109 protein-coding genes (2 of these 109 only partly in view) are annotated in these 112166 nt (G+C 71.9%); 47 read left to right on the top strand and 62 right to left on the bottom strand.

Features of this window, described 5'->3' with window-relative positions; genetic code table 11:
* The 5 genes from HDA32_RS05525 to HDA32_RS05505 all read left to right on the top strand — a co-directional run.
* A protein-coding gene (locus HDA32_RS05525) for a hypothetical protein (protein ID WP_179642168.1) crosses the window boundary here: on the top strand, nucleotides 1–142 show its final stretch. It extends 1253 nt beyond the left edge of the window; 142 of the gene's 1395 nt are visible here — the last part of the coding sequence; its start codon lies off the left edge, out of view; it ends in the stop codon at nucleotides 140–142.
* A 175-nt stretch (nucleotides 143–317) separates the two neighbouring features.
* Complete coding sequence (locus HDA32_RS05520; protein ID WP_312863048.1) at nucleotides 318–992, top strand: Crp/Fnr family transcriptional regulator; 675 nt, start codon at nucleotides 318–320, stop codon at nucleotides 990–992.
* A gap of 122 nt (nucleotides 993–1114) precedes the next feature.
* Nucleotides 1115–1972, top strand: a complete 858-nt coding sequence (locus tag HDA32_RS05515; RefSeq protein WP_179642166.1) for a hypothetical protein — start codon at nucleotides 1115–1117, stop codon at nucleotides 1970–1972.
* Nucleotides 1969–4089, top strand: coding sequence for a hypothetical protein (locus tag HDA32_RS05510; RefSeq protein WP_179642165.1), 2121 nt, complete (start codon nucleotides 1969–1971; stop codon nucleotides 4087–4089). The genes HDA32_RS05515 and HDA32_RS05510 overlap by 4 nt, the downstream gene beginning before the upstream one ends.
* On the top strand, nucleotides 4089–4856 hold the full coding sequence (locus tag HDA32_RS05505; RefSeq protein ID WP_179642164.1) for a hypothetical protein: 768 nt from the start codon (nucleotides 4089–4091) through the stop codon (nucleotides 4854–4856). Before HDA32_RS05510 ends, HDA32_RS05505 begins: the two co-directional genes overlap by 1 nt.
* Before the next feature lie 179 nt (nucleotides 4857–5035).
* On the opposite strand, the gene HDA32_RS05500 is transcribed toward HDA32_RS05505, so the two are convergent.
* The gene (locus HDA32_RS05500; RefSeq protein ID WP_179642163.1) at nucleotides 5036–6577 is read right to left on the bottom strand and encodes a PucR family transcriptional regulator; all 1542 of its coding nucleotides are present in this window, start codon (nucleotides 6575–6577) and stop codon (nucleotides 5036–5038) included.
* A 141-nt stretch (nucleotides 6578–6718) separates the two neighbouring features.
* On the opposite strand from HDA32_RS05500, the gene HDA32_RS05495 reads away from it, so the two are divergent.
* Together HDA32_RS05495 and HDA32_RS05490 are read left to right on the top strand one after the other, a co-directional pair.
* Entirely contained in the window at nucleotides 6719–8761 is a 2043-nt protein-coding gene (locus tag HDA32_RS05495; protein ID WP_179642162.1) for a hydantoinase/oxoprolinase family protein, read from the top strand.
* A complete protein-coding gene (locus HDA32_RS05490) occupies nucleotides 8761–10743 on the top strand; it encodes a hydantoinase B/oxoprolinase family protein (protein ID WP_179642161.1) in 1983 nt (660 codons plus the stop codon). The genes HDA32_RS05495 and HDA32_RS05490 overlap by 1 nt, the downstream gene beginning before the upstream one ends.
* 67 nt (nucleotides 10744–10810) lie before the next feature.
* Here the strand turns inward: HDA32_RS05490 and HDA32_RS05485 are convergent, their stop codons facing one another.
* From HDA32_RS05485 to HDA32_RS05465, 5 genes are all read right to left on the bottom strand, one after another.
* The gene (locus tag HDA32_RS05485; protein ID WP_179642160.1) at nucleotides 10811–11335 is read right to left on the bottom strand and encodes an FBP domain-containing protein; all 525 of its coding nucleotides are present in this window, start codon (nucleotides 11333–11335) and stop codon (nucleotides 10811–10813) included.
* A 79-nt stretch (nucleotides 11336–11414) separates the two neighbouring features.
* Nucleotides 11415–11984 (bottom strand): hypothetical protein, encoded by a 570-nt coding sequence (locus HDA32_RS05480; RefSeq protein WP_179642159.1) that lies wholly within the window; start codon nucleotides 11982–11984, stop codon nucleotides 11415–11417.
* A gap of 101 nt (nucleotides 11985–12085) precedes the next feature.
* Nucleotides 12086–13147 carry an LLM class flavin-dependent oxidoreductase gene (locus tag HDA32_RS05475; protein WP_179642158.1) on the bottom strand — a complete coding sequence of 354 codons (1062 nt, stop codon included), beginning with the start codon at nucleotides 13145–13147 and terminating at the stop codon, nucleotides 12086–12088.
* 60 nt (nucleotides 13148–13207) lie between these two features.
* Nucleotides 13208–14194 carry a glutathione S-transferase family protein gene (locus HDA32_RS05470; RefSeq protein WP_179642157.1) on the bottom strand — a complete coding sequence of 329 codons (987 nt, stop codon included), beginning with the start codon at nucleotides 14192–14194 and terminating at the stop codon, nucleotides 13208–13210.
* 115 nt (nucleotides 14195–14309) lie between these two features.
* Nucleotides 14310–14483: a TrmH family RNA methyltransferase gene (locus tag HDA32_RS05465; RefSeq protein ID WP_246334246.1), complete on the bottom strand. Its 174-nt coding sequence runs from the start codon at nucleotides 14481–14483 to the stop codon at nucleotides 14310–14312.
* A 45-nt stretch (nucleotides 14484–14528) separates the two neighbouring features.
* On the opposite strand from HDA32_RS05465, the gene HDA32_RS05460 reads away from it, so the two are divergent.
* Nucleotides 14529–14762 carry a hypothetical protein gene (locus HDA32_RS05460; RefSeq protein WP_179642156.1) on the top strand — a complete coding sequence of 78 codons (234 nt, stop codon included), beginning with the start codon at nucleotides 14529–14531 and terminating at the stop codon, nucleotides 14760–14762.
* 105 nt (nucleotides 14763–14867) lie between these two features.
* On the opposite strand, the gene HDA32_RS05455 is transcribed toward HDA32_RS05460, so the two are convergent.
* Nucleotides 14868–16364, bottom strand: a complete 1497-nt coding sequence (locus HDA32_RS05455) for an MFS transporter (RefSeq protein WP_179646485.1) — start codon at nucleotides 16362–16364, stop codon at nucleotides 14868–14870.
* A gap of 75 nt (nucleotides 16365–16439) precedes the next feature.
* On the opposite strand from HDA32_RS05455, the gene HDA32_RS05450 reads away from it, so the two are divergent.
* Both HDA32_RS05450 and HDA32_RS05445 read left to right on the top strand, forming a co-directional pair.
* Nucleotides 16440–16817: a MarR family winged helix-turn-helix transcriptional regulator gene (locus HDA32_RS05450; protein ID WP_179642155.1), complete on the top strand. Its 378-nt coding sequence runs from the start codon at nucleotides 16440–16442 to the stop codon at nucleotides 16815–16817.
* A gap of 307 nt (nucleotides 16818–17124) precedes the next feature.
* A complete protein-coding gene (locus tag HDA32_RS05445) occupies nucleotides 17125–17874 on the top strand; it encodes a hypothetical protein (protein WP_179646484.1) in 750 nt (249 codons plus the stop codon).
* A gap of 163 nt (nucleotides 17875–18037) precedes the next feature.
* Here the strand turns inward: HDA32_RS05445 and HDA32_RS05440 are convergent, their stop codons facing one another.
* Both HDA32_RS05440 and HDA32_RS05435 read right to left on the bottom strand, forming a co-directional pair.
* Nucleotides 18038–18355 (bottom strand): nucleotide pyrophosphohydrolase, encoded by a 318-nt coding sequence (locus HDA32_RS05440; RefSeq protein ID WP_179642154.1) that lies wholly within the window; start codon nucleotides 18353–18355, stop codon nucleotides 18038–18040.
* Nucleotides 18356–18435: 80 nt separating this feature from the next.
* Nucleotides 18436–19779: a cellulase family glycosylhydrolase gene (locus HDA32_RS05435; protein ID WP_179642153.1), complete on the bottom strand. Its 1344-nt coding sequence runs from the start codon at nucleotides 19777–19779 to the stop codon at nucleotides 18436–18438.
* Between the two features lie 548 nt (nucleotides 19780–20327).
* On the opposite strand from HDA32_RS05435, the gene pfkB reads away from it, so the two are divergent.
* The 4 genes from pfkB (at nucleotide 20328) to zwf (ending at nucleotide 24458) form a co-directional block, all read left to right on the top strand.
* Entirely contained in the window at nucleotides 20328–21290 is a 963-nt protein-coding gene (gene pfkB / locus HDA32_RS05430) for a 1-phosphofructokinase (protein WP_179642152.1), read from the top strand.
* Nucleotides 21291–21616: 326 nt separating this feature from the next.
* The gene (locus HDA32_RS05425) at nucleotides 21617–22306 is read left to right on the top strand and encodes a hypothetical protein (RefSeq protein ID WP_179642151.1); all 690 of its coding nucleotides are present in this window, start codon (nucleotides 21617–21619) and stop codon (nucleotides 22304–22306) included.
* Between the two features lie 154 nt (nucleotides 22307–22460).
* The gene (locus HDA32_RS05420; RefSeq protein WP_179642150.1) at nucleotides 22461–22928 is read left to right on the top strand and encodes a hypothetical protein; all 468 of its coding nucleotides are present in this window, start codon (nucleotides 22461–22463) and stop codon (nucleotides 22926–22928) included.
* A gap of 93 nt (nucleotides 22929–23021) precedes the next feature.
* Nucleotides 23022–24458: a glucose-6-phosphate dehydrogenase gene (gene zwf / locus HDA32_RS05415; protein ID WP_179642149.1), complete on the top strand. Its 1437-nt coding sequence runs from the start codon at nucleotides 23022–23024 to the stop codon at nucleotides 24456–24458.
* Between the two features lie 15 nt (nucleotides 24459–24473).
* On the opposite strand, the gene HDA32_RS05410 is transcribed toward zwf, so the two are convergent.
* The 8 genes from HDA32_RS05410 to HDA32_RS05375 form a co-directional block, all read right to left on the bottom strand.
* Nucleotides 24474–25934, bottom strand: a complete 1461-nt coding sequence (locus HDA32_RS05410) for a dihydroorotase (RefSeq protein ID WP_179642148.1) — start codon at nucleotides 25932–25934, stop codon at nucleotides 24474–24476.
* A gap of 91 nt (nucleotides 25935–26025) precedes the next feature.
* Entirely contained in the window at nucleotides 26026–26721 is a 696-nt protein-coding gene (locus tag HDA32_RS05405) for an aspartate/glutamate racemase family protein (RefSeq protein ID WP_218882342.1), read from the bottom strand.
* Between the two features lie 13 nt (nucleotides 26722–26734).
* Nucleotides 26735–28102 (bottom strand): MmgE/PrpD family protein, encoded by a 1368-nt coding sequence (locus tag HDA32_RS05400; RefSeq protein WP_179642147.1) that lies wholly within the window; start codon nucleotides 28100–28102, stop codon nucleotides 26735–26737.
* 5 nt (nucleotides 28103–28107) lie between these two features.
* The gene (locus HDA32_RS05395) at nucleotides 28108–28809 is read right to left on the bottom strand and encodes an ABC transporter ATP-binding protein (RefSeq protein WP_179642146.1); all 702 of its coding nucleotides are present in this window, start codon (nucleotides 28807–28809) and stop codon (nucleotides 28108–28110) included.
* Entirely contained in the window at nucleotides 28796–29527 is a 732-nt protein-coding gene (locus tag HDA32_RS05390) for an ABC transporter ATP-binding protein (protein WP_179642145.1), read from the bottom strand. The genes HDA32_RS05395 and HDA32_RS05390 overlap by 14 nt, the downstream gene beginning before the upstream one ends.
* The gene (locus HDA32_RS05385; protein WP_179642144.1) at nucleotides 29524–30564 is read right to left on the bottom strand and encodes a branched-chain amino acid ABC transporter permease; all 1041 of its coding nucleotides are present in this window, start codon (nucleotides 30562–30564) and stop codon (nucleotides 29524–29526) included. Before HDA32_RS05385 ends, HDA32_RS05390 begins: the two co-directional genes overlap by 4 nt.
* Nucleotides 30561–31595 carry a branched-chain amino acid ABC transporter permease gene (locus tag HDA32_RS05380; RefSeq protein WP_179642143.1) on the bottom strand — a complete coding sequence of 345 codons (1035 nt, stop codon included), beginning with the start codon at nucleotides 31593–31595 and terminating at the stop codon, nucleotides 30561–30563. Before HDA32_RS05380 ends, HDA32_RS05385 begins: the two co-directional genes overlap by 4 nt.
* Complete coding sequence (locus tag HDA32_RS05375) at nucleotides 31592–32842, bottom strand: ABC transporter substrate-binding protein (RefSeq protein WP_179642142.1); 1251 nt, start codon at nucleotides 32840–32842, stop codon at nucleotides 31592–31594. The genes HDA32_RS05380 and HDA32_RS05375 overlap by 4 nt, the downstream gene beginning before the upstream one ends.
* A 197-nt stretch (nucleotides 32843–33039) precedes the next feature.
* On the opposite strand from HDA32_RS05375, the gene HDA32_RS31705 reads away from it, so the two are divergent.
* From HDA32_RS31705 to HDA32_RS05335, 8 genes are all read left to right on the top strand, one after another.
* Nucleotides 33040–33828, top strand: a complete 789-nt coding sequence (locus HDA32_RS31705; protein ID WP_179642141.1) for an IclR family transcriptional regulator — start codon at nucleotides 33040–33042, stop codon at nucleotides 33826–33828.
* Nucleotides 33829–33903: 75 nt separating this feature from the next.
* On the top strand, nucleotides 33904–35169 hold the full coding sequence (locus HDA32_RS05365; RefSeq protein WP_179642140.1) for a CaiB/BaiF CoA transferase family protein: 1266 nt from the start codon (nucleotides 33904–33906) through the stop codon (nucleotides 35167–35169).
* On the top strand, nucleotides 35166–36041 hold the full coding sequence (locus tag HDA32_RS05360) for an HpcH/HpaI aldolase/citrate lyase family protein (protein WP_179642139.1): 876 nt from the start codon (nucleotides 35166–35168) through the stop codon (nucleotides 36039–36041). The genes HDA32_RS05365 and HDA32_RS05360 overlap by 4 nt, the downstream gene beginning before the upstream one ends.
* On the top strand, nucleotides 36038–36850 hold the full coding sequence (locus HDA32_RS05355) for a cyclase family protein (protein WP_179642138.1): 813 nt from the start codon (nucleotides 36038–36040) through the stop codon (nucleotides 36848–36850). The genes HDA32_RS05360 and HDA32_RS05355 overlap by 4 nt, the downstream gene beginning before the upstream one ends.
* Entirely contained in the window at nucleotides 36847–38247 is a 1401-nt protein-coding gene (locus tag HDA32_RS05350) for an MmgE/PrpD family protein (RefSeq protein WP_179642137.1), read from the top strand. The genes HDA32_RS05355 and HDA32_RS05350 overlap by 4 nt, the downstream gene beginning before the upstream one ends.
* Nucleotides 38248–38423: 176 nt before the next feature.
* Nucleotides 38424–39002, top strand: a complete 579-nt coding sequence (locus HDA32_RS05345; RefSeq protein WP_179642136.1) for an LURP-one-related family protein — start codon at nucleotides 38424–38426, stop codon at nucleotides 39000–39002.
* 30 nt (nucleotides 39003–39032) lie between these two features.
* Nucleotides 39033–39923 carry a DUF72 domain-containing protein gene (locus HDA32_RS05340; RefSeq protein WP_179642135.1) on the top strand — a complete coding sequence of 297 codons (891 nt, stop codon included), beginning with the start codon at nucleotides 39033–39035 and terminating at the stop codon, nucleotides 39921–39923.
* Between the two features lie 166 nt (nucleotides 39924–40089).
* Nucleotides 40090–40620 (top strand): phospholipase, encoded by a 531-nt coding sequence (locus tag HDA32_RS05335; protein WP_179642134.1) that lies wholly within the window; start codon nucleotides 40090–40092, stop codon nucleotides 40618–40620.
* Nucleotides 40621–40684: 64 nt separating this feature from the next.
* Here the strand turns inward: HDA32_RS05335 and HDA32_RS05330 are convergent, their stop codons facing one another.
* Nucleotides 40685–41347, bottom strand: coding sequence for a YceI family protein (locus HDA32_RS05330; protein ID WP_179642133.1), 663 nt, complete (start codon nucleotides 41345–41347; stop codon nucleotides 40685–40687).
* A gap of 182 nt (nucleotides 41348–41529) precedes the next feature.
* Nucleotides 41530–42411, bottom strand: a complete 882-nt coding sequence (locus HDA32_RS05325; protein WP_179642132.1) for an Fpg/Nei family DNA glycosylase — start codon at nucleotides 42409–42411, stop codon at nucleotides 41530–41532.
* Between the two features lie 385 nt (nucleotides 42412–42796).
* On the opposite strand from HDA32_RS05325, the gene HDA32_RS05320 reads away from it, so the two are divergent.
* From HDA32_RS05320 to HDA32_RS05310, 3 genes are all read left to right on the top strand, one after another.
* A complete protein-coding gene (locus HDA32_RS05320) occupies nucleotides 42797–43261 on the top strand; it encodes a PTS sugar transporter subunit IIA (protein WP_179642131.1) in 465 nt (154 codons plus the stop codon).
* Entirely contained in the window at nucleotides 43258–44763 is a 1506-nt protein-coding gene (locus tag HDA32_RS05315) for a PTS fructose transporter subunit IIC (protein WP_179642130.1), read from the top strand. Before HDA32_RS05320 ends, HDA32_RS05315 begins: the two co-directional genes overlap by 4 nt.
* A gap of 235 nt (nucleotides 44764–44998) precedes the next feature.
* A complete protein-coding gene (locus HDA32_RS05310; protein WP_179642129.1) occupies nucleotides 44999–45592 on the top strand; it encodes a TIGR00645 family protein in 594 nt (197 codons plus the stop codon).
* A gap of 76 nt (nucleotides 45593–45668) precedes the next feature.
* On the opposite strand, the gene HDA32_RS05305 is transcribed toward HDA32_RS05310, so the two are convergent.
* A complete protein-coding gene (locus tag HDA32_RS05305; protein WP_179642128.1) occupies nucleotides 45669–46724 on the bottom strand; it encodes a hypothetical protein in 1056 nt (351 codons plus the stop codon).
* 256 nt (nucleotides 46725–46980) lie between these two features.
* Nucleotides 46981–48441 (bottom strand): PucR family transcriptional regulator, encoded by a 1461-nt coding sequence (locus tag HDA32_RS05300; protein WP_179642127.1) that lies wholly within the window; start codon nucleotides 48439–48441, stop codon nucleotides 46981–46983.
* Nucleotides 48442–48656: 215 nt separating this feature from the next.
* Between HDA32_RS05300 and gabT the strand changes: the two genes are divergently transcribed.
* The 3 genes from gabT (at nucleotide 48657) to HDA32_RS05285 (ending at nucleotide 51393) form a co-directional block, all read left to right on the top strand.
* A complete protein-coding gene (gene gabT / locus HDA32_RS05295; RefSeq protein WP_179642126.1) occupies nucleotides 48657–50015 on the top strand; it encodes a 4-aminobutyrate--2-oxoglutarate transaminase in 1359 nt (452 codons plus the stop codon).
* A 111-nt stretch (nucleotides 50016–50126) separates the two neighbouring features.
* Nucleotides 50127–50927 (top strand): carbon-nitrogen hydrolase family protein, encoded by an 801-nt coding sequence (locus HDA32_RS05290; RefSeq protein WP_179642125.1) that lies wholly within the window; start codon nucleotides 50127–50129, stop codon nucleotides 50925–50927.
* A 217-nt stretch (nucleotides 50928–51144) separates the two neighbouring features.
* Nucleotides 51145–51393 (top strand): hypothetical protein, encoded by a 249-nt coding sequence (locus HDA32_RS05285; RefSeq protein WP_376767015.1) that lies wholly within the window; start codon nucleotides 51145–51147, stop codon nucleotides 51391–51393.
* Between the two features lie 278 nt (nucleotides 51394–51671).
* On the opposite strand, the gene HDA32_RS05280 is transcribed toward HDA32_RS05285, so the two are convergent.
* Both HDA32_RS05280 and HDA32_RS05275 read right to left on the bottom strand, forming a co-directional pair.
* A complete protein-coding gene (locus HDA32_RS05280; protein WP_179642124.1) occupies nucleotides 51672–53171 on the bottom strand; it encodes a CoA-acylating methylmalonate-semialdehyde dehydrogenase in 1500 nt (499 codons plus the stop codon).
* Nucleotides 53172–53243: 72 nt separating this feature from the next.
* Complete coding sequence (locus HDA32_RS05275) at nucleotides 53244–54545, bottom strand: aspartate aminotransferase family protein (protein WP_179642123.1); 1302 nt, start codon at nucleotides 54543–54545, stop codon at nucleotides 53244–53246.
* A gap of 240 nt (nucleotides 54546–54785) precedes the next feature.
* On the opposite strand from HDA32_RS05275, the gene HDA32_RS05270 reads away from it, so the two are divergent.
* Together HDA32_RS05270 and HDA32_RS05265 are read left to right on the top strand one after the other, a co-directional pair.
* Nucleotides 54786–56396 (top strand): PucR family transcriptional regulator, encoded by a 1611-nt coding sequence (locus HDA32_RS05270; protein WP_179642122.1) that lies wholly within the window; start codon nucleotides 54786–54788, stop codon nucleotides 56394–56396.
* 92 nt (nucleotides 56397–56488) lie between these two features.
* On the top strand, nucleotides 56489–56983 hold the full coding sequence (locus HDA32_RS05265; RefSeq protein ID WP_312863047.1) for an Lrp/AsnC family transcriptional regulator: 495 nt from the start codon (nucleotides 56489–56491) through the stop codon (nucleotides 56981–56983).
* Nucleotides 56984–57443: 460 nt separating this feature from the next.
* On the opposite strand, the gene HDA32_RS05260 is transcribed toward HDA32_RS05265, so the two are convergent.
* On the bottom strand, nucleotides 57444–57920 hold the full coding sequence (locus HDA32_RS05260) for a VTT domain-containing protein (RefSeq protein ID WP_179642120.1): 477 nt from the start codon (nucleotides 57918–57920) through the stop codon (nucleotides 57444–57446).
* A 36-nt stretch (nucleotides 57921–57956) separates the two neighbouring features.
* Nucleotides 57957–59054: a dual-specificity RNA methyltransferase RlmN gene (gene rlmN / locus HDA32_RS05255; protein WP_179642119.1), complete on the bottom strand. Its 1098-nt coding sequence runs from the start codon at nucleotides 59052–59054 to the stop codon at nucleotides 57957–57959.
* A 202-nt stretch (nucleotides 59055–59256) separates the two neighbouring features.
* Here rlmN and HDA32_RS05250 point away from each other — a divergent pair, with 202 nt between their 5' ends.
* Together HDA32_RS05250 and HDA32_RS05245 are read left to right on the top strand one after the other, a co-directional pair.
* On the top strand, nucleotides 59257–60342 hold the full coding sequence (locus HDA32_RS05250; RefSeq protein WP_179642118.1) for a suppressor of fused domain protein: 1086 nt from the start codon (nucleotides 59257–59259) through the stop codon (nucleotides 60340–60342).
* Nucleotides 60343–61011: 669 nt separating this feature from the next.
* Nucleotides 61012–62232, top strand: a complete 1221-nt coding sequence (locus HDA32_RS05245) for an MFS transporter (protein WP_179642117.1) — start codon at nucleotides 61012–61014, stop codon at nucleotides 62230–62232.
* An 18-nt stretch (nucleotides 62233–62250) separates the two neighbouring features.
* Here the strand turns inward: HDA32_RS05245 and HDA32_RS05240 are convergent, their stop codons facing one another.
* The 5 genes from HDA32_RS05240 to rpsB all read right to left on the bottom strand — a co-directional run bounded on the left by HDA32_RS05240 (nucleotide 62251) and on the right by rpsB (nucleotide 66605).
* A complete protein-coding gene (locus HDA32_RS05240; RefSeq protein ID WP_179642116.1) occupies nucleotides 62251–63120 on the bottom strand; it encodes a phosphatidate cytidylyltransferase in 870 nt (289 codons plus the stop codon).
* Between the two features lie 137 nt (nucleotides 63121–63257).
* On the bottom strand, nucleotides 63258–63815 hold the full coding sequence (gene frr, locus HDA32_RS05235) for a ribosome recycling factor (protein WP_179642115.1): 558 nt from the start codon (nucleotides 63813–63815) through the stop codon (nucleotides 63258–63260).
* Between the two features lie 52 nt (nucleotides 63816–63867).
* Nucleotides 63868–64593 (bottom strand): UMP kinase, encoded by a 726-nt coding sequence (gene pyrH / locus HDA32_RS05230; RefSeq protein WP_179646481.1) that lies wholly within the window; start codon nucleotides 64591–64593, stop codon nucleotides 63868–63870.
* Between the two features lie 189 nt (nucleotides 64594–64782).
* The gene (tsf, locus tag HDA32_RS05225) at nucleotides 64783–65619 is read right to left on the bottom strand and encodes a translation elongation factor Ts (RefSeq protein WP_179642114.1); all 837 of its coding nucleotides are present in this window, start codon (nucleotides 65617–65619) and stop codon (nucleotides 64783–64785) included.
* Between the two features lie 50 nt (nucleotides 65620–65669).
* A complete protein-coding gene (gene rpsB / locus HDA32_RS05220; protein ID WP_179642113.1) occupies nucleotides 65670–66605 on the bottom strand; it encodes a 30S ribosomal protein S2 in 936 nt (311 codons plus the stop codon).
* A gap of 350 nt (nucleotides 66606–66955) precedes the next feature.
* Between rpsB and HDA32_RS05215 the strand changes: the two genes are divergently transcribed.
* The 6 genes from HDA32_RS05215 to HDA32_RS05190 all read left to right on the top strand — a co-directional run bounded on the left by HDA32_RS05215 (nucleotide 66956) and on the right by HDA32_RS05190 (nucleotide 71814).
* Nucleotides 66956–67576: a M23 family metallopeptidase gene (locus tag HDA32_RS05215; RefSeq protein WP_179642112.1), complete on the top strand. Its 621-nt coding sequence runs from the start codon at nucleotides 66956–66958 to the stop codon at nucleotides 67574–67576.
* 337 nt (nucleotides 67577–67913) lie between these two features.
* The gene (locus HDA32_RS05210; RefSeq protein WP_179642111.1) at nucleotides 67914–69143 is read left to right on the top strand and encodes a sensor histidine kinase; all 1230 of its coding nucleotides are present in this window, start codon (nucleotides 67914–67916) and stop codon (nucleotides 69141–69143) included.
* On the top strand, nucleotides 69143–69586 hold the full coding sequence (locus HDA32_RS05205) for a roadblock/LC7 domain-containing protein (RefSeq protein ID WP_179642110.1): 444 nt from the start codon (nucleotides 69143–69145) through the stop codon (nucleotides 69584–69586). Before HDA32_RS05210 ends, HDA32_RS05205 begins: the two co-directional genes overlap by 1 nt.
* 31 nt (nucleotides 69587–69617) lie before the next feature.
* The gene (locus HDA32_RS05200; RefSeq protein ID WP_179642109.1) at nucleotides 69618–69962 is read left to right on the top strand and encodes a DUF742 domain-containing protein; all 345 of its coding nucleotides are present in this window, start codon (nucleotides 69618–69620) and stop codon (nucleotides 69960–69962) included.
* Complete coding sequence (locus tag HDA32_RS05195) at nucleotides 69940–70551, top strand: GTP-binding protein (RefSeq protein ID WP_179642108.1); 612 nt, start codon at nucleotides 69940–69942, stop codon at nucleotides 70549–70551. Before HDA32_RS05200 ends, HDA32_RS05195 begins: the two co-directional genes overlap by 23 nt.
* An 18-nt stretch (nucleotides 70552–70569) precedes the next feature.
* Nucleotides 70570–71814, top strand: a complete 1245-nt coding sequence (locus tag HDA32_RS05190; protein WP_179642107.1) for a styrene monooxygenase/indole monooxygenase family protein — start codon at nucleotides 70570–70572, stop codon at nucleotides 71812–71814.
* A 25-nt stretch (nucleotides 71815–71839) separates the two neighbouring features.
* Here HDA32_RS05190 and HDA32_RS05185 read toward each other — a convergent pair whose 3' ends face one another.
* From HDA32_RS05185 to HDA32_RS05115, 15 genes are all read right to left on the bottom strand, one after another.
* On the bottom strand, nucleotides 71840–72766 hold the full coding sequence (locus HDA32_RS05185) for a tyrosine recombinase XerC (protein WP_179642106.1): 927 nt from the start codon (nucleotides 72764–72766) through the stop codon (nucleotides 71840–71842).
* A 417-nt stretch (nucleotides 72767–73183) separates the two neighbouring features.
* Nucleotides 73184–73549 carry a RidA family protein gene (locus HDA32_RS05180; protein WP_179642105.1) on the bottom strand — a complete coding sequence of 122 codons (366 nt, stop codon included), beginning with the start codon at nucleotides 73547–73549 and terminating at the stop codon, nucleotides 73184–73186.
* Nucleotides 73546–74760, bottom strand: a complete 1215-nt coding sequence (gene dprA, locus HDA32_RS05175) for a DNA-processing protein DprA (protein ID WP_312863046.1) — start codon at nucleotides 74758–74760, stop codon at nucleotides 73546–73548. The genes HDA32_RS05180 and dprA overlap by 4 nt, the downstream gene beginning before the upstream one ends.
* On the bottom strand, nucleotides 74757–76292 hold the full coding sequence (locus tag HDA32_RS05170) for a YifB family Mg chelatase-like AAA ATPase (protein WP_179642104.1): 1536 nt from the start codon (nucleotides 76290–76292) through the stop codon (nucleotides 74757–74759). Before HDA32_RS05170 ends, dprA begins: the two co-directional genes overlap by 4 nt.
* Nucleotides 76293–76673: a YraN family protein gene (locus HDA32_RS05165; protein ID WP_179642103.1), complete on the bottom strand. Its 381-nt coding sequence runs from the start codon at nucleotides 76671–76673 to the stop codon at nucleotides 76293–76295.
* Nucleotides 76674–76797: 124 nt separating this feature from the next.
* Complete coding sequence (locus tag HDA32_RS05160) at nucleotides 76798–77187, bottom strand: hypothetical protein (RefSeq protein WP_179642102.1); 390 nt, start codon at nucleotides 77185–77187, stop codon at nucleotides 76798–76800.
* A 101-nt stretch (nucleotides 77188–77288) separates the two neighbouring features.
* Nucleotides 77289–77621 (bottom strand): DUF2469 domain-containing protein, encoded by a 333-nt coding sequence (locus HDA32_RS05155; protein WP_179642101.1) that lies wholly within the window; start codon nucleotides 77619–77621, stop codon nucleotides 77289–77291.
* A gap of 140 nt (nucleotides 77622–77761) precedes the next feature.
* The gene (gene lepB / locus HDA32_RS05150) at nucleotides 77762–78847 is read right to left on the bottom strand and encodes a signal peptidase I (RefSeq protein ID WP_179642100.1); all 1086 of its coding nucleotides are present in this window, start codon (nucleotides 78845–78847) and stop codon (nucleotides 77762–77764) included.
* Nucleotides 78848–78913: 66 nt separating this feature from the next.
* Nucleotides 78914–79273 carry a 50S ribosomal protein L19 gene (gene rplS, locus HDA32_RS05145; RefSeq protein WP_179642099.1) on the bottom strand — a complete coding sequence of 120 codons (360 nt, stop codon included), beginning with the start codon at nucleotides 79271–79273 and terminating at the stop codon, nucleotides 78914–78916.
* A gap of 150 nt (nucleotides 79274–79423) precedes the next feature.
* Complete coding sequence (trmD, locus tag HDA32_RS05140; protein ID WP_179642098.1) at nucleotides 79424–80209, bottom strand: tRNA (guanosine(37)-N1)-methyltransferase TrmD; 786 nt, start codon at nucleotides 80207–80209, stop codon at nucleotides 79424–79426.
* 17 nt (nucleotides 80210–80226) lie between these two features.
* A complete protein-coding gene (gene rimM / locus HDA32_RS05135) occupies nucleotides 80227–80739 on the bottom strand; it encodes a ribosome maturation factor RimM (protein WP_179642097.1) in 513 nt (170 codons plus the stop codon).
* A gap of 301 nt (nucleotides 80740–81040) precedes the next feature.
* Nucleotides 81041–81283, bottom strand: a complete 243-nt coding sequence (locus tag HDA32_RS05130; protein WP_179642096.1) for an RNA-binding protein — start codon at nucleotides 81281–81283, stop codon at nucleotides 81041–81043.
* Between the two features lies 1 nt (nucleotide 81284).
* Nucleotides 81285–81776, bottom strand: a complete 492-nt coding sequence (gene rpsP / locus HDA32_RS05125; RefSeq protein ID WP_179642095.1) for a 30S ribosomal protein S16 — start codon at nucleotides 81774–81776, stop codon at nucleotides 81285–81287.
* 176 nt (nucleotides 81777–81952) lie between these two features.
* On the bottom strand, nucleotides 81953–83554 hold the full coding sequence (gene ffh / locus HDA32_RS05120) for a signal recognition particle protein (RefSeq protein WP_179642094.1): 1602 nt from the start codon (nucleotides 83552–83554) through the stop codon (nucleotides 81953–81955).
* Between the two features lie 277 nt (nucleotides 83555–83831).
* A complete protein-coding gene (locus tag HDA32_RS05115) occupies nucleotides 83832–85040 on the bottom strand; it encodes a LolA-like protein (RefSeq protein WP_179642093.1) in 1209 nt (402 codons plus the stop codon).
* 284 nt (nucleotides 85041–85324) lie between these two features.
* Between HDA32_RS05115 and HDA32_RS05110 the strand changes: the two genes are divergently transcribed.
* Nucleotides 85325–85978 (top strand): hypothetical protein, encoded by a 654-nt coding sequence (locus HDA32_RS05110; protein WP_179642092.1) that lies wholly within the window; start codon nucleotides 85325–85327, stop codon nucleotides 85976–85978.
* Nucleotides 85979–86076: 98 nt separating this feature from the next.
* Here the strand turns inward: HDA32_RS05110 and HDA32_RS05105 are convergent, their stop codons facing one another.
* The gene (locus HDA32_RS05105; RefSeq protein ID WP_179642091.1) at nucleotides 86077–87375 is read right to left on the bottom strand and encodes an ammonium transporter; all 1299 of its coding nucleotides are present in this window, start codon (nucleotides 87373–87375) and stop codon (nucleotides 86077–86079) included.
* A gap of 349 nt (nucleotides 87376–87724) precedes the next feature.
* Between HDA32_RS05105 and HDA32_RS05100 the strand changes: the two genes are divergently transcribed.
* The 3 genes from HDA32_RS05100 to HDA32_RS05090 are packed head-to-tail and all read left to right on the top strand — an operon-like array spanning nucleotide 87725 to nucleotide 89950.
* Nucleotides 87725–88231, top strand: coding sequence for a GbsR/MarR family transcriptional regulator (locus HDA32_RS05100; protein WP_179642090.1), 507 nt, complete (start codon nucleotides 87725–87727; stop codon nucleotides 88229–88231).
* Entirely contained in the window at nucleotides 88228–89163 is a 936-nt protein-coding gene (locus HDA32_RS05095) for an ABC transporter ATP-binding protein (protein ID WP_179642089.1), read from the top strand. Before HDA32_RS05100 ends, HDA32_RS05095 begins: the two co-directional genes overlap by 4 nt.
* Nucleotides 89150–89950 carry a DUF2705 family protein gene (locus HDA32_RS05090; RefSeq protein ID WP_246334245.1) on the top strand — a complete coding sequence of 267 codons (801 nt, stop codon included), beginning with the start codon at nucleotides 89150–89152 and terminating at the stop codon, nucleotides 89948–89950. Before HDA32_RS05095 ends, HDA32_RS05090 begins: the two co-directional genes overlap by 14 nt.
* Nucleotides 89951–90165: 215 nt before the next feature.
* Here HDA32_RS05090 and ftsY read toward each other — a convergent pair whose 3' ends face one another.
* The 13 genes from ftsY to recG all read right to left on the bottom strand — a co-directional run bounded on the left by ftsY (nucleotide 90166) and on the right by recG (nucleotide 105267).
* Entirely contained in the window at nucleotides 90166–91344 is a 1179-nt protein-coding gene (ftsY, locus tag HDA32_RS05085; protein ID WP_179642088.1) for a signal recognition particle-docking protein FtsY, read from the bottom strand.
* Nucleotides 91345–91404: 60 nt separating this feature from the next.
* Nucleotides 91405–92436 carry a FecCD family ABC transporter permease gene (locus tag HDA32_RS05080; RefSeq protein WP_246334244.1) on the bottom strand — a complete coding sequence of 344 codons (1032 nt, stop codon included), beginning with the start codon at nucleotides 92434–92436 and terminating at the stop codon, nucleotides 91405–91407.
* Nucleotides 92437–92440: 4 nt separating this feature from the next.
* On the bottom strand, nucleotides 92441–93385 hold the full coding sequence (locus HDA32_RS05075; RefSeq protein ID WP_179642086.1) for an ABC transporter substrate-binding protein: 945 nt from the start codon (nucleotides 93383–93385) through the stop codon (nucleotides 92441–92443).
* A gap of 247 nt (nucleotides 93386–93632) precedes the next feature.
* A complete protein-coding gene (gene smc / locus HDA32_RS05070; protein ID WP_179642085.1) occupies nucleotides 93633–97178 on the bottom strand; it encodes a chromosome segregation protein SMC in 3546 nt (1181 codons plus the stop codon).
* 398 nt (nucleotides 97179–97576) lie between these two features.
* Nucleotides 97577–97768, bottom strand: coding sequence for a hypothetical protein (locus HDA32_RS05065; RefSeq protein WP_179642084.1), 192 nt, complete (start codon nucleotides 97766–97768; stop codon nucleotides 97577–97579).
* Between the two features lie 337 nt (nucleotides 97769–98105).
* On the bottom strand, nucleotides 98106–98381 hold the full coding sequence (locus HDA32_RS05060) for an acylphosphatase (protein ID WP_179642083.1): 276 nt from the start codon (nucleotides 98379–98381) through the stop codon (nucleotides 98106–98108).
* A 133-nt stretch (nucleotides 98382–98514) separates the two neighbouring features.
* Nucleotides 98515–99396, bottom strand: a complete 882-nt coding sequence (mutM, locus tag HDA32_RS05055; RefSeq protein ID WP_179642082.1) for a bifunctional DNA-formamidopyrimidine glycosylase/DNA-(apurinic or apyrimidinic site) lyase — start codon at nucleotides 99394–99396, stop codon at nucleotides 98515–98517.
* Between the two features lie 8 nt (nucleotides 99397–99404).
* Nucleotides 99405–100133 (bottom strand): ribonuclease III, encoded by a 729-nt coding sequence (gene rnc / locus HDA32_RS05050; RefSeq protein WP_179642081.1) that lies wholly within the window; start codon nucleotides 100131–100133, stop codon nucleotides 99405–99407.
* A gap of 267 nt (nucleotides 100134–100400) precedes the next feature.
* On the bottom strand, nucleotides 100401–100577 hold the full coding sequence (gene rpmF, locus HDA32_RS05045) for a 50S ribosomal protein L32 (protein ID WP_179642080.1): 177 nt from the start codon (nucleotides 100575–100577) through the stop codon (nucleotides 100401–100403).
* A gap of 247 nt (nucleotides 100578–100824) precedes the next feature.
* The gene (locus HDA32_RS05040; protein ID WP_312863402.1) at nucleotides 100825–101415 is read right to left on the bottom strand and encodes a YceD family protein; all 591 of its coding nucleotides are present in this window, start codon (nucleotides 101413–101415) and stop codon (nucleotides 100825–100827) included.
* A 173-nt stretch (nucleotides 101416–101588) separates the two neighbouring features.
* On the bottom strand, nucleotides 101589–102071 hold the full coding sequence (gene coaD, locus HDA32_RS05035; RefSeq protein ID WP_179642078.1) for a pantetheine-phosphate adenylyltransferase: 483 nt from the start codon (nucleotides 102069–102071) through the stop codon (nucleotides 101589–101591).
* A 68-nt stretch (nucleotides 102072–102139) separates the two neighbouring features.
* On the bottom strand, nucleotides 102140–102721 hold the full coding sequence (gene rsmD, locus HDA32_RS05030) for a 16S rRNA (guanine(966)-N(2))-methyltransferase RsmD (RefSeq protein WP_179642077.1): 582 nt from the start codon (nucleotides 102719–102721) through the stop codon (nucleotides 102140–102142).
* 338 nt (nucleotides 102722–103059) lie between these two features.
* Nucleotides 103060–105267, bottom strand: coding sequence for an ATP-dependent DNA helicase RecG (recG, locus tag HDA32_RS05025; RefSeq protein WP_179642076.1), 2208 nt, complete (start codon nucleotides 105265–105267; stop codon nucleotides 103060–103062).
* A 330-nt stretch (nucleotides 105268–105597) separates the two neighbouring features.
* On the opposite strand from recG, the gene rpmB reads away from it, so the two are divergent.
* Nucleotides 105598–105783, top strand: coding sequence for a 50S ribosomal protein L28 (gene rpmB, locus HDA32_RS05020; protein WP_179642075.1), 186 nt, complete (start codon nucleotides 105598–105600; stop codon nucleotides 105781–105783).
* A gap of 263 nt (nucleotides 105784–106046) precedes the next feature.
* On the opposite strand, the gene HDA32_RS05015 is transcribed toward rpmB, so the two are convergent.
* Both HDA32_RS05015 and HDA32_RS05010 read right to left on the bottom strand, forming a co-directional pair.
* The gene (locus HDA32_RS05015) at nucleotides 106047–106781 is read right to left on the bottom strand and encodes a cellulose binding domain-containing protein (RefSeq protein WP_179642074.1); all 735 of its coding nucleotides are present in this window, start codon (nucleotides 106779–106781) and stop codon (nucleotides 106047–106049) included.
* Nucleotides 106782–107069: 288 nt separating this feature from the next.
* Nucleotides 107070–108029: a thiamine-phosphate kinase gene (locus HDA32_RS05010; protein WP_179642073.1), complete on the bottom strand. Its 960-nt coding sequence runs from the start codon at nucleotides 108027–108029 to the stop codon at nucleotides 107070–107072.
* 140 nt (nucleotides 108030–108169) lie between these two features.
* Here HDA32_RS05010 and HDA32_RS05005 point away from each other — a divergent pair, with 140 nt between their 5' ends.
* A complete protein-coding gene (locus HDA32_RS05005; RefSeq protein WP_179642072.1) occupies nucleotides 108170–108403 on the top strand; it encodes an Lrp/AsnC family transcriptional regulator in 234 nt (77 codons plus the stop codon).
* 24 nt (nucleotides 108404–108427) lie between these two features.
* Entirely contained in the window at nucleotides 108428–108886 is a 459-nt protein-coding gene (locus HDA32_RS05000) for a DUF3515 domain-containing protein (RefSeq protein ID WP_179642071.1), read from the top strand.
* Nucleotides 108887–108910: 24 nt separating this feature from the next.
* Here the strand turns inward: HDA32_RS05000 and HDA32_RS04995 are convergent, their stop codons facing one another.
* Complete coding sequence (locus HDA32_RS04995) at nucleotides 108911–109576, bottom strand: thioredoxin-like domain-containing protein (RefSeq protein WP_179642070.1); 666 nt, start codon at nucleotides 109574–109576, stop codon at nucleotides 108911–108913.
* Nucleotides 109577–109678: 102 nt separating this feature from the next.
* Between HDA32_RS04995 and HDA32_RS04990 the strand changes: the two genes are divergently transcribed.
* Complete coding sequence (locus HDA32_RS04990; RefSeq protein ID WP_376767014.1) at nucleotides 109679–110350, top strand: DUF305 domain-containing protein; 672 nt, start codon at nucleotides 109679–109681, stop codon at nucleotides 110348–110350.
* 515 nt (nucleotides 110351–110865) lie between these two features.
* Nucleotides 110866–112166 carry the 5' portion of a cytochrome ubiquinol oxidase subunit I gene (locus HDA32_RS04985; protein WP_179642068.1) on the top strand. The gene runs 151 nt beyond the window's last position, so 1301 of the gene's 1452 nt are visible here — the first part of the coding sequence; its start codon is at nucleotides 110866–110868; its stop codon lies beyond the right edge, outside the window.

Below are 112166 nucleotides of genomic sequence, written 5' to 3'. Positions count from 1 at the left end.
CTATGATGATGCGGTCCACGGGCTCGGCGCGCCGAGCCTTGCGCACCTGCCGGCCGACGAATTCAAGACCGATGAACAGATATCGCTCTTCAATGAGGAACTGACAAGAGCCGTCAGACTCCCGCTGTCATGGCCCATGTGACCAGGGCTCGATGAGCGGCCGACCGTCATGAGCCGTCCGCCCACGGCTCCGCTTTCACGACCGGAAGCGGCCAGTTCCCGAGAAGCGCTTCCACGGCCTGGATCCAGGTATTGCCATTGGAGCAAAACGCGATGGGAGTGAGGGCCAGTTGGCGCGTCAGGGGTTCGGGAGTCTGGTGACGGATGAGCAGTGGCGGCGGATGGCGGGCAGCGGGAGTCTGCGGCGGTATGTCCGGGGTGAGCCGATCATGCGCCAGGGCGAGCCCGGTACGACCGTGCATCTGGTGATGAGCGGCGTGGCCAGGGTCTCCATGCTCCGGCCGGAGGGGACCGAGGTCCCGCTGGCGTTCCGCGGAGTCGGCGAACTGCTCGGTGAGCCTTCGCTGTGGTCGGGTCAGGCGCGCGGGGCGACGGTCGTCGCCACGGCCCCTTGTGAGACACGGGTGTTCCTCAGCGACAGGTTCCGCCGGTCCGTTCAGAAAGCCGGGCTGGAGTCCGCCGTCTGGCAGAGCATCCTCACCCGCCAGCGTGAAAGCGACGAGCTGCGCGCCGAGCAGTCGATGCTTTCGGCCGGACGACGGCTCGCCACCGCACTCCTGCGGCTCGCCGACACGCTGGGAGAGCCCATCGAACCCGGGATCGGTGACGCCGGCTCCTCTCGGGGACGCGGAACACTGCTCGACATCGCCCTGCCGCAGCAGGAGATCGCCGACTACATCGGGCTCTCCCGGACCTCGGTGGCGCTGGAGTACGCCCGCCTGAAAGAGCTCGGCGTGATCCGCACGGGACGGAACCACGTGGCCATCCACGACCACGCGCTGCTGACCTCACTCGCGCGCGGCGACGCGTGATCTGAGCCACTGGGTCCGGCTGTGTCCGGTTCTGAACACAGAGGCGGGTCTTCACCCCGGAGGCTGGGGAATCGACGGGCCGGAGCGTCCGGGCCCGACCTCATGCGATTCTCGGAGCCTCCATGGAACTCGAAAAGCGAAACGGCACCGGCAGCGTTCCCCTGCCCCCGTACCGCGCGGTACTCGCGGTGGACGCGGAGAAGTTCAGCCGCAACACCGACCGGAGCCAGCAGATCATCGGGCAGGCGATCCCCGAAGTCCTGGCCAGGGCGTTCCACCGCAGTGGAATGGAGCAGGTCTGGAGCGAGGCACGCTTCTCCCGGCACAGCGGCGACGGCTACGTCATCGGGATGGAACCCGAGTACCTGCCCTACCTGATCCACCCGTTCCTCGACCGGCTGGAGGATGAACTCCGCCTGCTGCAGCCGCGGCTCGCGTTCCACGACCGGGAACTGCGGCTGCGGCTGCGCGCCGGCATCGATGTGGGACCGCTGCCCGACACCCGGGGGCAGAGCCCGGTCGACGCCATGGGCGAGGCGATGATCCAGGTGCACCGGCTGCTGGATGCCGAGCCGGTCAAGGCGGAGCTCGCCGGGACCGACCCGAACACCACGCTGCTCGCCGTGATCGTCTCCCGCCGCGTCTACGAGGACGCCGTGCTCGGCGGCTTCGGCGGAGTGCAGTCGAGCAGGTTCCGGCCGGTACACGTCAGCCTGCCCACTAAGGCCTACACCTCCGAGGGATACCTCTACGTTCCGACTCCCTCGATGGCGGCGGAGGCCTCCCGGAGCGTCGAAGCCGCGGAACGGAAAGCCGCCGAACCGGACTCCGCCGTCCCCACCGCTCAACCGCCGACGGCGGAACGCCCGGCGCCCGCGCCGACGGTGAACAAATTCAGCAACACGGGCAGCGCGGAGAACATCGTCCAGACGGAGACGTTCCACGGCGGCATCAACTCCTCCGGGAGGGGAAACCGGTGAGCGAGCCCCAGTACCCATGGGACGAGCACCGAGGTCCGGGCGCCGAGCCGCCGGCGGACGGCCCCGGGTACGGCGGCGGTGAGCCGGAAGGCCGCGTCCCGGAGGCGCCGGTTCGAAACAGCTACACCAACCAGGGCGACGCCGAGAACATCATCCAGGCGGGAACGGTGTACGGCGGTGTGCACAGCCATCACCGATACGAGGACAACCGGCAGACCATCGGGCAGCAGCACAACTACTTCGCGGTCGACCTGTTCGAGGCCGGACACTTCAAGTCCGACTACGTGGAGTTCGTCAGGGAGACGTTCGTTTCCGCGGTCCCGGAGCGCCATCGGCGGTTCGTCTCCGACCTGAAGGCCACCGGTTCCGGTGCCGTGGTCGGGGAGCCGGGGACCGGACGCCGCTGGGCCGCGATCGCCGCGCTCGCGGAGCTGGGGCTTCCGATCCGCCCGGTCCAGGTGGAGGAGGACGAGGCGTGGAGTGCGGCCAAACTGGTCTGCGACTCCGGTCAGGGGTATCTGATCGACCTGTCCGGGACGGGCCCGCTCACCGAGACGCGGGCCCAGTCCCTGCACAGCTACGCGGCCAAGGCCAGGGAGCGCGGGTCGGCCGTTGTCATCGTCATGCGCGACGGCCAGAGTCCGGACGGCGGTATCGGAGGAGCCCGCAGGCTGCCGGTCACCGCACCTCGGGGCAGGGACGTCTTCCTCCGGCATCTCCACCACCTCCTTCCCGCCGCCGACGCGGACGCGTGGTTGAAAGACGAGCGGGTCACCGCGGCCCTCGACGAGGCCAGACCCGCTTCGGCCGCGCGGATGGCGCGTCTGGCCCATGAGGCTTTCCTGGCCGACCCGCAGGTGGGGCAGGACGACTGGATCACGTTGGCGCTCTCCGCCTACGGAAACTGGGAAGAAGAGCTGAAGAAGTGGTTCGAGCGGCGTCAGAGCGAGGCCGGGATCTACGACCGGGTGCTCTTGGCCACCGTGGCGATGCTGGAGCACGAACCGGCCGACCAGGTGCTGATCGCGGCCGCGCGGCTCGCCGGCGAACTCGAGGTGGCCCCTTCGGACGCCACCGGCATATCAGGGGCCGGCCTGGAGGCGACCGTGCGTCGGGTGGGCGCCGAAGTGGGCCCCGACCGCACGGTCCGGTTCACCGATCTGGCCTACTCCCCCGCTGTACTCGACTACCTGTGGTGGCAGCATCCCCGGGTCCGAAAACCGCTACTGGACTGGAGTACGCGGATTCCCGACGGCGGTCACCCGCCGACGTGGCCGGCCCGTATAGCCGAACGCTGGCTGGGGCTCGCCGAACGCCACGATGACTTCGCCTGGGTGACCGGGCTGTTCATCGCGTGGGCCCGGTCGGCCAGGACCGTCGACGTCGCGGTCGCCATGGCGGGTAACGTCGCGGCACGGCCCCGCGAAGGGCGTGCCATGCGCCGTACGCTCTACGAGATCGCCAAGAACCCCTCCGACCGCGCGCTCGCGATCGCGGCGGTCCGGGTCTGCTCCACGTACGGAACGCTCGATCCGGGGACGGCCTTGACCCGGCTCAAGTGGCTGGCCGATCTTCCCGACGACAAGGTTCGCCACGAGGTCCATCGGACGCTGAGCCATTTCGCGGCCTCTCCGGAGATCAGGCCGCAGGTCCTACGGGAGCTGACCGAATGGGCCAATGATCCGCGGCGACGCGGGCGCCATCAGGTCGCGAGGGAGGCGATCGCCGCCCTTCTCGCAACGGTGGATGACACCGGTCTGCCCGTCCTGCTCGCCGATGCCATGGCCGCGGAACAGCGGCCGCTGAACAGAGCCATCGCTCGGGCATGGCATCCGCTCCTGGAGACCGAGTACCAACCGTTGGCGGGCCCACCGATCACGGCCTGGCTGAATTCACTGGTCAAGGAACGGGGGGACTTCGCGGTGATCGCCGACATCCTGTCCGGCGCCGCCGAGGACAGCATTCCGCGCGTCGCAGCGGCGAGCAAACTCATCGACCACTGGCACGCCGAGCAGGACTCCGGCGGTACTCCGATGATCCTGGAGTTGAAAAACCGCGTCCATGATGCCGTCAGCCTCGCCCCGAAGACCGGAGAAGCACGGAGAGAAGGTCTCTGATGCTCGGTTACAGGCGCTCCCTCGGCTCGTTCCTCCTCGCCCGTTCGGGCGAGGAGCCCGCGCTCGTCGAAAGCGACTTCGCCGGCAGGTTGCCCAGTAAGTTCGATGAGCTGTATTTCAACGCCCGGTTCACCGCGGCGATCCGTCCCGGCACGTCCGAGCCGTCGGAGCGTGCCGCCCGGTCGCTGGCTGCTCAGAGTGCGGTACGCGCCTGCGCGGCCGAGGTCGCGAGGAAGTGCTCACCGGCCGACCCGGAAGGCACGGAACTGGACGTCAACCGGGCGCTGCTCGCCGATCCGGAGCTTTCGTCCCAGGGCATCGCCTGGTCCCGCTGCGAACTGGAGGTCCCGGCCGAGGACGTCCAAAGGGCGCGTGACAGAGAGCTCGCGCAACACGACTCCGAGGTCCTGGCGCTGCGGCACCGGACGACGATGGAGCAGGCCAGCCTGCTGCGCACCGAGGTCTTCCAGGACGGGGGGCTGGCCAGACTCTGGTGGCTGGCTCGCTTCCCCGACCAGGTCGAGCGAATCCCGCAGATCGGCGTCGCTCTGGACGAGGTGGTCGACTCCACAACGGCCTCTACCCAAGAGGCTGATGACGGAGTCGGGCAGGTGATCGGGCTCTGCATGGAACTCCTGCAGGGGCTGAACGCCGACGAACGGGCCCATCTGGGGCACCGCGTGGTCGAAGAACTGCACCGGATCTTCCAGGCGTGCGAGCGCCCCGGGCTGAGCGAGAAGCTGGAGGGCATCGCCGGTACCTCCTGAGGGCCGCCGGATCGGCCGCGTCGCGGTCGGCGGCCCGTTCCCTTCTCGGCGGTCCTGTACCTGTGGTCATGTCCGGGCCCGGACATGACCGTGGGAGCGGGATCGGCGTGGAGAGCGGGACGCCCTTGTGAGGTGTCCGGCCGCGCCCTCCCGTCTCGCGGGCGACGGGTACCGCCGCCTCACCTGATCGAGGGGTGCAGGGCCAGGTGGAGATCGGTGATGGTGGCGGGGTCGGCCAGGTCGCGGCCGAGGATCCGTTCGACCCGGCGCAGGCGGTAGCGGACCGAGTTGGGGTGCAACCGGAGCCGCCGGGCGGTGCGCTGGACGTCCAGCGAGCACGCGAAGTAAGCGGTCAGCGCGTCGATAAGGAGGGGGTTGTCGGCGACGGGGGCCAGGAGCCGGTGGGCCTTCGCGCGCATCTCGTCGCCCGGCCGGCCCGCCATCAGCCACTCGCCGAGGTCGACGTCCTCGAAGCGCCGGACGGCGGTGCCGGTGTGCTCGGCGGAGGTCGCGGCGAGGTCGGCCTCCCGGATCCGGTTGGGCGCGTCGTCGGGCCGGTGGAAAACCTCGCTGAGCCCGAACCGGTAGGCCGGGCGGGCCTGGGCGAACCACTCGTCCAGCAGGTTCTCCCGTGCGGCCGCCACCGCAGCGATCCGCTGCCCGTGCCCGGCGAACAGCACCGGGAGCCCGAGGTCGGCCGCGGCCCGCTCCAGGTCGGCCACCCGCTCCAGCCGCTGGGCCTCGCTGAACCGGCCCCGCTGCCCGACCGGCCACTCGGTGCTGGCCAGCGCGACCATGCGCAGCGGTTCGCGGCGCTCGAAGCGGTAGCGCTCCAGCCGGTCCCACGCGTAGGCGTCGTCGAGCGGCCCGCGCGACAGCATCACGCGCAGCAGTTCCGCTCTGCGCAGCCGGTCCTCGGTCGTGAGGCTCTCCTGGGAGCGGATCATCATGTGCAGGATCCGGCGGGCCGCCTCGATCGCGGTCTCGTTGAGCTCGTCGCCCCGCCCGTGGTCGCGGGAGGCGATCGCCAGCCAGTGCGTGACGGCGCCCACGACGATCGGTTCGGCGACCACCGACCAGCGCCCCACGGAGAACCGGCGCCGACCGGTGGCGCCGACGCGCAGCTCGGCCTCGATCAGCCTGGTCGGACCGCCGCCCTCCGAGGCGATGATCCCGCCGTCCTGGCCGTAGAGGACGACGGCTCCGTGCAGCAGCGCGGCGAGCCGGTGGATCAGCGCCTTCTCGGGCGCCCGCGCGGTCAGGGCCTCCAGCAGGTCGTTCTGGATGCCGACGACGCTCTTCAACCGGTAGAGGTCGGCCGCGAGGGTACGCCGGTTGACGTAGTCGACGACGTGCAGGAACGGGACCTCCGCGGGAACGCCGAACACGGGGAAGCCGCGGGAGGCCGCCTCCTCCAGCAGCGGCTCGGGGACCTCCTCCCACACCACCCCCGTCGCGAACCCGAGGGCCGCCGCACCGAAGTCCTGCAGCTCGCCGACCAGCCGGCGCTGCCGCGCGGTCGGGTCAGGCCCGTCGGCGAGCCCGGTTCCGGTAGTGAGCATGAGCCACCCCGGCTCGAGCCAGCGGGTGGGATCGGGGGCCTCCACCGGGTGGGCGCCGCGCACGACGGGGTCGTCTTCCGTCCCGACGATCGGCCGCAGCCGCAGCGACGGCTCGGCGAGGACGTCCGAGAGGCGCAGCCAGAAGCGATCCTCGACCATGTCCCCGTTCCCGTCACCGTTGTCCGCTTCGGTTCTCACTATGCACAAGGCCACCGGGGCACGTTCTCGGCGCACACAATTGTCCGAGGGTGGCCTCCTTCGCATAGTTGAACACAATCCAAAGACCCGGAGGAGGTCACGTTGCCGAAGCTCCGCGTGGCGGTCGACGTCGGCGGCACGTTCACCGACGTTTGTGTTTTCGACGAATCGACCGAGCATACGACCGTGGCGAAGGTCCCGTCCACGCCGTCCGACCCGATGCGCGCCGTCCTCAACGGGGTGGCCGAGGCGGGCGTCGACCTGAGCGACGTCAGCCTGTTCTCGCACGGCACGACCGTCGCGACCAACGCGCTCATCACCCGCCGCTTCCCGCCCGCGGCGATGGTGACCACCCGCGGGTTCCGCGACGTCATCGAGATCAGGGACGGTACCAAGGACGACCTCTGGGACGCCTACAGCGACGTCGCCCGGCCCTACGTCCGGCGCCGGGACCGCTACGAGGTCACCGAGCGGATCGACTACGCCGGCGAGATCGTGACCCGCCTCGATGAGGACGAGGCGCGCCGGGTGGCCCGCGTCCTGGCCCGCAAGGGCGTCAACACCGTCGCCGTCTGCTTCATCAACTCCTACGCCAATCCGGAGAACGAGCTCCGGATGCGGGAGATCCTGGAGGAGGAGCTCCCCGGTGTCGCCGTCTCGACCTCCAGCGAGGTCCTCCCGGAGATCTTCGAGCACCACCGCTTCTCCACAACCGTGGCCAACGCGCTGCTGGCCCCGCTGGTCAGCGGGTACGTCGACCGGTTGGAGAACGAGCTCGCCGCGGGGGGCTACCGGGGCGACCTGCTGCTCCTGCACTCCGGCGGCGGTTCCATGACCCCGCGCATGGTGCAGCGCTACCCGGTGCGGCTGGCCGCGTCGGGGATCGCGGCCGGGGCCATCGCGGTGCGCGAGATCGCCCGGCGCGCCGGGTACCACAACGCGATCGGCCTGGACATGGGCGGCACCAGCACCGACATCTCGCTCGTGCACGGCGGGGAGATCCGCGTCACCAAGGACTGGCACGTCCAGTACGGCTATCCGATCTCCTTCCCCAGCATCGAGGTGCGCACCATCGGGGCCGGCGGAGGATCGCTCGCATGGATCGACGAGGCGGGGTCGCTGCGCAACGGCCCGCAGTCGTCCGGGGCCGAACCGGGTCCGGCCTGCTATTCCGCAGGGGGAACGGAGCCCACCAACACCGACGCCAACCTCGTGCTGGGACGGTTGGGCTCCCGGCTCGTCGCGGGCGCGATGCGGCTCGACCGGGAGGCGGCCGAACGCGCCGTCAAGGAGCGCGTCGCCTCCCCGCTGGGCCGGGAGCTCGACCAGGCCGCCGCCGACGTCATCCAGGTGGCCAACGCCAACATGGCCGACGCGGTGCGCCTCATCTCCATCCGGCGCGGCTACGACCCGCGCGACTTCGTCCTCGTGGTGTTCGGCGGCGCGGGCGGGCTGCACGGCGCGTCGCTGGCGAAGGAGCTGTCGATCCCGGTCGTGCTGATCCCGCCGCACCCCGGTGTCACGTCGGCGCAGGGGTGTCTGATGGTGGACGTTCGCCACGACCTCTCGGTCATGTTCCAGTCGACCGCGCAGGAAGCCGACCGGGAACGGCTGGAGCGCGAATTCGCCGCCCTTGAGAGCGAGGCGACCGAGCGGCTGCGCCACGAGGGTGTGTCCGATGACCACATCGTCCTGGAGCGCACCATCAGCATGCGCTACGAGGGCCAGTGGCGCTCCCTCGCCGTCATCGCGCACGGCGGTCCGGGCGGCCTGGACGCCGCCGTCCAGCGCTTCCACGAGGAGCACGAGCGCGAGTACTCCTTCCGCCGCGACGAGGTCCCCGTGGAGGTCTACCAGCTCGGCCTGAAGGCCGTCGGGACCACGCCCAAGCCCCGGTTTCCCAGACACGATCCGGTTCCCGGCGCGCGGCCGGAGCCCGCCGCCGAACGGGACGTGTACTTCGAGGAGGCCGGCGGCAGGGTCCGGACCCCCGTCCACGAACGCGACGCCCTCGAGGCCGGCACCGAACTGGCCGGTCCGGCGATCATCGAGCAGCTCGACTCCACGACCGTGGTGCCGCCCGGCGCCCGGGCGGTCGTCGACGAGTGGCTCAACATCCGCATCCACGTCCGCGAGGAGGCCTGATGAGCGGCACCACCGCAACGGGAACGGCACCGGAGCGAGGTCTCGACCCGGTCACCCTCGAGGTCCTGAAGAACGCCTTCGCGACCGCCGTCGACCTCATGTCCGAGCAGATCCTGCGCACCTGCTACTCCTTCGTGATCTACTCGCGGGACTTCTCCTCGGCGCTGTGCGACGCCGAGGGCAACACGGTCATGCAGGGCAGCCAGGACATCGCGGTGCACGTCGGCACGCTGCACTTCCAGTGCCGGGCGGTCATCGCCGAGTTCGGCGACGACATCCACCCCGGGGACGTCTTCGCGGTCAACGACCCCTACATGGGGGGCACCCACCTCAACGACGTCAGCTTCATCCGGCCGATCTTCGCCGGCTCCCGGCTCATCGCCTTCGCTCAGAACAAGGGGCACTGGGCCGACATCGGCGGCAACGTCCCCGGCTCCTTCGACGTCAACGCCACCACCCACTTCAGCGAGGGGCTGCGCATCACGCCGATCCGGTTGTGGCACCGCGGCGAACTGCGCGAGGACCTCGCCAAGATGCTCGTCGCCAACACCCGCTCTCCCGACATCAGTCTCGGGGACCTGTACGCCCAGGCCGAGGCGACCAGCGTGTGCGAACGCGAGGTGCTGCGGCTCGTCGACAAGTACGGCCGCGAGACCGTGGTCGAGGCGCTGCGCGAGGTGCAGGACTACGTGGAGCGCCTGGTCCGCAGCCGGGTGGCCCGGCTGCCGGACGGCATGTGGACCACCGAGGACCACATCGACTTCGACCCCGCCCGCGGCGAAGGGCTCGTCCCGGTGCGGGTGACCATGACCATCGAGGGCGACCAGGTCAGCTACGACCTCACCGGTTCGGCGCCGGCCGTGGCGAGCTTCCTCAACGGCGGGTACGGCACGGCGTTCTCCGGGATCGTCGCCGGGACCAAGACGTTCTTCCCCGACGTCCCGCTGAACTCCGGGTTCTACCGGGCCGTGCGCACCGAGTTGGGGCCGGAGGGCACGGTCGTCAACGCGGGGTGGCCCGTCGCCGTCACCGGCTTCTGCTCGGGCCCGTACGAGAAGATCATGAACGCGATCTTCGAGCTGTGGTCCGGCATCGTCCCCGAGCGCGCGATCGCCTGCTCGTTCAACCTCGAGTACCTGCTGCTGGGCGGCTACGACGGCCGAAGCCGGGACCGCTCCTACTTCATGTGGTACGACTGGATGGCCGGCGGCTGGGGCGGTCGGCGCACCAAGGACGGCTCCAACGCCACCTCGCCGGTGTTCGGAGTCGGACTGGCCGTCCAGCCGCTCGAAGGCCAGGAGCGGCTCAACCCGGTGCTGACCACGACGCACGCGATCATCACCGACTCCGGCGGCCCGGGGCGCAACCGCGGCGGCTGCGGCGTGGAGAAGGGCGGGACGCTCACCGACAGTGAGAAGAGCGTCATCTCCTACTGCTGCGACCGGGCCCGGTCGGTCACGTGGGGCATCGAGGGCGGCCTGCCGTCGATCCCGCACGGGGTGTGGCTGAACAGGGGCACCGCACAGGAGCGCTTCCTCGGTTCGATGTTCTCCAACGTCGCGATCGAGTCGGGCGATACCTTCACCCGCCCCTCGGCCGGCGGGGGCGGCTACGGCGACCCGCTGGACCGCGACGCCGAGGCCGTGCTCGAGGACGTCATCGACGGCTACGTCTCCGTGGAGCGCGCCCGCAAGGACTACGGCGTGGTGGTCGATCCCGTGGATCCGGAGATCGACGCCTACGAGATCGACCATGCGGCCACCGAGCGCGCCCGATCGGAGATCCGCCTGGTTCGTCGGACGTGGCTGGAGACGGAACCGGCCGAGGTCGCACGGCGCTACCGGGAGGGCGAGCTGAGCATGCTCGACCTCATCCGACAGTACGGCGTCATCGTCGACTGGGGGACCGGGGAGCTGCTCCCCGAGACCACCCGCCACTTCCGGGAGCTGATGGAGCGACGCGCCGCCCGGCACTGGAGCTGACCGGGCCGCACCGCGCCCGCGGCGGGCGGCGGTGACGGCCGGCGCCGTGCTCGCACGGTGCCTGCCGTCACCGCGGGGTCGCGGCGGCCTCGGTGTCGTCGAGGACCTTGGTGAGGAAGAGGTCCAGGTTGGCCAGGGTGCGGGCGATCTGCTCGTCCTGGGTGAGGGACTCCTCGAAGCGGCCGCCCATCGCGGGCTTCTTCACTCCGCGGACGTAGAGGGGGCAGGCGAGGTCGGCGCAGATGTAGGTGCCGACCGTGTTGCCCTGGCGGCCGGCCGGACCGGCCTTGCGGGCGGCGAGCAGGCAGACCCCGGAGCCGGGGTGGCCGGTCAGGCAGAGCGAGCAGACGGTGGTCTTGGTGAAGCTCCTGCGGCCACCCTGCGGGACGCGCAGCACGACCCCGACGAGCTCACCGCCCCGCTCCGCGACGAGGTAGCCGCGGTCCGGTGCGCCCGGGTCGCGCCAGCCCAGGAAGTCCAGGTCCGCCCAGGGCAGCTCGGCGAGCCCCTTGGGCAGGTTCAGCCTGCGCGCCTCGCCCTTGGAGCAGTTGACGAAGGACTTCCGGATCTCGTCTTCGCTGATGGCAATCACGGTGCGCGAAACTAGCAGCCCGCACGGGCACGCGTCGCCTGGTTTCTCCCGGGTCCGCACTGGGCGGACCGTGGAAAGCTCAGCGGGGGAGATCCACCGGGAGCCCCTCGATGACGGTGGTGAACGCGCCCTCGATCCGGCCGGATCGGGTGACGGCGCCCTTCCACCGGTCGACCCTGTCGCCGCGCTGGACGTACAGGATGATCCGGTACCCGTTCCGGGTCTGCTTGACGCTCGGCGCCTTTACGGCCCTCTCCAGCTGCTCCTCGGCCTTTGACACGTCCGCGAACCGGGAGAGCACGGCATCGGAGGGAGTGTGCAGCACCGACTGGTGGACGTGGAGGGCGCGCGTCCTGTCCAGGAAGAACTCGGCGGTGGTGAGGGCCTCGTCCGTCGAGTCGACGCCGATCCCCGCCTCGTCGGCGAACTTCGCGTAGCCTTCGGGGCGGCGGGAGAGGACCATGGCCGATCCCTCCGGGCCGGCCACCGCATAGAGGGCGAGACCGTGCGGGGCGTTGTCCTGGAACAGCAGGAGACGCCAGTCCCGCGGCAGCACCTCGTCCTCGACCACCGTGGCCCTCGTCGACGTCGGCGACGCGACGAGGCGCGCGGCATCGGGACTGCCGGAATCCCATAGTTCCCGCACCACCCGTCGGCGCTCCTCGGGAAAGTCCGCGTCCGCGGCCACCTCAGGGGGTGAATCGGCTGCGGTGCGCCGCGACGCGACGCCGGGTGGTCTCAGCGGCGCGTTCACGCGGTCTGCTCTCCGGTGCGGGCCGCGATCTCCTTCCGGACCACCGGGGCGACCTCGGTGCCCAGGAGTTCGATGGAGCGCAGCATCTCCTTCTGCGGAACGTCGCCGAAGCCCATCTGGATCACCTGGCGCCGGTGTCCGAACACCTCGTGCTCGGCGAGGATCTTGTCGACGACCTGCTGCGGGCTGCCGTTGAGGTAGGCCCCGTCCAGGGACGACTGCGCCGCGTAGGCCTCGGGCGGGGTGTGGAAGCCGTGCCCGCGCCGGTGGAAGTTCTGCGTCATCCCGGCGTCGAAGTAGGGGTAGGAGATGTCCAGCGCCTGCTGGCTGGTGGGGGCCAGGAACCCGGGCGAGTTGATGGAGACCGGCAGCGCCGAGGGGTCGTAGCCCGCGGCCGCGGCCCGTTCCCGGTACAGCTCGACGAACGGGGCGAAGCGCGCGTATCCGCCGCCGATGATGCCCAGCGCCAGCGGGAGCCCGCGCTGGGCGGCGCGCACCACCGAGGCGGGGGTGCCGCCGACGGCGACCCACACCGGGATGACGCGTTCGGGGCGCGGGGTGACGTCGGCGTCGCGCAGCGGCGGGCGCAGCCGGCCCGACCAGGTGATCGGGTTCTCCTCGCGCAGGCGGAGCAGCAGGTCGAGCTTTTCGGCGAACAGCTCCGAGTACTGGTCCAGGTCGTAGCCGAACAGCGGGAACGACTCGATGTAGGAGCCGCGCCCGGCGATGATCTCCGCGCGCCCGCCGGAGAGCAGGTCGAGGGTGGCGAACTGCTGGAACACCCGCACCGGGTCGTCGGAGGACAGCACGGTGACCGCCGAGGACAGCCGGATGTTCTCGGTGCGCTCGGCCATCGCGGCCAGCACCACGGCCGGCGCCGAGATCACGAAGTCGGTGCGGTGGTGCTCGCCCGCCGCGAACAGGTCGAGGCCCACCTGGTCGGCCAGGCGCGCCTGCTCCACCAGGTCGCGCAGCCGCCCGCGGTGCGTGGGCGGCTCCCCGGTGTGCGGGTCCTCGGTGATCTCCCCGAAGTGGTAGATCCCCAGTTCGAAGGGCATCGCGTGCTCTCTCTCGGTCGTGGCGGCGGCCGGTGGCCGGTGGCCGCGGGGGGGCGGCGGTCAGCGCAGCGGCGGGACGCGTTCGGCCTCGGGCGGCGGGGGCGGCGGGGTGCCGTCGCCGAACGGGGTCCCGGGCAGGGCCTCGCGGCCGTGCGGGGTGGTCCAGCCCGACAGGTCGGGGCCGGCCGGGACGATCCCCGACGGGTTGATCTCGCGGTGGACCTCGTAGTAGTGCCGCTTGATGTGGTCGAAGTCGACGGTGTCGCCGAACCCCGGGGTCTGGAACAGGTCGCGGGCGTAGGCCCACAGCACCGGCATTTCGGTCAGCTTGTTCCGGTTGCACTTGAAGTGGCCGTGGTAGACGGCGTCGAAGCGCACCAGCGTGACGAACAGGTTGATGTCGGCGACGGTGATGGCGCTGCCGACCAGGTAGCGGCGGGCGGCGAGGCGCTCGCTCAGCGCGTCGAGGCGGTCGAACAGCGCCGTGAACGCCCGGTCGTAGGCGCCCTGGTCGCGGGCGAAGCCGCATTTGTACACGCCGTTGTTGACGTCGCGGAAGACGTCTTCGGCGACGGCGTCGATCTCCTCGCGCAGCGCCCGGGGGTAGAGGTCGGGCGCGCCGTCGCGGTGCAGCGCGGTCCATTCGGTGGCCAGGTCGGCCGGGATGTTGCGGTAGTCGTTGCTGACGAGCACCCCGCTGGGCTCGTCCACGATCGCGGGCACGCTCACCCCGCCGGTGTAGCCGGGCTCGCGCGCCAGGTAGGCCTCTGACAGGTACCGGATGCCCAGCACGGGGTCGCGGCCGTCGGGGTCGAGGGTGAAGCGCCAGCTCCGCTCGTCCTGGATCGGGTCGGTCACGGCCAGGGAGACCGCGGACTCCAGCCCCAGCAGGCGGCGCGCGATCAGCGACCGGTTCGCCCACGGGCAGGCGCGGCTGACCACCAGCCGGTAGCGCCCGGCCTCGACCGGCCGGCCCTGCGCGCCGTCGGCGGTGATCCGGTCGGTGAAGCGGCTCGGCGACCGCTTGAACTCCTTCGTGTCGGCCACGGCTGCACCCCTGCCTTTCTTTCGGGGACGGGTGCCGAGAAATCGGCCGGCTCCTGACAGCCTGCCCGCTCCGCCGGGTTCCCATTGCACGGTGCCATACCCGTCCCGGTCCCCTTCAGAGCAGACCGGCGAGTTTGTAGAGCACCAGTGATCCGGCCACCGCCACGTTCAGGCTCGTACCCGTTCCGACCATGGGGATCTCCACCGCGGCGTCGACCAGTTCCAGCGCCTCGGGCGGGACGCCGTGCGCCCGATCGAGGCCGTGCGGCAGCGGCCGCGCGTGCGCCATGATGGCGGTGCGGTCGCCGAGTACCCATGGGAAGGCGGAGCGACGATGGCGATCCTGGTGTATTTCGCGCGGATCGGCGAGGAGGCCGGTGGCGTCGTCTACCGCTGCGGGTTCGGCGATGCCCCCGAGAGGTTCCGGATGGTGATCGACGCCGACAGCGGGGACCTGCGCGAAGCCGCCCCGGAGGCCGGCCACGCCGTGCGGTGCGCCCATTCCAAGATCATGCGCGAGCTCCGACGCACCGGCACCTGGCCGGCCCGGGGGAGCTACTGCGCCTGAGGGCGCGGCCGAGGCGCCGGGCCTTCCTCGGGTGCGGCCGCATCCGGCCCCGCCCGCCGGCGCGAGGGGCGACTCGTGCCGGCGGGCGCGCCGTCCGCGGTCCCCTCAGCGGGCCCCCGTGGCCGCTGAGGGGCGGGACCTCTTCTTCAGCAGGAGCGGGAGGAGGGTCACCGCCACGCCCGTGACCGCCACCGCGGTGACGAAGATCAGGCCGGGCTGGAACTGGGCGAGCATCTGAGCCGCCGAGGCCCCTTCCGGGCTCCCCTCGCCGGTGGCGTGGTCGACCGAGATGATCGCTGTCGTCACGGCCAGGACCAGTGCGCCGCCGACCTGGCCGGAGGTCTGCACCAGCCCGGCCGCCAGGCCCTGCTCGTCGTCGTGGACGCCGGTGGTGGCCTGCACGTTGATCGCCGGGAAGCCCAGTGCGAAGCCCGTGCCGAGCAGAATCGCGGTGGGCAGGATCATCGTGACGTAGACCGGGTCGGTGTCCACGCGCAGGAACAGCAGGTATCCCGCCGACAGCGCGAGCAGTCCGGCGGCGATCAGCCGGGGCGTGCCGAAGCGGTCGATCAGCCGGTCGGCGAAGAACGCGCTGAGCGCCACCAGCAGCCCGGCGGGCAGCAGGGCCAGGGCCATCTGCAGCGGGGTGCGGTCCAGCGCCTGCTGCAGGAACAGGGTGAGCAGGAACTGGAAGCTGGCGAAGGAGCCGAACAGCGCCATCATGGCCAGGTTCGCGCGCACCAGCGTGCCCCTGCGCAGGATTCCCAGGCGCACCAGCGGGTGCGCCACCCGCCGCTCGACGGCGATGAACGCGGCGGCCAGTGCCGCGGCCAGGACGAAGAGCGCCACGGTCCGGGGTGCCAGCCAGCCGACCTCGGGGGCGGTGACCACGGTGTAGACGAGGATCAGCATGGCCGCCGTCGAGGAGGCCGCGCCGAGGATGTCGTAGCCGCCCTTGGCGGCGGGGCGGTCCCTGGGGATGAGCGCGATGCCGACGATCAGGGCGGCCAGGGCGATCGGCACCGGGAAGAAGAAGGTCCACCGCCAGCCCAGGCCGGTCATCAGGCCGCCGAAGATCAGCCCGGAGGAGAATCCGCTGGCGCCGAAGATCGTGTAGACGGACAGCGCCCGGTTGCGCTGCTTCCCCTCGGCGAAGGTCGTGGTGATGATGGACAGCCCGGTCGGCGCGGTGAAGGCCGCGGCGATGCCCTTGACGAATCGGGTGGCGATGAGCAGGGGTCCGCTGTCGACCAGCCCGCCGAGCAGGGAGGCCGCGGCGAACGCCGCCAGGGCGATCAGGAAGACGTCGCGCCGGCCGAGCAGGTCGGCGGTGCGGCCGCCGAGGAGCAGCAGGCCGCCGAAGCCGAGCACGTAGCCGCTGATGATCCATTGCAGTTCCGCGGTCGCCAGGCCCAGTTCGGCGCCGATGGACGGCAGCGCCACGGCGACCATGGACACGTCCAGGCCGTCGAGGAACAGCGCGAGGCACAGGACGATGAGCAGGCCCCAGAGTCGCGCGGGCCAGCGCGGGTCCTCTTCCGCGCCGGTTCGGGGAGCGGATGTCGTCGATGTGGGTGCTGTGGTGGTCACGGGCGCCGACATTACATGCGTGCGCATTTAATGTCCACGCATTTAATGCGTGGACATATGTTGTGCGCGCATGTTAAGCTGCGCGCCATGACGCCGACACGTGAGGGGGAGCTGACCGCCAGGTGGCGCGATCTGCTCGCCTGCTACCACGACCTGTCGTGCGCGCTGGACCGCGCGCTGCAGGAGCGGCACGGCATCGGCATGAGCGAGTTCGAGGCGCTCGACCTGCTCGTGGACGCCGGCGACTGCAAGTTCCGCATGCAGGACCTGGCCGCCGGAATGCACCTGAGCCAGAGCGCCCTGTCGCGGACGGTCGCGCGCCTGGAGCGGCGCGGCCTGGCCACCCGCACGATGTGCGAGAACGACCGGCGGGCGATGTTCGTGGCCGTCACCGACACCGGCCGCGACCTGCACGCCCTGGCCCGGCCCACCCACCGCTCCGTGCTCGCCGAGCACCTCGGCTGACCGGTGTTCGACGACCGGGTTCGCACAGGGGTCGGCTGCCGCGGTGCGCGCAAGCCGCCGGCGGCCCAGCGGGCCCGGACGCCTGAGAGTCCCGCCTCGCCCCGCGAACGCGGCGGTCAGAGCTCGATGAGGCACCCGGCGACGCCCCGCCCGCTCCCGTCCCCCTTCCCCGAATGGGCGCGGCCGCGCCTATTCGGCTCGTTTTGCCAGATACCGCCCAGACGGTTATCGTTCCCATTCAGTGGCGCATTCTCCGAGAGGGCGCACGACCGAGCCGACGTTGCACGGAATGGAATTCAGCACGCCCATGGATGCGGACGCGACCCAGGTATTGACCAGGACCGGAGAATTCCCCCTCGCCGGGAATCCCGTCCCGCGGTGGGAGGCCGACGCACGGCGCCGGCTGGCCACCGCCGTCGAGCGTCTCACCAGGCCACTGAGTGACCTGCTGGAGCGTGACGCCAACGAGGGCGACACCCGGATGCTGGTCACCGATTTCCTCAGCGACGGGCTCGGATACAGCAAATACGACGACCTGACGACCGAATACCGGACCAAGGGCGAGTCCGTCGATTACGGACTGCGAATCGGCGACCGCATTTTCGCCTTCATTGAGGTCAAGCGGTGCGGCCAGAATCTCGATGCCCGAAACCTGCGCCAGGTGCGGACCAACGCGGCCGACGAAGGCGTCGAATGGCTGATGCTCACCAACGGCCGGGTGTGGCAGGCCTATCACCTGACGGTCGGCGAGGCGGCGGGCACCGAGCTGATCCTCGACGTCGACCTGCTCGGTGAGGGAGAGCCCGAGGCCACGGTGGACGCGCTGTTCCACCTGAGCAAGGAGGCCGTCGAGCACGAGCGGCTGGAGACCCTGCGCCGGTGGCGCGCGGCCCTGGCCGGTGCGCCGCTGGCCGAGGTGCTGCAGAGCGAGGCCGTGGTCGAGGCCGTCCGCGCCCAGGTCCGCCGCCGCACCGACCACATCGGACACATCGGCGACGCCGAGGACGTCTCCCGCGCCCTGCGCGAGGAGGTCATCCCCAAGAGCCTGCTGGACTGATCGAGCTCTGACCGCCGCGCCGCGTTCACGGGTCGGGGTGGGATTTCCAGGGCTCGGACCCGCTGTACCGCCGACGGCTTGCGCGCACTGCGACAGCAGCCCCCCTGTGCGAACCCGGTCGTCGAACACCGGTGCGGGACGCGCGAAAGGGCCGTCGGCGCCGCTACCGCCCTGCGGGGAAGCGGGCCTCGTTGACGGCGGTCTTCTCCCGCACCGCTGCTTCGAGGTCCACGTCCAGGACGTCGGCGAGGCGCAGCAGGTAGCTCAGGACGTCGGCCATCTCCAGGCGCACCGCCTCGGCCTTGGCCGGATCGTCCATGACCCGGGCGGACTGCTCCGGGTCGAGCCACTGGAACTCGGCGGCGAGCTCCCCCGCCTCCCCTGCCAGCGCCATGGCCAGGTTCTTCGGCGTGTGGAAGCGCCCCCAGTCACGGCGGTCGGCGAAGTCGGCCAGCAGGTCCTGCAGCGTCGCGATGCTCACCGTCCACGTGTACCACCGCCGCGGTGGCCGGGCGCGCGCCCGGCCACCGGTCGGTCGGAGGTGTCGCGCCGACGCGGGCGTCAGTCGGCCGTGCAGGTGACCTCGGAGGGGGTGGCGGCGCTTCCCGAGCCGATGAAGCCGAACTCGGTGCTCGCCCCGGCGCCGAGGGTGCCGTTGTAGCCCACGTTGGCCGCCGTGGCGGCCGAGCCGCTGCCGGCGACCGAGGCGTTCCACGCCGAGGAGATGGACTGGCCGCCGGGGAAGGTCCAGGTCACCTCCCAGCCGCTGATGGCGGAGTCGCCGGCGGTCACCGTGACCTTGCCCTGGAAGCCGTCCTGCCACTGGCCCACGATCGAGTACTCGGCCGTGCAGCCGCCCTGGGCCGGCGGGTCGGTCGGGTCCGGCGGGTCGGTCGGGTCGGGGCCGGGCGCGCCGTCGTAGACGGAGGCCTCCTCGGCGGTCTCGCCGATGCCGTCCGGGCCGTTGAAGATCCGCTCGCCCCAGGAGGTGAGGCTGTCGGCGTTGAAGTCGTCGACCATGTCGAGGTACTCGACCCCGCCGCTGTTGCCGCTCCACGACCAGCCGATGTAGCCGACGCCGAGGGAGCGCGCCGTGGACATGATCGTGTCCTCGTCGGGATCGCCGTCGGAGTGGTCGTGGCCGAACTCGCCGACCATGATCGGCAGCCCGGCGTCGACGAACGCGTTGAGGTAGCCGTTCACCTCGGATGCGGTGTCGAAGACCCCGTACATGTGGATCGAGAAGACGGTGTTGCGGTCCGGGTCGGAGGCGAACACCCCGGCCGCGTTGTCGCGCATGGTGAACGACCAGTCCTGGCCCCAGTTGGGCGCGTCGGCCACGATGGTGTGGTCGAAGCCGGCGTCGCGCAGCCGGTTGATCGCGTCGGAGGTGTCGGAGGCCCAGGAGGAGTAGGTGGCCTCGTCGTTGCCGTAGGGCTCGTTGCCGATGTTGACGAGGACGTAGTCCTCCTGGCCGACGAGCGCATCGCGGATGTCGATCCAGTAGTCGACGGCCTGGTCCAGCGTCGCGGCCGCGTCCGACTCGCCGTAGCCGGTCGTGTCGTGGACCTCCAGCACGCAGATGAGCCGGTTGGCCTTGCACAGCGAGACGACGTCGGCGACGTCGGCCGCGTCGTTCCTGGTCCACTGGTGGCCGCTGCTCAGGACGACGCGCACGGTGTTGGCGCCGTGGGACTTGATGCCGGCGAAGGAATCGGTCTCGCCCGGGTACCAGGCGTGCGGGTGGCTCACGCCCCGCATGACGAACTCGTTGTTGTTGGCGTCGTAGAGGCGGCCGTCTTCCACGTGGAAGCCGGTCGCGGCCTGCGCGGGTTGGATCAGGGCGAACATCGAGATCAGGAGCGCGACGATTGTCGCGCCCGCGATCGTGAACCGCGTTTTCATGATCATCCTCGGGGGTTCGGCGCAGCGGGGGAAGGGCCTCGCGGGATGCGGCCGGGAGCCGGGGCGCCGGCCGCATTCCGCGAGGCGCCGTGGTGGGTGCGTGCGAGCCCCGGGGGATCAGGGCCCGCACGCTCGGGTCGGAACATGGCGCGCGCACACCGGATCACTGCTTACGATTGCCTGGGAGCGCTCCCAGTCGGCGCCGGGCCACGAGCGACCCCAGGTGGCGACAACGATCCGTTCCGTTAGCGACGCCTTAACTTTAGTAATCTACCTAACATTAATGCAAGGGTTGTCAAACGCCGGAAGCCGTGTTAACGGCGAATGGCGCGGCTCCGCTTCGGACCTCCGCCGCCGGGCGCATCGAACCGCGGAATTCACCTCCGCTGCCGAATTGGTTTAGACCTGTTGGTCTAGGATGGGACCGTCGCCCCCGCCCGCGATCGGGAGCCGATGCCGCCGACGCCATCGGCCTCGCCCCCTCCGACGCATCCCGACTCCGACCCGACAGCGGAGACCAGCCACCGCCGGACCCGAAGCGAGCTCGAATGATCCTCACAGTCACGCCCAATCCCAGTGTCGACCGCACCCTGGAGATCGACGCCTTCGCCCGCGGCGAGGTGCTGCGCATCCGAACCGCCCTCGCACACCCCGGGGGCAAGGGCGTCAACGTCTCCCGCGCGCTGCGCAACCACGGCTGCCAGACCGTGGCGGTGCTGCCCGTCGGCGGCGCCGAGGGCGCCCAGCTCTCCGCGCTCCTCGGCGAGCAGGGGATCGCCGCCGTGGGCGTCCCCGTCGCCGCCGTGACCCGCTGCAACGTCACCACCGCCGAAGCCGACGGGACGACGACCCAACTCAACGTCGCCGGAGCCACGCTGGAGGAGGCCGAGGCCGCAGCGCTGCTGAGGGCCGTCGAGGCCCAGTTGGCGCACGGACCGGACTGGCTCGTGGCCGGCGGCAGCCTGCCCGCCGGCACGCCGGACGACTTCTACGTGCGCCTCTCCGAGATCGCGCGGGCGCACGGCGTACCCGTCGCGGTCGACACCTCGGGCCGACCGCTGGAGGCCGCGGCCCGCGCGGGCGCCGCCGACCTGCTCAAGCCCAACCACGACGAGCTGGCCGAGCTGTTCGGCCGTGAACTGCCCACGATCGGCGACGTCGTCGAGGCCACCCGCGAGCTGCTCGGCTGGGGCGGCCGCGCCGCGCTCGTCACGCTCGGCGGCAACGGGGCCCTGCTGGTCGAACCGGAGCGGACCTGGTGGGCGGGCACCGCGCCGATCGTTCCGCGCAGCACGGTCGGGGCCGGCGACAGCGCGCTGGCCGGCTACCTCCTCGACGAGTCGGCACCGGCCGAGCGCCTGCGCCGCGCGGTCGCCTGGGGCGGCGCCGCGGTGGCGCTGCCGGGCACCACCATCCCCGGCCCCGGCGACATCGACCTGGAAGGCGTGGAGGTCGTCGCCGACCCCGACCCGGCGCAGCCCGTGCGGGAGATGGCGGCCGTGCCCGCGTGACACCGGGGAGCGGCGCGACCGCGCTCTCGGACGGCGCCATTGCGCGGCGGCCGGCGCGGGCCGTCCGGTGAGGTCACGGCCGACAGGGTGGAGGCCCTAAACCGGCGGTTTCAACGCCCACAAGGCCGAAACCGCCCGGAAGGGGTCAGCGCAGCAGGTCTCGGCCGTGCTCTGCGCTCCCGCACCGGGAGCTTTTATCACGGGGATCTTTATCGGCGCGGTTTTCGGGCGTGGCCGGATGCGGTCTGGTGCTCGGATGCCGTCCGCCCCTGCCGTGTCGGCGACCGCGGTGATATTAACGTTTCGTGGCGATCTTCGGACGGAACGTGACAGACGGGCGATGCGGGGGAACCGGTGCGCGGGAAGTCGACGATGAACGGGGCGGAGCGGATCCGGCGGGCCTGCTCCACGGGAAGGACATCGGAGCGGGGCCGGACGCCGTGCGCCGATGGTGGTCGGCCGGCGTTTCGGGGTTCACCCGCGCCGTTCGCGCGGCCGAGGAGCTGCGGACGCGGCGCTCCGAGGCGTCCAGGGCCGCCGCGGCGCTGCCGGCGGTGCGGGAGCGCTGGACGCGGGCGCACGCCCGGGTGGCCGAGGCCGAGGAGGCCGTCCGCTCAGCCGAAGCGGAGATGGCCGACGCCGTCACCATGCTGCGGGCCATGGCGCGGACCCTTGCGGAGCGCCAGGAGGTGCGGCAGGACCACTGGGACTTCAGGCCCGACCTCGCCGACGTCCTCTTCTCGTTCGGCCGGCGCCTGCGGCGGTGGCAGCGCAGGGACGACGCGCTGGCCCGGCGGGTCGAGGACGCCGAGCAGGCCTCCGACGCCGAGCGCGAGCACCTGAGGACCACGCGGACCGGTCTGGAGGCCGCCGAGCAGGACCTGCGGGACCGGCGCGCCGCGCTCGCGCGGGCCGAGGAGGTCTTGGCGCGGACGCGGGCGCGCGCCGCCGCCGGGGACGGGACGCGCGCCCACCGCGGGATCCGGCCGTTGCGCAGGAAGGTCAGCGAGGGGTGAGCCCGGTGCGGGACCACGCGTCCGCACCGGTCGGCCGCACGCCCGCCCTCCTCGCTCCGCCAAGCCGCGCCGCCACCGGATCAGCCTGTGGGAGCATGTGGTCCGGTGGCGGCGCGGCCGCCCAGGGAGCCGGTGACTCGGGGGAGGCAACCAGGTGGACGTGCACGAGTTGGCCGTCCGGATCAGGGACGCGAGCTACGGCGCCGCGAGCGCGGAGGCGGTGCGGCGGCAGGTCGCCGGGATCGAGCAGGTGCTCGGGGCGCACGCCGACGACTTCGGCTACGACCGCGGCGATCTGAGCGTCGAGCAGGCGGCGGCGCTGGAGGAGAACTACACGGCGGAGCGGGACCTGCCCGTCGTGGCGGCCGATGACATCCGGGACCTGTACGAGGCGCACGAGCCCGGGGCGGTCCCGCACAACGACGACGTCATCGTGATCGCGGTCGATCCGTCCCTGTGGGAGGACTACGCGATCGTGAGCGCGGGAGAGGCCGGCGCGCTCGGCTTCCGCGTCCTGTACCGCGCCACCCAACTGGCCGAGCGCCTCGGCGGCGCCGAACTCACCGACGACCTCGCCGAGGAGATCGCCTGGGAGGTCACCAGCGAGGTCTCCCCGCGCTGACTCGGGCGGCGCCCGCACGTTAGAGCTCGTTCCTTCGGGAAAGTCGGTGCTGCGAGGACGCGTCCGGCCGACGTCCCATCGAGAGGAGCCACCATGGAACCGACTTCCGACAGCGGCGCGGGAAGCGGGCCCGCGCCGCAGGTGTTCGTGCTCTTCGGCGCGACCGGGGACCTCGCCAGGCGCAAGCTCTTCCCCGCGCTGTTCCACCTGGACCGGGCCGGCCTGCTGCCCGAGACGCGCATCGTGGCCTCCGGGCAGCGCCCGCGCTCCGAGGAGGACTTCCGCGACCACGTGTGTCGGTCCCTGGAGGAGTTCGCCCCGGAGGAGGGCGACGCGCGGGAGCGGCGCGAGTTCGCGGCCGGGGTGTCCTACCGGGCCGCCTCGACCGACAACGGCGCCGACCTCGCCTCGCTGGTGCGCCGCACCGAGGAGGAGCTGGGCGAGGACGCCGAGCGGCTGCTCTACCTGTCGGTTCCGCCCTCGGTCATGGAGCCGATGGTGCGGATGATCGCCAAGGAGGGGTTCGACGCGCGCGCCCGCCTGGTGGTCGAGAAGCCCTTCGGCACCGACCTGGCGTCGGCGCGGGAGCTGGACGCCGCGATCCACGACGTGATGGAGGAGTCGCGGGTCTTCCGCATCGACCACTTCCTGGGCAAGGAGGCGGTGCAGAACATCCTCACCCTGCGCTTCGCGAGCGGACTGTTCGAGCCGGTGTGGAACCGGCACCACGTCGGCTACGTGCAGATCGACGTGCCCGAGGAGATCGGGCTCGAAGGCCGCGCCGGCTTCTACGAGGCCACCGGGGCCTTCAAGGACATGGTCTCCACGCACCTGTTCCAACTGCTGAGCTTCGTCGCCCTGGAGCCGCCCGCGCGGCTGACCGCCGAGGCGCTGCGCGACGAGAAGACCAAGGTGTTCGAGTCGCTGCGCCCGCTGGACCCGGACCGGGTGGTGTTCGGCCAGTACGAGGGGTACCGCGAGGAGGAGGGGGTGGACCCGCGCTCCACGGCCGAGACGTTCGTGGCGCTGGAGGCCCGCGTCGACAACTGGCGCTGGTCGGGCGTGCCGTTCCTGCTGCGCACCGGCAAGGCGCTGCGGGCCAAGCGGCGCACGATCACGGTCGGGTTCCACGGGCCGCCGCTGAAGATGTTCGACCTCGCCGACGAGGACTGCGAGGGCGTGGACGAGCTGGTGTTCGAGCTCACCGACGAGCCGGAGATCACCATCGAGGTGCGGGCCAAGCGCCCCGGCCCCGACCTGGACATCGCGCCCGCGCGCTTCGTGCTCGACTTCGCCCGCTCCTTCGCCGGGACGGAGCCGCTGGAGGCCTACGAGCGGCTGCTCCTCGACGTCATGCGCGGCGACCCGATGCTGTTCACCCGGGCCGACGGGGTGGAGCGCCTGTGGGAGGTGTGCGATCCGGTGCTGCGCGAACCGCCGGAGCCCATCGGCTACCCGCAGGGCTCGTGGGGCCCGGAGCAGGCCGACGCCCTCGCCGCCCCGCGCGGCTGGCGGGTGTCGCGCGACTGATCCTTACGGCGGGCCTCAGCGGTTGCGCCTGATGTAGGCGCCATGGGGGTCGCCGACGACCTTGCCGGCGTCGACGATCCGGGTGCCGCGCAGGAACACGTCGGTGACCCGGGCGCCGATCTCGACGCCCTCGAAGGGCGTGTACTCCTGGGTGGACTCGGAGTCCTCGGCCCGGACGGTCCAGGGCGCGTCGGGGTCGACCAGCGCGATGTCGGCGTCGTAGCCGGGGGCGATGGTGCCCTTGCCGGTCAGCCCGTAGCGCTGAGCGGGGTTCCACGAGACCAGCCGGGCGACGGCCGGGTCGGACAGGCCGCGCTTGCGGCCTTCGGAGACCAGGCCGGGCAGCAGGTACTCCGCGCCGCCGAACCCGGACTTGGCCAGGAAGACGTCGTCGCGGTCGGCGCCGAACTTGGCCTCGTCCTTGCAGCAGGCGTGGTCGCTGACCACCCAGTCCACCTCGCCGGCCAGCACGTGCCGCCACAGCGCCTCGACGTCGTCGCGGGGGCGGATGGGCGGGTTGACCTTGCCGCCGACGCCGTGCGCGGTGTCGATGTCGGTGAGCAGGTGGCCCAGGGTCACCTCGCGCCGGAAGTCGATGTGCGGGAAGGCCCTGGCCATGGTCAGGGCGGCCTCCAGCGCCTTGGCCGAGGACAGGTGCAGCAGGTTGATCGTCGGCAGGCCGGTCTCGTGGGCCAGGTAGGAGGCGATGGTGACCGCCAGGCCCTCGGAGTGCGGGGGCCGCGAGGCGCTGTAGGCGGCCAGCCCCGACAGTTCGCCCTCCTCCTCGACCATGCGGGTGTAGGCGGCCATGATCTCGGCGGTCTCGCAGTGCAGCGACAGCGAGATCCGCTCGGCGATCTCCGGGTGCCGCTCACGCACGCCCTGCAGCGCGCGCATCACGAACTCGAAGTGGGCGATGTCGTAGCGCTCGCCGGGCGGGGTCATCAGGAACGACGCCTGGTCGGCCGAGCGGCCGTGCAGGCCGTGGCTGCCGTAGAACATGAAGATCTTGAACGAGGTGACGCCGAACTCGTCGACCAGCGCGTCGAGCTCGTCCAGGTGGCTGCGCTGCATCGGCGCGACGTGGAAGGCGTAGTCGACGTGCGCCGCGCCCTGCGCGCGCTGCAGCACCTCGGGGAAGAAGTCGGCGTAGTCCCCGCCCTTGTTCAGGTAGTACTGGCCGGTGCGGATGTAGGTCAGGCCGGTGGTCACCCCGCCCTGGGCCGACGCCCGGCTCTCGGTGCGGGCGTCGATCTCCAGCGGGTTGTAGATCCCCCAGTGCTGGTGGGCGTCGACCGCCCCGGGGAACGCCAGCCGGCCCCCGCCGTCGACGGTCTCGAGGGCGCGGGCGGCGTCGATGCCCTCGGCGATCTCGGCCACCCGGCCGTCGCGCACCGCGATGTCGCCGGTCCGCACCGTGTCGGTGTCGGGCCGCACCACGCGGACGTTGCTGATGATCAGATCGAACTCGGACATACTGTTCCCTTCTCACGGACTCCGTCGCGCCGGGAGGACGTCCCGGCGCCGTTCTGCGCCGCGGCGATCGCCGGTGCCGCCCGGCGCCGCGTCACGAGCGGGCTCCCGCGGCGGGGAGCACGGCGGACGCGGGCAGCGGGGCGAGCGCGGCCAGCGCCAGCGCGGTGGGGTCGACGACGTCGACGCCGAAGGCCGCCCCCGGATCGAGGTCGACCGCGCTGCACCCGTTGATCACGGCGCTCGCCCCGCGTCCGGCGAGCCGGTCCAGCGCGGCGCCGAGGGCCTCGTTCCACCGCCGTTCATCGGCGATCGCGGCGACGTCGAGGTCGAGGACCTCGGTCCCGACGTAGCCTTCGGCGCAGCCGTAGTCGGCCACCCTGCGGTCGAGTTCGGCGGCGATCGCGGCGTTGCGCGCCACCGCGCCGAAGCGGCGGCCCTCGCCCCACAGCCGTCCGCAGCACAGCCGGAGGATGCCCCGCACCCGCCCGGGCGCCGCGGCATCGGCGGGGACCGCCGGGTCGAGGACGCAGTCGGGCAGCACCGCGTCGAAGCCCTCGTCCTCCGCCGCCGCGACGGCCTCGGCCATCAGCCCGGTGGAGCGCCGGACGTCGCCGGCGCCGTCCAGGGCGCGCGGCGCCCGCGCGCCGATGTCGCGCAGCTCGACCTCCAGGCCGGGCGGGGCCAGGCGCCGGTACCGGTCCAGCCGGCGGCCGAGTTCGGCGCCGTCGACGTGGATGGGGGTGATCGCCAGCAGCCGCACCCGGCGGCCGGATCGGTCGTTGGTCATGGGGTCGCACACCTCACAGTTCGGCGAGTCCGCGCAGGACGGGGCGGACGGCCGCGGCGGTCTCCAGCCGCGCGACCAGGTCGGTGATCGCCCGTGCCGTCGGCGCTCCCACCAGGGACCGCGCCTTGGCGCGCACGGCGGCGGCGTCCATCGGGCGGTGGTCGGCGTCGCCCACGGGGTTGGGCACTTCCTCGACGTGCTCGGCGCGGTCGGTGACCACGCGCACGCGGGCGGCGCGCTCGGCCGGCAGCCGGGCGGTCAGTTCGGGCCGGACCCGGACACCGACCCGTCCGGCCAGCGCCCGCAGGCGCTCGTCCCGCAGCGCATCGGGGTCGGAGGCCTCGGGGCCCACCTCGCCGCGCAGCAGGGCCGCCGCGACGGCGAACGGGATGGAGAACATCGCGGCGAGCCTGGTCGGCCACTGCGTCCGGTCCAGGCCGCCGGCCAGCGCGTGCGTTTCGACGTGGACCTCGGCGACGCGGCGCACCGGGTCGGCGGCCAGTTCGGGGTGGCGCCCGACGACGGCGAGGACCGCGTCGACGGCCGGGTGGGTGAAGGAGCAGCAGGCGTGCCGCTTGAAGTAGTTGCCGGTGACCTCCCAGCGCCGGCCCGTTCCCGCCGCGAGCCCGTCGGCGTCGAAGGAGGTCCCGAGCAGCCCGCCGAGGGTGTCGGCCGCGGTCCCGGTCGTCCGTGCCAGGCCCGCCGCCGCCATGCGGGCCGCGGCGAGCCCGTTGGCGTTGCCGGCCCCGACCCAGGCGTCGCGCACCGGGTTGCCGTCCAGCGCGCAGGCGAACGGCCCGGCGACGGCGAGGCCTGCGGCGGTGTCGATCGCGGCGGCCGTGGCCGCGCCGGACAGGCCCAGCACGCGCGCCGCTCCGGCCGCGGCGCCGGCCACGCCCCAGTTGCCGTGCGGGTGCATCCCCTCCCGCAGCCGGGTCGCCCGGCCGAAGCGGGCCGCCACCTCGTAGCCGGCGAGCGCCGCGGCGAACAGGGCGGGACCGTCGACGTCGGCTTCGGCGGCCGCCGCCAGCACCGCGTGCGCCGCGTGCGTCATGGGGTGGCCGGCCGCGTGCTTGTGCCCCTCGTCCAGTTCCAGCCGGACACCGGCCGTGCCGTTGAGCCGGGCGGCCTCGTCGGCCGTGCCGGTGCGCCCGGCGCCGACCAGCGGGGCCGGGCCGTCGGCGGTGGGCCACTGCCCGACGAGGGCGCGCTGCTCCGGCGAGCGCGCGCCGGCGACGGTGACCGCGACCGTGTCGACCAGCACCAGCCGCAGCCGGTCGGCGACCGCCTCGGGCACCTCCTCCCAGCGCAGACCGGCGGACCAGGCCGCGAGTTCACCGGTCGCCCGCGCCGCCGCCCGCCGTGCCGCTTCCGTCGCCATGGCGCTCACAGTCCGAGGTAGGTCTGGCGGACGCGGTCGTCGTGCAGCAGCTCCTCGCCGGTGCCGCTCAGGGCGATCGTCCCGCTCTCCAGCACGTAGGCGCGGTCGGAGACGGCCAGCGCCTGGGCCGCGTTCTGCTCGACCAGCAGCACCGGCACCCCGGTGTCCCTGATCCGCCGGACGGCGTCGAGCACGGCCTGCACCAGCTTGGGGGCCAGGCCGATGGAGGGCTCGTCGAGCATCAGCAGCCGGGGCCGGGACATGAGCGCCCGGCCGATCGCGAGCATCTGCTGCTGCCCGCCCGACATCGTCTCGGCGATCTGGCGGCGCCGCTCGGCCAGGATCGGGAAGAGCTCGAAGACCTCGTCCAGGCGCGCGGCCCGCTCACCGGCGGGCCGCGCGTAGGCCCCCATCTGCAGGTTCTCCAGCACCGTGAGCGGGCCGAAGAGCCGGCGCTCCTCGGCGACCTGGACCAGGCCTGCGCGCACGATGCGGTCGGGGCGGGCGGTGTGGACGGCGGCCCCGTCGAAGCGGACCGCGCCCCTGGTCGGGCGGATCAGCCCGCTGACCGCGCGCAGCGCCGTGGTCTTGCCGGCGCCGTTGGCGCCGACCAGGGCGACGATCTCGCCCGCGCCGACCGTCAGGGAGATCTCGTGCAGGATGTTCAGGCGCCCGTAGCCGGCGCACAGTCCCTCAACCGTCAGCATCGGGCCGCTCCCCCAGGTATGCCTCGACGACGCGCGGGTCCTCGACCACCTCGGCCGGCGTCCCGTGGGCGATGACCCGCCCGCGGTCCAGCACCAGGACGTGGTCGGACAGCCGCATCACCGCCGTCATGACGTGTTCGACGAAGACCATGGTCAGTCCGCCGTCGCGGAGCTCGGCGAGCAGGTCCACGACGGGCTCGCGTTCGGAGGGGACCAGCCCGGCCAGCACCTCGTCCAGCATGAGCACGCGCGGCGACGTCGCCAGGGCGCGCGCCAGCTCCAGCCGCTTCAGCCCGGCCGTGGGCAGCTCGGCGCTGGCCTGGTCGCGGTAGCGCTCCAGGCCGACGCGCTCGATCACCTCGTGGGCCCGCTCGTAGGCCCGGCCGGTGTCGGCGGTCCGGCTCGCCGCGGCGACCGCCACGTTGTCCAGAACCGTCATGGTGCCGAACGGCCGCATGAGCTGGAAGGTGCGCACCAGTCCGGCGCGGGCCACCCTGTGGTCGGGCCAGCGGGTGATGTCGGTGCCGTCCAGCGCGACCGTCCCGGCGTCGACGCGCAGGCCGCCGGAGACGCTCGCGAACAGCGTCGACTTGCCGGCGCCGTTGGGGCCGATCACACCCATGACGGTACCGGGCTCGACGTCGAAGCCGACGTCGTCGACCGCCCGCAGCCCGCGGAAGGACTTGGTGATGCCGCGCACCGATAGCAGGGGGCTCATCTGCGGCTCCTCTCTCTGATCCAGCCGTACAGCCCCTTGGGCAGCACCAGGATGATCACGGCGAGCAGCAGCGCGTAGATGATCACGTCGAGGCCGGAGCGCCCGGCCAGGAACGACAGGTACTCGGGCGGGTTGCGCAGCAGGGTGGCGGTGATGTCGTTGAGCGGCCCGAGGACGACGGCGCCGATGGCCGGGCCCCAGATGGTGCCGACCCCGCCGATGACCGCCACCACGATCGCCTGGATCGAGACCGCGTTGCCGAACGCGAGGTCGGGGTTGACGAACAGGTAGTACTGCACGTACAGGACGCCGGCCACGGCGGTGAGCGCGGCGCTGAGCGCGATCGTGGCCAGCTTGTAGCGCATGACCGGGATGCCCAGCGAGGACGCCGCGCTCTCGTCGTCGCGGACCGCGGTGACGAACCGGCCGGTGCGGCTGCGCAGGAAGCAGATGCTGGCGGCGACGGCGCCCGCGGTCAGCAGCAGCCCGACCCAGTAGTAGTTGGCCGAGCCCACCGGGAACTGGAGCAGCCACCACGACGACCCCTCGATCAGCGGGACGTTGAACCCCACCGACCGGTTGACCAGGTCGGAGTTGACCGCGATCAGCCGCAGCATCTCGGCGAACGCGAACGTCGCCAGGGCGAAGTAGGCGCCGCGCAGCCGGTAGCGGAAGGAGAGGTAGCCGGTCAGCACCCCGAACAGGGCGGCCAGCAGCGCACCGGCGGCCATCCCGATCCACGGCGAGACGCCGTGGTTGACCAGGAGGTAGGCCGAGGTGTAGGCGCCGATGCCGAAGTAGGCGGCGTGGCCGAAGCTGAACATGCCGCCGAAGCCGCTCATGATGTTCCAGGACACGCCCATGATCGCGAAGATCATGATGCGCACGGCGACGGCCTCCTGGGCCGGCGGCAGCAGGAACGGCAGCGGGATCAGGCAGACGGTGAGGACGGCCAGGACGAGCAGCGGGCGGGCCGGTCCGGCCGCTCGCGGCGGCGCCGTCGCCGGCGCGGCCGCGGGAAGCGTCGGGGTACTCATGTGCGGCTCCCGAACAGGCCTTGGGGGCGGAGGAAGAGAACGAGGACGAACACCGCGAAGACCGTCAGCATCGGGCTCTGCTCGGGGAAGTAGACGGCGCCGAGCTGCTCGGCCAGGCCGATGAGCAGCCCGCCGACCAGGGCGCCGAGCACGTTGCCCATGCCGCCGAGCACCACGATCACGAACGCCGTGATGTTGAAGACCTCACCGGCGAGCGGTTCGATCGTGACGAAGGGGGTGACCAGGGTTCCGGCCGCGGCCGCGCAGGCCGTGCCGATGGCGAAGGTCAGGATGTGGATGCGCCGGACGTCGATGCCGACCAGGCGCGCCCCCTCGGGGTTGGCCGCCACCGCCCTGATCGCCGTGCCGATCCGGGTGCGCCGCAGCAGCAGCGTCAGCACCCCGGCCAGCAGCAGCGCGGCGACGAAGGCGATGACGCGCGGTGCCTGGGCGACCGCGCCGAAGACCGACAGCGGTGCGCCGTAGTCGGCCGTCACCCCCTGCGGGTTGCCGGTGAACACCATGAGCAGGACGTTCTGGATGATCAGTGAGATGGCCAGGGTGAGCAGGAGCTGGTTCTGCAGCGGCTGCCCCATGACCCGGTTGAGCAGGCCGCCCTGGATCGCCGCTCCGAGCAGGAACAGCAGCGGCACGCTCACGAGGAGGGTGAGGTAGGGGTCCATCCCGGTCTGCGACACCAGGACGAAGGTGACGTACATCGCCAGCGCCATCAGGGCGCCGTGGGCGAAGTTCACGATGTCGAGGACCCCGAAGATCAGGGTCAGGCCCATGGCGACGAGCCCGTAGATGCCGCCGAGCAGCAGCCCGGTCACCACCGCCTGGGTGACGACGATGGTCGAGCCGCCGGTGCGCAGGTAGGCCGCTGCGACGGCGACGACGGCGACGGCGACGACCAGGCCCAGGCGGACCAGCATCGGGCGGGCGCGAGCGGCGCGGCCCTCCACCGGGGGATCGACCGCGGTCGGTGCGGGGGCGGCCGGTCGTTCGGCCGATGACTGCTGGGTGCTCATTCGGTGCTCCCGGGGGGTGCGGGGAACCGGGGCGGCTCGACCGCGAACGTTTCGGGGAAGACCGGGCGCACCTCGCCGTCCCGCACCTGGGTGAGGATCGGCATGGCGTTGGTGTTCTGCCCGGTCGAGTCGAAGGCGATGGGGCCGTCGAAGGCCAGGAGGGAGTCGATCGAGGTCGCGGCGATGGCGTCGCGCAGCGCCTGCGGGTCGCGGGTGCCGGCGCGCTCCAGGGCGTCGGCGATCACCCGGACGGCGTCGTAGGACAGGACGGCGGCGGTGCGCATCTCCTCGCCGTAGCGCTGCTCGTAGCGTTCGCGGATGTCGACCACTTCGGGGTCGGTGGCGTCGAAGTAGTAGTTGGAGTCGAGGTAGCCGGCTCCGGCCGCTCCCGCGTCGCGGGGAAACTCGGGGAGGTCGAAGGCGCCGTTGGCGACGCCGAAGACGGCGTGCACATCGGGGTCGACCGCGGCGATGTTGCGGGCCAGCAGGAGGCCGTCGCGGTAGTAGCCGGAGGCCGCGATGACGTCGACGTCGGCTGCTTTGGCCCGGGTGACCTCGGTGGTCAGGTCGCTGACCTTGGCGGCGTCGTAGGAGATGACCGGGTCGACCTCGATGCCGTCGGCCTCGGCCGCCTCGGTGAACGCCTCGGCGACGCTGGTGCCGAAGTCGCTCTGCTCGTGCAGGAACGCCACCCGCTGCACCTCCTCATCGGAGGAGTCGGCGATCTGCTGCAGGTAGTCGCTTGCCGCGGCGCCCATCATCGAGGCGTTGGGCTGGATCCGGAACGTGTGCTCGTAGCCGTGTTCGAGGATGTCGTCGGCGGCGGCGACGTCGATCACGAAGGGGACCTCGCTGCGTTCGGCCACCGCCGCGACGTTGCTGGCCGTGGCCGACTGGAAGGGTCCGACCAGCGCGGAGACGCCGCTCTGCAGCAGGCGCTGGGCCTCGCTCTGGCCGATCTCGGGCTTGGCCTGGGTGTCGCCGGTCAGCACCTCCAGTTCGGCGCCGCCGAGGCCGTCGATGCCGCCGTCGGCGTTGACGTCCTCGGCGGCCATCCTGACCGCCCGCGACATCTGCTGGCCGTCGCCGGCGCTGGCGCCGGTCAGCGGGTGCAGCGCCCCGATGCGCACGGGGCTGCCGGGCTCGTCCTCGATCGCCGAGGCGACGCCCGCCGGCGCGGATCCGCCGCACGCGGACGCCAGGGCGAGCGTCGTCACGGCCGCGGCCGTTCCGATGAGTCTTCGCATACGCCGCTCCATCCTCCGGCGATCCGCCACGCCTTTGTTTCGATGACAGGAACGCCTCATGCGTCCTGACAATGGCACCGGTCACACCCGCAGGTCAAGAGCAAACGCGTAAAACGGCTGTTAAGTGCGCATATCTTGACTTCACCGACCGTCTGGGCCATATTGCGAAGGGCATCCACTCCTGAAATGATGTTCCTGTGAGCGAAACACTCCGAGATTCAGCCACCTCAAACGGGACCGAGGCCGCGGCACGGGTGATCGACGTGCTGCTGCTGTTCACCGACGGACCCTCGACGCTGGGGGTCACGCACATCGCGCGGGAGCTCGGCCTCAGCAAGGCCGTCGTGCACCGCATCCTGCAGAGCCTGGTCTCGCGGTCGGCGCTGCTGTTCGACCCGGCGAGCCGCGCCTACCGGCTGGGGCCGGCCGTGGTCGCGCTGGGCGCGCGGTCGCTGCGCGACTCCGACCTGCGCCGTGCGGCGCTGCCGGTGGTGCGGCGGCTGCACGAGGCGACCGACGAGACCACGACGCTGTCGGAGCTGGTCGGCACGGAGCGGGTCTACATCGACCAGATGGAGAGCACCCGGGAGATCCGCATGACCGTGGAGATCGGGCGCAGGTTCCCGCTGCACGCCGGCGCCTCCAGCAAGGCGATCCTGGCCGAGCTGCCCGAGCCGGAGCTGGAGGCCGTGCTGGCCGCACCGCTGGGGCGGTTGACCCCCGAGACGGTGGTCGACCCCGACCGGATCAGGGCCGAGCTCGCCGCGATCCGCGCCCGCGGGGCCGCGGTCTCCGGCGGTGAGCGCCAGGGCGGCGCGAGTTCCATCGCCTCGGCGGTGCGCTGGGCCGACGGCCGGGTCGTCGGCGCGATCTCGGTGTGCGGCCCGATCATGCGCTTCGACGAGGCCACGTGCGAGCGCTACGTCCCGCTGGTGCGCGACGCGGCGGTCGACGTCTCGCGGGCACTCGGCTGGAACGGCGGCTGAAGGACCCGCTCACGGCCGCGTCCGCGCCGGCCACCGCCCCGGTGGCCGGCAGCGGCAACAGAAAGGACCAACCTGGTGCACAGTCCCGACACGGGCCCCGGGGCCTCCTCCCCGCACGAGGCGGCATCGCCGGCGGCCACGGCGCAGGCGCTGCGCGATCTCGTGGTGCTGGACATCGCCACCCTGTTCGCCGGCCCGATGGCGGCCACCATGCTCGGCGATTTCGGCGCCGAGGTGATCAAGGTCGAGCATCCCGCCAAAGGCGACCCGGTGCGCACGCACGGCGCGGCCAAGGACGGGGTCGGCCTGTGGTGGAAGATGCTCAGCCGCAACAAGAAGGCGGTCGGCCTCTACCTCGGCTCGCAGGAGGGGCAGGCGGCGTTCAAGCGGATGGTCGCAGAGGCCGACGTGGTGATCGAGAACTTCCGGCCCGGCACGCTGGAGCGCTGGGGGCTGGGCTACGACGTGCTCTCCGAGATCAACCCGCGGCTCATCCTGGCCAGGGTCACCGGTTTCGGCCAGTTCGGGCCCTACGCCAAGCGGCCGGGCTTCGGCACGCTGGCCGAGGCGATGAGCGGGTTCGCCGCCATCACCGGCGAACCCGACGGACCGCCGACCCTGCCGCCCTTCGGCCTCGCCGACGGCATCGCCGCGCTCACCACGGCCTATGCGGTCATGACCGCGGTGCACGCCCGCGAGCACACCGGGCGCGGCCAGGTGGTCGACCTGGCCATCACCGAACCGATCCTCACCGTCCTGGGCCCCCAGCCCACCGTCTACGACCAGCTCGGCGCCCTCCAGCAGCGCCAGGGCAACCGCTCGTCCAACAACGCGCCCCGCAACACCTACCGCACCGCCGACGGCGGCTGGGTGGCCGTCTCCACCAGCGCCCAGAGCATCGCCGAGCGGGTGATGCGGCTGGTGGGGCGGCCCGACCTGATCGAAGAGCCCTGGTTCGCCTCCGGTGCCGAGCGCGCCCGGCACGCCGACGAGCTGGACGAGGCGGTCGGCGCCTGGATCGCCGAGCGCGACCGCGCCGAGGTGGTCGCCGCGTTCGAGGAGGCCCAGGCCGCGGTCGCGCCGATCTACGACGTCCGCGACGTGCTCGACGACCCGCAGTTCCGGGCCCTGGACACCATCACCACCGTCGACGACCCCGAGCTCGGTCCGATGAGGATGCAGAACGTGCTCTTCCGGCTCTCGGAGACCCCCGGGGCGATCACCAGCACCGGACCGGCGCTGGGCGCCGACACCGCGGAGGTCCTCGCCCGGTTCGGCGTCGAACCCGACGCGATCGAGCGGATCACCAAGGGGACGGGGGAAGCGGGGGGACCGGCATGAGCGCCTCCACCGCCGGGCGCCCCCCGCGCAGTTGGCTCTACGTCCCGGCCACCCGGCCCGACCGCGTCGCCAAGGCCCTCGGCGGCGCGGCCGAGGCGGTCGTGGTCGACCTGGAGGACGCGGTGCCCGCCGCGGCCAAGGAGTCGGCGCGCGCGGCGGCGCTGGAACTGGCCGAGGGGGCCGAGCGCCCCTTCCACGTGCGGGTCAACGACCTCGCGGGCCCGTGGGGCAGGGCCGATCTGCGCGCGCTGGCGCGCTCCCCCGTGGCCGGGGTGCGGCTGCCGAAGGTGGAGTCGGCGGAGCAGGTCCGCGAGGCGGCCGAGGCGCTGGCCGACGCGGCCGCGCCCGTGGCGCTGCACGTCCTGCTGGAAAGCGCGCTGGGAGTGGAGCGCGCCCACGAGATCGCCACGGCGCACCCCTGGGTCGCCGGCGTCTCGCTGGGCGAGGCCGACCTGCGCGCGAGCCTGCGCGTCACCGCCGACGCCGGACTGGACTGGGCGCGCTCCAGGGTGGTCACCGCCGCGCGCGCGGCGGGTCTGCCCGGCCCGGTGCAGAGCGTGTACACCGACGTCGCCGACGAGGAGGGCCTGCGCGCCTCCAGCGAACGCGGCCGGGCCATGGGCTTCTTCGGCCGCTCCGTCATCCACCCCAGGCAGGTGCCGGCGGTGCACGCCGCCTACACGCCCAACGAGCGCGAACGCGCCGAGGCCGCCGAACTGCTGGCCGGGCTGGAGGCGGCCGGTGCCCGGGGCTCCGGCGCCTTCCTGACCGCCGACGGCAGGTTCGTCGACCCGGCCGTGGTGCAGGCCGCCCGGGCCGTCGTCGCCTTCGATCCCGCCACCGTCTCCGAGCACGAGGGAAACACCCCATGACAGACGCACTCCTGGCAGCGGTCCGCGGCGGAGTCCGCACGATCGACCTCGCCCAGCCGCTGTTCACCGGCATGCCGTCCTCGCCGAACCACCCCGGCTTCCGGATGACCCTGATCCGCCGGCACGGCGACATGGTGCGTCCCGACGGCGGATCGGCCGCCAACGAGCTGATCATCACCGGCGGCCACGTCGGCACGCACGTCGACGCGCTCGCGCACGTGTCGCACGAGGGATGCCTGCACGGCGGCCTCGACGCCGCGGAGACCACGGTCAACGGCCGCTTCACCGAGCACGGCATCGACCGGATGGAGCCGCTGGTCCGGCGCGGCGTCCTGCTCGACGTCGCCGCGGCGCACGGCACGGCCTGCCTGGAGCCGGGCTACGGCGTGACAGCGGCCGACCTGGAGAAGGCCGCGGAGCGCGGCGGCGCCGAACCCGGACCCGGCGACGTCGCCCTCGTCCGCACCGGCTGGGCCGTCCGCTTCGACGACGCCGAGGCCTACCTCGGCCAGGCCGACGGGGTGCCCGGCGTGACCGAGGAGGCCGCGCACTGGCTCGCCGAGCGCCGGATCGCCGCGGCGGGCGCCGACACCACCGCCTTCGAGCAGATCCCCGCGGGCAAGGGGCACAGCGTCCTGCCGGTGCACCGGGTGCTGCTGGTGGAGAACGGCATCCACATCATCGAGCACATGGCGCTGGAGGACCTGTCGCGCGAGTCGGTGGGGGAGTTCGTGTTCGTCATGAGCCCCCTGAAGATCATCGGCGGCACCGGGTCGCCCGTGCGCCCCCTCGCGGTGGTGGGCGCATGAGCGGCGTGATCACCGAGGCCGCCGAGCTGGCCGCCGCGGCCCACACCAAGGGCCTGCCCGACGACCTGCGCGACGACGTCGCCCGCCGGGTCCTGGACCTCCTGGGCAACTGCCTGGCCGCGGCCGGCGAGGAGCCGGCCCGCATCGCGGGCGCGGTGGCCGCCGAATGGGGCGGCCGACCCGCATCGACCGCGCTGTCCACAGGGGAGCGCTTCCCCGCCGCGTCGGCCGCGCTGGTCAACGGCACGCTCGCGCACGCGCTGGACTTCGACGACACCCACCTGCCGTCGGTCCTGCACCCCTCGGCCTCCGTCATCCCGGCCGCGCTGGCCACCGCCGAGGCGCACGGCCGCTCCGGCGCCCAGCTCCTGGACGCCGCGGGCCTGGGCATCGAACTGGCGGTCCGCCTGGGCATGGCCGGCTACGACGAGGAGCTGGGCAATTCGATCTTCTTCGAGCGCGGCCTGCACGCCACCGCCATCTGCGGCGCCGTGGGATCGGCCATGGCATCGGCCCTGCTCCAAGGGCTGGACGCGGCCGGAGTGGCGCACGCGGCCGGCATCGCCGCCAGCATGGGGTCCGGCATCATCGAGGCCAACCGCACCGGCGGCACCATCAAGCGGCTGCACTGCGGCTGGGCCGCGCATTCCGGCGTGGCGGCCGCCGATCTCGCCCGGCACGGCCTGACCGGCCCGCCCACCGTCGTCGAGGGCCGGTTCGGCTTCCTGGAGGCCTTCTGCGGCGACGCGAGCCGCGCGCGCGACGTCGTCGAGGGGTTCACCACCGACTGGGAGCTGCCCGGGATCTTCGTCAAGCCCTACCCCTGCAACCACTTCACCCACGCCGGCGTCGACGCGGCGCTGCGGCTGCGCGCCGACGGGCTCCCGGTGGAGGAGATCGCCGACCTGGAACTGGGCGTGCCGGCGGCGGTGCTGCGCACCATCGGCGAGCCCGCGCAGGAGAAGGCCCGCCCGCGCTCGGGCTACCACGCGGCGTTCAGCGGCCCCTACACCGTCGCCGCCGCGCTGCTCGGCGGCGGCGGGCTGGGGCTGTTCCACGAGGACTTCACCGACGCCGCAGCGGCCGACCCGGCCCGCCTGGCCCTCGCGGCCAAGGTCCGCTGCGTGCCCGACGCCGAGTGCGACGCGATCTTCCCCCGCCAGTTCCCCGCGGTCCTCACCGCGACGCTGCACGACGGAACGCGCGCGCGGGTGCGGGTCCCGGCCAACCGCGGCGGCCCGGACAACCCCCTGTCGACCGACGAACTGGCGACCAAGTTCCGGCTCAACGCCGCCCGCCGGACCGAAGACGCCGACGCCCTGGTCGCCCTGGTGCGGGCGCTGCCCGAGGCAGCGTCGCCGGACACGCTGACCTCGGCTCTGCGCCGGAGCGCCTGAGATCGTTGGAGGACTCCCCGCCGCATCGAGCCGGATCGGGCCGCACGGGTCCGGTGCGGTCCTCGCGCGCCGGAGAATCCGCGCAGCACGGATATTTCACCTGGAGGACTCCCACACCTCCGCATTCCGTGCCAAGCTGTCGCGGTCACGATCAACGACGACCCCCCGGACGGGACATGAACATTCAGCAGATCCAAGGCCTGCAGCAACTGATCGTGCGCCAGCGCGTGCGCATGACGGTCAACCAGTACGAGGTGCGCGCGGGCCTGCCCGACGGCGAAGAGGGCGAGCTCCTCGCGTTCGCCCAGCAGAAGCGGATGGCCTTCAAGGAGCAGGTCACCCTCTACACCGACGACACCAAGCAGTTCCCCGTGCTGGGGTTCAAGGCGCGCGGGGTCATGGACCTCGGGGCGACCTACGACATCACCGACCCCTCAGGGCAGCCGATCGGCCTGTTCCGCAAGGACTTCAAGCAGTCGCTCCTGCGCTCCACGTGGCACCTGGAGCAGCCGGGGTTCGGGGCCGCGGTCGGCCAGGAGCGCAACCCCACGGTGGCGATCCTGCGCCGGTTCGTGGACTCCCTGTCCTGGCTGCCCTACCACTTCGACTTCGCGGTCAACGGCCGGCCCGCGTTCTCGGTCGAGAAGAAGTGGGGGCTGCGCGACCGCTACACGGTGCTGATCCCCGACCCGCACATCGACCGCCGCCTCGTCATCGCCATGGCCGTCGCCCTCGACGCCCTCCAGGGACGTTGATCCGGCCGGCGACGGGGTAGTCCTGCCGCCATGGGCGACATCCTCATCGGTACGGCGTCGTGGACGGACAGTTCCCTGGTGGAGTCCGGATGGTATCCGGACGACGCCACGACGCCGGCGCAGCGGCTGGGGTACTACGCCTCCCGCTTCCCGGTCGTCGAGGTGGACGCCACCTACTACCACCCGCCCTCGGAGCGGACGGCGCAGTTGTGGGTGGAGCGCACGCCCGACGACTTCACGTTCAACATCAAGGCGTTCTCCCTGTTCACGCACCACCCGACCCGCCCTTCGGCGCTACCGGTGGAGCTGCGGGCACGGGCGAACGAGACGGCGAACAAGCGGGGCAACCTCTACCTGCGCGACGCCGACCCGACACTGGTCGACGACATGTGGGACCGCTTCCTCTCGGCCCTGCGCCCGCTGCGGCGCTCCGGGAAGCTGGGAGCGGTCCTGCTGCAGTTCCCGCAGTGGTTCCCCATCGGCGAGGAGAACCGGCGCCACATCCTGGACTGCCGGGACCGCTGCGCGCCCGTGCGGGTGTGCGTGGAGTTCCGCAACTCCACCTGGATGAACGAGGAGAACCGCGAGGAGACCCTGCGCTTCCTCGTCGACCACGACCTCCCCTACGTGTGCGTGGACATGCCGCAGGGCCACGCGAGCTCCGTCCCGCCCGTGGCGGCGGTGACGTCGGACCTGGCCGTGGTGCGCTTCCACGGGCGCTCCCGGCACTGGGAGAGCGGTGACAAGCGCGCGCGCTTCGGCTACCGCTACAGCGACGCCGAGCTGCGGGAGTGGGTGCCGCGGCTGCGCCACCTCGCAGCGGAGGCCGACAGCACGCACGTCCTGATGAACAACTGCCTGCGCGACTACGCCCAGCGCAACGCCGCGCGACTCACCGAACTGCTCGGCGAGGCCGGGTAGCGGCACCGGGTCCTCCGCGTCTCACTCCTGACGGGAAGGACGCCTCGGCCTGTCCACGCGGTAACCGATTCGTTCCCATGTGTTTCGCGGTCCCCCCTTCCGTGACGCAGCGCACCTCACCTATTACTCAAGGGTCACATCCGCTTGAGCCGAAGGGATCCCCCGCATGCGTCTCCCCGCTCGACGCTTCGTCCAGGCGCTGATCAGCGTTCTCGCGGCCGGTCTGCTCACCCTGCTCGGGGCCGGCGCCGCCCACGCGTCCCTGCCGCCGCAGGAGCTGCGCGCCGTCACCGACGGCTACCTGTACGACATCTCGCTGGCCGACTTCTCCGCCACCCGCGCCCAGCAGCCGCACGCCGACCAGCTCGACTGGAGCTCCGACGCCTGCTCGTGGTCGCCCGACGAGCCGATCGGCTACTCCTTCACGAGCAGCTGCCACCGGCACGACTTCGGCTACCGCAACTACAAGCTGCAGGTCCGCTTCAACGAGACCACCCGGCTGCGGATCGACGACAACTTCCGCGACGACATGTACTCCGTCTGCGGCGGCGATTCCCTCTGCCGCGGAGTGGCCAACATCTACTACAGCGCGGTTCGCCGGTTCGGCGCCTCCAGTGCCAGCACCGCCGAGGCACTGAGCAGGGCCGACGCCCAGGACCGGGCCGAGGCCTACGTCGCCCAGCGCCGGGCCGGCTGAGCCGCCGAGCGGGCCGTGCGGCCTTGAGGGGCCGCGCGGCCCGCTCGCCCCGGTCCCACGGGTCCTACAGCTCGTCGCCGGGCACGCGCCGGTCGGACAGGAAGCGCTTGGTGAAGAACCGGATGTCGCTGTTGATCATCGCCACGTCCAGGTGGACGTCGACGCCCCGGCCGATGAAGAGCTTGGCGCCCGGGACGGGCGGCATGGCGTCGAGGCCGAAGTCGAAGCGGTCCAGCCTGGCCGAACCGGTGAAGCTCGCCAGCACGGCGTCACCGAAGGGGTAGGGGCGCTGGCCGAGGAAGCGCCCGGTCAGCGGCGTGTAGACCTTCACGCCCTTCACCGTCAGGTCCCCGTGGAAGACCCAGACGCCGCGGTCGGCCGTCGGCTCGGTGCGGTAGCCGTGCCAGTTCATCGTCGGGTGGCGCTCGACGTCCAGGAATTCCGGCGATCTCAGGTGGTTGTCGCGGCGCTGGATGCCGGTGTCGATGCTCGCGGTCTCGATCGTGACGTTGGCCGAGCTCTCCTCCACCTTCTCCCCGACCCAGACCACGCCCGAGACCTTGCCGAACCGGCCGCGGATGCGGACCAGCTCCTGCATGCCCGCTGTGAAGCCGATGGTCGAGTGCACCGGATCGATGTACCAGGTGTCGGCCTCCGGCAGCGCCGACGACCGGTCCCCCTCGCCCGCGACGCGCAGGCGGCCGTCGCCTCCTCCGTTGCCGTCCATCCCGCTCCCCCTCTGTGGTCGCATCCGGCTGCGTCCGATCAGCGCATGAAACTCATGGGTAACCGTAACCACAAACATGAACGGGATTCGGCGAACTCTCCTTTTTCAACACAGGGGTTCACGAAACAGATAAGGATCCGAAATCGGAGCGTAGCTCTCACTACCGGTTCATCTGCGCATGGCTACCGTGACTGACATTTCGGGCACCAGTACAGGGTCCGCCCGGCGAGCTCCTCCGCGCGCACCCCGGCGCCGCAGAGGCGGCACGGCTCACCGGTCCGGTAGGAGACGTAGAAGGAGTCCGAGCGCGGGACCGGCCGCAGGTCCGGATCGGGGCGGTGCTCGGGCCGGGTGGTGACGATCCGGCCGTCGCGCACGCCGTCCCGGAGCATCGCGGCCAGATCGGCCCACAGCATGCGCCACTCCGCCCTGGTGAGGTCGCGTCCGGCGCGGTGCGGCCCGATCCCCGCGCGAAACAGCGACTCCGCCCGGTAGATGTTGCCGACGCCCGCGATGACGTCCTGGCGCATCAGCAGCGCGGCGACCGTGCTCCTGGACCTGCTGACCACCGCCCACGCCCGTTCCGGGTCGGCGTCGGCGCGCAGCGGGTCGGGGCCGAGCCGGGCCCTGGCGGCGTCCTTGCCGTCCTCGGTCACGACCTCGCAGGCCGACGGCCCGCGCAGGTCGGCCCAGCCCTCGGCGCTGACGAGGCGGACCCGCACGGCGCCCGCGGGCGGCGGCGGCACGACGAAGCCGTCCTCGTCGAGGTCCAGTTCGCGCTCGCTCCCCGACCGCACCCGCGGCGCGCCGAGGCTCCGCTCGCCCGAGGCGTCGCCGAACGTCCACGCGCCGTACAGCCCCAGGTGGACCCGGAGCCAGCTCCCGGAGTCGAATCCCAGGAACAACTGCTTGCCGTGCGCGTCGGCCTCGGTCAGCGTGCGGCCGTCCAACCGGCGCGCGCCCTCGGCGAAGCGGCCCTGGGGGCTCGTCACGCGGAGCCTGCGGCCGGCGTAGGCCGCGCCGAAGTGGGCCGCCAGCCGATGCAGCGTATGGCCTTCGGGCACCGGCGCTCCCCTTCGCGTCGCTCCTCGATCGCGCCGGGGGCGGTCCCCGGCCGTCTCGCGCTCGCACTCTATCCGCGCCGGAGCACCCCCGATGCGAAGGGCCCGACGTGCCGATTCTCCCGCGCGACCGAGCAACACCCTTGACACCCAACAGAAACAGAAGTATTCAGATATAAATCAACAAGCAAACGGGCATCTCGGATCGGTTATGCGCGAAGAACGGCACCGTCCTCCACCCTGGTTCCCGCACGGCGGGACACCGAGGCCCCGGCCGCCTTCTTCCGCCGGAGTCCGCGCACGCGGTTCGCGGCTCCGTGCACGACCACCATGCGAGCGCGCCGCACCCGGCGGCGTCCGCGATCCGAAGCGATAAGGAGCACTGCCAGTGAGCGATCCGCATCTTCCCCTGATCACCGCCGAGTTCGTGCTCACCGACCTGTCCGCGGCCGACCGCGACGACGCCGCGCGGCAACTGGCGACGCCGCTGCACAAGGCGGACCGGGTCACCGACCTCGACGGCTTCCTCTCCGACGTGCGCGCCCGCGAGGCGCAGACGCCCACCGGCATGCCCGGCCGGGTCGGTCTGCCGCACGCGCGCTCCGCGCACGTCCGCACGCCCAGCCTCGCCGTGGGCATCGCCCCCGGCGGGGTGGACTACCAGGGCCCCGATGGCACCGCACGACTGATCTTCCTCATCGCCGCCCCCGAGGCCGGGAACGCCGACCACATGAAGATCCTCGCCGCACTCGCCCGCAGGCTCATCCACGCGGAATTCCGCGATTCGCTGGTCGACGCCCCCGACGCCCGCACCGTCGCCGACATCGTGAACCGAGAGGTGGCCGTGCCGTGAAATTCGTGGCGATCACCTCATGCCCCACCGGAATCGCACACACCTACATGGCCGCCGAGGCCCTGGAGCAGGCCGCCGGGGCCGAAGGCCATGAGATGCACGTCGAGACGCAGGGCGCGGCGGGTTCCCAGCCGCTGGACCCCGGAGTCATCGCCGCGGCCGACGCCGTGATCTACGCCGCGGACCTGGAGGTCCGCGACAAGGAGCGGTTCGCCGGCAAGCCGTTCGTGGACGTCGGTGTCAAGGCCCCGATCAGCGACGCCGCGGCCGTGCTCACCGCGGCGACCGAGGCGGCCGCACGGGGAGCGGCCGAGCCCGCGACCGCGCCGGCGGCCCCCGCAGGCGGCGCGGCACCCGCGCCCGCGACCAAGGTCACCTCGGGCGGCGGAACCGGCACCCGCGTCCGCCAGTGGCTGATGACCGGCGTCTCCTACATGATCCCGTTCGTCGCGGCCGGCGGCATCCTGATCGCCCTGGGCTTCATGGTCGGCGGCTACGAGATCGCGAGCGTCGAGCCCACCGCGGTCATCGACGAGTTCGACGCCACGTCGGCCTACAGTTGGGGCGCACTGCTGTTCCTCACCGGCGGAGCCGTGTTCGGCTTCCTGGTGCCGGTGCTCGCCGGGTTCATCGCCTTCGCGATCGCCGACCGGCCCGGTCTGGCGCCCGGGTTCCTGGGCGGCGCGGTGTCGCTGACGGTCGGCGCCGGCTTCCTCGGCGGCCTGGTCGCCGGCTTCATCGCCGGATTCGTCGCCCTGGGCCTGACCCGGACGCCGGTTCCCCCGGCGGTGCGCGGGATCATGCCGGTCGTGGTGACGCCACTGGTCGCGTCCTTCGTCACCGGCCTGACGATGTTCCTGGTCCTGGGCAAGCCGCTGAAGGCGCTCATGGACGGGCTGAGCGGCTGGCTGGGATCGCTGTCGGGCAGCAGCCTGGTCCTGCTCGGCGCGATCATCGGCTTGATGATGGCCGTCGACATGGGCGGTCCGGTCAACAAGGCCGCCTACACCTTCGCCACCGCCGGGCTGGCCACGGCCGGAGCCTCGGCCGACGGGAACGCGGTGGAGTTCACGGTCATGGCCGCGGCGATGGCGGCCGGCATGACTCCGCCGCTGGGCCTGGCGCTGGCCACGGTCGTGCGCAAGCGCCTGTTCACCCAGGCCGAGCAGCAGAACGGCAAGGCGGCCTGGATCCTCGGCGCCTCCTTCATCACCGAGGGCGCGATCCCGTTCGCCGCGGCCGATCCGCTGCGGGTCATTCCGGCGCTGATGGCGGGGTCCGCTGCCACCGGCGGGCTGGTGGCGGCGTTCGGAGTCACGCTGCGCGCGCCGCACGGCGGCATCTGGGTGACGCCGCTGATCGGCAACCCGCTGCTGTTCCTGCTCGCGATCGTGATCGGCACGGCGATCACCTGCCTGGCGGTGTGCGCGGTCAAGGGCATCGGCCGCCGCACCGAGGCCGTGCCGACCGCCGCCGAACCCGCGGCCTCCGCCGCGGCCTGACCGCCCGGCCCGCGGGAGGGCCCCGCCGCAGCGGACCACGGGCCGAGCGTCCACGACCTCGCCGGGACCCGGCGCGATCGTGTCCCGGCGAGGTCGTGCGCCGGGACACGCGGGGAGGTACGCGCAGGGGGGACGCGCGCCGACCGACGGGGCCGCCCACGTTGGTCGCCGCGCACCCGTACAGTTATGGGGCCTGTACCCCCATGACCCCCGATTTGGAAGAAAAGCGCCACCGATGACCGAGGTTCCCAAACCGCAGGAAGAGTGGAGCCGCACGCTCACGCTCGGCTACATCATGTTTCTCAGCCGCTGGCTGCAGGTCCCGCTGTACCTGGGCCTGATCGTGGCCCAGGCGGCCTACGTCTGGCTGTTCATGATCGAACTGTGGCATCTGGTCACCGAGACCACGATGGGCCACCTGGACGAGACCGATGTCATGTTGATCGTCCTCGGCCTGGTCGACGTCGTGATGATCGCGAATCTGCTGATCATGGTGATCGTCGGCGGTTACGAGACCTTCGTGTCGCGGATCAACCTCAAGGGCCATCCCGATCAGCCCGAATGGCTGAACCACGTCAACGCCAACATCCTCAAGGTCAAACTGGCCATGGCGATCATCGGCATCTCCTCGATCCACCTGCTCAAGACGTTCATCGACGCCGCCCGGATCGAGTCGGAGGCCATGATGTGGCAGACCATCATCCACCTGGCCTTCGTGGTCTCCGCCCTGGCCCTCGCCCTGATCGACCGCATCCTGTCCCCATCGATCAAAGCCAGGGCCGAGGCGATGGCGCACGATTCCGTCGATGCCCGCTACCATCGAGCTTGACCCTGCCGGGGTCAGACCCGCCGGTTCAGGCCCGACAAGGTCGGGATCGGCGAGGGTTCCATCGGCGCCGGCCGCTTCACGTGCCCTGGGGAGAATCGTCCCGATCGGGGCGCCGCCACCCCGGCAGCACGATGAGGACGCCGACCACCACCAGCACGCCCAGCGGGGCGAAGTACCACGGCGAGTCGCCGATGCGGGCGGCCGCCGCGTCGATCAGCGAGTCGTCACCGAGCTCGACCAGCAGGTTGGTCAACGTGGTGTGGGCGCTGAGGGGATCGCGGGCGGAGCCCGCGGCGTCGGTGAGGGCGATCCGCTGCCCGCTGTCGTCGGCCCTGCTCTCGCTGGTGACGGCGGCGGCGATCCGCCCGTCGGCGCTGACCGTGTAGACGATGACCGGCACGTCGCGCTCGCCCCGCACGAGTTCGGCGATGCTGCCGATGCCGGAGCGCCCGAACTCGTGCTCGTACTCCGCGGCGGCCGCGGGCAGCACCGCCACCCGCACCGGTTGCGGCAGGTGACCGAAGGCCCTGGTCAGTCGGGTCATCTCAGCACGGTCGATGTCGGTGCTGAGGCCGGGTGCCACGTGCAGCGGCCGCGTGGCCAGCGCCTCGGCGGCGCCGGAGATCACACCGCCGTTGATGAGTGCGGCCAGGGCGTCGATGCGCTGGATGAGCTCGTCGGGGCCGGCGGGACCGTGCAGCACGTTCATCACGGTGTCGGCGTCGGGGCCCTCGCTTCCCGATTCCAGGTGCAGCCGGAATCCCGTGCCCCGCCACAGGTAGACGACCGCGACGCCCTCGTCGCCCACCGGTTCGAGCAGCGCCTCGGCGATGGTCCGGGGATGGATCCGGACATCGGGGAGCACCGCGACGCGGACCTCGCTCAGGTCGCCGAACTCCCGATCGACGGCGTCGGCGTCGACCGCGAAGGCCTCGCCCACCGCGGGATGCACGTAGGGCTCGCCGCGCTGCGCGGCCGCACCGGCGTCGCGCACGGCCTCGACGGCTGCGTCGCCGCTGATCGTGGCGAGCTCGTCGGCCGAGGCCGCGCCGGCCCCTCCTGGAAACGCACCTCCCGTCAGCACGAGCGCGGCCATCGCCACCACCAGCACAGAGCGCAGTGCAGACCCCATGTGACCCCCCGGGTGACCCCATCCCCATATCACCGCAAAATCAGGCTAACCCGCAGTTAACTCCCGAAGCCACACCTACTCACAGGTAAGATTTCGCAGGTCAGAGCCTGGATCGACCGGAGTGGCCCCCTGCGTCCCATCGGGCTTGGCCGCTGCTTCGCGGGGCGAGACGGGAATCCCGGGGCCCGGATCCGCTGTGCCGCCGACGCTGCGCGCACCGCGGAAGCCGGCCCCTGCGCGAACCCGGTCGTCGAGGTCAGTCCTTCTGCAGCGTCCGCAGCGCCAGCCACAGCTCGGCGCGGTAGTCGGGGTCGTCGAGGTCGCCGGGCAGCAGCTCGCGGATCCGGGTGATCCGGTAGCGCAGGGTGTGCCGGTGGATCCCGAGCGACTCGGCCGCGGCGTCCCAGCGCCCGGCCGCGGCGAGGTAGCCGCGCAGGGACGCCACGAGGTCCTCGGCCGAGCGGTGTGCGAGCAGCGGCGCGAGCAGTTCCCCTGCGAGCCGGGCGCCCGACGGAGTGTCGACCAGGCCGAGGAAGCCGCCGGGCAGATCGCGGTGCCGGACGAGCGCCGCGCCGTCGCGGCGCGCGGCGTCGAGGGCGCGCTCGGCTTGAGCGCGGGCCGTCGGCAGATCGGCGTAGCCGGCCGGGTCGGCGGCGCCCACCGGTCCCCCGGTGATCCCGGCCAGGGCCGCACCGGGGTCGGCGCTCGCACTGCCCAGGACCACCGGGCGGCCGTCCAGTTCGGCGGTGAGGAAGCCGTCCACCGCGGGGTCGCCCGGCACCGCGGCCGCTCCGCCGCCCTCGGCCGCAGCCAGCACCACGGGCTCCGGCGGCAGCGCGGCGAGCAGCCGCGCAACGGACGGCGAGTCCAGTGCGACCGCGCCGGCCAGCAGCGCCTCCAGCAGGCCGCCCCGCACGCCCTCGCCGCGCGCCGGGACCGAGCGCTCCAGTTCCAGCGACAGCAGCGAGATCGCCGCGTTGACCAGGGTCCGCTCGTCGGGCCCCAGGCGGCGGCCGCCCCCGACGGCGAGGAAGCCGCAGACCCGGCCGCCCACGCCCAGCGGCTGCAGCGCGACGCTCTCCCCCGCGCTCGACACCGACGCGCTCGCCCGGTGCCGGGAGCCGCGCAGCCGCCGCACCTCCTCCGTCAGCGCCGCGGCCCTGGGTCCGGCCCCGGCGGGGAACGCGTGGCGCAGGGCTCCGTCGGGCGCCAGAAGCAGGACCCAGCCGCCGAGCTCGCCGCCGAGCCGGTCGACCACGGCCTCGGCGCCGTGCAGCGAGGCCTGGGTGAGCTGCCGCTGCGCGGCGAAGGCCCTGGTCAGCCCCTCGTACTCCGCCTTGGCCAGCAGGCGCGAGACCTCCTTGCCGATGGCGATGAACGGGGTGGGACCCGGCACCTCGATCAGCGGCAGGCCCAGTTCGGCCGCCGCGTCGACCAGGTCGGCCGGCACCTCGTCATGGCTGACGCCGCTGCCGAACCCGAGGCCGGCGACGTCGCGGGCGACGAGGCGGCGCACGTAGTCGTGCGCGGCCTCGGCCCCGTCCTGCCACCGGACGCCGGTGGTCAGCACCAGCTCCCCGCCCTCCAGGTAGGGCGTCGGATCGGTGAGTTCGCTGACGGCGACCCAGCGCACCCGGCGGTCGAGCGCGTCCCAGCCGGTGAGCAGCCGCAACCGGAGGCGGGGGGTGCGCAGGATCGCGCCGAGGGTGGGCGGCACGGCGGGCTCCTCGAAAAAGCAGCGGGGCCGGTTCCGGGAACCGCCGACCGGGTCCTGCGCGGCACCCCCCGAAAACCCGGCCAGAATGGCCAATTCGTCCCCATGATCTTATCCATCATGGAGATGAGCGCCCACCCGCCCCCGGCGTAGGGTCGAGGCCGATCACCAGGTCAGCACGCGTCCGCGGGACCTGACCGACGTAGGGAGGACAGGCCATGGCCAGCACCGCCGACGGAACCGGCACCGAGATCGCTCAGGAGCGCCGGATCGTCACCGAGATCCCCGGCCCGAAGTCGCGCGCGCTGCAGGAGCGCCGCCTCAAGGCCGTCGCCCAGGGCGTGGGCAGCAACCTGCCGGTCTACGTCGAGCGCGCAGGCGGCGGCATCGTCGAGGACATCGACGGCAACGCCCTCATCGACTTCGGCGCCGGCATCGCGGTGACCAACGTCGGCAACGCCGACCCGCGCGTGGTGGAGAGGGCCCAGGAGCAGTTGGCGCGGTTCACCCACACCTGCTTCATGGTCAACCCCTACGAGTCCTACGTCGAGGTCTGCGAGGCGCTCAACCGCGTCACGCCGGGCGACCACGAGAAGCGCTCCATCCTCCTCAACTCCGGCGCGGAGGCGGTGGAGAACGCGGTCAAGATCGCCCGCAGCGCGACCGGCCGCCAGTCCGTCGTCGTCTTCGACCACGCCTATCACGGCCGCACCAACCTCACCATGGCGCTGACCGCCAAGAACATGCCCTACAAGCACGGATTCGGGCCGTTCGCCGGCGAGGTCTACCGGATGCCGATGGCCTACCCGTTCCGCTGGGCGACCGGCGCCGACAACTGCGGCCCCGAGGCCGCGCGCCAGGTCATCGACCAGATCACCAAGCAGGTCGGCCCGGAGAACGTGGCCGCGGTGCTGATCGAGCCGATCCAGGGCGAGGGCGGCTTCATCGAGCCGGGCCCGGGCTTCCTGCCCGCCGTCGTGGAGTTCTGCCGCGCCAACGGCATCGTCTTCATCGCCGACGAGGTGCAGACCGGCTTCGCCCGCACCGGCGACATGTTCGCCTGCGAGCACGAGGGCATCGTCCCCGACCTGATCACCACCGCCAAGGGCATCGCCGGCGGTCTGCCGCTGGCCGCGGTCACCGGCCGCGCCGAGCTGATGGACGCCGTGCACGGCGGCGGCCTGGGCGGCACCTACGGCGGCAACCCGGCCGCATGCGCCGCGGCACTGGCCTCGCTGGAGGCCATCGAGTCCGGCGGGCTCGTCGAGCGCGCCCGCGCCGTCGGCGAGACGATGCTGGGCCGGCTGCACGCGCTGGCCGCCAAGCACGACATCATCGGCGACGTCCGCGGCCGCGGCGCCATGGTCGCCATCGAGCTGGTCAAGGGCGCCGGCGACACGACCCCCAACCCCGAGGCGCTGGCCCGCGTCGTCGCGCACTGCCACTCCCAGGGCCTCGTCCTGCTGACCGCCGGCACCTACGGCAACGTGATCCGGATGCTGCCGCCGCTGGTCATCGGCGACGACCTCCTCGACGAGGGGCTCTCCGTCATCGAGGAGGCGTTCGCCCGGCTGTGAGCCGCCCCTCGCCCGCGTGCCCGCGTCCCGCTCCGGGGCGCGGGCACGCGCCGTTGTTTGCGACGATAGAGGTGACCAGCGGTCGCGGGCGGACCCGAGGAGGAGGATTCCATGGTGCACGTGGCGGTCGTTCAGTTCGCTCCGGGCGAGGACAAGCGGGAGAACCTGGCCGCGGCGGACGAACTCGTGGGCGAGGCCGCGCGGCGGGGCGCGCGCGTGGCGGTGCTGCCCGAGTACGCGATGTTCACCGCGCCGCGCACCGATCGGCGCTTCGTCGAGGCCGCCGAGCCCCTGGACGGCGCGTTCGTCACGGGCCTGGCCGAGATCGCCGAGCGGTTCGGGATGCACGTGGTCGCCGGCGTGAACGAGGCGCTGGCCGAGGACACCCGCTTCTCCAACACCCTCGTGGCCGCGGGGCCCGACGGAGGGATCGCGGCGCTCTACCGCAAGCTGCACCTCTACGACGCGTTCGGGTTCACCGAGTCCGAGGTGGTGCGGGCCGGCGAGATCACCGACCCGCAGACGTTCAGCGTCGACGACGTCACGTTCGGCATGCAGACCTGCTATGACCTGCGCTTCCCCGAGGTCACCCGGCGGATCGCGGACGCGGGGGCCGATGTCGTGCTGCTGCCGGCCGAGTGGGTGCCCGGCCCGCTGAAGGAGGACCACTGGCGCACGCTGGTGCGCGCCCGCGCCATCGAGAACACCGTCTACGTCGCGGCGGCCGGGCAGAGCGCGCCGACGGGGTCGGGCAACAGCATGCTGGTGGACCCCATGGGGGTTGTGGTCACTTCGCTGGGGGAACAGGTGGGCGTCGCCGTCGGCGAGGTCTCGGGAAGGCGCGTCGCGGAGGTCCGGTCCAAAAACCCGGCACTGGAGCTGCGCCGCTTCACGGTGACCCCTAAGAGTTAACCGACATAACGGACATAGAGCTCAGTACGCGAAAGGCGAACTGGACATATTCACCTTCTCGCTACGTAGAGTCATTGTTGGTAAGCTCGGAGTGACAAAAATCGGCCTGAGCTATTCCGGTGTAGCACCGTTTCTGATTCAATAAAGAGCCGATAACTATTGGCCCGCCAGACTGTCCTAAACCACGGGGGGAGCAGGGACGTTGAGCGGTCTGAGCATGATGTGCGGTCCTGGCACATCCACCGCGAGTACAGCCGAGGACACCTACGTCTTCGATCCGGGGTCACTCACCACAGCGCAGGTCATGGGGGATGCCTGCGCAGTCTGCCACGCGAAATGGCCGCGGCCGCGCCGGCCGCTGGGCGAACTGCCCGATGGCACCGGGGTCTACGGGTGCGCCGAATGCGCGGGATTCGTGATGGCCCACAACGCGCGTGCGCTGGAGCACGCGCTCGCCGCCCACTGAGGGGGAACGGTGGAGCGGAGCGCTCCGGGTCTGGGGGGAGAGAGGACCCGGAGCGCTCCTTGTAGCGCGCCCGCTTCCGTGGGGGGAGGAGGGGAATGAGCGCGCCGTCCTGGTATGTCCGTGTGCGACCCACCGGCCTCGGCGAATGGAGCCGCCGGACGGACGAACCAGTTAACACAATACTCCGTGTAGCGACCGCACGACCTTAGGTATGCCAACTCTCCTGAAATATCAGGGGCCGTTCACCTGCGCCTCATCCCCCGCTCGTCTCGTCCGCGCTACCCGTTGGTCGGGAAGCCGAGGTTGACGCCGCCGTGGCTCGGGTCGAGCCAGCGGGCGGTGACGGCCTTGGTCCGGGTGTAGAAGTGCACGCCTTCGGTGCCGTGCGCGTGGGAGTCCCCGAACAGCGACTTCTTCCAGCCGCCGAAGGAGTAGTAGGCCATCGGCACCGGGATCGGCACGTTGACGCCGACCATGCCCACCTCGACCTCGTTCTGGAACCGGCGCGCGGCCCCGCCGTCGTTGGTGAAGATCGCGGTGCCGTTGCCGTAGGGGCTGCCGTTGACGACCTCCAGGGCCTCACCGTAGCCGCTCACCCGGAGCACCGACAGCACCGGGCCGAAGATCTCGTCACGGTAGCAGCTCATCTCCGGGGTCACGTGGTCCAGCAGGGACGGACCGAGCCAGAAGCCGTCAGAGGAGCCGCCGATCACCGGGTGGATCCGGCCGTCGACGGCCAGCGTCGCGCCGTCGCGGACGCCCGACTCCAGGTAGGACGCCACCTTGTCCCGGTGCGCGCCGGTGACCAGCGGCCCCATCTCGCTGCGCTCGTCATCGCCGGGACCGACGCGCAGCCGGGCGACCCGCTCCTTGATCTTGTCCACCAGCACGTCGGCGACGGGCTCCACGGCGACGATCGCGGAGATCGCCATGCAGCGCTCCCCCGCGGAGCCGAAGCCCGCCGACACCGCGGCGTCGGCCGCGAGGTCGAGGTCGGCGTCGGGCAGCACCACCATGTGGTTCTTGGCGCCGCCGAGCGCCTGGACCCGCTTGCCGTTCCTGGCGGCGGTCTCGTAGATGTACTGCGCGATCGGGGTGGAGCCGACGAAGCTGACCGCCTTGACGTCCTCGTGCTCCAGCAGCGCGTCGACCGCGGCCTTGTCGCCGTGGACCACGTTGAACACGCCGTCGGGCAGCCCCGCCTCGGCCCACAGCTCGGCGATGCGGACCGCCGCGGAGGGGTCCTTCTCGCTCGGCTTGAGCACGAAGGTGTTGCCGCACGCGATCGCGACCGGGAACATCCACATCGGCACCATGGCCGGGAAGTTGAACGGCGACACGGCGGTGACGACCCCGAGAGGCTGCAGGATCGAGTAGGCGTCGACCCTGGTCGAGACGTTCTCGGAGTAACCGCCCTTGAGCAGGTGCGGGATGCCGCAGGCGAACTCCACGACCTCCAGGCCCCTGGCGACCTCGCCGGCCGCGTCGGAGACGACCTTGCCGTGCTCGGCGCTGATGATGCGGGCCAGCTCGTCGCTGTGCCGGTGCATCAGCTCGCGGAACGCGAACAGGACCGCGGTGCGCTTGGACAGCGAGGTGTCCCGCCAGGCGGGGAAGGCCGCCCTGGCCGCGGCCACCGCCGCGTCGACCTCGGCGGCACCGGCGAAGTCGACCGTGCCGGTGACCTGGCCGGTGGCCGGATTGTAGATGTCACCGCGGCGGTCGGCGGCGCCCGCGTGGGGCTTGCCCCCGATCCAATGGGTCACGTGCTTGTCCATGGAATACGGCCCTTTCCTGGTTTCTGCTGGTGGCGGCCATGGTCTGCTGTGCGGCCTTGTGGTCGGCCGGCTTCAGTGCTGCTCGGCGGCCGCGTTCACCTCGGTGATCGCCTCGACGAGGATCGCCAGGCCCTCGCGGGCCTCCTCCTCGCCGAGGGTCAGCGGCGGGGCCATACGCAGCACGCTGCCGTGCAGCCCGCCCTTCCCGACGAGCAGTCCGCGCCGCCGGGTCCCTTCAAGGACCGCAGCGGCCAGCGCGGGGGCGGGCGCTCCGGTTCCGGGGTCGACCATGTCCACGGCGAACATCAACCCCTTGCCGCGCACGGCGCCGACCGCGGGCAGCGAGTCCGCGAGGGGGCGCAGGCCCTCCAGCAGGATCGGGCCGAGCCGGGCCGCGTTGGACTGCAGGTCGTGGTCGAGGACGTAGTCGAGAGTGGCGTTGGCCGCCGCCGTGGAGACCGGGTTGCCGCCGAAGGTAGCGACGCCGTTGGCGGTGAGCCCGTCCATCAGGTCGCCGCGGGCCACGACGCCGCCGATGGCGAACCCGTTGCCCAGGCCCTTCGCGAAGGTCATGGCGTCCGGGGTCACCCCGTGGTCGCCGATGCCCCAGAAGCTGGAACCGGTGCGTCCCCAGCCGGTCTGGACCTCGTCGGAGACGAACAGGATGCCGTGCTCGTCGAGAACCTCCTTGTAGGCGGCGAACAGCCCGTCCGGCGCCATGGCGAAGCCGCCGACGCCCTGCACCGGCTCGGCGATCAGGCAGGCGACGTCGGGGGCGGTCGCGGTGGCGAGCACGTCACGCAGGTCGGCCACGCACGCCTCGATGTAGGCGGTGTCGGACATGCCGCGAAACGCCGGCCGGTCGCGGTCGGTGCCGTGCAGGTAGTGCACGTTGAGCGGGGACAGGGCCGAGTTCTTCCAGCCCTTGTTGCCCGTGATGGCGATCGTCCCGTAGGAGCGGCCGTGGTAGCTGTTGCGCATGGCCAGCACCTGGTCGGAGCCGCGGGCGCAGGTGGCCAGCAGCAGCGCGGTCTCGTTGGCCTCGGTTCCGGAGTTGGTGAAGAACACCTTGGCATCGGGGATCCCGGAGAGCCGCGCGATCTTCTCGGCGAGTTCCACCTGGCCGCGCAGAAGGTAGAGGGTCGAGGTGTGGACCACGCCGCGGGCGATCTGGCGCTCCACGGCCTCGCGGACCTCGGCCACGTCGTAGCCGAGCATGTTGGTGACGATGCCGGCGAAGAAGTCCAGGTAGGTGCGGCCCTCGGCGTCGGTGACCCGGTTTCCCTTGCCACTGACGATCTCGATGGGCGCGTCGTAGTACAGGGCCAGCCACGAGGGCATGACGGCGCGATGGCGAGCAAGCAGATCGGACATGCCTTCAGTCTCATCGCCGAGCGGGGAGTCCGCCAGCGACAGGCTGTCGATTTCGTCATGGCTGTATTGACATCCTGTCAGGCGGGACCGTACATGCTGTAACGGACGACCGGGTGTTTGTCACGCCGAGTGATCGCCGTCGCGGTGCGCGACCAGAGCCCGCCCCTGCGACCAGCGGGGATTCCACCCTGTAAGCCTCCACCGTCGACGGACTGACATACCGCTGCCTACACTGGTCGTGTGCTGCCCTCCCTCGCCGACGTGCTCCGCCTGCCCGCCCTGCGACGCGCCAGGCCGCGGGTCATCGTGGGCGCCGAGTACCTCGACGTCGCCGTGCGCTGGGTGCACATAGCGGAGGTCCCCGACCTCGCCCACCTGCTGCGCGGCGGCGAGCTCGTGCTGACCACCGGCATCGCGATCCCCGACGACCCCGACGCGCTGCGCCGCTACGTCACCGACCTCGCGTCGGTGGGCGTCAGCGGCCTCGCCGTGGAGCTGGGGCGCAAGTACAGTTCAGCCCTGCCCGAGGCCCTGCTCACGGCGGCCCGCGAGGCGCGGATGCCGGTGATCTCACTGGCCAGGGAGGCCCGGTTCGTCGAGATCACCGAGGCCGTGCACAGCAGGGTGGTCAGCGAGCAACTGGAGGAGCTGCGCGAGTCCGAACGGCTGCACGAGGTGTTCACCGAACTGTCGGTGGAGGGCGCGCCCCCGCAGGAGGTGCTGCACGAGGCCGCCCAGCTCTCGGGCTGCCCGGTGGTGCTGGAGAACCTCACCCACCAGATGCTGGCCTGCGACCTCAACGGCGAGGACCCCGGCATTCTGCTGACCGCGTGGGAGAACCGCTCGCGCGCGGTGGTGACCCGGGCCCGCACCGCGCACGATCCGGCCACCGGCTGGCTGGTCACCATGGTCGGCGCGCGCGGGCAGGACTGGGGCCGGCTCATCCTGGTCTGCGGCGCCTCCCCCACGCCGCGCCAGACCATCCTCGTGGAGCGTGCGGCGACGACGCTGGCGCTGGGCCGGCTGCTGGAGCGCCACCAGGAGAGCCTGGAGCGCCAGACCCACCGCACGATCATCGCGGGCATCGTGGACCGGGCCTACTCCGAGCCGGAGGAGGCCCTGGTGCGCGCCCGCGCGGTGGGCGTGCCGCTGAACGGGCGCAACCTCATCGGCCTGGTGCTGCGCATGCGGGAGGCCGGCACCGGGCTGGCGATGCAGGCCCGGCTGGCCGACACCGCCGAGGGCGCCGCGCGCGCCTGCCGCGAACTGCGGCTGCCCGCGCTGGTCGGCTCACTCGACGACGTGCGAGTGGGCATCCTGCTGGCGCTGCCGGAGAAGGAGCCGCTCGACTCCGCCCTCACCCGGCTGGCCGAGCGGGTCCGCGCACGCGTCGGCGACGGATCGGTGATCGCGGTGGGCTCGCGCACCGAGGACATCCGCGAGGTGCGCCGCTCGTTCCTGGAGGCCCGCCAGGTCGGCGACGTCGCCGTGCGCCAGACCGACGACCGGCTGTACCACCGGCTGCCCGATCTGCACCTGCGCGGTCTGCTGCACCTGTTCCGCGACGACGAGCGGCTGCAGACCTACGTCGAGCGCGAACTGGGCCCACTGCTGGCCTACGACGCCCGGCACGACGGCGACCTGACCGAAATGCTGCGCTGCTACCTCAGCGCGGGCCGCAACAAGGCCCTGGCCGCGTCGCGGGCCCACCTGTCCCGCCCGGCCTTCTACGAACGGCTGCGCCGCGTCTCGCACGTACTGGGCGCGGACCTGGAGTCGGTGGAGACGTGCCTGTCGCTGCACGTCGCCCTGCTCTCCCTGGACTCGGTCCGCGACCGGCTCCGGGGATGAGAGTCCGCCCACCGCCGACGCCGCCCCCTGGAGTACTTTTGAATTCGTTGTCCGGGTCATGCCGAACAACCAATTCAGCAGCGGAGGAGCATGTGACAGACCAGCCGGAGACAGCGGTGACGCGGCGCAACGGCGGGAGCGGCATCGTTCTCGACCAGACCGCCAAGCGCATCATCGAACAGCTCCAGCAGGACGGGAGACGTTCCTACGCGGCCATAGGCAAGGCCGTCGGGCTCTCCGAGGCGGCCGTGCGCCAACGGGTGCAGCGCCTGCTGGAGGCCGGCGTGGTGCAGGTGGTCGGGGTGACCGACCCGATGATGCTCGGCTTCAGCCGCCAGGCCATGATCGGCGTCCGGTGCAGCGGCGGCCTGAACGCGGTGGCCGACGAGGTCGCCGACCTGGAGGGCATCGAGTACGTGGTGATCACCGCGGGCTCCTTCGACCTGCTGGTGGAGGTCGTGGCCGAGGACGACGACCAGTTGCTGGAGATCCTCAACCGGATCCGCGCGGTCCCCACGGTGACGGCCACCGAGAGCTTCCTCTACCTGAAGCTGCGCAAGCAGACCTACGCCTGGGGCACGCGCTGATCGGGCTTTGACCGCTGCGTTCGCGGAGCGAGGCGAGACCTTTCCGGGCATGGACATGCTGTGCCGCCGGTGGCTTGCGCGCACCGCGACAGCCACCCCCTTGCACGACCCCGACCGTCGGACATCAGTGGGCCCCGGTCGCGGCGCTCCGGTCCGCGTCCCGTCTCCGATTCCGACTCCGGCCCCATTGGGCGGCAAAGAAAAAACCGGGCAACGGTAAACCCCCCACGCACCAGGGGCGTCCTACCTCGTGGCAGCGGCCGTGCTTCGCCCCCGAGTGGCACGGCCGCTGCCGCTTCTCACGGCGGCGTCGGGCGTCGGGACGGCTCATCGGGCTTTGACCGCTGCGTTCGCGGAGCGAGGCGAGACCTTTCCGGGCATGGACATGCTGTGCCGCCGGTGGCTTGCGCGCACCGCGACAGCCACCCTCCCCTGCGCGAACCCCGTCGTCGAACACCGGTCAGGGCAGCACGGCCGCCGCCACCCCCGGGGCGTAGACCAGGATGAGGAACCGCACCGTCCGGGTCGCCATCGTGATCACCAGGAAGACCGGCAGCGGCATCCGCACGGTCCCGGCCAGCACCGAGACGACCATGAACGGCGGGATGCTGGCGAAGGAGCTGACCGCGACCAGCCCCGCGGCCCACACCGGCCGCCGCTGCGCCTTCTCCCGCCACCCCGCGGCCCGCTCGCTCCACTTCCCGGGCTTCTCGGCCCTGCGGCGCAGCCAGGGCACGTTCAGCACGCCGCGCCCCATGTAGTAGTAGGCGACCTTGCCGAGCGTCTGTCCGGCTCCGGCGGCCACCGCCATCCCCGTCACCAGGAGCACGCCGTCGCCCGCCAGGGCCGCCGCGCTCACCAGGTAGATCTCGATGTTGACGAACGGCAGCAGCGCCGAGGTCAGCCCGACCAGGAAGGCGAGCGCGGTCTGTGTCACATCGTCTCCCGCGGCCGGGGCGGCGGCCGTCGGAGACTACAGTTCGGCGGCGGCGAGCTGGCCGCAGGCACCGTCGATCTCCTGGCCCCGGGTGTCGCGGATGGTGACCGAGACCCCGTGCGCCTGAAGGCGGCGGACGAACTCCCGCTCGTCCTCCGGACGCGAGGCGGTCCACTTCGAGCCCGGCGTCGGGTTGAGCGGGATCAGGTTGACGTGCACCAGGTGGCCGGCGAGCAGCTCGCCGAGCATGTCGGCCCGCCACGCCTGGTCGTTGACGTCCTTGATCAGCGCGTACTCGATGGAGACGCGGCGGCCGGTCGTTCCGGCGTAGCGCCACGCGGCGTCGAGGACCTCGGCGACCTTCCAGCGGTTGTTCACCGGGACCAGTTCGTCGCGCAGCTCGTCGTCGGGGGCGTGCAGGGAGACCGCCAGCCGGACCTGGAGCCGTTCGGCGATGAGTTTGTCGATGGCCGGCACCAGCCCCACGGTGGAGACGGTGACCCCGCGCTGGGAGATGCCCAGCCCGCCGGGCACCGGATCGGTGATGCGCCGCACGGACTCCAGGACCTTCTTGTAGTTGGCCAGCGGCTCGCCCATGCCCATGAAGACGATGTTGCCGATGCGCCCCGGACCGCCGGCGACCTCGCCGCGGGCCAGGTCCCGGGCGACCGCGACGATCTGGTCCACGATCTCGCCCGTGGACAGGTTGCGGGTGAGCCCGTTCTGGCCGGTGGCGCAGAAGGGGCAGTTCATGCCGCAGCCGGCCTGCGAGGAGACGCACAGCGTGACGCGGTCGGGGTAGCGCATGAGCACCGACTCGAACAGCACCCCGTCGAACGCGCGCCACAGCGTCTTGCGGGTCATCCCGTTGTCGCAGGTGATGTGGCGGACGGGGGTGAGCAGCGTGGGCAGCAGCGCCTCGCCCAGCCGCTCGCGCGCCCCCGCCGGCAGGTCGGTCATGTTGGCGGTGTCGGATTCGAGGTGACCGAAGTAGTGCTGCGCGAGCTGCTTGGCGCGGAACGGCTTCTCGCCGAGCTCGGTGACGACGGTGCGGCGCTCGTCCGGGCTGAGGTCGGCGAGGTGCCGGGGCGGCTTGGCCCGGCGCGGGGCGGCAAAGGTGAGCTCGGCAGGCATGAATGGGTCCAGATCGCGGGAGGAATCGATTGAGGCGGCGGCAGAGCGGCGATTCACGGTAATTTAGGGCTCACTGCGACGTGAACGACATGATCGGCGGGTCTGCTGCGGTGCCGCCCGTACGGGCACTGACGCCCATACTATGCGGCGTCGGCGCGGTTCGCGTGCGGCGGCGACGAACGACGAGCGACGAGGAGTGCCGGTGACCGGAACACACATCCTCCTCGACCGGGCCAGTCCCTACCGCAGCCGCCGCGTCGTCGTGGAGTACGACTCCCGGACCACGGCCGCCTACCTGCTCGATCCGCGCGGCCAGGTGCGGGTGCCGGTGTGGCTGGCCAACCACGAGATGGCGCCGGAGACCAGCGATCCGGCCGGGCTGTACGCCGGGCACGCCCCGCTGATGCCGGCCGACCACACCAAGCATCCGCAGGGACGCTCGCGGCTCGATCCGGCCCGGCTGCGCGCGGTGTGGTTCGAGGAGGGCGACGGGGTGGCCCTCCTCGACGACGACGGTCTGCTGGCGATCATCCCGGGCTGGGCCGAGGCCGATCGGGGCCTGCCGGGCTACGCGCGCGAGGCGATCGGGCGCAGCCCCTACGCCTGGGCGCTGGACGACGTGGCCGCGCAGTTGTGGCCCCGCGTGGTGCACGCGGAGGCCTACTGGGAGTGGCGGGCCGCCCCCAACGCCTGGCGGAGCGTGCAGCGGACGGTGTTCAACCACCTGAACCGCACGGTGGGTCCGGCCGGGCACTACTGGGACGTCTCCGACGGCCACGATCCGCTGATCCGGGTCTCCGAGCGGCCGCCCACGCCGGACCGGCCCTACACCGTGCTCAGCACGGTGGGCATGAGCGGGCAGCGCATGCCCACGCTGGACCGCTACATGGCCGACACCTCCGCTCACGCCCGCATCGAGCTGGCGCTGGCGACGACCACGCCCGCGCACGTGGCGGCGCGGATCTTCCGGTGGCTGGGCACCTTCCCCTGGCGGGCGGTCACCTGGTTCGGCAACGGGCACAGCGTGAAGTGGATGGACGGTCCTGAGGACTCCCCGCTGCGCGGCGGCAACACCGCCGTCCTGCTGGTCGCCGATCCCGCTCCCCTGGCCGGTGCGGGCTCGGCTCCCCCGGTGGACGTCTCGGGGCTGACCTTCCACGGCGACCCGGTGAACTGGCTGTGGATCGTCCCCATCACCCGTCCCGAGCACCTCTTCGCCAAGGAGCACGACGCCGCCACCCTGATCGCCAAGCTCGCCGCCGAGGGCCGGAGCTGGGTGCTGGAGTGAGGTCTCTCCACCTCCCGCCAGTCTTGGCCTCGGGTTTCAACCTCAGCCCCAGGGGGTCGTGAAGGCCCGCCCCAGGAGGGATGGCGTGCGGGTGGGCGATGCTCTCGCGTGGCCGAAGGCCCGTGGACGCAAAATCGCCCTCCCGCGCGCGAAGCGCACGCCGACGCCGTGGACGCGGGACGGCACCCTGGTTTCGGCCCGGCGCCCAAGGGCGGCGGTGTGCGTTCAGTCTTTGGGTTGGGGTTCAACCCCCTGTGGCCGGTGTTTCACGCCCTCGGTGGCCGAGGCGAGCGGGCACGGCGGCCCGCCGCCGTGGGCGCGCGCCGAAACCCCGGTCGCGTCCCGGCACACGAGGTGGCGGCGTGGGCGGCGCGGCGCCGGTGCGATCCCTTGAGGGGCCTTCGGCCACGCGAGAGGATCACCCGGTCACCGCGGATCCCACCTTCGGCCGAGGCTTCACGACCCCCTGGGGCCGGGGGCGGCGTGCACCATCACCCGGCCACCGCGAATCCCACCTTCGGCCGAGGTCGAAAACCTCCGGCGGCTGAGGTCAAAGCTCAAGACCAAGATCGGCGAAAGCGACGACAATAACCGGTTGACCTCCGGACCCCGGTCGCGCACTCTTGTCCGCGTGATCGATCCAGTCCCCTCCCGGCCGTGCGAGGGGACATGACGATCCCCGCCGAAGGCGTCTCCGTCACCGCACCGCTGCGCCGCGCGCCCTTCCGGGCGCTGCTGGCCGGGCGCCTGCTCATGTACGTCGGCAACAGCGTGGCCTCGATCGCGCTGGCCTTCGCCGTCCTTGACGCCACCGGTTCGGTGGTGCACCTCGGCCTCGTCGTCGGCGTCCGCTCGCTGGCCAACGTCGCGCTGCTGCTGCTCGGCGGCGTGCTCGCCGACCGGCTCCCGAGATCGCTGATGCTGCAGGGCGCCTGCGCGCTCGCCGCGCTCTCCCAGGGCGGGATCGCGGCCGCGGTCCTGCTCGACTCCGCCTCCCTGCCGCTGCTGCTGGTGCTCAGCCTGGTCAACGGCGCCGCAGCGGCGGCGGGCCTGCCGGCCGTCCTGGCGCTGACCCCGCAGACCGTGCCCGCAGCGATCCTGCGCCAGGCCAACGCGCTGGCCCGCATCAGCAGCCAGTTGGGCATCACGGTGGGGATGTCCCTCGGCGGCGTGCTCTCCGGCCTGATCGGACCGGGGTGGGCGCTGGCCGGCAACGCCGCGCTGTTCGCCGCCGCGGCGCCGTGCTTCGCCCTCGTGCGGGTACCGGCGGCTCCGGTCGGGGAGCGCGCCAACGTGCTGCGCGACCTGCTCGACGGGTGGACCGAGTTCACCGCCCGCCCCTGGGTGTGGATCGTGGTGGCGCAGTTCACGGTGGTGAACGCGGTGCTCTCCGGCGGCGTCGTCGTACTCGGCCCCGCGGTCGCCGACACCGCCTTCGGGCGCGAGGCGTGGGGGGTGATCCTCGGCCTGCAGGCCGTGGGCGCCCTGCTCGGCGGCCTGCTGGCCGCGCGCTGGCAGCCGAGACGCGCGCTGTGCTTCGGGGTGGCGCTGATGCTGCTGGAGGCGCTGCCGCTGGTCGCGCTGGCCGAGGCGCCGCACGTTCCGCTGCTGCTGCCGCTGATGTTCTTCGTCGGCATGGCCACCGAGCAGTTCGGGGTGGCCTGGGAGGTCTCCGTCCAGCAGAACATCGCGCCCGAAAAGCTGGCCAGGGTCTACTCCTACGACGCGCTGGGCTCCTTCATCGCGCTGCCCGTCGGCGAAATGGCGGTCGGCCCGATCGCCGAGCGGTTCGGTACCGGCCCGACCCTGCTCGGCGCCGCGGCCCTCCTCGTCGCCGCCACGCTCGCGGCCCTGAGCAGCCGGGAGGTGCGCACCCTGACCCGCAGGTGAGGTCCGTCGCCCGCGGCGCTAGCCGGCCGCGGGGACGAGGAGGGTCAGCACGACCCAGGCGACCGGGCCCGCGACGAGGAGGGAGTCGACCCGGTCGAGCAGGCCGCCGTGGCCGGGCATGAAGTTGCCCATGTCCTTGATTCCGAGGTCCCGCTTGATGAGGGACTCGATCAGGTCGCCGACGGTCGCGGCCAGCACGACCCCGATGCCGAGTACGAGGCCGGCCCAGATCGGGCCGTCCAGCATCAGCCACACGGTGAGGGCGCCGGCGATCATGCAGCCGGCGACGGAGCCGACGAAGCCCTCCCAGGTCTTGTTGGGGCTGATGGTCGGCGCCATCTTGTGCCGCCCCGCGGTGATCCCGGCGAAGTAGCCGCCGATGTCACTGCTGATCGTCACGATGATGAACGCGATGATCCGTTCCTGGCCGTCACCCGGCGCTGCGAGCAGAAGCAGCCACGTGCCCAGCAGGAACGGCAGGTAGGCCAGCGTGAACATGTTCGCGCCGACGTCGCGCACGTAGCCGTCGGCGCCGCCCCGCAGCCGCCACGACAGGGTGACCACCGTGGTGACGGCCAGCGCGCCGACCAGCCAGAGCGCACCGCCGAAGTAGGCCGCGACCTGCATCGCCAGGCCCCCCGCGATGAGGGGCGGCAGGGCGAGCCCGATGCCGCGCGAGGCGAACGCCCGGTTCAGCTCCCGCAGCCCGAGCAGCACGGCCGCCGCGGCGATCGCGACGAACGCCGCGGGGAACGGGTAGATGGAGAGCAGGACGAGCGCGCCGAGGGCCACGCCCGACCCCACCGCGAGCGGGAGGTTGCGGCCTGTCCGGATCGGCTCGCCTCCTCGCTTGCGGAACGTGAAGCGCGACTTCTTCTCTCCGGTCATGGGACGCTCGGCTCCGTCCGCTGCGGAGCCATCCGGGGATGGCTCTCCAGGCGTTTCCGGGGAAGCACCGGCGAGTTCCGTGGAAAGCGGTCCGCTGCCGTCTCCCCCGGCGGAGGCGGACTCGTTGGAGACTGACACTAGACCTCGAGCAGTTCGGCTTCCTTGTGCTTGAGCAGCTCGTCGATCTCCGCGACGTACTTGTGGGTGAGCTCGTCGAGCTCGTCCTGCGCGCGGTGCCCCTCGTCCTCGCCGATGTCACCGCCCTTCACGGCCTTGTCCAGGGCGTCCTTGGCGTGCCGGCGCACGTTGCGGATCGAGACCTTGCCGTCCTCGGCCTTGCTGCGCACGACCTTGATGTACTCCCTGCGGCGCTCCTCCGACAGGTCGGGGAAGACCACCCGGATCAGGTTGCCGTCGTTGGCCGGGTTGACGCCGAGGTCGCTCTCGCGGATCGCCTTCTCGATGGCCTGCAGCGACCCCTTGTCGAAGGGCGAGACGACCACCATGCGGGGCTCGGGCACCTGGAACGACGCGAGCTGGTTGATGGGCGTCTGAGTGCCGTAGTACTCGGCCGTGATGCGGCTGAACGTCGCCGGGCCGGGACGACCGGTCCGGATCGAGGCGAAGTCCTCCTTGGCGACCCCGACGGCCTTCTCCATTTTCTCCTCGGCCTCGAGGAGGGTCTCTTCGATCATTTCCGGGCTCCCGTGGATCGCTGTTGGCGTCGGTGTGTGATCTGGCGCGGACTCAGGCGTCCGCGGGGCACACGATCGTGCCGATCTTCTCGCCCCGGACGGCACGGACGATGTTGCCCTGCCCCATGAGGTCGAAGACGACGATCGGCAGACCGTTGTCCATGCACAGGCTCACCGCCGTGGCGTCCATGACCTTCAGGCCGCGGGTGAGCACTTCGTTGTAGTTGAGCCGGTCGAACTTGACCGCGCCGGGATTGCGGTGCGGGTCGGCGTCGTAGACGCCGTCGACCTGCGTGCCCTTGAGGACCGCCTGCGCGCCGATCTCCAGCGCTCGCTGAGCGGCCGTGGTGTCGGTGGAGAAGAAGGGGGCCCCGAGGCCGGCGCCGAAGATGACGACGCGGCCCTTCTCCAGGTGGCGGACCGCGCGGCGGGGAATGTAGGCCTCGGCCACCTGGCTCATGTGGATGGCGGTCTGCACGCGGGTCTCCACGCCGAGCCGCTCCAGGAAGTCCTGCAGCGCGAGGCAGTTGATCACGGTGCCGAGCATGCCCATGTAGTCGGCGCGGCCGCGCTCCATGCCGCGCTCCGACATCGGCGCTCCGCGGAACATGTTGCCCCCGCCGACCACCACGGCGACCTCGCTGCCCTCCGATACGGCCGAGGCAATGGCCTCGGCCACGTACTGGACGACACCGGGATCGATGCCCAGTTGCTCACCGCCCGCGAACGCCTCGCCCGAAAGCTTCAGCACGACGCGGTGCCAACCCGTGTCGTGCATGGGTTTCCCGTCCACGGTGCTGTGTTCTTCGATCTCCGGCACGGCGGTCGGCCTCCTTCTTGGTTCCCCCGAGTGGTGCTGCTGCGCGAAATCGCCCGGATCACGGGGGATCGCGGGGATTTCCGCCCTGACCAGATTCAGCGGAGGTGCCGGGGGAACGCTCCCCGGCACCTCCATCATGTCAAAGCCCTAGGCCTGGCCGACCTTGAACCGGACGAAGCCGCGCACGGTGACGCCGGCTTCCTCGACCACCTTCTGGACGGTCTTCTTGTTCTCCTTGACGAACGGCTGGCCGAGCAGCGTCGCGTCCTTGTAGAAGCCGTTGACCCGGCCCTCGACGATCTTGGGCAGCGCCTGCTCCGGCTTGCCCTCCTCGCGGGCGGTGGCCTCGGCGATGCGGCGCTCCTTCTCCACCACGTCGGCGGGGACGTCGTCCTTGCTCACGTACTTCGGCGCGAGCGCGGCGATCTGCTGGGCGAGGTCCTTGGCCACCTCGGCGTCGGGCTTGTCCAGCTCGACCAGCACGCCCAGGGTCGGGGGCAGGTCCGGGTCGGACTTGTGCATGTAGCTGGCCACGTAGGCGCCCTCGACCTTGGCGAAGCGGCGGATCTCCAGCTTCTCGCCGATGACGGCGCTGTTCTCCTCGACGACCTTGGCGACGGTCTTGCCGTCGGCGTACTCGGAGGCGAGGAGGGCCTCGACGTCGGCCGGGGACGTGCGCGCGACGAAGGCGGCGATGTCGGCGGCGAGCTGCTGAAACTTGTCGTTCTTGGCGACGAAGTCGGTCTCGCAGTTGATCTCGACCAGGACGGCCGAGGTCTCGCCGTCGGCCCGCAGGGCGACCAGGCCGTTGGCTGCGGTGCGCTCGGCGCGCTTGCCGACGTCCTTGGCGCCCTTGACGCGCAGGATCTCGACGGCCTTCTCGAAGTCGCCCGCGGACTCCTCAAGGGCCTTCTTGCAGGCCATCATGCCGGCGCCGGTGAGCTCGCGCAGCTTTTTGACGTCGGCGGCGGTGTAGTTCGCCATAGCTTTCTCTATCCGTGGAAAGTGGGTGAACGGGACGGTGAAGAAGCGGCTCAGGCTTCCTTCTGCTGGGCCTCGGCCGCGGCGGCCGCGGGCTCCTCGACCTCAGGGGCCTCGGCGACCGGCTCCTGGGCCGCGGGGGCCTCGGCGGCCGGCTCCTGGGCCGCGGGGGCCTCATCCTTGGCCTCGGCCGGAGCAGCCTCGGTCTCGTTCTTGCCTTCCTTGCCCTCGAGGAGCTCCCGCTCCCACTCGGCCAGCGGCTCCTCGGCGCTCTTCTCCTCGCCGGCGGAGGCGCCGGAGCGGGCGAGCAGGCCGTCGGCCACGGCGTCGGCGACCACGCGGGTCAGCAGGCTGACGCTGCGGATCGCGTCGTCGTTGCCCGGGATCGGGTAGTCGACCTCGTCGGGGTCGCAGTTGGTGTCGAGGATCGCGACGACCGGGATGTTGAGCTTGCGGGCCTCGCTGATCGCGATGTGCTCCTTCTTGGTGTCCACGATCCACACCGCGCTGGGGACGCGGGCCATGTCGCGGATACCGCCGAGGGTGCGCTCCAGCTTGTCCTTCTCGCGGCGCAGGCCCAGCAGCTCCTTCTTGGTCAGCCCGGAGGCGGCCACGTCGTCGAAGTCGATCTCCTCGAGCTCCTTGAGCCGCTGGAGCCGCTTGTGGACGGTGGAGAAGTTGGTGAGCATGCCGCCCAACCAGCGCTGGTTGACGAAGGGCATGCCGACGCGGCGGGCCTGCTCGTCGATGGCCTCCTGCGCCTGCTTCTTGGTCCCGACGAAGAGAATGGTGCCGCCGTGGGCGACCGTCTCCTTGACGAACTCGTAGGCGCGGTCGATGTAGGCCAGCGACTTCTGCAGGTCGATGATGTAGATGCCGTTGCGCTCGGTGAAGATGAAGCGCTTCATCTTCGGGTTCCAGCGACGGGTCTGGTGCCCGAAGTGGACGCCGCTCTCGAGTAGCTGACGGATCGTCACGACTGCGGCCATGACTGGGTCCTCCTTGTTCGGCGGATATCTCATCCGCCCCGGTTGTTCCTGACGTCCCGGCCGGCCCGCCGCGCCGTCCGGTGACGGCGCGGACCGTGAGAACGGCCCTCCCCGCGGGAAGCACGGGGACGTGCGAGATGAGTGACCCATGGTGGGTCACCAGAAGATTCTAACCGCCGATCCGCCCCATCGGGGCCTTTAGACCCGGCTGCGCCGAGGTGTCAAGCACCGCGCCCGCCGCGTCCGGCGGGAATCGGCGGGACGGGCGGCCGTTCGTGCGGCGCGCGGTCCGTCCACAGGCCGCGAATCCGACTGGCGCCGGGCGGGCCGGGCGGCGCACGCTCGAAACCATGAAATCCCTCCGCCGCACGGCCGGCCCCCTTCTCCTGCCGCCCCTCCTGCTCGCCGCCCTCCTCTGGTGCGCCCTCACGCCGCCCCCGGCCCGGGCCGACACCGGCCCGTGGACGTGGCCGCTGGCCGGTGCGCCCGAGGTCCTGCGCGGCTTCGCCCCTCCGGCCCAGCGCTGGCTCCCCGGCCACCGCGGGGCCGATCTGGCCGCCGACCCCGGGGCCGAGGTCCTGGCCGCCGGCGCCGGGCGGATCGGCTTCGCCGGATCGGTGGCCGGAGTCGGGGTGGTCAGCGTCGTCCACGGCGAGCTGCGCACGACCTACCTGCCGGTGGAGGCGGGGCCGGACCGCGGGACCGAGGTCGCCGCCGGTGAGGTGATCGGGACCCTCGCGAGCGGCCCCCGGCACTGCGGGCGGCGCTCCTGCCTGCATTGGGGGCTGCTGCGCGGGCGCGACTACCTCGATCCGCTGTCCCTGCTCGGCCGGGGCCGGGTGCGGCTGCTGCCCGTCCAGGGGACCGGCGCCGGCGTCAGCGCGCCGGGACGGCACCACCTCCGTGTCGGCACCGTCACCGACCTTCCAAGAACAGCCAATTCACCCCCAAAAGGGACATATAGCCGATAGATCGCTTCTTCGGAACTACCATTCCATCTCGGCTCGCACCGCTTTGCCGACACCCATTCATGTGCCAATCTGATCACCGGCCGTTTCCGGGGCGATACGCCCATTCGGGCCCGGCTCGTCATTCCTCGCATGGATGTCGACGTTTTTCTTCGTCCGTCGGCGACGAGTGCGCCGCCGGACGGACCGAGCCGGTCGCGCCTGGCGTTCAGGCGCCCAGAGAACCACAGAGGGGATTTCCGACACTGATGCGCCTCTGCGGAAACCGGTACCGGGACACGGCGCCCGGTACCTCGGGTCGTCCCTGCGGATCGGCATCGCGGCATCGCGGGTGCCCGTCATGAAACGGGGACGACTGCGTCTGAGACTGGCGCGCTGGCTGGAGTCCACCGTGCACGGGCCGGCGAGCGCGGCCGCCGGACCGGTGGCTCCGGCCCGGTCCCACGCGCCCGAGCCCGCGGACGCGGCGGACACGGATGCGGCGTGGCCGAGGATCTGCGAGCGGTTCGCCCTGCAGACGCTCGTCCTCGCCGAGCAGTTGCGCCCGGCGCTGGACCGCCTGGAGGACGACGAGGAGGACCCGGACCGGCTGCAGCGGCTCTACCACGTCGACCACGCCGTCACCAGGATGCGCCGCATAGCGCGCGACCTGCGGATCCTCTCCGGTCTCGACGACGAGGAGATGGCGGGCCACGTCTCGTCCCTCGTGGACGTGATCCGGATGGCCGAATCATCGATCGAGCGCTACACCCAGGTCCAGGTCGGCACGGTGGCGGAGCTGGCCGTGGTGGCCTACGCCGCCGATGACATCGCCTCGCTGCTGGCTGCGCTGCTGGACAACGCCACCAGGTACTCGCCGTCGGCGACGACGGTCAGCGCGCACCTGCTCGACGACGGCGGCGTGCTGATGCGCATCGAGGACAACGGCATCGGTATCGGCCCCGAGCAGCTCGCGGCCGTGAACACGATGCTGGCCGATCCGGACCCCCGGGTGGACGGACGGACCGGCAGGCACACCGGGTTCCCGGTGGTGCACCGCATGGCCCGCAAACACGGCGTCCGGGTCGGGCTCGTGCGCCGCTCCTCCTCCGGCTCCGACGCCTCCAGCGGCACGACCGCGACGGTGACCCTCCCGCCGCGACTGCTGTGCGAGATCCCCGCCCCGGCTCCCGCCGGGGGCCGGCGGCCCGACCCCGCGGTGCGGCGGCCGGCGGGCGGAGCGGCCGCCGACGGCGGCTCCGGCGGGCACGTCCCGCCGGCGCACCTGACGGTGGCCCACCGCTCGGAGCCGGCCGGCACCGACCGGGCGGCCGGGCGCTCCGGAGCCCCGCAGCGGCCGCTGACGACCGTCAACGACCTGCCCCGCCGGGAACGCAAGAGCATCCGCGGCGGCGACGACGGCGCTCCACCGGCGTCGACTCCCCCTTCCCCTTCTCCCGCGCGCGATCCCGCAGTGGTCCGCCGGTCCTTCGCCGAGGACGTGAGCGCGTTCACCGCGGGCGATCATAAGGCCAGGTGGAGCAGCGCGCCCGGCTCAGGTGACGACGACCCGGAAGAGCAGGTGCCGTGATGGCCGGTGCGCCCACCCAGCCGCGAACCCCCCAGGAGTTCGACTGGCTGGTCAACGACTTCGCCACGTCGACCCCCGGAGTGGCGCACGCGCTGATCGTGTCCTCCGACGGGCTGCCGCTCATCGCCTCCGGCGAGATGGCGGCCGATCTCGCCGACCCGCTCTCGGCCCTGACCAGCGGCATGATCAGCCTCGGCCACAACATCGCGAACCAGGTCGGCGAGGACGGCTGCGACCAGATCATGCTGAAGTTCCCGGCCGGGCACTTCCTGTTCATGGGGATCGGCAGCCTCGCCGGTCTGGCCGTGCTGGTCCGGGACGGCGCCAACCTGGGCCTGGTCGCCCACCAGATGGCCCAGCTCGTCGACAGCGTCGGCCACGTGCTGACCCCGGAGATCCGCGACGACCTGCGCGGCACGCCGACCGACAGGGGCGTGTCATGACCCACGGGCGAATCGAGGCGAGAGAGCGATCATGAAGGCCAACCCCTGGGTACGGCCCTACGTCCTGACCGGTGGGCGGACGCGTACGCGGCAGCACCTCTTCGTCCACACGCTGGTGTCGGCACCGGACTACGACGTGTCCTTCGCCGCACGGCTCCTCCCGGAGGCGCGATCGCTGTACGAGCGGGCCTCCGGCGCCGTCGAGTCGGTCGCGGAGCTGTCCGCGCACTGCGGCGTGTCGCTCGGGGTCACCCGCGTCCTGCTGGGCGACCTGGCCTCGGACGACCGGGTGCTGATCAATCCGGAGACCTATGCCTCTCCGTACGACCCCCGACTTCTGAAGAGAGTCATCCATGGCCTTCGAGATCTCGCCTGACAACCTGCCCGCGCGGCTCACCTCGGTCAAGATCGTCGTCGCAGGGGGATTCGGTGTCGGAAAGACCACCCTGGTCGGCGCGGTCTCGGAGATCCCTCCGGTGAACACTGAGGCGTGGATGACCCAGGCCAGCAGGACGATCGACCCGCTCAGCTCCGGCGACGGCAAGGAGACCACGACGGTCGCGATGGACTTCGGCCGGATCACCCTGGCCGAGGACCTCGTGCTGTACCTGTTCGGCACCCCGGGACAGGACCGGTTCTGGCCGATGTGGGACGACCTGTGCCGCGGGGCGAGCGGCGGGCTCGTCCTGGTCGACACCCGCAGGCTGGACGTGTCGTTCGCCGCGGTCAACTACTTCGAGAACGACTCCGACGTGCCGTTCGTCGTCGCCGTCAACCTGTTCGACGGCAGGCAGACCCACGACCTGGACGCGGTGCGCGACGCACTGCGGCTCTCGGCGGACGTCCCGCTGATCACCTGCGACGCCCGCGACCGGGGCTCCGTGGTGGACGCCCTCACAGCGGCCCTGACCCACACGATGGCGCACACCGCCCCCGGTGGCCCCGGCGCACTGGCCACCCGATAGCCGTCAGAGGAGACAGCGATGCGAAGGATCCTGATCGTCGGCGCCGGCCAGGGCGGACTCCAGCTCGGGCTGAGCCTGCTCGACGAGGGCTACGACGTCACCATGATGTCGGCGCGCACCCCCGAGGAGATCCGTGCCGGCCGGGTCATGTCCACGCAGTGCATGTTCGCGCCGGCTCTGCACCTGGAGCGCGACCGCGGGCTGAACCTGTGGGAGGAGGTGGCGCCGCAGATCGTGGCCCAGCGCCTCACCGTGTCCGACCCTCCGGGGACGGCGGCGTTCGGCTTCGTGGGCCGCTGGGACGAGTACGGGCAGTCGGTCGACCAGCGGGTCAAGATGGCGGGCTGGCTGGAGCTGTTCGAGTCCAAGGGCGGGAACGCCGTCTACCACAGCGTGATGACCTCGGACCTTGAAGGGTTGTCCGCCCTGTACGACCTGACGATCATCGCCGCGGGGAAGGGCGAGCTGGTCGACCTGTTCGACCGCGATCCGAGCCGCTCCCCCTACGACCGCCCGCAGCGCATGCTGTCCTGCATCTACCTGCACGGCATGACACCGATGCCCGAGTACCCCGAGCCGCACGTGCGGATCAGCGCCTTCCCCGGCATCGGGGAGCTCCTCTACATGCCCGGCTACACCAACAGCGGGCCGTGCGACATCGTGCTGTGGGAGGCGATTCCCGACGGCCCGCTGGACTGCTGGCAGGACCGGCCGAACCCTCAGGCCCACCTGGAGCGCATGCTCGACCTGATGCGCCGGTACGCGCCGTGGGAGCACGAGCGCTTCGTCGACGCGGAGCCCACCGACGCGCGCTGCGTCCTCTACGGCGGGTACGCCCCGGTGGTGCGGCGACCGGTCGGCCGGCTCTCCGAAACGGCGTCCGTGCTCGGCATGGCCGACGTGGTCGTCGCCAACGATCCGGTCACCGGGCAGGGATCGAACAACGCCGCCCGATGCGCCGACGTCTACCTCCGTTCGATCCTGGACCGCGGCGACCGGCCCTTCGACCGGGACTGGATGCAGCAGACGTTCGACGCCTACTGGGCGCACGCGCAGTACGGCACCGCCTACACCAACATGATGCTGGGGCCGCTGCCCGAGCACGTGCAGCGCGTTCTGGCCACCGCGGCCCAGAACCCGACCGTCGCGCGCCGGTTCGCCATGGGCTACACCGATCCGGCCGACTTCCGGCATTGGATCATGGACGCCGACAAGGCCGACGCCTACCTGGCCTCGGTGGCCGCCGACACGTCCGCGCCGTGACGGTGCGCCGGGCGCACCGGGGCGGTCACGCCCTGGGGTGCGCCCGGTTGTAGGTGCGGGTCAGTCTCTCGATGGAGACGTGGGTGTAGATCTGGGTGCTGGACAGCGAGGAGTGGCCCAGGATCTCCTGGACGCTCCTGAGATCGGCTCCCCCGTTGAGCAGGTGGGTGGCCGCGCTGTGCCGCAGGCCGTGCGGGGCGGTGTCGTCGCCGGACGAGGCCGCGGCCATCCTCTCGTGCACGTCGCGCCGGGCCGTTCGGGTGCCGAGCCTGCCGCCGCGCGCCCCCAGGAGCAGCGCGGGGCCGCTCGTGGGGACCAGCCACCGCGGCCGTCCGTCGCGCAGCCAGCGCTCCAGCGCGGCCATCGCCGGCTGCCCGAGGGGCACGGTCCGCTCCTTGCCGCCTTTTCCCCGCACCCGCAGCGTGCGGCGTTCGCGGTCGACGTCGTCGACGTCCAGGCCGCACAGCTCCGCCACCCGGATGCCGGTGGCGTAGAGCACCTCCAGCACGGCCCGCTGCCGCAGCGCCAGGGGGGAACCGTCGTCGTCGGCCGCGGCGGTGTCCATCGCCGCGGCGGCCTGCTCCTCATCGAGCACCGCCGGCAGCGTGCGCTGCTGCTTGGGAGCGGCGAGCAGCGGCCCGGGGTCCCGGTCCAGGTGCCCGGTGCGGTGCAGGAACGCGGTGAAGACCCGGACCGCGGCGACGCGCCGCGCCAGCGTGGCCCGGCTCACCCCACGGTCGTGCAGCCGCGCCAGCCAACTCCGCAGCAGGGTGACGTCGAGGTCGGCGACGCCGCCGCCGGTCTCGGCGAGATGGTCGAGCAGACCGCGCAGATCACCGAGGTAGGCCCGCACCGTGTGCGGGGAGCGGCCGAGCTCCGCGCTCAGATGCCGCTCGAAATCGGCGAGGAGGGCGCTCCACCGATCGGCTCGGTCGTCTCCGGGTTCGGTCATGGGAGATCTCGTGGCACTTCGCCGCCTCGCATCCTTGGTCGGTCCTGTCTGATTGTGCGCCGACAGAGCGACAGGCGGCAACGGCCCACTGTGCGGCCTTGTCCGCTGCCGAGTGACGGGTGGGCCGCACGGGAAAAGCGGCGACGAGGGCGGGGGCAGATGGACGCGCAAGTGTCCGTTTTGCGGTGGTCCTCTCGGCGATCTTGACGTTGTTGGGGTTATCTGAACGTTTTAGGGCCCACAAGGCCAGGAAGCCTCGGTTTGCGCGCACTGCGACAGCCGCCCCCCGTGCGGACCCGATCGCCAGACACCGGCCATGCCGTCAGGACCACAGCGGCGAATCCCCCCGGCCCCGCCCGATGACCTGAGCGCTCTCCCCCGGCACGGCAGCATTCACCGAAACAACGACTCAGAACACTAGCCCTCGGTGCGTTCGGGAATGGTGGCCACCGCGTCGATCTCCAGCAGGTAGCGGGAGTCGAGGAGTCCGCTCACCTCGACCAGCGTGCTGGCCGGCCGCGGCCGGTGGACGAGGAACTCGGCCAGAACGGCCCGCACGGCCGCGAGGTCGGCGATGTGGCGCAGGTAGTAGGTGAGCTTGACGGTGTGCCGGAAACCGGTTCCGTGCTCGGCGAGGGCGGCCTCGATGTTGCGGAAGACCTGGCGCGCCTGCTCGGTCGCGTCGCCCTCGGCCACGCTGCCGTCGGCAGCCTCGGGCACCTGACCGGAGACGAAGACCAGCGGCCCCTTCGCGACGACCGCCGTGCTGTAGCCCTTGCTCATGGCGCAACCCTATCCCCGTGGGGTTTCCGGGCGCCGGATTCGGCGCGCCAGCCTCCCGGCCCGCGCTCGACGAACCCGCCGGCGGCCAGCAGCCCGAGGTGGCGCAGCGCGGTGTCGAGGCCGACTCCGGCCGCCGCGGCGACCGTGGCGGTACCGGTCCAGCGGCGCCCCCGGAGGGAGTCCAGGATCCGCCGGGCCGTCGCGTCGAGCCGGTCCTCGGCCAGTACCGGGCCGTCGACGGGGCGCAGGTCCTCGCCGATGCGGCCGACCTGCTCGATGATGTCGGCGGCGTCGGTGACGCACACGGCCTGCCAGTCGCGCAGCAGGCGATGGCATCCGGCCGACAGTGCGGAGGTGACCGGACCGGGCACCGCCATGAGTACGCGGCACAGCTCCCGCGCGTGCGTGGCGGTGTTCATCGCGCCGCTGCGCAGTCCGGCCTCGACGACCACGGTGCCGGGGGTGAGTGCGGCGATGAGGCGGTTGCGGACCAGGAATCCCCGCCGGGTCGGGGAGGTTCCCGGCGGGTGCTCGCTGATCAGGACGCCGCGTGCGGCGACGTCGGCGAACAGGTTCTCGTGGCCGCGCGGGTAGCTGATGTCGAGGCCGCAGGCGAGCACGACCACGGTGGTGGCGCCGCCGGCCAGGGTGCCCCGGTGCGCGGCGCCGTCGATCCCGTAGGCGCCGCCGGAGACGACCGCCCAGGAGCGTTCGGCGAGCGCGTGGCCGAACTCCCCCGCGACGTGCAGGCCGTAGGCGGAGGCGGCCCTGGAGCCGACCACCGCCACCGAGCGCAGGCAGGCGTGGCGGAGGTCGCGCGCACCCCGGACCCACAGCGCATAGGGCCGGCGCTCGGCCAGGGGATCCAGCTGACCCGGCCACTCCGGGTCGCCGGGCAGCACGAGCCGCGCCCCCAGTTCGGCCGCCTGCGCCGACAGCGCGTCGACGTCGACCGCCGCGGCCCTGGTCCGCCAGCGCTCCAGCCGCGCGGAGTGGGCCCCCTGGTCGGTCCCTGCCGGTGGCGGGATCCGCTCCCGGTGCACCAGCGCCTCCCAGACCCGGGCCGCGCCGTGCTCGGCGAGCAGCAGGCCCATCGCCGGATCGCCCGGCTCGGCCGTCGCGGTGATGCCGGCGCGCGCCGACGCGTCGGCGTCGAGCCCGGACGGATCGAACTCCTCCCGGGGCGGCGCCTCGCCCTCAGGCCCGTTCACTGCGCCGTCCCCGACCACAGCGCGAACGCGTATCCGGTGTCGTCGACGGTGGGTTCGCCGCGCTCCGCGAGATCGGCGAGCGTCCAGGACACCCGCAGCACCCGGTCGACGCCCCTGGCGCTGATCTCCCCCCGGTCCAGGGCCCGGCCGAGGATGTGCAGCGCCGCGGGCGGCGGCGGAAAACGCCGGCGCAGTTCCGCGCCGGGCACTTCGGCGTTGGTGCTCCACGGCGTTCCGGCCAGGCGCCGGGCCGCCCGCTCCCGCGCCTGAACCACCCGTTCGCCCACGGTCAGGGAGGATTCGGCGAACGCACGGTCCGCGAGGAGCTCGGCCCGGGCGACCGGTTGCAGCTCGACCTTGAGGTCCACCCGGTCGAGCAGCGGCCCCGACAGCCGTCCGAGGTAGCGGCGGCGCATGAGCGCCGGGCAGGTGCAGGCGCTGCCGGCCTTGCCGCACGGGCAGGGGTTGGCCGCCAGGACGAACAGGAACCGGGCGGGGAAGCGCGCGGTGGCCGCCGCGCGCGCCACCACGACCTCGCCCGTCTCCAGCGGCTGGCGCAGGGAGTCGAGGACGCCCCGGGAGAACTCCGGGGCCTCGTCGATGAACAGGACACCCCGGTGCGCCAGCGAAGCCGAGCCGGGCCGCAGGTGGCTGGTGCCGCCGCCGATGATGGCGGCCCGGGTGGCGGTGTGGTGGGGGTCGCAGAACGGGGGGTCGGTGACGAGCGGCTTGTCCTTGGGCAGGGTGCCCGCGATCGAGTGGATCGCGGTGACCTCGATGGACTCCTCCATCGTCAGCGGGGGCAGGACGGTGGGCAGCCGCTCGGCCAGCAGGCTCTTGCCGGTCCCCGGCGGCCCGAGGAGGAAGAGGTTGTGGCCGCCCGCGGCGGAGATCTCCACGGCGCGGCGCGCGACCGGCTGGCCGAGGACGTCGGCAAGGTCCGGCCTGGGGCGGGGCGCCTCGTCGCCGACCGCCTCGGCCGGCTCGTCATCGGGGTCGGGCTCGGGTTCGACGTCGGGTCCGCCGCGCAGCCGGGCCAGCAGCTCGGCGAGGGAGCCCACCGCGACCACCTCGGTGTCGGGGACGAGCCGGGCCTCCTCGGCGTTGCCCCGGGCGACGACGACCGTGCCGTGCCCCTTGCGCACGGCGGCCAGGACCGCGGGCAGGACGCCGCGGACGGCGCGGGTGCGGCCGTCGAGGCCGAGCTCGGCGATGAGCACGGCGTCGTAGACGCCCTCGGTGGGCAGCACCCCGCTCGCGCCGAGGACGGCGGTGGCGATGCTGAGGTCGAATCCGCTGCCGCGCTTGGGCAGGCTGGCCGGGGAGAGGCTGACCGTGATGTGCGCCTCGGGCCAGTGCTCGCCGCTGTTGATGACGGCCGCCCTGATGCGGTCGCGGGCCTCGCGCAGGGCCGTGTCGGGCAGTCCGACGAGGGTCAGCCCCGCTGGTCCGTCGCCGAGATGCGCCTCCACCTCGACGTTGTGCCCCTCCACCCCGAGCAGGGCGACGGCCCTGGTGCGCGCGAGCCCCATCTAGGCCACCCCTCGGTGGTGCTTGACGTACCACCGGCCGCCCGGCCGCGCCAGGACCGAGAGCACGTCGATCCGGACGCGGGGGAAGGGGGCGCCCTGTTCGGCCGCCCAGAGCCGCGCCAGCCGGCGCAGCCGGGCCCGTTTCCGCGCGTCCACCGCCTCCAGCGGCGTGCCGAAGCGCGTACAGGCCCGCGTCTTGACCTCGGCGACGACCAGCGTGGCGCCCCAGCGGGCCACGATGTCGATCTCGCCCTCGCGGCACCGCCAGTTGCGGGCGAGGACCCGCATTCCCGCGCGTTCGAGATAGGCCGCCGCGAGCTCCTCGCCTCGCCGCCCCAGCGCATCCGTGCGCCGCTGTGCCGTCCGTGGGTGCACGACCATGCAGACCACCTCCACACCCCACGGTGCGGCCGGGCGACCGCGGCGCGCCACCCGGATCTCCCGGCTGTGGAAAAGCGGACACCCTACGCGCCTGCTCGGATCGCGGGCGGACGGCGAAGCCCGGCTAAGGCGTGTCCGAGCCGGTCGAGGGCTGGTCGGGGCGGGGGTCGACCTCGCCGTCGGGCCGGCCGTGGACGGCGTTGGCGACGTCGCGGACGTGCCAGTCGGCGTCCTCGTGGTGGGGGTCGGAGCCGGTCGCCTGCACGCCCGGGGCATTCTGCGGAGCGTCGGCGGCGGGGACGCCGCCGGTCACGCGTTCGGGCGGGTGCGGAGCGCGGTCGTCGGCGGGGGCCTGCGCCTGCGGCGGAAGGTCCGAGGTGGTGCCGAGGCTTCCCAACTCCTCGTTGCGCCGGACGGCGGCCTGCCCCGGGGCGCTCTCGGGGGTGGCCGGCATCGGCTCCTCGCGGGCCTGGTTGGTGCGCGCGGCGTCGTCGCCGCTCTGTTCCTCGCGCATGGATCCTCCCCGGTCGGCTGATGTCCTACGGGGACGGCCCTACCCGGAGAGCGGGCGCCGCAACATGCCCGGTGCCGCGCCGTCCGGGCGGCACCGCGGGATCACTCCTCCGGATCCGGCCGACCGGCCGCGGGAACCTCCAGATCCGCCTTTGTGATCTCCTCGACGTTGACGTCCTTGAACGTCACGACGCGGACGTTCTTGACGAATCGGGCCGGACGGTACATGTCCCAGACCCACGCGTCCTGCATCGCCACCTCGAAGTACATCTCGCCGTTCTCGGTCGAACGCGGCTGCAGGTCGACGTGGTTGGTGAGGTAGAACCGCCGTTCGGTCTCCACCACGTAGCTGAACAACCCGACGACGTCACGGTATTCGCGATAGAGCTGGAGCTCCATCTCGGCTTCGTACTTCTCCAGGTCCTCAGAACTCATCCAACGGCTCGCTTTCGTCGTGCGCTCCCGGTCCGGTGGTCCGGCCTCCTTCGTCGGTGCGATGCGTCCAACCAGGTGCGGGCTCAAAGGCGGTGTCGTCCCACAGCACCCATCATGGGGTATCTGTCAACCACCCGGGGTCACCGGCCCCGCCTCCGAACGGGGCGCGCCCCCCGCCGCGCGCGCCGGCCGGCGAGGTGCACCGGGACCGCCGCGGCCGCGCCGAGCGCGAACGGGACGCCGGCCGCCGCCGCTTCGGCGGTCCCCTCGTTGAGCCCGGTGAAGGTGTCGGGGATCGGCAGCGTGTCCATCCTGCCCAGCGGCCACACGATGACGAAGGCCCGGCCCACCACCGACTCCTCGGAGATCGTGCCGCCGCCCGGATCCGACTGGTGCATGCGGGAGTCGTAGGAGACGGCGCGGTGGTCCCCCATGACCCACAGCCGTCCCTCGGGGACCTCCACCGGGCCGAACTCCTGGTGGGTCTCCAGGCTCCCGGGGTAGAGGTAGTCCTCGTTCAGCGGCACGCCGTTGACCAGGACGCGGTTCTGCTCGTCGCAGCACTGGACGGTGTCCCCGGGCAGGCCGATCACGCGCTTGATGTAGTCCTTGCCGGTGGGCGCCATGCCGAACTGCTGGCCCACCCAGGTGAACAGCCGCGAGACGGGGTTGGTCGGCTCCTCGACCGTGACATCGTCCTCCTCGTCCCAGGAGCCGCTGCCGTTGAACACGACGATGTCGCCGCGCTTGATGTCGCGCACCTCATAGACCAGCTTGTTCACGAACACCCGGTCGCCGATGAGGAGGGTGTCCTCCATCGAACTGGACGGGATGTAGAACGGCTGGACCACCCAGGTCCTGATGACGAACGCCAGGACCAAGGCGATCACGATCAGGATGGGGAGCTCCTTCCAGAAGGAGCCCGCTTTTTCCTCGCCCTTGCCCTGCTTCTTCGCGCTCATCGTGGCGTCCGGACCCTCCCCTGTACCGGCCGGTTCGTCCGCGGCCGCGGAGGTCTCCGAACCGCTCTCATCAGGCGGGGAACCGCTCCGGCCGCCGCCCGTGTCGTCGTGCTTCGCAGCGGCCTCCGAGACGGCGCTGGCTCCCCCGCGGGTGGACGCGGGGGAGCCAGAATCCTCCGACGCGCCGTTCGGATCGGGCTGAACGGCGCCGTCGTCGGTGTCGCGGATCTCGGTGTCGCGAGGATCCAGATCGTCATTGTTCATCGGCAATGAAGCCTAGCCGAGGCCGACGGCCCATGCCGGGAAAGACGCTCCCCGCGACCGTGCCGTCTAGCGGGCGACCGGCTCGCGGCGCTCGCGGATACGGGCGGCCTTGCCGCGCAGGCTGCGCAGGTAGTACAGCTTGGCGCGACGGACCCGGCCGCGGGCGGCGACCTCGAGCTTCTCGATCACCGGGGTGTGCACCGGGAAGGTGCGCTCCACGCCCACGCCGTAGCTGACCTTGCGAACGGTGAAGGTCTCACGGTTGCCGGCGCCCTGCCGCCGAATCACGACACCCTTGAAGACCTGGATCCGGGACCGGTTGCCCTCCGTGACCCGAACGTGGACGTTGAGCGTGTCGCCCGGGCGGAAGTCGGGTACGTCGGAGCGCAGCTGGGCCTTCTCAAGCTCCTGAATAGCGGTGTGCATCTCAGCGGTTCCTCATCGATTGCGCGCCGCGGCGACGGACATTGCGGTTCGCGCGGGCGGATCTGCTGGGGTCGAAATCGGATCGCCCCCGAAGACCACCGGCACCTGTTCACAGCATGCGGGCAGAGGTCAATGGCAGGGGCAACTCGTCTAGTCTGCCACAGATTCCGGGCCGACCTGTAACCGGGCTTCCGCCAGCACTTGCCGATCATGCTGGTCAAGATCCTCGGAGGTCAGCCTCCGCAGCAGGTCGGGGCGGTTGCGGGCGGTCTTGCGCAGCGCCTCGTCGCGCCGCCAGCGGTCGACCGCGCCGTGGTCGCCGGACAGCAGCACCGGCGGGACCTCGCGGTCGCGCCAGACCGCCGGCTTGGTGTAGACCGGCCCCTCGACGAGGTTGTCCATCGCGCCGGGCGCGAAGGAGTCCTGCGCGACGGATTCGGCGTTGCCGAGCACGCCGGGCAGCAGCCGGGAGACGGCCTCCACCATGACGAGGGTCGCCGACTCGCCCCCGTTGAGCACGTAGTCGCCGATGCTGACCTCCTCGACGGGCATCCGCTCAGCGGCGTCGGCCGCGACGCGGGAGTCGATGCCCTCGTAGCGCCCGCAGGCGAAGACCAGCCACGGCTCCCGGGCCAGCCGGGAGGCGTCGGCCTGGGTGAACGGCGCGCCGCTGGGGGTGGGCAGGATCAGCCGGGGAACAGAGGGAGCGTTCCCGGTGACCGCGTCGAGGGCCTCCCCCCACGGCTCGGGCTTCATGACCATCCCCGGCCCGCCGCCGTAGGGCGTGTCGTCCACGGTGTTGTGCCGGTCGTGGGTCCAGGACCGCAGGTCGTGCAGCCGGACGTCGAGGAGGCCCGACGTGCGCGCCTTGCCGATCAGCGAGAGATCCAGCGGCGCGAAGTAGTCGGGGAAGATCGTGATGATGTCGATGCGCATGGCGGCCTCCTCCCGGGTCACCGGCCGAGCTCGAGCAGGCCCGGCGGCGGGTCGACGACGAGGCGGCCGGCTGCGGCGTCGATCTCGGGCACCAGCGCCCGGACGAAGGGGATCAGCACCTCGGCGCCTTGGGCGTCCTTGATCACCAGGACGTCCTGGGCGCTGTGCAGGACGTCGTCGACCACGCCGACCTCGGCGCCCGCAGCGGTGACGGCGCGCAGGCCGATGAGCTCGTGGTCGTGGAACTCGTCGGGATCGTCCAGCGGCGCGATGTCGGCGGAGTCCACCAGCAGCGTGACGCCGCGCAGCTCCTCGGCCGCCGTGCGGTCGGCCACCGAGGTGAAACGAACCAGCAGCCTGCCGGAATGGGTGCGGACCGATGCGACCGTCAGCGGCCCGGCCCCCGCGGGGTCGGTGAGCAGCTTCGCGCCCACCGCGAACCGCTCCCGGGGCTCATCGGTGCGCACGTCGACGGCGACGTCCCCCCGGATGCCGTGGGCACGGCCGATCCGGCCGACAACGAGGCGCATCGTTCTCCTTGTTGGGCGATAAGAGGTCGCGCGGGTGGGGTGGCGGCCACCTGTGGTGAAGCACTCGGTGAAGGCTGTCGCGGGCCTGTGGACCCGCCTGCGAGCGGCGCATCCGGCATTCCCCGGCAAGGCGGGCTCCGAAGGCTCATACCGGGTTGTATTTGCGAGGAGCCCAACGCGGCCAGAGGCCGCTGGGGCGTCGCGCAGCCCGTCAGCCCGCGCGGGCGGGGCCTCCCCCGCCCGCGCGGTCCGCATGCGTTCGGGGCGCCGGCCCGCGGCCGACGCCCCGGCGCGCGGGACTTCAGCGCACTTCGTGCAGATCCAGAAGGTCAACGCGGACGTACCGGCCACCGGCGAGCGAACCGACGACGGTCCGCAGGGCCTTGGCGGTACGGCCGTTGCGGCCGATCACCTTCCCGAGGTCGTCGGGATGGACCCGGACTTCGAGCACCTTGCCCTTGCGGAGCCTGCGGGCCCGCACGTGGACGTCGTCGGGGTTCTCGACGATCCCCTTGACGAGGTGCTCAAGCGCCTCTTCCAGCACGTCAGGCCTCGCCCTCGGACTTCTCCGCTGCGGCCTCGGCGGGCTTGTCCTCGGCCTTGTCAGCCTTGTCGGCCTTCTCGGCCTTCTCGGCCTTGTCAGCCTTGTCGGCCTTCTTGGAGCGGCCCTTGCCCTCGTTGCCGCCGGGCAGGACGAGCTCCTTCAGGACGGCCTGGAACTCGGCCTCCTTGGCCTCCTTGTCCTTGGGCTCGGCGACCTTCAGCGGAGCCGGAGCCGGCAGGCCCTTGAACTTCTGCCAGTCGCCGGTGAGCTTGAGGATGTGCTGCACCGGACCGGTGGGCTGGGCGCCCACGGACAGCCAGTGCTGCGCCCGCTCGGAGTTCACCTCGATGAAGCTCGGCTCCTCCTTCGGGTGGTACTTGCCGATCTCCTCGATGGCCTTGCCGTCGCGCTTGGTGCGGGAGTCGGCGATGACGATGCGGTACTGCGGCGTACGGATCTTCCCCATACGCTTGAGCTTGATCTTGACAGCCACTGGTGTGGTCTTCTCCCGATAACGGTGGAACTGCCCGGCACTACGGCGCCACGTGGGGTTGCGGCGCCCCGCCGGAGCCTGGACGTGGGCGCGCGAGTAAGTAGAGGGCAGACTCGACACACCGTTAGTCGACACTCAATTGTGCCAGACGATTCGACGAGCGGTGCGAGGACGCGCTACTTCTTCGGCAGCTTGAACCCGGACAGGTCGGGGGCCTTGCCGCCGCCGAAGCCCGGAGGGAGCTGCTGGGAGCCGCCGCCGAAGCCGGGCGGAAGCTGCGGCGCCTGCTGCTCCTCGGGCCCCTCCTCCTGGCGGCGCCGCCGCTCGGCCGCGCGCTCGGCCTCCTGCTGCTTGGCCTTCATCGGATTGCCGCTGCGCTGCTTGCCCTTCTTGTTCTTCTTGGCCGCGGCCTTGGCGGCCTTCTTGCCGCCTCCGCCTCCGCCCATGCCGGGCATCCCCGGCATGCCCGGCATGCCGCCGTTCTTCATCTGGCGCAGCATCTTCTGCGCGTCGAAGAATCGGGTGACCAGGCCGTTGACGTCGCTGACCTGGGTGCCCGAACCGTTGGCGATGCGCAGGCGGCGGGAGCCGTTGATGATCTTGGGGTTGGCCCGCTCGGCCGGCGTCATGGACCGGATGACCGCGGCGATGCGGTCGAGGTCCTTGTCGTCGACGTTGTTGATCTGGTCGCGCATCTGCCCCATGCCGGGCATCATCCCGAGCAGGTTGCCGATCGGCCCGAGCCTGCGGACCATCATCATCTGCTGCAGGAAGTCGTCGAGCGTGAAGTCCTCGTCGGAGGCCAGCGTGCTGGCCATCTTCTCGACCTCGGACTCCTCGAACGTGCGCTGCGCCTGCTCGATCAGGGTGAGCACGTCACCCATGTCGAGGATGCGCGAGGCCATCCGGTCCGGATGGAAGAGGTCGAAGTCCTCCAGCTTCTCGCCGGTGGAGGCGAACATGATGGGCCGGCCGGTGATGTGCCGGATGGACAGCGCGGCGCCACCGCGGGCGTCGCCGTCGAGCTTGGTGAGCGCGACCGCGTCGTAGCCGACCCCGTCGAGGAAGGCCTGCGCGGTGTTGACGGCGTCCTGGCCGATCATCGCGTCGACGACGAAGAGGATCTCGTCGGGCTCGACCGCGTCGCGGATGTCGGCGGCCTGCTGCATCATCTCGGTGTCGACGCCGAGGCGGCCCGCGGTGTCGATGACGACGACGTTGTGGTTGTTGCGCCGGGCGTGCTCGATGGATTCGCGCGCAACCTCGATCGGGTCGCCCACGCCGTTGCCCGGCTGCGGGGCGAAGACCGGGACCTCCGCGCGCTGCCCCACGACCTGGAGCTGGGTGACGGCGTTGGGGCGCTGCAGGTCGGCGGCCACCAGCAGCGGCGTGTTGCGCTGGCCGGCCAGCCAGTTGGCGAGCTTGCCGGCGAGGGTGGTCTTGCCCGCACCCTGCAGACCCGCCAGCATGATGACGGTCGGCGGGTTCTTGGCGAACCGGACCTCGCGGGTCTCGCCGCCGAGGATCTGAACGAGCTCCTCGTTGACGATCTTGATGACCTGCTGGGCCGGGTTCAGCGCTTTGGAGACCTCTTCACCGCGCGCGCGTTCCTTGATCTGCGCGATGAACTCACGGACGACGGGCAGCGCGACATCGGCCTCCAGCAGTGCGAGGCGAATCTCACGCGCGGTCGCGCTGATGTCCTCCTCGGAGAGGCGCCCCTTGCCGCGCAGCGAGGAGAAGACCGATGTGAGCCGGTCGGAAAGCGTCTCGAACACGTGTGTGTCCCGTCCTTCGTCTCGGGATTGGCTTTCCAGGTTACCCGTCGATGCGCCCGGTGCGCGCCCCTTGACGGGCTCTCCTGACACGGTAGGGGCCCGACCGCCTTCGGGGCGGCCGGGCCCGGGGGCGAAAACCGGACGCAGGCCGGTCCTGGAGAGATCTCAGCTCCGGAGCCGTGGGCGGAGGTGCGGCGCCGAAGTCCGGGGGCGGGCGCGCCGCCGGCGCTACGCGCACTGCGACAGCCGGCCCCTCGGTCTCCGCGCGTGAACCTCCCTAGTTGCCCGACGGGCTGGACTCGGCCTCGGGGCTCTGCTCGGCGCCGCCCTCGGCGTTCTGCGTCGTCGTCTCGCGCTGCTCCTCGAGGCTCTTGACGACCTCGTCGACGCCGTCGCCGGTGACCGCCCGGGTCGACAGCACGCCGTTGCCGGAGATCTCGTAGCTCTGCGGGCTGGTGCTGGCCTCAAGGGCGTAGTCGACGCTGCAGGAGAGGTCGGCCGAACCGCCGGCCTCCAGCTTGGCGGAGTCCTCGCACTCCTTGTCGCCCAGCTCCTCGTTGTTCATCGTGGCGTCCATCCGCACCTGGATGGAGCCCGAGGAGGAGCCGTCGGAGACGTCCTTGGCCGTGCCGCTGACGGTGCACGCACCGCCCGTCTGGCAGTCCAGGCTCAGCTCGCCGTCCCACTGGATCTCGATGCGGGAGTCGCGCGCGCTGCTCAGTTCGTCCTCGGCGAACGCGTCCATCTCGTCGTAGAGCGCCGTGATGTCCTCGCCGGCCGGCTCGGTGAAGTTGAGCGCGGTGCGCGTGCTCACGCCCTCGCCGTCGGCGGGGGCGAGCTCCTCGATCTGCATGCGCAGCAGCCGGTGCGGCTCGTCCTTGGAGATCCAGATCTGGCCGCCGGACAGGTCGACCCGGTAGGCCGGGGTTCCGTCGAGGTTCTCCTCCACGGCCTCGCCCTGCTCCGGCGCCTGGGCCCGCAGGATCTCGGCGAGGTCGGCCGGGGTCAGCACCGCCTGGGGGTCGATGCCGAGCAGGTCCGGTGCGACGCGCACCCAGTGATCGGGGTAGCTGTCGGAGTCCGGGTTGAACACCGACTGGGAGAGCCAGTAGGAGTCGTCGGCCGAGACGAACAGCTTGTCGTCGACCTCCATCACCTTGGCCTCGGACTCGTCGACCTGGACGGTTCCGGACGCCGCGCCGGTGTCGGTGACGGTGAACGTCGTGTCGCGGGGCTGGCCCGAGGAGTCGGCGATCTGGCCCTGGACCTGGACGGCCGGGGCCTCGGCGAGCCCGTCGAGCGCCGATTCGACGAGCGGTGCGGCGTCGATCGGCGTGGGCGACGGGGACGCCTCGCCGCCTCCGCCCGGCCGCCAATCGCTGAGATCGATCGCGCACCCGGCGGTGCCGAGTGCGAGCACGGCCGATGCCGCCGCGAGTGTGAGCGGTCCCCTGGATCGCCACGGATTGGAATTTGCCGGCGCCATCTTGCCTCCTGGCCCCTGCCAAGGGGTAAGGGATGTCTGTTGGAACGTGGGCAGTGCCGGGCCGCGCTTGGGCTCCGGTCCACTACGGAGGGGCGGCCATCCCTTTGGGCGACCTGGAGACCGGCGCACCGTGAATGGTGCTGTTCCCCCCGTTGTCGCTCAAGAGTACCGAATGACCACGTAATGCCCGTTGAAGCAGTGACCGCGGAGGCGGCGCGCCCCGTCGCGGACGGGGTCCCGATGCCCCGCGCGTCGCTCCGGCGGCCGAAAGAGGAGGTGGCCACGTGCAGCGGTGCGCGGACTGCGAGACGCCCAGCGTCGCAGAATACCTGGTCGAACCGGGTAACGAGCACGTGTGGGTGTGTCGCGAGTGCGACGCGTTGTGGCTGGAGGGCCACGACCGCGACGGTCCCTCGTTCATGGACCTCGCGCGCTATCTGGCCGAAGTCGGCCGGGAGCCGTGGGACCTGGTGCTCCTGCGTTCCGATGCGCCCCTTTCGCCCCTGCACGAGGCGTGGCCGGCGCTGCGCGCCCTGATCGGGGAGGGCAGGCTCAGCGCGCTGCGGGTGGGCGCCCTCGCGGCCGAGGCGCGCGACGTGGTGGGGCCCTGGGGTCCCGGTGTTCCGCCGCTGAACGCGGCCCAGGTGGTCCCCTCCGAGCCGGGTCCGGTCCGGATGCGGCTGTCCGGCGGCGTGGTGACGGAGCTCGTGGTGGAGATCACCGGCGGCCGGCTGGAGCTGCCCGGGGTGCTGGACGGCGACACCGGACCGGACTTCACGGTGCTCTCGCGCGCGAACGTGGAGTCGGTGCTGCGGCAGGCCCGGGCGGCCGTGCGGCCGCGCCCGGAAGGGGTGACCTTCGACACCGGGCGTTTCCGGGGCGAACTGGACTTCGAGGGCGAGCGCCTGCGCGCGGTCCGCGTGCGCGCCTGCGGGTGAGGCCCCGGCACGCGCCCGGGCCGGCGGGGAGGATCCCCGCCGGCCCGGCTTGCCCCCATCGCAGTGGTGGTGGGAGAGCGGTCTCGACGCTGAGGCCGCTACGTCCGCACCTGCTGTGAGGGCACCTCCTCGCCCGGAGGCGCCGGCGAGGAGAGCTCCATCTCGTCGAGTTCGTCGAAGGCGTAGGCCGTCTCCGAGTGCAACTCGTGGTCGAGCCCGTTGGTCTCGACGTGCTCGGGGATGCGGAAGCCCATGATCAGATCGATGACCTTGGCGATGATGAACGTGGCCGCGAAGGAGTAGACGAGCACCGAGAAGACGCCCAGGGCCTGCAGGCCCAGCAGGCCCGCGCTGCCGCCGTAGAAGAGCCCTTCGACGTCGCCGCCCGAGGCCAGCGACGAGCCGAGGAGTCCGATGGCCAGCGAGCCGATGACGCCGCCGACCAGGTGGATGCCCACGACGTCGAGGGCGTCGTCGTAGCGGAACTTGAACTTCCAACTGATCGCGTAGGCGCAGACGCCGCCGGCGACCAGGCCGAGGACCACCGAGCCGACCGGGGTGAGCGTGCTCGCCGCCGGGGTGATGGCGACCAGGCCGGCGATGGCGCCGGAGGCGAAGCCGAGCGCGGTGACCTTGCCGTAGCGGATGCGCTCCACCAGCATCCAGGCCCCGGTGGCGGCCGCGGTGGCCACCTGGGTGTTGACCAGGGCGAGGGCGGCGGTGGTGTCGGCCGCGAGGCCGGAGCCGGCGTTGAAGCCGAACCAGCCGAACCACAGCAGGGCCGCGCCGAGGAGGACGAATGGGAGGTTGTGCGGGCGCATCGACTCCGAGCCGAAGCCCTTGCGGCGGCCCAGCACCAGGGTCAGGGCGAGGGCCGCGGCACCGGCGTTGATGTGGACGGCGGTCCCGCCGGCGAAGTCGACCACTCCGAGGCCGAAGATCCAGCCGTCGGCGGACCAGACCCAGTGGGCGACCGGGAAGTAGACGAGCAGCGCCCAGATCGGCACGAACATCAGCCAGGCGCCGAACTTGGCGCGGTCGGCGACGGCGCCGCTGATGAGGGCCACGGTGATGACCGCGAACATCATCTGGAAGCCGGCGAAGACGAGGTCGGGCAGGCCGTCGGTCTCGGCTCCGATCAGGCCGGTCAGGCCGACCGTGTCGAGGCCGCCGACGATCGGGGCCAGCGGACCCGAACCGGATCCGAAGGTCAGTGAGTAGCCGACGAGTACCCAGAGGACGCTGACGATCGCGATGGACGCGAAGCTCATCAGCATCATGTTGAGAACGCTCTTCGCGCGGGACATTCCGCCGTAGAAGAAGGCAAGGCCCGGCGTCATGAGCATCACCAGCGCGGCGCTTACCAGCACCCACGCGGTGTTGCCGCTGTCGATCATGTCGCCTCCATAGTCGGTGCGGGGATTCGGTCCCCGTGTCGGGGTGCGTGGTTCGCGCGGGCGCTTCATTGGGCTCGGAAGCGAGGGCCACGGCGATAAAGCCTCACGTCGGCGTGTTTCTCGGTGAGAGCCCCGATGTTGCGCGCGCGTAAAGACATCGCTTCGGGGGTTACGGCCGCGTGAAGCGCCGGGTCAGGGCCTGGCCGCGGGGCGCGGTGGCGTTCCGGCGGCCGCCGGGGCGCCGTAAGGGACCGCCCCGAGGGCGTTAAGAATCCGTTAAGGCCCTTCCCTTCCGCGTTCCGGCCGGAGGAGAGTTGCTCGTACAGAAAGTTCAATGAATACTGAACAAATGGATCACAATGAACAGGAGTCCTGGAACCCGCCGACCGACGAGGAGCTGCACTACGTCGAGGAGGTGGCGGTCGTGCTGGAGCACATGGGTCTGGTCCGGATGCACGGCCGCGTCGTGGGATGGCTGCTCATCTGCGATCCACCGGAGCAGAGCGCACCCGGCATCAGCGCCGCGCTGCGGGCCAGCAAGGGCTCGATCAGCCCGGCGCTGCGGTTCCTGCTCACCGCCGGCTGGGTCGAGAAGGTCGCCCTGCCCGGTGTGCGGCGCGACCACTACCGGATCCGCGGCCACGCCTGGAGCAGCATGCTGCAGAAGCAGGCTCCCCTGTACAGCACGGTCACACGACTCGCCGAACGCGGACTGGCCGACTTCAGCGACGAGCCGCCGGGCCGACTGGCCAGGCTGCGGGAGATGCACGCGTTCTTCCGCTGGGTGGAACAGGAGATCCCCAACATGGTGCAGCGATGGCTCGAATGGGAGAGGAAAGAGGGTTCATCGACATGACCGCAGGCACCCCGCCGGTCATCCACATCCGTTCACTGACGAAGAGCTACGGCGGCCACCAGGCCCTGTTCGGCGTCGACATGGAGGTCAGGGCCGGTGAGGTCTTCGGTTTCCTCGGCCCCAACGGCGCGGGGAAGTCCACCACCATCCGCATCCTGCTCGACCTGATCCGCCGCAGCGGCGGCGAGGTGAACGTGCTCGGCCGCGACCCGCGCGCCGACGGCGTCGAGGTCCGCCGGCAGGTCGGCTACCTTCCGGGCGAGATGGCCATGAGCAGCCGCCGCCCGGCCCGCGAGCTGCTCACCTACCTGGGCAACCTGCGCGGGGGCGTGGACCGGCGCAGGATCGACGAGCTCGCCGGGCGCCTCGACCTGGACCTGTCGCGCCCCGTCCGCGGCCTGTCGAAGGGCAACAAGCAGAAGGTCGGCCTGGTACAGGCGTTCATGCACGAGCCGCGGCTGCTCATCCTGGACGAGCCGACCAGCGGGCTGGACCCGCTGCTGCAGCAGGAGTTCCTGGCCATGGTGCGCGAGGTGCGCGGGGACGGGCGCACCGTGTTCATGTCCTCGCACGTGCTCAGCGAGGTGCAGGACGCAGCGGACCGGGCCGCGATCATCCGCGCGGGCCGCATCGTCGCGCTGGAGGACATGGACGCGCTGCGCGAGCGGACCTCGCGCAGGATCACCATCACCTTCGCCGACCGGGTCGCGCCGGAGGAGTTCGCCTCGGCGGGCGGCGTCCGCGACCTCTCGGTCGAGGGCGACACGCTGCGCTGCACGGTCGACGGCAGCCCCGACGCCCTGGTCAAGGCCGCGGCCAGGCATACGGTCCTCAGCCTCGACAGCGAGGAACCCGACCTGGAGGAGCTGTTCTTCACCCACTACGCCAACGGCGCCCACGCCGAGAGGACGGGTCGGCATGCTGCTGCGTAACGTCTTCGGCAAGTTCCTGAAGGACAACGGACGGGGGCTGATCGGCTGGACGGTCGGCCTGGCCGCCGTGACGCTGCTGTACACGTCCTTCTACCCGTCGATGCGCGACTCCGGTGAGGCCATGCAGGAGTACATGCGGTCCCTGCCGTCGGGGCTCATGGAGGCGATGGGCTGGACCGACTTCAGCTCCGCGGAGGGCTACCTCGGCGCCACCGTGTTCTCACTGCTGGGGCCGGTGCTGACCCTGGTCGCCGCTGTCATGGTCGGCGCCCGCGCGATCGCCGGCGACGAGGAGGACGGCGGGCTGGACCTGGTGCTGGCGCACCCGGTCGGCCGCGTCAGGGTGCTGCTGGAGCGCTTCGCCGGGCTCGCGGTGTTCATCGGGGTACTGGGGATCACGGTCTTCGCCGTGCTGCTCCTGCTCCGCTCGCCGCTGGACCTCGGCATCGGTGTGCTGGAGCTGTTCGCGGCGAGCACCTCGCTGACGCTGGTCGCCTTCGCCTACGGAACGCTGGCGCTGGCGGTCGGGGCCGCCACCGGGCGCCGGGCGATCGCGGCCATGGCCGCGGCCGTGATGGCGGTGGTGGGCTACCTCGGCAACACCTTCGCGCTTCAGGTCGAAGAGCTGGAGTGGCTGCGCCTCCTCTCCCCGTTCTACTACGCGTTCGACCACGAGCCGCTGGTCAACGGCTTCGATCTCGGATACCTGCTCGTGCTCCTGGCGATCCCGGCCGCGCTGATCGCCATCGCGGCGAGCGTGTTCACCCGCCGCGACGTGGCGGTGTAGAGCACGGGAGCAAGGAGGGCCGCCGCGAGGGTGCGGGCCCGATGTCAGGCCCGCACTCTTGTCGCTTCCGGGCCCGCACCTCGCGGCCGAAGCACATCGGTGGCCGTGTGCGCCAGAGCGCGGCCACCGCTTCGGTGGCGAGGCGCGGCCACGGTCTTCTGAAGGGCCGTCCCGGGTGGGACGGCCGGGCTCCCGCCACAGCCTCCGGGGCCCGGTCAGCCCTCGCCGAGGATCGCGTCGACGAACGCCTCCGGGTCGAACGGCGCGAGGTCGTCGGGCCCCTCGCCCAGGCCGACGAGCTTGACCGGGACACCCAGCTCGCGCTGGACCTGGATGATGATGCCGCCCTTGGCGGTGCCGTCGAGCTTGGTCAGCACGATGCCGGTGATGTTGACGACCTCGGCGAACACCCGCGCCTGGCGCAGACCGTTCTGGCCGGTGGTGGCGTCGAGCACCAGCAGGACCTCGTCGACCTGCGACTTCTTCTCGACGACCCGCTTGACCTTGCCGAGCTCGTCCATCAGCCCGGTCTTGGTGTGCAGGCGGCCGGCGGTGTCGATGATGACGGCGTCGACGCCGTCCTCGATGCCCCGGGAGACCGCGTCGAAGGCGACGCTGGCGGGGTCGGCGCCCTCGTCCTTGCGGACGACCGGGGCGCCCACGCGCCCTCCCCACGTCTCCAACTGGTCGGCCGCCGCGGCGCGGAAGGTGTCGGCCGCGCCGAGGACCACGCTGCGCCCGTCGCCCACGAGGACGCGGGCGAGCTTGCCCGAGGTGGTGGTCTTTCCGGTGCCGTTGACCCCGACGATCATGAGCACGGCCGGCCGGTCGCCGTGCGGCTCGGTGCGTACCCCGCGTTCGAGGTCGGGGTTGATCTGGGCGAGCAGCTCCTCGCGGAGCAGCGTCCTGGCCTCCTCCGGGCTGCGGGTGCCCAGGACCTTGACCTTGGTGCGCAGGCTCTGCACGATCTGGGTGGCCGAGGTGACACCGACGTCGGCGGTGATGAGGGTGTCCTCGATCTCGTCCCAGGCGTCGTCGTCCAGGGTGTCCCTGGAGAGCAGCCCGAGCAGCCCTTGGCCGAAGACGCTCTGCGAGCGCGCCAGCCGGGCGCGCAGCCGGACCAGCCGCCCTGCGGAGGGCGGCGGGGTCTCGATCGGCGGTGCGGGCGGCGGCACGGTCGGCGGTTCGGCGACGGTGACCGGCCCCGCCGCGTCACCGGGCTCCTCGGCCTCCTCCCGCTCGGCCACAGCGGTGTGCGCGCCCCCCTCCTCGCGCTCTCCGGCGCGCGCCCGCTCGTCGGGGGCCTGGGGTCGCCGGGGCCTGATCAGGAACGCGCCGCCGACCACCAGCAGGGCGACGACGAAGATGACAACGGCAACGATCGTGTAGTCCATAGCACGTCCAGTCTTGCAGAAGACGGGCACCGGAAGGGCGGTCCCCGCCGATCTCGGCTCTCAGACGCTCTGGTGCCTGGTGGTTCGCAGGATCAGGATGAAGAACGGGGCGCCGATGAAGGCGGTGACCACGCCCAGGGGCAGCTCGGCCGGTGCGACGACGGTGCGCGCAACGATGTCCACGAGCACCAGGAACGCCCCGCCCGCCAGCAGCGACATCGGCAGGATGCGGCGGTAGTTGCTCCCGACCATGCGGCGCACGATGTGCGGGACCACGATGCCGACGAAGCCGATCAGGCCGCTGACCGAGACCGCCGCGGCGGTGGCCAGCGAGGCGGCGGAGATCACCAGCAGGCGCACCAGGGTCGGGTTGAGCCCGAGGCTGGCGGCCTTGTCGTCGCCGAGGGCGATCACGTCCAGGAGGTAGCCGCAGCCCAGCAGGACCAGCACGCTGACGATCGCGTAGGGGGCGATGAGCAGCAGGTCGTCCCAGCCGCCCCGGCCCAGCCCGCCGAGCAGCCAGGCGTAGATCTGCTGGAGTTCTTCGATCCGGGCCTGCTGGATGAGGGTCTGCACCGCGGACAGGAACGACGACACCGCGACGCCGGCCAGCACCAGCGACGCCGTGCCGCCGCGCCCCGCGGCGCTGCCCAGCGCGTAGGCGCCCACCACGCCGATGATGGCGCCGATGAACGCCGCGAGCGGGATGAGCCGCAGCGGGCCGGCCGTGAGGCCGGGGGCGTAGACGATGACGATCGTCGCGCCCAGTCCGGCCCCGCCGGCCGCGCCCAGGAGGTAGGGGTCGGCCAGTGGGTTGCGGAACACGCCCTGGTAGCCGGCGCCGGCGACGGCCAGCAGGCCGCCGACCGCCGCCCCGATGAGCACCCGCGGCAGGCGCAGCTCCAGCAGCACGGCGCGCTGCCGGTCGTTCAGCGGTGACTCGATCCCCAGTGGCAGCCCGCTCAGCAGGTCGGCGACGATGGCGCCGGTCGTGATGCTGGCGGCGCCCGTGGCGGTTCCCAGGACCACCGCGGCCGCCACCGCGATCAGCCCGCCCAGCAGCCAGGGCCAGGCGGGCCGGTTGCGACGCAAGGGACTACCCCTCCTCCTGCGCCGCCGCGACGGCGACGTCGGAGACCTTCTGGGCGAAGTCCACGACGCGCGGCCCCCACCGGGACGCGACATCGGGGTCCAGCTCGGTGACCCGGTCGTTTCGCACCGCGCTGATCTGGTCGAACGCCGGGCGCTCGGCGACGGCGTCGACGTTGTCCCGACCGCCGGGGTAGCTGAGGAAGATCAGGTCGGGGTTCTGCTCGACGACGAACTCCGCCGACAACTGCGGGTAGCCCCCGGCCGTGTCGCCGGCCTCGTCGGCGATGTTGCGCAGCCCGAACAGGGCGTAGACCTGGCCGACGAACGTCTGGGAGGTCACGGTGTACATCCCGGTGTCGAGCTCGTGGTAGTAGCTGAGCTCGGTGTCGCCGAGCTCGTCTTCGGTCTCGGCGACGATGGACTCGATCTCGCTCCTGACCCCCGCGGCGGCCTCCTCCGCCGCATCGGCGTGGCCGGTGGCGTCGCCGAGCATCTCCATCTGGGCGTAGGTGTCGTCCAGGGTCTCGGCCGCGGGCATCAGCAGGACCGGGATCTCCACCGTCTCCAACTGCTCGACCGCGCTCTCGGCGTCGCGCGCCAGGATGACCAGGTCGGGGTCGTACTCGCTGATGGCCTCGACGCTGGGGGTGAAGCCGGACAACGCGGTGTCGGGGGCCTCCTCCGGGTGGTTCGAGTGCTCGTCGGCCGCGACGACCTGGTCGCCCGCGCCGATCGCGAAGAGCATCTCGGTGGTGCTGGGCGACAGCGAGACGATGCGCTGAGGCGCCGTGTCGAACTCCACCTCACCGCGCGCGTCGGTGACGGTGACCGGGAACCCCTCGGCTGGCGGCTGGTCGGATCCGGATTCCTGCGGGGTCTGGCCGCCGCAGGCGGTGAGGGCCAGAACGGCCGGCAGCGCGATGGCCGCCAGGCGACGTGCGGTGTGCACGGGACTCCTTCGAAGGACTGGGGAAGCACGGAGCCCGGTTGGACGGACTGCCCTTCCCACGAGGACAGTGAGCGTCGGCGTCCGTGCGAGGCGACCTGGCTTCGCCCCCACCGGGCGGCGGAGGGCGTCACAGTTGCGGAGACAGCGCCGGATTCCCACCGGACTTCGCTCCCACGGGGCCGTTGACCTGCGCCGGAGACATCATGGCGGCAGGCCCGACCCGTCCACTCTAGCCGTTTTGTCCGACTCACCCGGCGGCGCGGTCCAGTTTCTGGCTGATCACCTGGGAGATGCCGTCGCCCTGCATCGTCACGCCGTAGAGGGCGTCGGCCGACTCCATCGTGCGCTTCTGGTGCGTGATGACGATGAGCTGCGACGAGGAGCGCAGCTCGTCGAAGATCACCAGCAGCCGCTGCAGGTTGGTGTCGTCGAGGGCCGCCTCGACCTCGTCCATGACGTAGAACGGCGAGGGCCTGGCCTTGAAGATCGCGGCGAGGAACGCCACGGCGGTCAGCGAGCGCTCGCCACCGGACAGCAGCGACAGCCGCTTGACCTTCTTGCCGGGCGGACGGGCCTCCACATCCACGCCGGTGGTGAGCATGTCGCCGGGCTCGGTGGGGATGAGCCTGCCCTCGCCGCCGGGGAAGAGCCGTCCGAAGATCCCGGCGAACTCCCGCTCGACATCGGCGTAGGCCGAGGTGAACACCTCCTGGACCCGGTCGTCGACCTCCTTGACCACGGTGAGCAGGTCGCGGCGGGTCTTCTTCAGGTCCTCCAACTGGGTGGTGAGGAAGGTGTGCCGCTCCTCCAGAGCGGCGAACTCCTCCAGCGCCAGCGGGTTGACCTTGCCGAGCTGGTTGAGCTGGCGCTCGGCGGTGCGGGCGCGCTTCTGCTGCACCTCGCGGACGTAGGGAACCGCGACGCTGTCCTCGGGCCCGGCGTCCGGCGGGGGCGGCACCGGCACCCGCGGCCCGTACTCGGCGACGAGGGTCTCGACCGCGACGCCCAGCTCCTCGACCGACCTGGTCTCCAACTGCTCCAGGCGCAGCTTGCGCTCGGCGCGCGCCACCTCGCTGCCGTGTACGACGTTGAGCAGCTTCTCCAGCTCCACGGAGAGTTCGCGGACCCTGGCCCGGACGGTCTTGAGCTCGGTGTCGCGCTCGGCCCGCTCCTCCTCGGCCGCGCGGCGCTCGGCGTCGGCGACGTTCAGAGAGATCTCGATGCGGCCCAGCGCCTTGGCCGCACCGTCGACGACGGCGCGGGCGACCCCGGCCTGGTGGCGCCGGCGCTCCCTGCGCCGCGCGGCACGCTCCCTGGCCTGGCGCTCGTCGGCCGCGGCGCGCATGAGGCCGTCGGCGCGGCCGGCGATCGAGCGGGCCCGCTCCTCGGCGGTGCGCACGGCCAGCCGCGCCTCCGTCTCCACCGAACGGGCGTTGGCCGCGCGCGCGGCCAGCGCGTCGCGGTGGTCGGTGTCGGGCTCGCCGTCGTCGATCGGCTCGGCCTCGGCCCGGTCCAGCCGCACCTCCAGCTCTTCGAGCCTGACGAGGTCGGATTCGCGCCCCTGGGCGGCCTTCGCCGCCGAAGCGGTGCAGCGCTGGACCTCCGCCGCGGCGGCGCGAGCCTGCCCGCCGAGCTTGCCGAGCTGCTGGGCCACCTCGTTGCGGCGCCGGTCGGCCGCGCGGCGGCGGGCGGTGAGCTCGTCGACGGCCCCGGCCGCGCGGGAACGCTCCTGCTTGGCCTCGGCGAGGTCGGCCGCCGCCCGCTTGCAGGCGTCGGTCGCCTCCTCAAGGCGTTCGGCCGCCTCGTCCACGGCCGCCTGCACCTCCAGCAGGCTCGGCACCGACGAGGAACCGCCGTGCACGAACGCCGAGGCGAGCACGTCGCCCTCGGGGGTGACGGCGCGCAGCTCCGGCTGTTCTGCGACGACCCGCCGGGCCGCGGCGACGTCCTCGACGAGCACGACCCGGTCGAGCAGCGCGGTGACGGCCGCGCGCAGCTCCGGCGGAGGGCTGACGGCGTCGGCGGCGTGCCGTGCGCCGCCGGGCGGCCGCGGCCGTTCGGCCGGCGCCGGGACCGATTCGGCCACGACCATCCCGGCGCGGCCGGCGTCGTCGCCCTTCAGCAGCTCCAGCGCCGCCACCGCCGCGGCGGCGTCGGAGACGGCGACGGCGTCGGAGGCCGTTCCGAGCGCGGCGGCGATGGCGGTCTCGGCTCCCGGTTCGACCTGGACCAGGGCCGCGACCGAGCCGAGCAGCCCGGGGAGCCGGTCGCCGGCGCCGAGCAGCGCGCCCGCGCCGTCCTTGCGGTTGAGGCCCATCTCCAGGGCCTCCTTGCGGGCGGCCAGCGCGGCGCGTTCGCGCTCGGCCGTGCGTTCGGTGTCGCGCAGCTCGTTCAGCCCCGCCTCGGCCGCTGCGAGCTCGCGCTTGGCGCCGTCCTGGGCGGTGTCGAGCTCGGCGTCGCCCCGGTCCAGGCCGGTGGAGTCGGCCTGGGCCCGCTCGTACTCGGCCTGCGCGGCCTCGGCGCGCTCCGCGGCCTCGGCCGCCGCCAGGTCGAGCCGCTCGACCTCGGCCTCGCTCGCGGACAACCGGCTGCGCAGCGCGTCGACCTGGCCGCGCAGCTTGGCCAGGCCCTCGCGGCGGTCGGCGGCCGCGCGCGCCGCCGCCGTGATCCGCTTCTCCTCCTCGGCGAGGACCCGCTCGGCCTCCGTGCGCTCGATGACGGCGCGTTCCAGGCCCTCGCGGGCGTCGTCGAGGCGGTACTGGAGCTCCTCCTCCTGCGCGCGGACCTCCTCGGCCTCCCGCTCCATCTCCTCGGGGTCGCGGCCGCGCCCCTCGTCCTCGGTGTCGGCGGAGAGGTTGCGGTGGCGCTCGGTCGCGATGCCGGCCACCGAGTTCAGCCGCTCCTTGAGCCGGGACAGCCCGTGATAGGTCTCCTGGGCCCGGGTGAGCAGCGGCGCGGCCTCCGCGGCCGCGGCGTCGAGCGCGGCCTCGCGCGCCTGGGCGTCGGCGAGGGCCTTCTCCGCCGCTGCGCGGCGCTCGCGCACGGCCGCCTCGTCGGCCTCCTCCTTCTCCAGCGCATCCCGCAGCGTGACGATGTCGTCGGCGAGCAGGCGCAGCCGGGCGTCGCGCAGGTCGGCCTGGATGACGGCGGCGCGCCGGGCGAGTTCGGCCTGCTTGCCGAGCGGCTTGAGCTGGCGGCTCAGCTCCGCGGTGAGGTCGGTGACGCGGTTGAGGTTGCCCTGCATCGCGTCGAGTTTGCGCAGCGCCTTCTCCTTGCGCTTGCGGTGCTTGAGGATGCCGGCGGCCTCCTCGATCAGCGCGCGGCGCTCCTCGGGGCCGGCGTGCAGCACGGTGTCGAGCTGGCCCTGGCCGACGATGACGTGCATCTCCCTGCCGATGCCGGAGTCGCTGAGCAGGTCCTGGATGTCGAGGAGGCGGCAGGTGTCGCCGTTGATCGCGTACTCCGAGCCGCCGTTGCGGAACATCGTCCGCTTGATGGTGACCTCGGAGTAGTCGATGGGCAGCGCGCCATCGGTGTTGTCGATGGTGAGGCTGACCTCGGCCCGGCCCAGCGGGGCCCGCGAGGACGTGCCGGCGAAGATGACGTCCTCCATCTTGCCGCCGCGCAGCGACTTGGCGCCCTGCTCGCCCATGACCCAGGCGAGCGCGTCGACGACGTTGGACTTGCCCGACCCGTTGGGACCCACGACGCAGGTGATGCCGGGCTCGAAGCGCAGGGTGGTGGCCGAGGCGAAGGACTTGAAACCGCGCAGGGTGAGGTTCTTCAGGTACACGGCCGTGCGTCTCCCCTCGTCCGCTCGCGTTTCTCCCCGGTAAGAGTGCCACGAACGGAGGACATCCGGTGCCGGATGCGAAACGTGCGGCCCGGGCGGGCGGCGCGCGAGCGCCGTCGTCGATGAGGCCGGGGCACCGGATCGGGGGAGTCGCCACGGTGCCGCGGACGGCTCCGCGGAAGGGGGGCATCGCGGGGATGGCGGCGGAGCCGGGGTCCGCGAAAAATAACTAAATCACCGAGGATTGTCGGAAAACAACTCGGGGTAAACCCTCGATAATATTGCGGGAAACGATCGAGAAGGACGGCCGGAGAGGGTTGCGCGGAGCACCGATGCCGACCTCCAAGGGACGCCGGAGGCAGTGAGGGCGTCCCTTAACGTCTCGCGCGGGTCGGGAGCTAGGCCAGAGCCGGCTCGCGGTCGGATGCGCTGACAGCGACATCGGCCACTGTCGCGGAAAGCTGGTCGTTGTGTGCCTGGAGCCGGCCCACCTCGTCTTCGAGGTCCCGTACTCGCTTCTGCAGCCGCCGCATTTCCTGAACCATACGAGGGTCAGGACCGCCGACGTGGCCGAACAGAGCCTTCGCCATGATGTGGGTCCTCCACATTGAGTGACCGGATGAATACACGCACGTGTGAGCCACGGAATATGCGGCTGAAATCGACTGCCGCGTCGTGGGCTTAAAAAGCGCGCGGTTTGTCTTCCAGAGTCTCACCATGCGAGCCACCGGTCAAGGTTGAATGAACACTTGAGATAACTCTGTGTAACCGGGCAGGTCACAGCGCACGGCTCGTGATCGAGCACCCCCTGGGGTCCCCCCGGTGCACCCACCACGGGGCGGCGAATGCCGCCTGTGCGGTGGCCGACGGTCTCCCGGGCAGCGGTGCCCAGTGGCGCTCACGAACCGCGTCGCCCCCCTAGGATACTCATCGTTCAACGAAACCGGAGAAGGAACCCGTGGAGTTCGCCCAGCGTTCCGTCACGGATTCCACCTGACCAGGCGTTGTGCCGCCGCGAAGTAGAACGAGCAATTGCTCACACCGGTCGCGCGGGCCCTCGGCGACCACCTCGACCCTGCCGTCGTCCAGGTTGGTCGCGGCCCCGGCGAGTCCCAGCTCCAGCGCGCGGGCGCGCACCCACCACCGGAAGCCGACCCCCTGCACGCGGCCGCGCACCCAGGCGGTCAGGCGAATGTCACTCATCGGCGATCCCCATTAACGGCCTACTGAAATTTCGCGGTCAGGTTCGTACAAGGCGTTGGTCGCCGCGGGAGCGTGCCGCCGGCGCTACGCGCACTGCGACAGCCGACCTCCTCACCCTCCGCCCCGGATTCTCTTAGAAGCGCGCGGCGGGCGGCACGGGCTGGCACTTCGGGCAGCTGAACGACGAGCGGTTCATGAACACCTCGCGCCGGATCGGCGTGCCGCAGCGCCCGCAGGGCAGGTCGCGCCTGCCGTAGGCGTTGAGCCCGCGCTCGAAGTACCCGCTCTCCCCGTTGACGTTGACGTAGAGGCTGTCGAAGGACGTCCCTCCCTCGGCCAGTGCCTCGCGCATGACCGCGCGCACCGCCTCCAGCAGCCTGGCGGTCTCCGGGGCGCTGATCCTCTCGGTGGGCCGCGCCCAGTGCGTCCGGGAGCGCCACAGCGCCTCGTCGGCGTAGATGTTGCCGACCCCGCTGATCAGCGACTGGTCCAGCAGCGCGCGCTTGACGCCGGTCCGCCTGCGGCGCAGGGCCAGGGCGAAGGCGTCGTCGTCGAAGGCCGGGTCGAGCGGATCGCGGGCGATGTGGGCGATGACGGCGGGCAGGCCGACGCCGGCGTCGTCGGGCACGAGCCGGTCCACCAGCAGGTGGCCGAACGTGCGCTGGTCGACGAAGCGCAGCTCGCGCTCTGCGGCGTCCGGCGGGACGTCCAGTCCGAGGCGCACCCGCAGGTGCCGCTCCGGCTCGTGCCCGGGCGGCTGCAGCAGCAACTGGCCGCTCATGCCCAGGTGCGCCAGCAGCGCGTCGCCGGAGTCCAGGGGCATCCACAGGTACTTGCCCCTGCGGCACACCTCGGTGACGTTCCGGCCGACCAGGCGGTCGGCGAAGTCCGCGGGTCCGGGAAGGTGCCGGCGCACCGACCGCGGGTGCAGGACCGTCACCGCGCCGATGGTGCCGCCGGTGAGCCAGCGCCGCAGTCCGTGCCGGACGACCTCGACCTCGGGAAGCTCGGGCATGGCCGCGCTCAGCCTTCGATACCGGAGCGCTTGGCGTTCGACTGGGCGCGGATGGCCTTCCACGCGGACTCCGCCGCCTGCTGCTCGGCCTCCTTCTTGCTGCGGCCCTCACCGGAGCCGTGGCTCTGGCCGGCCACGCGCACGGTGGCGCGGAACGTCTTCTGGTGGTCGGGGCCGCTCTCGTCGACGTGGTACTCGGGAACGCCGAGCAGTTCGGCGGCGGTGAGCTCCTGCAGCGACGTCTTCCAGTCCAGGCCCGCGCCGAGCCCGGACGCCTTCGCGATCATCGGGTCGAAGAGCCGGTGTACCAGGTCCGAGGCCGTGTCCAGCCCCCGGTCCAGGTAGACCGCGCCGATGATCGCCTCCAGCGTGTCGGCGAGGATCGAGGACTTGTCCCTGCCGCCGGTGCCCTCCTCGCCGCGGCCGAGCCGGATGTAGCGGCCGATGCCCAGCCCGCGGGCCACGTCGGCGAGCGCGCGCATGTTGACCACGGCGGCGCGCAGCTTGGCGAGCTGGCCCTCCGGGAGGTCGGGGTGGTTGCGGAAGAGGGTGTCGGTGACGACCAGTCCGAGCACGGAGTCGCCGAGGAACTCCAGCCGCTCGTTGGTCGGCAGGCCGCCCTTCTCGTAGGCGTAGGAGCGGTGGGTGAGGGCGCGGGTGAGCACCGTGGAATCGAGTTCGACCCCGATCGCCCGGTGGAACTCGCGGGCCTCGGCCGCGGACAGTTGCGTGGCCACTCGACGTTCACATCCCTTTCTGCGCCGCGCGGCGACCAAGGACGCGCTGGCGACCGGCGGCCCGCGGACGCGGGCCCGGGTGGGTACGGCTGCGATGCGGGGCCGACCAGGGACGCTCGAGAGCGAGGTGAGCGCCGCGGAGGAGGTCTCCCCGGCGGCCACCACGGCCTCGGGATGTTCCCGTATCGACACGGTGTGCCCTGCGGATGCCAGGGCCGCGGAGACGACAAAGGGCGGGCCCATCGCCTGAGCCCGCCTTCGTCCGCGTTACGCCGGGTTGACGACCTGGCGGTTGTTGTAGGTGCCGCACGTGGGGCAGGCGACGTGCGGGAGCTTGGGGTCACGGCAGCGCGGGCAGTTGACCAGCGCCGGGCGCGACGCCTTCCACTGGGAACGGCGGGTGCGGGTGTTGCTCCGCGACATCTTCCGCTTCGGGACGGCCACTTCAATCCTCCTGGGTCACCCCCGCGGGCGCGGGAGCCAACTTTTCTCGGGTCAGTCCCCGCGTTCGCGGGAACACCGTGCTCCTGGGGACCGCCCGCCCTCGGGCGGGCCATCCCCGCTCACACCGGGGATGCGGCCCGGTCCGAAGAGCGCGGGCCTTGCGGGTTGCGCCGACCGAGCCCGCCGGTGCAACCCCGTGCTCTGGAGTCGGTCACCACGTGATCCCGTCCGGCCGCGGCCGACGGGCTCACTGGTCGCCTGACTCCTCGCCCAGCTTCCGCAGCGACTCCCACCGGGGGTCGATGCGGTCGCCGTGACCGTGTTCGGGACCGGCGTCCGCCAGTTTCACGCCGCACTCGACGCACAGGCCGGGGCAGTCCTCCCGGCACAGCGGTGAGAGCGGCAGCGCGAGCACGACCGCGTCGCGGACCACCGGTTCGAGGTCGAGCAGGTCGCCCTCAAGATAGTAGTCCTCCTCCTCGGCCTCCGCGTCCACCTCGGCGCCGCCGCCGCGGCCCGCTGCGTCGTCGTCCGAGGGGTACCGGAAGAGCTCCTGGAACTCCACCTCGACCGCGTCGGCCAGCGGGTCGAGGCAGCGCGCGCACTCCCCCTCCAGCCGCGCACGCGCCGTGCCCGTGACGAGCACGCCCTCCATGACCGCTTCGAGCCGGAGGTCCAACTCGATGTCGGAGCCCTCGGGCACGCCGGTCATCCCGACGGCGAGCGCGTCGGGAGCGGGCACGACGCGGCTGTGCGTTCGCATCGAACCTGGCTGGCGGCCCAGTGGTCGGGTGTCGACCACGAAGGGGGCGCGGGGATCTAGACGAGACAGGGTAATCGCGCTTTCAGTGGAACTCGCCCCGCGTGCGCGGGGTGCTGACGGATGCTCGGCCGCTCGGCGACGGCGGCCGCTCGACCGGGCCATGGGCACAATCGAAGTCCGAGTTTAGCGACAGGAGCAGGTCGGCCCCAAATCAGCGGTCGGCTCCGGCCGGGTCGGGGCCGCCCGGATCAGCCGCGGGCCGCGTACTTGGCGCGCAGCCGCTCCTCGACGAAGGGGGTCACCAGGCTGCTGACGTCCCCGCCGTGCTGGGCGACCTCCTTGACCAGGCTGGAGCTGAGGAAGGAGTACTGCGGGTTGGCCGTCATGAACAACGTCTCCACGCCAGAGAGCTGGTAGTTCATCTGGGCGATCTGCAGCTCGTAGTCGAAGTCGCTGACCGAGCGCAGGCTGCGGACGATCGCGGAGACCCCGTTCTCCCGGCAGAAGTCCACCAGCAGGCCGCCGAACTGGGCCACCCGGACGTTGCCGAACTCCCGGGTGGACTCGGCCAGCATCTCCAGCTTCTCCTCGACGCTGAACAGGCCGTGCTTGTTCACGTTGTTGAGGATGGCGGCGATCACCTCGTCGTTCTGCCTGGCGGCGCGGCCGATGATGTCGATGTGGCCATTGGTGACGGGGTCGAAGGACCCTGGGCAGACGACACGGCGCACGGGGACCGCTCCTCTCTGGTGACTTCCAGCGGACGACGAGCCACCTGAGGAGGATTCTGCCGAAACGGTCAGGTCCGATCGTGGAGACTCGCGGCGTGACCGTACCAAAGCGCCGTTTCTCCGTATCGACGGACCCTGGCCGGTTCGTACCCTTCCGGCCATTTCAGGTCGGCGGTTCTACTCGCCCGCTCGATGACGACCAGCGCGTCCCCCGCCAGCCAGCCCCGGTCGCGCAGCGCCTCCAGCACGCCGGCGACCTCGGCGCCGCTCATGGCATAGGGCGGATCGGCGACGACGAGGTCGTAGGGGTCGGCGCCCGGCCCCCTGGCGAGCACCCGCTCCACCCGGTCGGCGGCCAGCACCGCCCCGGGCAGGCCGATGCCGTCGATGTTGCGCCGGATGACGCCCGCCGCGCGCCGGTCGGCCTCGACCAGCAGCACGTGCGCGGCCCCGCGCGACAGCGCCTCCAGGCCGACCGCGCCGGAGCCGGCGTAGAGGTCGAGTGCGCGCAGGCCGGTCAGCGGGCCGAGGTCGGACAGCACGGAGGCGAACAGCGCCTCGCGCGCGCGGTCGCTGGTCGGGCGGGTGGTCCGCCCGTCGGGAACGGCGAGCCTGCGCCCGCCGGCGGCACCGGCGATGATGCGGGTCATGCGCACCACGTTAAGGGAAACCGGGACCGCAGGGAGGTTTGCAACCTCAGCCACAGGGGTTCGCGGTGAACGGGTGGCCCGCCGTGTGGCCGCAGGCCCGTTTTTCGCGGGAGCACCCGGCTCCGCGCGAAGCACACCGTGGGCGTGTACTCCAGACCGAAACCGCGGTATCGGCCCCAGCCCGAGGCGGCGGCTCCGCTTCGCGCACGGGTGCGGCGTTCACCTCAACGGGCCTCCGGCCACACGAGAGAACCTCACCCGCACGAACCCCTCCCGGGGCCGAGGTTGAAGACCCCCAGTGGTCGAGGTTTCTCCAAACCGAGAGGAGCGGCACGCCGTCACGTCTTCTCCAGGTACTCCGCCCGGTCCTCGGTGAGCAGGTCCTCCAGCGCCTCGGCCAGCGGGGGGTGCGAGGCGAGTCCGGGGTCGGCCTCGACGAAGGCGACGGCCTCCTCGCGGGCCTCGCGGATGAGCTCCTCGTCGCGCAGCAGGGTGAGCATCCGCAGGGAGGAGCGGCGGCCGGACTGGGCGTCGCCGAGCACGTCGCCCTCGCGGCGCTGCTCCAGGTCCACCCGTGACAGCTGGAATCCGTCGGTCGTGGCGGCCACCGCCGCGAGCCGCTCGCGCGACGGCGCCCCTTCGACCGCGTCGGTGACCAGCAGGCACAGGCCGGGGAGCCCGCCGCGGCCGATGCGGCCGCGCAACTGGTGCAACTGGGAGACGCCGAAGCGGTCGGCGTCCATGATCGCCATCACCGAGGCGTTGGGCACGTCGACGCCGACCTCGATGACCGTGGTCGCCACCAGGACGTCGACCTCCCCCGCGGCGAAGGCGCGCATGACGGAGTCCTTCTCGTCCGGGACCAGCCGGCCGTGCAGCGCCCGCACCCGCAGCCCCGACAGCGGCCCCTCGGCCAGTTCGGCCGCCACGTCCAGGACCGCCAGCGGAGGGCGGCGGGCGGCGTCCGCGCCCTCCTCGTCCGGACCGGGCGCGGCGCTCCCCTGCTCCTCCCCGTTGTCCTCCCCGCTGCCGCCGATACGCGGGCAGACGACGTAGGCCTGCCGCCCCTGAGCGACCTCCTCGCGGATGCGGTCCCAGGCCCGGGCCAGGAAGTGCGGCTTGTCCTGGGCCGGGACCACGTGGGTGGACACCGGCGCGCGGCCGGCCGGCACCTGGGTCAGCGCCACGACGTCGAGGTCGCCGTAGACGGTCATGGCGACGGTGCGCGGGATCGGGGTGGCGGTCATGACGAGGACGTGCGGACGGCCCTCGACCGCCTTCTCCCGGAGGGCGTCGCGCTGCTCGACGCCGAACCGGTGCTGCTCGTCCACGACCACCAGGCCGAGGTCGGCGAAGGCCACGTGCTCCTGGAGCAGGGCGTGCGTGCCGACCACGATCCCTGCCGCGCCCGATGCGGCGTCGAGCAGCGCCTCGCGGCGGGCCGCGGCCCCCTGGGAGCCGGTGAGCAGCGCCGTCCGGGTGGCGTGCTCGGCGCCGTCGAGCTGGCCGCCGCGGGCGAGCGGGCCGAGCATCGCGCTGATGGAGCGGTGGTGCTGCTGGGCCAGGACCTCGGTCGGCGCGAGCAGCACCGCCTGCCCTCCCGCGTCGACGACCTGGAGCATCGCGCGCAGGGCGACGAGCGTCTTGCCGGCGCCCACGTCGCCCTGGAGCAGCCGGTGCATGGGGTGGGTCGAGGCGAGGTCCGCCGCGATCACCTCGCCGACGTCGCGCTGGCCCTCGGTGAGGGCGAAGGGCAGGGCGGCGTCGAAGGCGTCCAGCAGCGCGCCGGCCGCGCGCGGGCGGGCCCGGGCGGGCAGGGTCGCGGCCTCGAGGCGGCGCCGGGCCAGCGCGACCTGGAGGACGAAGGCCTCGTCCCACTTCAGCCGCTTCCTGGCCTTGCCGATGTCGGTGCCGTCGACGGGCCGGTGCACGAGTTCGTAGGCCTCCCGCAGGCCGACGAGCCGGTGGTCGGAGCGCAACCGCGGCGGCAGGGCGTCGGGGACGTCCCCGAGCTGGTCCAGGACGATGCCGACGCACTGGGCGATCTTCCAGGAGGCGATCTTCTCCGACGCGGGGTAGACCGGGATCAGCTCCTCGGCGAACGCCCGCGCCCGCTCCTGGTCGGCCCCCTCCTCCGCGGGGAACATCTGGTAGTCGGGGTGGGCGAGCTGGCGCTGCCCGCGGTAGGCGGAGACCTTGCCGGCGAAGAGCCCGCGCCGGCCCGGCACCAGCCGGCGCTCGTGCCAGGCCGGCTGGTGGAAGAAGGTCAGGGTGAGCCTGCCCCGGCCGTCGGTGACCACGACCTCCAGCATGCTGCCCCTGCGGTTGCGCATCGTGCGCTTGCTCACTCGCGAGACCTCGGCCATGACGGTGACCTGCTCGCCTTCGACGAGACCGGCGAGATCGGTCAGCTCGCCTCTGGTGGCGTAGCGGCGGGGGTAGTGCCGCATCAGGTCGCCGACCGTGTGCAGGTCCAGCGCCTCGGCCAGCACCTTGGCCGTCTTGTCGCCGAGCGTCCTGTTCAGCGGCTCGTGCAAACTCGTCACTGGACTCCCCCAACACGGCGATGATCCTTTGCGCAGGCCACTGTGGCATCTTACGGATCCGGGCCGGGCTATACTTGGCGGAGCATCGTGTCGGGTACCGTCCGCCATCGGTGGCCCGGTGCCGGATCTCCCGGCTCACCGGAACCTCCTGACGGTCCCGCACCACGGCGGGCACGGGTTGCCGGACTCCTCTCGTTTCGTTGGGGGCGCCGGTTGTCGTGTACGCTTCCACGGTTGGCGCTCCGCGCCGGCCTGCCTGTTCATCAGACCTCTCTCGGGTCGTCCGCGCGTGCGGCAGCACGCCGTCCCGAGCGCTTGAATGGAGTTACCGTGGCTTCCGTCTGCGACGTCTGCGGCAAGGGACCAGGGTTCGGTAACAGTGTTTCCCACTCGCACCGCCGCACCCGCCGCCGCTGGAACCCCAACATCCAGACCGTGCGCACGCGCGTGGGCGGCACGCCCAAGCGCCTGAACGTGTGCACCTCCTGCCTCAAGGCCGGCAAGGTCGACCGCTGACCCGCGCGCGGGTCCGCTGAAGAGGTTCAGGAGCGGAGGCCGATGGGGTTGGCCGCCGCAGTGCGCGTAGCGCCGACGGCACGCGCAAGGCCGCGTTTCGGCCGCACGCCTCGCCCTCGGTCCGGGGCCTGAACCCTCGCTGACTTCCTCATTGAGCGCCGCGACGGCTCTGCCGCCGCGGCGCTCGTCGTGTCCGCCCGGGGCGGTGGGCGGGCCCCTCCGGGATGCGGGCGGGCTCCGCCGGGATCAGGGGCCGCAAAGGGTCACAGCCCGCAGGGGCTGCCGTTGAGCGAGCAGGCGTTCGGCTCCGGTGACGTCCCCTCGGCGGTGAAGTTGACCGTCTTGGACTCCCCCGGAGCGATGGCGCCCTCCCAGTGGGCCGGACGCGCCACGATGCCGTTGTCGGTGGCCTCCCATTCGACGTCCCAGGCCGAGGTCACATCCGCGTCGGCGAAGTCCAGCCTCAGTTCCCAGCCGTCGAGGGGCGTGCTGCCGTTGTTGGTGATCACGACCTGGCCGCCGAAGTCGGTGGCGGACCACTCCGTGGCGCTGTAGGAGATCCGCGGGTCGACGGCTCCGCCGGAGGCCGCCCCGTCAGGCTCGGGCCCCGCCTCCTCGTCCCCGTCATCGCTGCCGGTACGGGCACGCTCGGCGCCGGACTCCTCCCCCGCCGAGGCCGACGCGCTCGGTGCGGCCGAGGGGGATGCGTCCTGGGCCGTCGGCGCGAGCGGGGCACTGTAGCCGGACTCGGGTGCGGGCTCCCGGTGGGCGGGGGACTCGGAGAAACGCAGGTAGATCTGGGTCGTGCTGTAGCCGAACAGGATCAGCCCGACGGTCAGCCCCGAGATGAGCAGGACGCGCAGCAGCCGCGGGGGCCGCACCCGCTTGGGGACGGTGCTGCCCAGCACGTGGCCGACGGTGGCGAAGGCCCCGGCGTCCGCCGGTTCCGCGCGGTGCGCACCGCGCTGGCCGCTCTCGGCGCCGCCGTGCCGCCTCATAAGCCCGCTCCTCCGCTCGCGCTTCGTGAGCCGTCCGTGTCGGCGGCCCTCCCGGCCGTGGCGCCGAGCCGGAGGACCCCCGGCGCTCCCGCCGACCGCTCCTCGCGATCCGGCTCGGCCGGGGGCCGCGACGTGGACCCGGACTTTCGGTCCGCCTCGCACCACGGGGCCGCGACCCGATTCGTCCTTCAATGACGCGGGGCAGAGCTTAGCGTGATTTGACGCGCAAAACCGACATCACCACGCCGTGTGATCGGGCGGTCACGAGGAATTCGGGGCCGGCGGGATTCAGGCGAAATGGTCCCACCCGGCCGCGCTCAGCGGCTCGCCGTCGAGTGCGAGACCGGATCCGGCCGTCACCGAGCCGATCCGGGTCCACCCCTCCGGAACACCGCCGACGGCGGGGAACGTGGCCGCCAGCGCGTGGTCCTCTCCTCCCGCCAGCATGAGGTCGAGCGGGCCGCGGGTCGCGACGCCGAGGCCGGCGAGCCGTTCCACCGCGCGCTCCAGGGCCGGATCCGGCCGCAGCGCCGCGCCGTCCAGTTCGACGGCGACGCCGCTGGCCTCGGCGATGTGGCCGAGATCCTGCACCAGCCCGTCGCTGACGTCGAGCATGGCGGTCGCGCCGAACTCCGCGGCCCGCGGTCCCTCGGCATAGGGCGGGGCCGGCCGCAGGTGGGCGTCCAGGCACGGCCCCGGTTCCACGGCCCCGGCCCGCAGCAGCGCGAACCCGGCCGCGGAGAGGCCGAGGTCCCCGATGACGGCCACGGCGTCACCGGGGCGCGCCCCGTCGCGCCGCACCGGGGCGCGCCCGCCGAGGTCGCCGAGAGCGGTGATCGCGATGGTCACCGCGTCGGCGCGGACCACGTCGCCGCCCACCACGGCCGCGCCCGCGGCCGCGCATTCGGCGCTGAGCCCTTCGGCGAACCCGTCCGCCCATTCCGCGGGCAGGTCCCCCGGGGCGGCGAATCCCAGGAGCAGCGCCGTGGGGCGCGCACCCATGGCCGCGATGTCGGAGAGGTTCTGCGCAGCGGCCTTGTGCCCGACGTCACGCGCGCCGGACCAGTCGCGCCGGAAGTGCCGCCCCTCCACCAGCAGGTCGGTGGTCGCCACCACCCGCCGATCGTCGGCGCGCACGACGGCCGCGTCGTCGCCGGGGCCGAGGATTACGTCGTCCGTTTGGGGGAATCTTGCGGTGACGCGGGCGATCAGCCCGAATTCACCGAGGTCCCCGATGGTGCTCACCACAGCCCTCAGGGTACGGTGACGCTCTCAGTGCAGTGGTCTAGACCCGCGCCTCACCGGCCGGCTGGAACCGGCCGATCCCGGTTCCCGGCGCGCGCGACCCGGCCATGCGCGTGCTCATCAGAACGCAGGAGGGGTGTTTCATGGTGCAGGCCTACATCTTGATCCAGACGGAGGTCGGCCGGGCGGCCGACGTGGTCAGGGAGATCGCCGAGATCGACGGAGTGACCCAGGCGGAGGACGTGACGGGCCCCTACGATGTGATCGTGCGTGCGCAGGCCGAGGACGTCGACGCCCTCGGACGCCTGGTGGTCGCGCGGATCCAGCGGCTGGACGGCATCGCGCGCACGCTGACGTGCCCGATCGTGAACATCTGAGCCGGAAACGGAAACGAAGAGCTGATGCGACGTGCGGCGACGGGTGGAGCGCTGGTCGGGCTGATGCTGCTGGCCGGTTGCAGCAGCGACGTCGAGATGCCGGCCCCCGCCCCGGGGGATCAGGCGGCCGAATCGTGCCGCGCCCTGATGGCGGGGCTGCCCGACTCCCTGTACGGCCAGGAGCGGGTCACGGTACGGCCCGATCCGGAGTTCGCGGCGGCGTGGGGCTCGCCCGCGATCGCGCTGCGCTGCGGCGTGCAGCGCCCGGAGGGCCTCAGGCCGGACTCCCAGTTGACGGTCGTCAACGACGTCGCGTGGCTGCCGCAGCCGACCGACCGGCCGACCCTGTACACGGCGGTGGGACACCAGGCCTACGTCGAGATGACCATCCCGCCCTCCTACTCTCCCCCGGCCGACGCCCTGATCGAGATCAGCGATCTGATCACCGAGAACGTCCCCGCCCTGCCGGCCGGCGAGCTGTAGCGGCCGCCCGGCGGGAGGGATCGGTCACCGGCCCTGCTGCATGCCCTCGGCCTGGATGCCGCCGGCCTCCTCGATCTCCGCGGCGGTCATGCCCACCGCTCCGGAGCACGCCGCTCCCGGCTCGGGGACCTCGGAGCCGCGCTCGTAGAGCCGGAGGAACTTCTCCAGGCGCTCGTCGGTCGGACCGTCCACGGCGACCTGCTTGCTCCAAGCCGAGGCCACGACCGGTTCCGGCATGTCCCCCTCGTAGGGGCTGACGAGGACGTAGCTGCCCGGGGTGTAGAGCGCCTCCAGCTGCTCGACCTGGTCGGAGGGGAGTTCGGGGTCGTAGGTGACCCACACTGCGCCGTGCTCCAGGGAGTGCACCGCGTGCAAGGGCTCCAGGGGCTCGGTGTAGACGCCGCAGTTCTGCCAGGCGGCGTGGTGGTCGCCGCCGGCGGGCGGGCTCTGCTCGTAGTCCACGGGTTCCGTGACGTGGTTGTTGGTGAGGCCCTCGAACTCCTGCAGCCCGTCGATCGTGCGGCGCTGGTACTCCATGTATCCCGCGAAGGCGACGCCGCCGACGACCAGGACGACCGCCGCGGTGACGCCGGTCGTCTTGATGATCTTGCGCCTGCGTTCCTCGCGCAGCCGCTGGGCGCGCATCTCCGCGGCCTTCTGCCGGCGGCGCTCCGCCGAACTCTTCCCCACCTTGTCTCCCACCATGACGGATCGACGGACAACCTGTGCCTATGCTCTGGGGGAGCATAGACCCTCAGAACACATCCACCTAGGAACTCCCCAATGACCAGGATGGTTCCCGTGAGTTACGAAGGCGAAGGCGGCACCGCACCGGCCCGGGAGGCCCCGAGGCGCAGGAGGATCTCCATACCGGTCGCCGCGCTGCTGGTCGTCGCGGCCCTCGTGTGCGGATACCTCGTCGGCCGGCCCGGCCACCCTCTGGAGAGCTCGGCCGACGCCGGGTTCCTGCGCGACATGAGCGCCCACCACGCCCAGGCGGTGGACATGTCGCTGATCATCATGGAGGAGACCGAGGAGCCGACGCTGGATACGGTCGCCTACGACATCACCCGCACCCAGCAGGCCCAGATCGGCCGGATGCAGGGGTGGCTGGCGCTGTGGGGCCTGAGCGCCAGGGGCACCCGACCCCCGATGGCCTGGATGGCCGGGCACGGACACGGCTCCGGCGGCGAGCCCCCCGAGCGGATGCCGGGGCTGGCGACCGAGGAGCAGATGCAGGAGCTGCGCGAGGCCGAGGGCGAGGAGGCCGAGATCCTGTTCCTGAGGCTGATGACCGAGCACCACCTCGGCGGCGTCGACATGGCGGAGGCCGCCGTCGGCCTGGCCGATGAGCCCATCGTGGTGAACTTCGCGAAGGGGATGGTCACCGCCCAGCAGAGCGAGATCGACCTGATGGCGGACATGCTGGAGGAGCGCGGGGCCGACCCCGAAGGCTCCTACTGAGTTCTCCTCGGCGATCTTGGCCTTGCCGGGGTCATCGCAGTGTTTCTAAGCCTCACAAGGTCGACGTGGGTTTCAACCTCGGCCCCGGGACGGAATGGGCGTGCGGGCGGGCCCCTCCTTGGGCTGAGGCTTCACAACCCCCCTGAGGCCGAGGACGGCGGACCCGGTGATCCCCACTTCCACCGCGCGCCGAAACCCCGGTTGCGTCCCGGCGCCCGAGCAGGCGGCGTGGGTGGCGCGGCGCCGGGGCGATCCCTTTTGGGGGCCTTCCACGCGAGAGGATCGCCCAGTCACCGCGGATCCCTCCCGGGGGTGATGTCGAAGACCCCCAGTGGCCGAGGTTGAGACTCAAGGGCAGGATCGGCGCGGAAGTAGGCGCGCCCCGCCGCCCTCCGGTCCGGGCGTGACCCACCCCTCCTTCACCTGGGCACCGATTCCATCGACTTACTACATGGCGTAGAACTACGATGTGTAGTACTACTTGTGGTCGAAGCGTTGGCGCTGGAGAGGCGGGCATGGACGCACTGGACCTCGCACGGTGGCAGTTCGGGATCACCACCGTGTACCACTTCCTATTCGTGCCGTTGACGATCGGCCTGTCGGTCATCGTGGCCTGCCTGCAGACGGCCTGGCACCGGACCGGCAGGCACGAGTACCTCCAGGCCACGAAGTTCTTCGGCAAGCTCTTCCTGATCAACTTCGCGATGGGCGTCGTCACCGGCATCGTGCAGGAGTTCCAGTTCGGCATGAACTGGAGCGAGTACTCGCGCTTCGTCGGCGACGTGTTCGGCGCGCCGCTGGCCCTGGAGGCCCTGCTGGCGTTCTTCCTGGAGGCGACGTTCATCGGGCTGTGGATCTTCGGCTGGGACAAGCTGCCCAGGGGGATCCACCTGGCCTGCATCTGGGCCGCGGCCATCGGCAGCAACCTCTCGGCGTACTTCATCCTGGCCGCCAACGCCTGGATGCGGCACCCCGTCGGCTACGAGGTGAACCCCGAGACCGGCCGGGCCCAACTCAGCGACATCGGCGCCGTCCTGAGCAACCCGCAGGCATGGTCGACCTACCTGCACGTGGTCAGCGCGTCGTTCATCGTCGCAGGGCTGTTCGTGGTGGCGGTGAGCGCCTTCAAGCTGCTGCGGTCCCGCTTCCACGGCGACGGCGGCACACCGGGCGAGGTTCCGCACGCCGACGAGCGGGAGCTGTTCCGCAAGACGATGCGGGTCGGCATGATCGTCACCCTGATCGCCGGCGTGCTGGTCGTCTTCTCGGGCGACCACCAGGCCAAGCTCGCAGCCGAGCACGAGCCGATGAAGCTCGCCGGGGCCGAGGCGCTGTGGAACACCGAGGACGCCGCGCACTTCTCGATGTTCGCGGTGGGCGACACCGACGCCCGCACCAACGTCGTCGACCTCGACATCCCCTACGTGCTGAGCTTCCTGGCGACCGGGGAGTTCGGCGGCACCGTCGAGGGCGTCAACGACCTCCAGGAGCAGTACGAGGCCTACTACGGCCCCGGTGACTACACGCCCAACATCTTCATCCTGTACTGGTCGTTCCGGCTGATGATGGGGCTGGGCATGGCCGGTGTCGCCGTGTCGGCCCTGGGTCTGTGGCTGACGCGCGGGAAGCGGCTGCCCGAGAGCCGGTGGTTCTACCGCGCCGCGATCCTGGCGCTGCCGGCGGCGCTGGCCGCCAACATCTTCGGCTGGCTCCTCACCGAGATGGGCCGCCAGCCCTGGACCGTGCACGGCGTGCTGATGACCGCCGACAGCGTCTCACCGGGCGTGAGCCTGGCCGAGGTGGCCCTCTCCCTCAC

This window comes from Spinactinospora alkalitolerans, assembly GCF_013408795.1.
Classification (GTDB): domain Bacteria; phylum Actinomycetota; class Actinomycetes; order Streptosporangiales; family Streptosporangiaceae; genus Spinactinospora; species Spinactinospora alkalitolerans.
This window is presented reverse-complemented; position numbering and strand designations above follow the sequence as displayed.

Excerpts from the sequence above, each read along its gene's own strand:
- HDA32_RS05515 (WP_179642166.1), top strand. The coding sequence starts at position 1,115 with ATGGAACTCGAAAAGCGAAACGGCACCGGCAGCGTTCCCCTGCCCCCG.
- HDA32_RS05505 (WP_179642164.1), top strand. The coding sequence starts at position 4,089 with ATGCTCGGTTACAGGCGCTCCCTCGGCTCGTTCCTCCTCGCCCGTTCG.
- HDA32_RS05500 (WP_179642163.1), bottom strand. The coding sequence starts at position 6,577 with ATGGTCGAGGATCGCTTCTGGCTGCGCCTCTCGGACGTCCTCGCCGAG.
- HDA32_RS05490 (WP_179642161.1), top strand. The coding sequence starts at position 8,761 with ATGAGCGGCACCACCGCAACGGGAACGGCACCGGAGCGAGGTCTCGAC.
- HDA32_RS05475 (WP_179642158.1), bottom strand. The coding sequence starts at position 13,147 with ATGCCCTTCGAACTGGGGATCTACCACTTCGGGGAGATCACCGAGGAC.
- HDA32_RS05465 (WP_246334246.1), bottom strand. The coding sequence starts at position 14,483 with ATGGCGCACGCGCGGCCGCTGCCGCACGGCCTCGATCGGGCGCACGGC.
- HDA32_RS05460 (WP_179642156.1), top strand. The coding sequence starts at position 14,529 with ATGGCGATCCTGGTGTATTTCGCGCGGATCGGCGAGGAGGCCGGTGGC.
- HDA32_RS05455 (WP_179646485.1), bottom strand. The coding sequence starts at position 16,364 with ATGTCGGCGCCCGTGACCACCACAGCACCCACATCGACGACATCCGCT.
- HDA32_RS05450 (WP_179642155.1), top strand. The coding sequence starts at position 16,440 with ATGACGCCGACACGTGAGGGGGAGCTGACCGCCAGGTGGCGCGATCTG.
- HDA32_RS05445 (WP_179646484.1), top strand. The coding sequence starts at position 17,125 with ATGGATGCGGACGCGACCCAGGTATTGACCAGGACCGGAGAATTCCCC.
- HDA32_RS05435 (WP_179642153.1), bottom strand. The coding sequence starts at position 19,779 with ATGAAAACGCGGTTCACGATCGCGGGCGCGACAATCGTCGCGCTCCTG.
- pfkB (WP_179642152.1), top strand. The coding sequence starts at position 20,328 with ATGATCCTCACAGTCACGCCCAATCCCAGTGTCGACCGCACCCTGGAG.
- zwf (WP_179642149.1), top strand. The coding sequence starts at position 23,022 with ATGGAACCGACTTCCGACAGCGGCGCGGGAAGCGGGCCCGCGCCGCAG.
- HDA32_RS05410 (WP_179642148.1), bottom strand. The coding sequence starts at position 25,934 with ATGTCCGAGTTCGATCTGATCATCAGCAACGTCCGCGTGGTGCGGCCC.
- HDA32_RS05405 (WP_218882342.1), bottom strand. The coding sequence starts at position 26,721 with ATGACCAACGACCGATCCGGCCGCCGGGTGCGGCTGCTGGCGATCACC.
- HDA32_RS05400 (WP_179642147.1), bottom strand. The coding sequence starts at position 28,102 with ATGGCGACGGAAGCGGCACGGCGGGCGGCGGCGCGGGCGACCGGTGAA.
- HDA32_RS05395 (WP_179642146.1), bottom strand. The coding sequence starts at position 28,809 with ATGCTGACGGTTGAGGGACTGTGCGCCGGCTACGGGCGCCTGAACATC.
- HDA32_RS05390 (WP_179642145.1), bottom strand. The coding sequence starts at position 29,527 with ATGAGCCCCCTGCTATCGGTGCGCGGCATCACCAAGTCCTTCCGCGGG.
- HDA32_RS05385 (WP_179642144.1), bottom strand. The coding sequence starts at position 30,564 with ATGAGTACCCCGACGCTTCCCGCGGCCGCGCCGGCGACGGCGCCGCCG.
- HDA32_RS05380 (WP_179642143.1), bottom strand. The coding sequence starts at position 31,595 with ATGAGCACCCAGCAGTCATCGGCCGAACGACCGGCCGCCCCCGCACCG.
- HDA32_RS05375 (WP_179642142.1), bottom strand. The coding sequence starts at position 32,842 with ATGCGAAGACTCATCGGAACGGCCGCGGCCGTGACGACGCTCGCCCTG.
- HDA32_RS05360 (WP_179642139.1), top strand. The coding sequence starts at position 35,166 with ATGAGCGCCTCCACCGCCGGGCGCCCCCCGCGCAGTTGGCTCTACGTC.
- HDA32_RS05355 (WP_179642138.1), top strand. The coding sequence starts at position 36,038 with ATGACAGACGCACTCCTGGCAGCGGTCCGCGGCGGAGTCCGCACGATC.
- HDA32_RS05350 (WP_179642137.1), top strand. The coding sequence starts at position 36,847 with ATGAGCGGCGTGATCACCGAGGCCGCCGAGCTGGCCGCCGCGGCCCAC.
- HDA32_RS05345 (WP_179642136.1), top strand. The coding sequence starts at position 38,424 with ATGAACATTCAGCAGATCCAAGGCCTGCAGCAACTGATCGTGCGCCAG.
- HDA32_RS05340 (WP_179642135.1), top strand. The coding sequence starts at position 39,033 with ATGGGCGACATCCTCATCGGTACGGCGTCGTGGACGGACAGTTCCCTG.
- HDA32_RS05335 (WP_179642134.1), top strand. The coding sequence starts at position 40,090 with ATGCGTCTCCCCGCTCGACGCTTCGTCCAGGCGCTGATCAGCGTTCTC.
- HDA32_RS05330 (WP_179642133.1), bottom strand. The coding sequence starts at position 41,347 with ATGGACGGCAACGGAGGAGGCGACGGCCGCCTGCGCGTCGCGGGCGAG.
- HDA32_RS05310 (WP_179642129.1), top strand. The coding sequence starts at position 44,999 with ATGACCGAGGTTCCCAAACCGCAGGAAGAGTGGAGCCGCACGCTCACG.
- HDA32_RS05305 (WP_179642128.1), bottom strand. The coding sequence starts at position 46,724 with ATGGGGTCTGCACTGCGCTCTGTGCTGGTGGTGGCGATGGCCGCGCTC.
- gabT (WP_179642126.1), top strand. The coding sequence starts at position 48,657 with ATGGCCAGCACCGCCGACGGAACCGGCACCGAGATCGCTCAGGAGCGC.
- HDA32_RS05290 (WP_179642125.1), top strand. The coding sequence starts at position 50,127 with ATGGTGCACGTGGCGGTCGTTCAGTTCGCTCCGGGCGAGGACAAGCGG.
- HDA32_RS05285 (WP_376767015.1), top strand. The coding sequence starts at position 51,145 with ATGATGTGCGGTCCTGGCACATCCACCGCGAGTACAGCCGAGGACACC.
- HDA32_RS05280 (WP_179642124.1), bottom strand. The coding sequence starts at position 53,171 with ATGGACAAGCACGTGACCCATTGGATCGGGGGCAAGCCCCACGCGGGC.
- HDA32_RS05275 (WP_179642123.1), bottom strand. The coding sequence starts at position 54,545 with ATGTCCGATCTGCTTGCTCGCCATCGCGCCGTCATGCCCTCGTGGCTG.
- rlmN (WP_179642119.1), bottom strand. The coding sequence starts at position 59,054 with ATGCCTGCCGAGCTCACCTTTGCCGCCCCGCGCCGGGCCAAGCCGCCC.
- HDA32_RS05245 (WP_179642117.1), top strand. The coding sequence starts at position 61,012 with ATGACGATCCCCGCCGAAGGCGTCTCCGTCACCGCACCGCTGCGCCGC.
- HDA32_RS05240 (WP_179642116.1), bottom strand. The coding sequence starts at position 63,120 with ATGACCGGAGAGAAGAAGTCGCGCTTCACGTTCCGCAAGCGAGGAGGC.
- frr (WP_179642115.1), bottom strand. The coding sequence starts at position 63,815 with ATGATCGAAGAGACCCTCCTCGAGGCCGAGGAGAAAATGGAGAAGGCC.
- pyrH (WP_179646481.1), bottom strand. The coding sequence starts at position 64,593 with ATGCACGACACGGGTTGGCACCGCGTCGTGCTGAAGCTTTCGGGCGAG.
- tsf (WP_179642114.1), bottom strand. The coding sequence starts at position 65,619 with ATGGCGAACTACACCGCCGCCGACGTCAAAAAGCTGCGCGAGCTCACC.
- rpsB (WP_179642113.1), bottom strand. The coding sequence starts at position 66,605 with ATGGCCGCAGTCGTGACGATCCGTCAGCTACTCGAGAGCGGCGTCCAC.
- HDA32_RS05215 (WP_179642112.1), top strand. The coding sequence starts at position 66,956 with ATGAAATCCCTCCGCCGCACGGCCGGCCCCCTTCTCCTGCCGCCCCTC.
- HDA32_RS05210 (WP_179642111.1), top strand. The coding sequence starts at position 67,914 with ATGAAACGGGGACGACTGCGTCTGAGACTGGCGCGCTGGCTGGAGTCC.
- HDA32_RS05205 (WP_179642110.1), top strand. The coding sequence starts at position 69,143 with ATGGCCGGTGCGCCCACCCAGCCGCGAACCCCCCAGGAGTTCGACTGG.
- HDA32_RS05200 (WP_179642109.1), top strand. The coding sequence starts at position 69,618 with ATGAAGGCCAACCCCTGGGTACGGCCCTACGTCCTGACCGGTGGGCGG.
- HDA32_RS05195 (WP_179642108.1), top strand. The coding sequence starts at position 69,940 with ATGGCCTTCGAGATCTCGCCTGACAACCTGCCCGCGCGGCTCACCTCG.
- HDA32_RS05190 (WP_179642107.1), top strand. The coding sequence starts at position 70,570 with ATGCGAAGGATCCTGATCGTCGGCGCCGGCCAGGGCGGACTCCAGCTC.
- HDA32_RS05185 (WP_179642106.1), bottom strand. The coding sequence starts at position 72,766 with ATGACCGAACCCGGAGACGACCGAGCCGATCGGTGGAGCGCCCTCCTC.
- HDA32_RS05180 (WP_179642105.1), bottom strand. The coding sequence starts at position 73,549 with ATGAGCAAGGGCTACAGCACGGCGGTCGTCGCGAAGGGGCCGCTGGTC.
- HDA32_RS05170 (WP_179642104.1), bottom strand. The coding sequence starts at position 76,292 with ATGGGGCTCGCGCGCACCAGGGCCGTCGCCCTGCTCGGGGTGGAGGGG.
- HDA32_RS05165 (WP_179642103.1), bottom strand. The coding sequence starts at position 76,673 with ATGGTCGTGCACCCACGGACGGCACAGCGGCGCACGGATGCGCTGGGG.
- HDA32_RS05160 (WP_179642102.1), bottom strand. The coding sequence starts at position 77,187 with ATGCGCGAGGAACAGAGCGGCGACGACGCCGCGCGCACCAACCAGGCC.
- HDA32_RS05155 (WP_179642101.1), bottom strand. The coding sequence starts at position 77,621 with ATGAGTTCTGAGGACCTGGAGAAGTACGAAGCCGAGATGGAGCTCCAG.
- lepB (WP_179642100.1), bottom strand. The coding sequence starts at position 78,847 with ATGAACAATGACGATCTGGATCCTCGCGACACCGAGATCCGCGACACC.
- rplS (WP_179642099.1), bottom strand. The coding sequence starts at position 79,273 with ATGCACACCGCTATTCAGGAGCTTGAGAAGGCCCAGCTGCGCTCCGAC.
- trmD (WP_179642098.1), bottom strand. The coding sequence starts at position 80,209 with ATGCGCATCGACATCATCACGATCTTCCCCGACTACTTCGCGCCGCTG.
- rimM (WP_179642097.1), bottom strand. The coding sequence starts at position 80,739 with ATGCGCCTCGTTGTCGGCCGGATCGGCCGTGCCCACGGCATCCGGGGG.
- HDA32_RS05115 (WP_179642093.1), bottom strand. The coding sequence starts at position 85,040 with ATGGCGCCGGCAAATTCCAATCCGTGGCGATCCAGGGGACCGCTCACA.
- HDA32_RS05105 (WP_179642091.1), bottom strand. The coding sequence starts at position 87,375 with ATGATCGACAGCGGCAACACCGCGTGGGTGCTGGTAAGCGCCGCGCTG.
- HDA32_RS05100 (WP_179642090.1), top strand. The coding sequence starts at position 87,725 with ATGGATCACAATGAACAGGAGTCCTGGAACCCGCCGACCGACGAGGAG.
- HDA32_RS05095 (WP_179642089.1), top strand. The coding sequence starts at position 88,228 with ATGACCGCAGGCACCCCGCCGGTCATCCACATCCGTTCACTGACGAAG.
- HDA32_RS05090 (WP_246334245.1), top strand. The coding sequence starts at position 89,150 with ATGCTGCTGCGTAACGTCTTCGGCAAGTTCCTGAAGGACAACGGACGG.
- ftsY (WP_179642088.1), bottom strand. The coding sequence starts at position 91,344 with ATGGACTACACGATCGTTGCCGTTGTCATCTTCGTCGTCGCCCTGCTG.
- HDA32_RS05065 (WP_179642084.1), bottom strand. The coding sequence starts at position 97,768 with ATGGCGAAGGCTCTGTTCGGCCACGTCGGCGGTCCTGACCCTCGTATG.
- HDA32_RS05060 (WP_179642083.1), bottom strand. The coding sequence starts at position 98,381 with ATGAGTGACATTCGCCTGACCGCCTGGGTGCGCGGCCGCGTGCAGGGG.
- mutM (WP_179642082.1), bottom strand. The coding sequence starts at position 99,396 with ATGCCCGAGCTTCCCGAGGTCGAGGTCGTCCGGCACGGACTGCGGCGC.
- rsmD (WP_179642077.1), bottom strand. The coding sequence starts at position 102,721 with ATGACCCGCATCATCGCCGGTGCCGCCGGCGGGCGCAGGCTCGCCGTT.
- HDA32_RS05015 (WP_179642074.1), bottom strand. The coding sequence starts at position 106,781 with ATGAGGCGGCACGGCGGCGCCGAGAGCGGCCAGCGCGGTGCGCACCGC.
- HDA32_RS05005 (WP_179642072.1), top strand. The coding sequence starts at position 108,170 with ATGGTGCAGGCCTACATCTTGATCCAGACGGAGGTCGGCCGGGCGGCC.
- HDA32_RS05000 (WP_179642071.1), top strand. The coding sequence starts at position 108,428 with ATGCGACGTGCGGCGACGGGTGGAGCGCTGGTCGGGCTGATGCTGCTG.
- HDA32_RS04990 (WP_376767014.1), top strand. The coding sequence starts at position 109,679 with ATGGTTCCCGTGAGTTACGAAGGCGAAGGCGGCACCGCACCGGCCCGG.